A 115,343-nucleotide genomic window follows, 5' to 3' on the forward strand; every position below is an offset into this window, starting at 1 on the left:
CACAATCATTAATATCTAGCTTTTTATAATTTATAAAATAACTCATATATAAACTATTTTTACTAACCACAATATCAGTTCTAAACCCACCAATATTGGCTAATTTAACAACTTTAATATCAAGACTAAAAAAATACCAAATAGAGCAAATTATCCAAATAATTTTTATAATCAAACTAAATCTTTTAAAAAAATATGCAAAAAAACATAAAGTAATAAATATAGCCATCATAACATTTAAACAATGATTTATCGTTGGAAAAGTTACATTTTCGTTTTGATATATTTGAACTAAACTTAAAAATACTAATTCAATTATGATAATTACTATAATTACAAATAATAAAAATACTCTTTCATACAAAAAATTAAGAATTTTAAAGCCAAATTTATTTGACTTTTTTCTTTTACAAGCTAAAAGCACAACAAATTCAATCATAACATAAGGAATAATCCCAATAAAAATAGAATAAACAAAACACACATATCCAAATGTAAGTAATAAATTAAAATCAAATCTAGGCAAATACCCAACTTCAAATAAATAATATTTTGTATAAGCTATTACAGAAACAAAAGTTATTAAAACTAAAGAAAATCTCATAGTTTTTACAAATATATTGGCGAGTTTTAATAATTTAAAATAATTAAAATAAAGCCTTTTAAATTCTATTTTGTAATTTAACATTAATCTTTTAGTATTCCTAGCAAAACAAATTCTAAATTTTTTAAAAAATTTATCAGACATTTTTACTCCTTTTTTTAAATTTAGCAAAAATATCTTTTACTTTTTAAAAAATTCAATAAATTTTTTAATATTTTTATATAATAAAAAAAATTATAAGGACAAAATATGAACTCAAGCTTATTTTTAATGGGAAGAATAAAAGAACTATCAAATGAATTGATTTTAAAAGAACTTAGCAAAAGAGTAGAATTTGATTTATCCTTTTCTCACGCTGATATTTTAAATATATTATTTGATGAAAAAGAATATTGTATGGTTCAAATAGCACAAAAAATACATAGAAGCAAGGCTACAATTAGCTCTTTAATAGACAAATTAGAACAAAATGGATATATCACAAAAAGCCAAAGTAGTAACGATAGTAGAATGTATTTAATAAAAGCAACTCAAAAAACTTTAGATTTAAAACCAATATTTGAAGAAGTATCAAATATAGTTTTTGAAAAATTACTTAAAAACTTTTCAAAAGCAGAAGAGTTATTTTTAGAAGAATTATTAGAAAAAATGCTAAATAACATAAAAAATTAAAATATATTTAACTTTTTATGCAAAAATAGTTCGTTATCAAACTAAAAAGGAGTCAAAATGAGTAATGGATTTAGTGTAAAAAGTCTAGGAGAATTTAAAAATATTCAAAGAATTGATTTAAAAGAAGCTTTAGGATTTACATCTTGTGAAATAAGTATTAACACAATGGAAGCAAATACTAATGTGCCTTTTGTTCATCATCATAAAGAAAACGAAGAAGTTTATATTGTCTTAGATGGTAATGGGGAAATAAAGTTAGATAATGAACTAATTTTAATTAAAACAGGAGATATAATTAGAGTTGCACCTAGTGTAAAAAGACAGATTTTTGCAAAAACTAAACTAAATTATATCTGTATTCAAGCAAAAGAAAATTCTCTAACCCAATACACTTTTAGCGATGGCGTAGTAGAGTAATTTAACTTAGGAGCAATCCTAAGTTAAGCAAATATATTAATCAAATAAGTATTCAAAGGAATAGCCACAATATCTATCAAAACAGAACCACACAAAGGAACTATCAAAAACGCAGGTTTTGAGAATAAAGAATATCTATTGCAAGCAGCATTCATATTTGCAACCGCATTAGGAGTAGCACCCAAGCCATGCCCCATTAATCCAGCACACATAATAGCACTATCATAGTTTTTCCCACACAATCTAAACACAACAAATATTGCAAACAATACTAAAACAACAACTTGAACAAAAAGCGTAATCAATAAAGGCATAGCAACCACGCTTAATTCATTGATTTTTAAACTCATCATAGCCATAGTTAAAAATATTCCTAAGCTAAGCTCACTAATAGTATCTATTGTGTATTGATTTAGTTTAAATATATTAAAGACATCATTTATATTTCTAATTAGCATTGCTATTAACATAGCACCCACATAGCTTGGCAAAGAATAGCCACTAAGTTTTGTAAATAATGAACTTATATAAAATCCAATGCACATAATACAAAGTATTAAAAATAAAGATTTTAAAAATTCTTGATAACTTGCGTGATGAATATTGTGCTTTAGCGGGTCAATATCTTGTATATCTTCGTTTGTTTTTATCTCTAATTTATATTTAAGTATTAAATATCTACATAAAGGCCCACCGAGTAAAGAGCCGCTTATTAAACCAAAAGTAGCCGCTGCAATTGCTACTACTTTAGCATTGCTAAGACCACTTAAATCTTCCACCATACCACCAAAAGCAATAGCATTTCCGTGTCCTCCTTCTAAAGCAACAGCCCCACTTAAAATTCCATATAAACTATTTAGCCCAAAAGCATTCATCATAGTAATTCCAATAGCATTTTGCATAATAGCCATTGCCCAGCAACACGCTAAATATATTAAAAGCAATTTACCACCAACTTTTAATAATCTAGCACTTCCGCTAAGCCCTACAACACTAAAAAATACAACCATAAAAGGAGTTTGCAATGACTTATCAAATTCAATATTAATATCTATAAAGGTTAAAAACCATACTAAAATACTTACCAAAAATCCACCAACAACAGGAGCTGGGATACAAAATTTTTCTAAAAAATTGATTTTAGTTTTTAAAAACATTCCAAACAATAAAACACCAATGCTAATTGCCAATACGCTCAAACTATCAAAACTCATATAACAGCCTTTCTTAATAAAATATAAGCTAAATAAGCGCTTAATTTAGCAGTATGATTATCTATATCATATTTTGGATTAAACTCGCAAATATCAGCTAAAGCAACTTTTTTACTATCTAAAATAATTTTTAGTATCGGTAAAATTTGTTGCAAACTAATACCATAAACAGCAGGAGCACTAACACCTGGTGCATAACTTAAAGAAAACACATCAATATCAATACTAAGATATAAAACATCGCAATCTAATATAAATTCTTTTACAATTTTTGCTGAATTATCAAAGTCTTTATCTAAAACATATTTAGCATTCATATCTTGCATAGTATTAAATAAAGCTTGAGTATTTGATAAAGCATTTGCCCCAATACATAAATATTTATAAAAATAATTATTTGATTTTGCGTATTTATAAGCTTCATAAAACGAATTGCCTGAAGTGTGTTGGGGTTGAATTCTCACATCAAAATGTGCGTCAAAATTAATAACACCTACATTTTGTTTATTATCTAATAAAGCCTTAATTCCAGCCAAAGAAGTTTCGTGACCACCACCTAAAATAACGCAATAATCTTGATTTTTTAATACTAAATTAAGCTTATCGTATAATAAATCATCAGCTTCTTCTAGGCTTTTAAAATTATCAATATTACCTAAATCATCAAAGCTAAAATCATCAAATACAGCAAAATTTGCCATATTTTTTCTAATAATATTCGGTGCTAATTCGCTACCAACTCTTCCGTGATTTCTATCTACACCTAAACTAGAACAAAATCCTATTAATTTATTTGAAGATGAAGTATTTAAACATTTAAAAACTCTGTTATGAATACTTTCTTCGCCATCATTTCTTCCAATCCACATAAAACTCTCCTTAAATATCTTATACTTTAAGTTGTTTTAATTAAATAAACAAGAAATACTTAAAAATTGAGTTTAATATGTGTAATTTGGTAATAAAATTAGGAAATAAATTCCTAATTTTGTAAAGATTTATAAATCACATCTAAAACGCTGCCATCACGATATTCTACAACGCCTACTACCTCATCGCCAAATTTAATACTAGCTGGTTTGCCTGTGATTTTTTCCGCCATTTCTTTTAGTTCTTCAATCGTATATAATTTAATACCTGCTTTTGTGAAATTCTCTATTAAATCAGTTCTTTTAGGATTTACTGCAATTCCGTAATCAGTGCAAACCACATCAACATTTGCTCCTGGGGTGCAAATCGTGCTTACATTATCAACTACAATTGGAATTCTAGCACGAATTAATGGTGCTAAAATCATTGCAATTTTTGCACCTTCAGCAGTATCTTGGTGTCCGCCTATTGCTTGATTAATAACACCTGTTGAAGTAGTAATTACATTTACATTGAAATTCGTATCAATCTCAAGTGCTCCTAACATTACAAAATCTAATTGATTTACCGCTGGAGTAACTAGATTTGGATTTGCATAAAAAGATGCTGATATTTCATAATGTTTTGGATTTTTTGCAAGTGAACTAACAGCATCTAAATCAAAACTTTGAGTATCAAAAAGCGCATCCATTAAACCATTTTCATGCAAATCAACTAAGGCAGCAGTGATACCACCAACACCTAAACTAGCAGTGATATTATGCTTAATCATCTCTTCTTTTAAAAGCTTAGTTACAGCTAAAGAAGCGCCCGCAGCTCCTGTTTGGAAACTAAAGCCATTTTTAAATAAACCTGATGCTAATATACATTTTAAAGCATTTTCAGCTATTAAAATATCTCTTGGATTATCATTAAAACGAATTGCACCTGATACTATACCTTTTGGATCGCCAATACTCTCAATCTCACAAACAAAATCCACCATAGTTTGGTCAATACTAGCAGGAAGATTTATTCCATCTACTAAATTATCAGTAATTGCAATAACTTTATTAGCATACATAGCATCAACCTTAGCATAACCTAAACTACCACACGCAGATTTGCCTGTATAACCATTAAGATTACCAAATTTATCACAACTTGGAGCACCAATAAATGCTACATCAATTTTAAGTGAGCCATCTTCAATAGCTCTAGCACGACCACCATGACTTCTAATAATTACAGGAGTTTTTAATCCGCCATTACTAATAAAAGAACCCAATGGCTCTCTTAGACCACTTGTTTGAAGACTTGTTACAACACCATTTTTAATATGCTCAATTAAAGGTTTATGGCAAGTTGAAAGAGAACTTGCTGCTACGCAAAGATTTTTAATACCTAGCTTGCTTATTTCTTCTAAAACTAGATTTAAAATATAATCTCCACTTCTAAAATGGTGATGAAAACTTATTGTCATACCATCTTTTAAGCCTGATTTTATAATAGCGTCTTTTATACTTGAGACTAATTTATCTTCTTTTTTGCCAACTCTAATAGCTGCACCGATTTTACGCTCTTTTGGTTGTTTTAATTCTCCACTATATACAACTACATCTTTATAATTAGCAATTTTATTAGGTATTTTTCTATTAACTGCATTTACTTTATACATAATCATTCTCCTTTATAAAGACCACTAGCTTTAGCTAATTCAAGCACTCTTAAAGCTCTAATAATAATTGGACCATCTACCATTTTGCCATCAACTGCAATTACACCTATGCTATTTTTTTCAGCTTCTTTAGCTGCATTTACTACTTTTAAAGCATCTATTATTTCTTTTTCTTTTGGAGTATAAATATCATGAACTATTTTGATTTGACTTGGATGAACTACTGATTTGCCATCAAAACCTAAGTCTTTTATAAATTGCACTTCTTCAGCAAATGAAACTTTATCTTTTATATTTGAAAAAACGGTGTCAAAACAATATAAATTATTGCTTCTTGCTGCGTGAATTATCTGCTCTCTTGCATAATAAAGCTCCATTGCGTGTTTGCTTCTAGTTGTTTTTAAATTCGTTACATAATCTTCAGCTCCAAGAGCAATCCCCATTAATCTATCACTTGCCTTTGCAATCTCACAAGCATTAATAACCCCAGTAGCACTCTCAATTGCTGCTAGAATTAAAGTTTTTTTAGGACGATTTAATTTATGCTCAACTTCGCTTATTAATTCATCTACTTCTTTAACTTCGTTTGCATTATCAGTCTTTGGAAGTCTTATAACATCAACTCCAGCACTAACCATAGCTATTACATCATCTCTTCCGTAAGGAGAATTTAAAGCATTTATTCTTACAACAACTTCAGTTGAACCATAATTAATCTTTTTAAGAGTTTCATAAGTTAGCATTCTAGCCGCATCTTTTGCTGAAATACTTACTGCATCTTCTAAGTCAATCATAATAGAATCACTTCCATAAATATGTGCGTCTATTAATTTTGCAGGTGCATTTCCGGGCAAGAACATCATACTTCTTCTAAGTCTATCTTTATTTAGCATAATTCACTCTCCCAATCATAATCTTTTAAACTAGCTCTAAAAATAGCAGTTTTAAGTCTTGCACGAATTACTAAATCAAGCGCTCCTTTATCTTCTATTTTTATTGTTACATTTTTAATATCATATTCATCTAATACTTCATTAACGCTAGCTAATATTTGTTCTCCAAATTGTTTATAAACACTAGAATTTAATTCAATTTTCCTTCCCACATTAGCAGGACTTACACTAATTAAAACATCGCCTGATTCTAATGAACCAGCACTTGCAATAGTTGTAATCATCAAATCTCCTAATTAATTAAATTTTTTAAGTTTTCTTTTATTATTACAAAGATAACTTAATTTTTAGTTATTAAATTGTTTTTTAAATACTCATAAGTTGAATTAGCACAAAGGGATTTTAACTCCTTATTATTTAAATAATCCTTATCATTTAAAATAATTTTTCTAATCCTACTTGCACTTATTACTTTTTTATTCATTCTAGCTCTACTGATTTCATAGAATTTGATTTTAAATTCTTTTAAAATTTCTTTTGCTTTTTGGTTGTAATCTTTTGTTATTTTATCTTTTGGTTCTGTCCCAAAAAATCTCATATTTATCCCTAAAATAGGTGCTATTTTTGTAGCAAATAATGTAATATCAAGCCTTGAATAAATCTCATTAACATTGGCATTATCCTTTAAAAAATATGTAGGAAAAGTAGCTTTTGAAATAATATAATTTTTACTTTCGTGAATTATTATATTTTTATAATCTTTTAATTCATTTCTTACAATCTCAAGCCTTGCTTTTGTATTAAACATACTTAAATCTTCGCTTAAAATAAATATATGCAAGATTTCGCAGTGTTTTAAGGCTTTTTGAATTAAATATAAATGCCCTTTACTCATAGGATTTAAATTCATTACAATTGAGCCAATTTTTTTTGCTTTTTTATAATGTTTAGCTAGTTCAAATTTATAATTTTCATAATTTAATTTTGTGTTTTCAAATAACGCAACATCTTTTGTAAGACATAATAAATAAAGCCCTAAACTCTCAAATACTTTTACATTACAAGGCTTTGTAAATATAAAATATTCATTTATATTTAATTCTCTTAATTTATCTGCAATTTGAGTTAGTAAAGTAGCACTAAAATTATTACCTTGTAAAGATTTATCAATTGCTATACACTTTACAATATTACCGCTTATACAAGCACTTGCTTTAATCTCTTCATTTTCTTCATAAACTAAAGCATATTCTATATCTTCATCGCATTTTAAATCAAATCTTTTTAAAAATAATTCTAATTTTTCTCTTTCATAAGCTAATAATAAATATCTAAACATTAAAACCTAGCTTCGTGTTCTAATTGATTTTTGCAAATATCTTCTATTGAATACTCTAATTCATATTTTAATAAATTACAAGACTTAATTTTATCGCAATGGTCATTTTTTAAAGCTATTGTTATATCTATTTCTTTTTTGCTTAACTTTTCTACTAATTTAATTAGATTTTCTACACTTATACTTTCTTTGCTAGCTATTGTAGTGCATATATTTTCTTTGGTTGTATAAAGCTCGCTAGCTACTTTTAAATTAATATTAACAATATCATCAATATGTGCGAAATGATAATTCTCATCATAGTTAAAATCACGACCTAATTCAGACTTACCGCAAGCAATTCTTGTGATATTTTTAATAATTGAATAATGTTCAAATTCTCCTAAAAATATCTTAGAATAATATCCTGCAATATTGCAATATCTTAAAATTGCATAAGAAAAATCAGGATTGCTTCTAGCATAATCTTGTATCATATTTTCAGCTAAGATTTTTGTCTTAACATAAGCATCACAGGTATTTTCCAATCCTACATTAGCAAATATACTTGATGGATATATTAAAGTCTTAACTTTAAATTTTTTCATAGCTTTTAATAATTTAAAAAGATTTATGATATTGTTTTCATAAAAAGTTAGATTATCTTTTTTACTAAAATTCTCATTGCTAGTTGCTGCAAAATGAAATACCATATCAATTTTAAATCTTGACATTACATCTTCTAAAGCTTCGCTATTTGAAATATCAACTTCATAAAAATCAACTTCATAATATTTTTTTATATTTTTTATAGCTTTTTTATTTTTACCACTTAAATTATCAATTCCAATTACCTTATGCCCAGCTTCTAAAAATCCAGATGCAGTGGCTGAGCCAATATATCCTGCAACACCTGTTATTAAAACTACCACTTTACTTCCTTAACTTAATTTTTGTTTTAAAATCTCATAAGCTTCATTAATCTCATGAAATTTCTCTATCCCTGCTCTTAGCTCGCTTTCGCTAAGATTTTTTGTGTTTAACACATCAGGATGATATTTTTTAGCAAGTCTTCTATATGCTGCTTTTACTTCAACTAAACTAGCATTAGGACTTAATTCTAAAACCTCATAAGGGTCTTTTTTAATTTTATTATTATTTTGTTTGTTATTGTTACCAAAATTTATAAATTGTGCAAATTCTTGTGTAACGCCAAAAATCTCTGCAATTTCTTTTAACGCAAAAATCTTTTTTTCACTAAAGCCATCAATACTCGCACAATAAAGCAAACTTTGCATAATATTAAGCTTTTCATTTTTGCTTAAAATAAAATTATTTTTAAGCTCTTGTGCAACTATTCTATAATTTTCTGGATTTTCTTTAGCTTCTTTAAAAACCTTTTTTAATCTCTCACGCTCAACTAAATTATAAGAATTATTATCTAGTATTAATTTTATAAATTCAGCTTCTTTAGGCGAAATTACTCCATCAAGTTTAGCTATTTTTGCAATAAGTGCGACTAGGTATTCAGCATATCCGCCTTTCATTTTAGTAAATTGATTATTTAAAATATTTCCTTTAAAAAATAAAGGTAATAAAATTGCTCCAATAAGCCCTAAAATCGCCGTTAAAATAGTCCCTAATATTATCGCAAAAAATGATATTATGGTTCTAATAATACCCTTACCTGTAATAAATCCTATAATTGCTAAAATTATTATTAATAATAAAAATATATTCAATTTTCTTCCTTTATAACACTTAAAATCTTTTGAAAATTATCCTTTTTTATCCCACGATAGACTAAAAACCAATCTAATATAACCCAAATAATAAATATAAACCATATTAAAATAAAAGAAAAAGCAACTATATTTAAATATATTTTTGATTGCAAAATAAATGGAGGTGGCGGTGCATCAGGTCCAGAATAAAAAAGCATTGCAAGTGGAATATGTAAAACAAATAATAAACAAAAATGAGAAATAAAAAACAAAATAAACTTAATAAATCCTAAAAATCCATCTCCTTTATAAAATCTATCAGCTCCTAAAATACCAAAAAATATCCCTAATATTAGTCCTATTTTTGGTTCTTTTAGTTTTATTTCACTAAGCTTATTTATATCAATTTGCTTATCTTCTAAGCTAAGCAAATTGATATCTTTAATTTTGTTATTTAAAAATAGTTTTTGGGCTGTATCCACGATAATCCTTTATGTTTATCACAATAATCAATCTTCGCTACTATCCTTTTGAGCAATTAATACACCTTCTATCATTTTTTTAATATCGCCATCAAGTATCGCATCAACTTGGCTAAATGCCTCATTGCTTCTAGCGTCTTTTACTTGCTGATAAGGAGCTAAAACATATGAGCGAATTTGATGCCCGAAACTATTTTCGCCAACTCCTCCCGTATCTTTTCCATCGTTTAATTTCTCCATTTCAAGTTCATATAATCTTGAACGAAGCATTTTATAAGCTGTGGCTTTGTTTTTATGCTGACTTCTATCGTTTTGGCATTGCACTACAATTCCTGTTGGAATATGAGTAATTCTTACCGCACTTTCTGTCTTATTTACATGCTGACCACCTGCACCACTTGCTCTATAATAATCAATTCTTATATCTTTTTCTTCAATTTCAATTTCTATATCATCATCAATTTCAGGTGCAACGATTACGCTACAAAAACTCGTATGGCGTCTTGCATTGCTATCAAATGGGCTAATTCTTACAAGTCTATGAACCCCGTGTTCAGCCTTAAAATACCCATAAGCATTAAGCCCACGAGCAACAAAGCTAACATCTTTTATCCCTGCTTCATCGCCTTCTTGATAATCTAGTGTTTCAACTTTAAAGCCTTCTCTTTCACAAAATCTCAAATACATTCTATAAACAATACTCGCCCAATCATTACTCTCCGTTCCACCTGCTCCTGGGTGAATATTAATAATTGCGTTTTTAGTATCATTTTCCCCACTTAAAAGCATTGATATTTCAAGACTTTTAATAGTTTCTTCTAAATTAGGACTATCTATAAATAAAGCTTCTAAAGTCTCATAATCATTTTCTTTCACCGCAAGTTCAAACAACTCGCTAGTGCCTACTAATTCACTATTTGCAATTTCATATTTTGATACTAATTGATTTAATTTAGTTTTTTCTTTACCAAGCTCGGCTGCTCTTTTTGCATCAGCCCATAATGCTGGGTCTTCTTGCTCTTTTTCTATTTCTTTTATTCTTTCTTTTGCCTCGTTTGGTTTGATTATTTTTTCTATATTGTCAAGTTTTATTTGTAATTCTTTTAATAATTCACTAAATTCATAATTATCCAAATTTTGCTCCGTAGTTGTATTTTAAAGGCAAATCTTAGCTAAAATTTATTAAGATAATAGCTTTTTTAAAAGGAATTTAAATGAAATTATTTTTACAAAGTTTAGGCTGTAATAAAAACTTAGTTGATAGTGAAATTATGCTAGGTCGCTTAAAAGAATATGAAATTACTAATGAAGCAAGTGAAGCTGATGTATTGATAGTAAATACTTGTGGCTTTATAAAAAGTGCAAAAATTGAAAGTATTAATGCTATTTTAGAACTACACGAAATTAGAAAAAAAGGCTCAATTTTAGTAGTAACTGGCTGCTTAATGCAAAGATACAAAGATGAATTGGTTAAAGAATTGCCCGAAGTTGATTTATTTGCAGGAGTTAGCGAGTATGCAAAAATTGATGAATTAATAGCAAGTCGTGAAAGTAGATTTAGAGATTTTGTATATTTACAAGACGCAAATACTCAAAGAGTAATAACAGGCTCAAATACTCACGCTTATATAAAAATCGCTGAAGGTTGCAATCAAACCTGTAGCTTTTGTGCTATTCCTACATTTAAAGGCAAGTTAAAATCTCGCCCAATAGATGATGTAGTAGCTGAAGTTAAAGGCTTAGTTGCTAGGGGATTTTATGATTTTTCATTCATTGCTCAAGATACAAGCTCTTATTTAAAAGACTTAAAAATTAGCGATGGTTTAGAGAATTTAATTTCAGAAATTGAAAAAATTGAAGGCATAAAGGCTGCTAGAATTTTATACCTATATCCAAGCTCAATTAAGCCTAGTTTAATTACTAAAATAATTAATTCAAAAGTATTTGTGAATTATTTTGATATGCCACTTCAACACTCAAGCGATAAATTATTAAAAATTATGAAGCGTGGCTATGATAAGGCTAAGGCTATTAACTTTTTAGAGCAAATGAGAGCAGCTCCTAATAGCTTTTTAAGAACTGGTTTTATCGTAGGACACCCAGGAGAAAGTGAAGAAGATTTTGAAGATTTATGCGAGTTTATTAAAGAATTTGATTTTGATAGAATTAGCGTATTTGCTTATTCAAAAGAAGAAGATACCGCCGCTTACTCAATGCAACAAATCAATGCAAATACTATTAAAAGTAGGCTAAAAAAGATTGAAAAAATCGTAGACGCTAAAATCAATGCAAGTTTTGAAAAAATGCTAAATCAAGAAATAATAGCAAGTTGTTTAGGAGAATCTAGCGAAGGCGAGTTTTTTATAGGTGCTAAGCCGCTTTTATTTGATAGAGATATAGATGGAGAAATCTTAATAAATGAAAGTGAAATAGGAGAGCTAAAAGTGGGTGATTTAATAGTTTGTAAAATCACTCAAGTGCATGAAAAAACACTAATAGCAACTGCAATTAGACGCTATGAGAATTGAATATTTAGAAGAGCTAAAAGGTAAAAAAAACCTTTTAGCATTTTCACACGGGACTGATAGCACGGCACTTTTTTATGCACTTTTAGAACTTTGTGAGTTTGATTTATGCCTTGTGAATTATCAGACTAGAATTAATTCAAATAACGAAGAGCAAAGCGCTATAAAATTAGCAAAAGCTCATAATAAAAAAATCTTTACTAAAAAAGTAAATCTTGATAATAATAATTTTGAAAGCAATGCTAGAAAATATAGATATGACTTTTTTGATGAATTAATGCAAGATTATGATAATTTAATAGTAGCTCATAATTTAAATGATAGGTTTGAGTGGTTTTTAATGCAAATTACAAAAGGTGCGGGATTATGCAATCTATTGGGTTTTAACGGGATTGATACAAGGAAAAATTACAAAATAATTCGCCCATTAATCAATACTAGCAAAGATGAAATTATGCTGTATTTAAATGAGAATAGTTATGAATATTTTCAAGATGAAAGTAATTTTAATACCAAATATAAAAGAAACGAAATTAGATTAAATTATGCAAATGATTTTATAAAACACTACGCAAATGGCATAAGAAATACTTTAAAATATTTAGAATTTGATAAGAGTAAAATATGTAAAGATAGCTTGGTTTATAAAGGAATTTATTTTTGTAAAGATGAAAATTCTTTAGATAAAGCTATTAAAAAACTAGGTTTTGTAAGCTCATCAAAGCAAAAATTAGAGCTAAAAAACCAGCTAAATAAAAACAACGAAGCCGAGCTTTATTTTAGGACTGATTGTGTTTGTGTTTGCTTTTATAAAGGATTTTTTATGGTTTTTTTAAAGGCTATTACAAAGCTTAGTAAAGAGCAAAAAGACGCTTATAGACTAGCAAAAGTGCCAAAAAATCTTAGATTTTTCCTAGCGTTAAATAATATAAAACTAAATGAATTAATAAATCTTACAAAAAACCTAAAATCAACTCATAATAATTATTGATATTTGATTTTAGGAATTTCTTTTTATGTAAAGATTAAATATTTAAAATAATGATTTAATACTTAATTTGCTGATTTTATAGTAATTTTTACTAAAACCAATAACTACAATTTTAATCATTTTTAAAATATAAATAAAAAATATTTAATTTACTTCAAGCAAATTTGTTGTTTTATAGTAACTCTTCTTTATTTTTAAATTATATTTTTTCATAAAATCTTTTTTAATAAATTGAAATTCCTGTTTTAAATTCCCTTAATATTCATCAAAATATATAATATCAGTATCTTCATCGTAGTTTTTATAGTATTCTAAATAAAAATCAGGCAAGGTTTTTAAACTTTCACACCCATCAAACATCTCATACATATTCTCAACACTATTTGTGTATAAATTAATAAATTTATCAAAACTCGTGCAATCTTTAAACATCTCGCTCATATCCACTACATTTTTTGTATCAAAATCTACATATTGATTAAAACTAGAACATTTAGCAAACATCGCATTCATATTTACTACATTTTTTGTGTCAAAATCAAGCTCTTGATTAAATTTAGAACAACCCGCAAACATAGCACTCATATCTTTTACATTGCTTGTATTAAAATCAAGCTTTTGATTAAATTCTTTACAATCATAAAACATACAATTCATATCTTCTACATTTTTGGTATCAAAACTAAGCTTTTCATTAAAACTAGCACAGCCCATAAACATACAGCTCATATCTTTTACCTTACTAGTATTAAAATTTAAAGCTTGATTAAAGCTTTTGCAATTCCAAAACATAGACTCCATATTCATTACACTACTTGTATCAAACTCTAGCAAATGATTAAAATTCTCGTAATTAACAAACATTTGGCTCATTTCTTTTACATTTTTGGTATCAAAACTAAGCTCTTGATTAAATTTCTTACAATAAGAAAACATTTGACTCATATCTATTACATTTTTGGTATCAAAACTAAGCTCTTGATTAAATTTCTTACAATAAGAAAACATTTGACTCATATCTATTACATTTTTGGTGTCAAAATTAAGTTCTTGATTGAAATTCTTACAACCATAAAACATTTTACTCATATTTTCCACATTGCTTGTATTAAAATCAAGCTCTTGATTAAACTCATAACAATTATAAAACATATAATTCATATCTTCTACTTTGCTAGTATTAAAGCGAATCGCTTGATTTAGCTTTTCACATCCATAAAACATTCCCTCCATACTGATTACATTTTTTGTATCAAATTTTAGCTCTTGATTAAAATTACTGCACCGTGCAAACATTGCTGCCATATCTTTTACTTTACTTGTATTAAATTCAAGCTTTTCATTTAGATTAGTGCATCTTAAAAACATTTGTTTCATGCTTACTACATTGCTAGTATCCCACTCGTTTATACCACTAAAATCAGTCCTTTTACTGTCTTCAAAAAGCCTACTCATATCGGTAATTAAACTTGTATCAATATCACCTAGATAAATGCTTTCATCTTTGATTAATTCTTTTAATTCTTCTTTTGTGCTTGGCTTGTATTTTTTCATATTCTTTCTCCTTTAAAATCTAAATAAAACTTAGGCAAAGTTTCTAAACTCTCGCATTCAGCAAACATCGCATTCATATTTACTACATTGCTAGTATTAAAATCTAGCTCTTGGTTAAAATTACTTATAAAAAACATCCCTCTCATATCCCTTACATTGCTAGTATTAAACGAAAGTTTGTTATTAAAATTACAACAAGCAAACATAAAGCTCATATCAACTACACAAGATGTATCAAAACTAAGCTCTTCATTAAAGCCATAACAACGCAAAAACATACAACTCATATTTACTACATTACTAGTATCCCAATCATTTATCCCGCTAAAATCAGTCCTTTTGCTATCATAAAAAAGCCCACTCATATCAGCGATAAGGCTTGTATCAATGTCACCTAGATAAATGCTCTCATCATTTACTAGTTCTTTTAATTCTTCTTTTGTGCTTGGCTTTAGAGTGTTTTTGTTAGAAATTTTACGTTTTACTAAAGGCTCTTTTGGACTTAAAACTAATATTTTAAAATCACTACCCAAGCAAGGATCAAAAAAGCATCTTTCATCATCTTTTAATCTACATTGCAATTCATCCACTGCTTCGACGTATTTAGCAAAACTATAATCCTCTGGAAGTTCTGTGCATATAATGCAAGCATTTTCTAATTTTATTGCGTCGTAATTATCATATATTTTTAATACCCCGCTTTTTATACTCTCAAGCATGTCATCAAAATTATGATAAAAAGTATCTCCTATACCCCAACTTATAAAATCTTTTAACTGAATATTGCAAATAATCTTTAAAACAACGCTTTCTTCTACAAACAAGCCTTCTTTGGTATATGCTTGGTTTAATTTATCTCCATATGTTTCTTTTATGATTTTTAGCATTTTTTCTCCTTTAATTTTATTGTAGTTATACCATAAGCGTATGCTAAAATCTGTCCATATAAAAATATTTTGAAAATATTTGGAATTTAAATTCGGAATTTCATTTTAAATTTAGTCTTGGAATTTTTACTTTCACTCTCGTAAAATCATTTAATTTAGATTAAAATACACGAAATAAATTCATCTCGTGCATTTGAATTTATTTTATGTATTTTAAAAAGATTTTTGTAAGACTTCTAGCATTGCCTTTTGGTGGTCTTCAATTTGTGTTTTCTTCCACTCTTTGTTCTTTTCATATACATCCAATAATTTTAAGCTGATTATTTTTTTATCTTTGTTTTTATAATTGTCAAATATTCTTTTCTTTTCAGTAAATACATTATTGCTAAAAGTTGAGTTTTCACTGTCTGTTATTAGAGCTAGGTTTCCAAAATTATTAAGCACTTTTTTATTTTCTTCATCTTTACTTAAATCTTCTAAATCATTTTGTGCTAAAACATGTTCTACTGAATTAACATATCTAAAACGATAGCTTTCATTATTATTTGAATAATTGCTAATTAACAAATAATACTCCAAACGATAAAACCAATAATGCGGGGTATTTGTGCCTTTATTTAAAAAATCAAAATTTATGTCTTTATTTGTGCATGCTTGATTTATAAAATCATCTAAAGCTTCAATTAAATTTGAAGCACCACCAATCGTTTTGCAAGCCAAGAAATCATCAATGTTTTTTAGATATTTTCTAAGATTATCTGTATTAACACTATCTTTTAAATTATCCAAACATTCTTCTCTAGTTATTTTTTCTTTTTTCACAATTTCGTTTTTACAAAATTCTAAGTAATGCGTTAAAAAATGATGGTAATTGGCATTATCTCCACGCCTTGCTACCCTTAGATAGTTTTGAATGGTTGCCAAATCATAAAGACTTGTTTTATCACTATCTAACTTATCTCCAGAGTGATTATAAAATCCATAATAAGCTTTATCTTCATCTTTTATTAGCTTTTTCTTTATCACAAAGGCATCGAAGATGATTCTGTAATCTTGTAAAGCTTCTATGATTGTTTTTGCTTGCCCTTCATCCAACTTATCATTTAATTTATCCCAAGTGTTTTCAAGGAATTTATCTTTTTTTATTGATATTTGTGTTTCTTCTTTGAAAATTTTTTTATTAGGTTCTTCTTTTAATTCTTGCCTTGATAAAATCTTAAAAACATGTAAAATAAAGGTAGGAAAATCAATTATACTCTCAAACTCGGCTCTATCTTTATCATTGTTTGAATAATTTTGTAAATATTGTTGATTTTTAATTATATTTTCAATAGTTGGCTGATGAGTTGTATTAGGGTCTTTACTATTATTTACAAAACCAAAATCTGAAAAATAATTCATCTGCGAACATTCATCAAATATCCTAGCGTATTCTGTAACTTGGCTTTTATCATTATCGCTTATTAGCTTTAATAATCTTGCCTTTAAAATGTCTGTGCCATCAAGCTGAACGCCTGTATTATTCATCCTTACGAAATATTTATTTAGTTCTACTTGATCGCCTAAAATCACTAGGTTGAACTCAACTTTAGTAAAGATAAAATCACAAAAGCTTTTTAGCTCAGCTTTTTTTAAAGACTCATCAAAACAATTAAAAGCTAATCTAATATTTGCATTTGTTTTATCAAAATCATAATTCCAAATGGCATTTTCATCATCTTCTCTAATAGGCATATGAATTCTGCATTTATGGTTATTAGAGTTATTGTCTTCACTATTTACAAAAGCAAATTTATAAGCTTTTTCAAAATATCCTTCTGCTTTTTGCATTTTGCCATCTTCACGACACATATATACGCATAAGAAAAATATCGTGCTAAGCCTTTGCTGACCATCTACAAGCTCAAAATTATCTTCGTTGTTAGCCACTACAACATTTCCTATAAAATGAGCTTTGTTATTATCATTTATGCAAGTTCTAAAATCATCTAAAAGAGCTTTTATTTGCTCATCTTTCCAAGCATAAAGCCTTTGATAGGGTGGGATTATAAATATTTTATTAAATTTATTGTTTGATAAAATTTTGCCTAAATTACAAATCTGCGAAGTTGTTTTATTTTGCTCCATTTTGTTCTCCTAAAAAATGACCTAAAATTCCATATTTTTTAAATTCTTCATCTAAATAATCTTTACATAGTTCTTTATAGTCTCCACGCTTTCCACCATCGATTGGATTTTCTGCGATCTTTTCTTGCTCATACGCATAACACTCCCTAGCTATCTCATCAAGACCTTCATAAATCTTGCTCTCGTAATTGTTTACAAATATAGCTCTTATGATTTTTTCGCTACTACCCATCGTGCTTTCCCATCGCACACTTTTACCAACAAGTCTATTTGTATAAATAATCCTTGTAGCAAATCTTATCATCTTATCAAAATTACCACTCTTAAACCTATCCATAAACACTACAATACACATACACAATGCGTTTTGTAAATACCCTGTCCCATCTAAATGATTTAGCTTTTGATAAAAATCTGTTTGCCTTATAATTTTCAGTATTTCATAGAATTTTCTAAAATATTCAAAAAACTCAACCCCGTTTGCAAAATCGCTAATAACCCCATAATCGCACGAACTTTGTCCTGATAAATTCTCCTTACAAAACTCATCAAATATCAAATCATCACTCCACCACTTGGTTCTTTCATACTCTTGCTTGATGATTTTTCTAGTAAAATTTAATGTTTGGTTTAAAAAACTATCGATATTGTCTTTATCGGCTTTTATAACACTTTCAAAATATTTGGCATTAGCATTTTGCAAATCCTTATGACGCTCTTGCATGGCTTGTAAATGAAAGGCTTTTATAAGGTCGTAATTTTCTAGCTTTTTTCCTTTTGAGTTGGTATTGTCAAAAAAGATAAAAGCATCATCGGCTTTTGTTGTAGCTACTATTATAAATTGAGTTTTTTCTAGATTTTCTAAAAAATCTTTAGCCTTATCTTCATTACTTAAATAGTTTTTAATATACTCGTAATTAGCCTTGATATTGTCTTGAGAAATTTTATGAAAAAAGCTTACATTACTTAGGTAGTTACTATATCCATTGTGATTTTCCATAACAATTTTATATTCACTTAACACCATCAGAATAAGCTTAATCGTAGTTAGCCTTTGCTGTCCGTCTATCACTTCATAAATTATCTCATCATCTCGTTTAGTTTCATGCAAAATAATAGAGCCTAGCAAGGCTCCATTTTCACTATTTTCAATATCTTTTAAAAGCATTCTTGTTTGCTTTATCTCCCATACATAAGGGCGTTGATAATCAGGTATGCTAAGCTCTAATTCACTTGCCAAAGCACTAAAACTTGCGACATTAGAACCTACTGGATTTTTATCGCTTAGATTAAATTTAATCCCACTTTTAATCTCATTCATATTTACTCCTTGCTAATCGCTATTATCTTTAAATCACTTTTAGGATCATAATGGGTATTGTAATATATTTTATCATCTTGCAACCTTTCTTGGAATTCTAAGAGTTCAAACATTCCTAAATCATCATTGTGTATGATATGTAATATCGTTGGGGTGCTAAAGCCTTGTATCTCATCAAAACTCTTATATATCCTAACTTTGCCACCATCCTTACAAACCTTACAAATCTCATCTAAAAAGCTTATAATTTCGTTTGTTGATTGGCACTCTTCTTTACTAGTCATTTCATCTTTTATGCTTTCTATTAGCCTTCTTGCAGTGTTGTAACCTATGCCTAATTCTCTTTGCACATATGCTATGCTAGGCTTTTGTTTATAAAGTTCTTTTACCTTTTTTAGCATTTCATCTCCTTAAAAACTATCATTTCATCTTTTGCTCTTGAATCTGTATAAATCTCAAAAGTTAATTTTGATGGGATACTACCTCCTCCATAATAGCCCAAAAATTCCCTATATTCATCACCGCTAAAATCCCTGTGAAGCCTTACCGCTACGACATTTTTAGGCTCAAACTTATAAAACTTTTTATACTCACTAATCTTTAAAGTCTTATATTTACAAATTTGCTCATAAAACTCATCGCAATACTCATCATTATAAAAAATCTCTTCAAGCACCCTACTATCACCCTTACAAACAAAATCATATTTATTAGCACTTATGATATGCAAAATCCCATCACCCCTTGGGCTAAGATTTGTTATCTTTTTTAGTATTTTTCTAGCCTTTATATCTAAAAAGTTTTTATACTCTAAATGATGAAGGATGGTATTTGCTCTAGCTATATCAATTTTAAGTTTAAGGCTTAGATACCTTGCGTCTATCAAGCCACCTTTATGTAAAAGCTTCTTTGCATAGTCATAAAGCTCATCTTTAAATAATGTATCCTTACCATATCTTATAAAACTTCTAGCGTTCCGACGATTTACCACCCAAGCTCTATAAATCTTATCATTTGTGTCACATAACTCTTCATAAACATCAAAAATCCCCCTATCATAAACCACATCTATAAACTTATAAGAACTAGTTTTTGCGATCTTGCATTCTGTATTACGTCTAATTAGTGGCTCAGTAAAAACCACGCTTGAGTTTGTATGAATATCTCTTAAAGAATATAAATCGCTAGAAAATATAACTCTAGGATGTTTTAGACTAAGACAACCCATAAACATTTCATCAGCATTCTCAACGCCTTTTAAATCAAGCTTATTTATATACCTTAAATTAGTGCAGTTTTTAAACATTCTTTTAGTGTTTCTTAGATAATTTGAAAAACAATGTGGCTTTTTTGTGATATTCATATCAAGGCTTGCAAGGTTTTTGCACCCGTGAAACATACCTTCAGCACTTTTAAGCTTGCTAAATACTAGCTTAGGAAGGCTTTTTAGATTTATGGCGTTATTAAACATATATGAAGTATCTCTAACTTGTCTTAACTCCCAAGATTTTAAGCCACTAAAATCACTCCTAGTGCTACCATCAAAAACAAAACTCAAATTAATTATCCTAGAAGTATCAATAAGGCTTAAATCATCTATGCAAAACACCAAAAGCTTTAACTCAAATCTGTTTTTAGGCTGATATTTTTCGCCGTTTTTTCTAATGTTTGCGTGGCGAAGTAAAAAATCTTTGTATGATTTATGGCTATGACGATAGATATCAAAAAATGGACTTTCGCTAAGCTTTTTTAGATTTAGGTTTTTAAGCTCTAAATTATCATAATCCATATCCACCCCAACCATAAAAAACCTAAACTCCTCACAACTTTTCATATCAAGGCTGATTTTAGTAGTGATTTTACCCATGCCATCTAAAGCTAGATTTGTTTGATTGAAAATATAAGAAAAATCCTTGCATTTGCTAGTATTTAGACAAATTTCATTTGTCAAGATGGCGTTTTCAAACATAGCTTTAACACTTAAAACATTGCTAAAATCCCAGTGGTTTATATCAGCTAAATCAGCTCTTTTGCTGTCTTTAAAAAGATAGCTCATATCGGTAATCACGCTTGTATCAATTAGCTTTAAATCTATTTTTGGATTTTGAACTAGTCTTGATAATTCAGCTTTGTCCTTAGGAAAATACTTTTTCATGCTAACTCCTTAAATATTTTATGAAGTTATATCATAAAAGTAGTCCTGATTATGTCCATATAGAATTTTTTAAAAAAAATTTTAGGAATTTTAATTTATAAAATTCCTAAATGAAATTATTTTAAATATTTTAAACATACTCCTGAATAAAATGCAGCGGCATTAACTAAAGTATCATCATCATAAATATATCTAGGGTCGTGTAGATAATAATCATTCTTATTTAAAATAAAGGCATAAGCACCTTTGCAATGCTCTAGCATAAAAGAAAAATCTTCGCTACCCATTAATGGCTCGTGAAATTCATCACAATTTTGCTCTCCAAATAATTCACAAGCTACACCAAAAGCTAATTTTTGCGCTTCATCATCATTAATTGTAGCTGCTCCTATTTGAATAAATTCAAGCTCAACTTTTACCTTAAAAAGCAGCTCGCAAGATTTAGCAATATTGTTTAATTGCTCTATTATCGTATTTCTATCATCATTATTAAAGGTTCTAATATTAGCAAGTAATAATGCCTTATCTTGTAAGATATTAAAGCTAGTTTCATTTCCACTTAGAGCTGCTCCAAATGTTATAACAGCTTGATTTTTAGCTGCTATATTTCTAGCAGTTATAAATCCCGCTTGGGTTATAAAATGAGCCATCGCACCCATTATATCACTAGCTTTTTCAGGAGCACTACCATGCCCACCAACTCCACTAATATTTACCCTAAGTGCGTCAGCTCCTGCCATCATAGCCCCGCGCTTAAGACAAAATAATTTATTAGTTTTACTTGGGATATTGTGATAACCAAATATAAAATCACTTTTAAATCTAGTAAATAAATTATCATCAATCATAGCTTTAGCACCGCCTCTACCTTCTTCAGCAGGTTGAAAGACAAAATTAATAGTGCCATCAAATTCACTCTTACTTAAATATTTAGCCGCTAATAATAAACTCGCCGTATGTCCATCATGCCCACAAGCGTGCATTAAACCTTCGTTCTTAGAAGCATAGCTTACTCCACTAGCTTCGTTTATTACAAGTGCATCCATATCAGCTCTTAAAGCTATGCTTTTATTTGAATTACCTTTCTTTAAAACCCCAACAACTCCTGTTACGCCTACATTTTCATAAACTTCTATGCCAAATTCTCTTAATTTGTTCGCAACTAACTTTGCTGTTTTAAATTCTTTTAATCCTAGTTCAGGATTTTCGTGAATACATTTTCTAATCTCTATAAACTCGCTTGAGAGTTTTTTAATCTCTTCTATCATTTTAACTCCTTTTTCATTTCTTTAAATTCTTGTGCTAAAAACTTCGCTGTATAGCTTTTATCAGCATATTTTTTAGCAAGTTCTAATGGATTACCTGTTGCAATTATCTTACCACCCCTAAAACCGCCTTCAGGACCCATATCTATAATATAATCAGCGTTTTTGATTAAATCCAAATTATGCTCAATTACAAAAACACTATTTCCAGCATCTACTAAATGCTGCAATACTTTTACTAATTTTTGTGTATCTGCAAAATGAAGCCCCGTAGTTGGTTCATCAAGTAAATAAAGTGTATTTCCTGTATCACTTCTACTTAATTCTTTAGATATTTTTATCCTTTGAGCTTCCCCACCACTTAAGGTTGTAGCGTTTTGACCTAAGGTTATATAATCAAGCCCTACATCCATTAAGGTCTTTAATTTTTGCTTAATCTTAGGGTGTTTTGCAAAAAACTCATAAGCTTCTGCTACACTCATTTCTAAAACATCAGCTATATTTTTGTCTTTATATTTAATCTCTAGTGTTTGATGATTGTATCTTCTACCCCCACAAGCATCACAGGTAATATTTACATCAGGTAAAAAGTGCATAGAGATTTTAAGCTCACCTTCTCCGCTACATTTTTCACACCTTCCACCTGCAACATTGAAGCTAAAGCGACCAATTTTATATCCTCTAATCTGTGCTTCAGGAACATTAGCAAATAAATTCCTAATCTCATCCATAAGCCCTGTATATGTTGCTGGATTGCTTCTTGGAGTTTTTCCTATTGGACTTTGATCTAGGAAAATTACTTTGTCTAATTTATCAAGACCTTTATATGTAATATCATTAATTACTGCTTTTGCTCTATTTAGATTTGCTCTTGCAATTGGTAAAAGTGAATGCAACATTAATGAGCTTTTACCACTACCGCTTACTCCTGTTACACAAACTAAATTCCTAAGTGGGAATTTCACACTTAAATCCTTTATATTGTTTTGATTAATTCCGCTTAATTCTAAATATTCATCACTCTTTCTAGCCTTATAAAGGTCTATGTCTTTTTTACGATTTATATACAATGCAGTTTCGCATTTGCTTTTAAGCAATTCTTTATAAGTGCCATTAAAGATAATCTCCCCACCGCTAGTTCCAGCCCTAGGTCCAATCTCAACGATTACATCAGCACTCTCAATTGTCTTTCTATCGTGTTCTACTACTATTAGAGTATTTCCTTTAGCCTGCAAGCTTTTTAGGGTATTTATTAGTTTTTGCGTATCTCTTTCATGAAGACCTATGCTAGGCTCATCTAATACATATAAAACTCCGCTTAATCCACTTCCAATTTGAGAAGCAATCCTAATTCTTTGAGCTTCTCCACCACTAATTGTCCTTGCATCTCTACCTAGTGTTAAATACCCCAAGCCAACATCATTTAAGAAAAATAATCTTTCATTAATTTCTTTAATAATAGGATAAGATATTTCATAATCTTGCTTATTTAAATTATTAAAATTCTCTATTTTAAAAAATTCGCAAATCTCTTCAATAGGTATGCTAATAACTTCTGCTATGCTTTTACCATTTACTAACACAGCTAAGCTTTGCTCGTTTAGTCTAAAGCCTTTACAAGATGGGCAGGTTTTTTCTGTTATGTATTCGTTAAAATCTTTATCATCTTTTAAGATTTCATAACTTATCTTAATAGCTCCATCAAAAGTTTTTTTGATATTATGTTTATTCCATAAAAAGCTAAATTCCGTAGCACTTCCGTATAAAATAAGCTTTTTTTGATATTCACTTAATTCTTCATAAGGCTTATTTGTAGGGATTTTTTCTGCTTCACAAAATGCTAAAAGTAACTTTGAATAATAACTTTTATTAAAGCCCATCATAGTGCGAACTGCACCATCTTCTATACTTCTTTCATAATTTATAATTTTTTCTTGGTCAATACTCATTCTAATGCCTAAACCATCACATAAAGAACAAGCTCCTTTAGGGCTATTAAATGAAAAGCTTAAAGGCTCAAGTTTATTAAATGAAATTTTGCATTTAAAACAAGCATTATGAAGCGAATAATGAATATTTTTATTACTTTCTAATAATTCTAACTCACACTCACCATAACTTAAACTTAAAGCTTTTTCAACAGCTTGAGCTAAACGACTTTTATTATCATCACTAATTCTTAGCCTATCAACTACTAATTTAATAGTATGCTTTTTAGTTTTAGCTAATTCTATTGGCTCATCTAGTCGTGTTAGTGTGCCGTTTATTAAAATATTTATAAAACCTTGAGCTTTTAGGCTTTCAAGAAGTGGTGCGAATGTGCCTTTTTTTTCTTTAACTAAAGGAGCTAAAATCATTGCCTTTTCGCTAAATTTTGCCATTTCGTTTATTATATCTTCTGTATCCATTTTATTGATTTTTTCTCCACATTTATGACAATGCTGAACTCCAATTTTTGAATACAAAAGTCTTAAATAATCATATATTTCAGTAATTGTTCCAACGGTTGAGCGTGGGTTTTTGCTAGTTGATTTTTGATCAATTGCAATAGCAGGGGTTAAGCCTTCTATTTTTTCTACATTTGGTTTTCTAAATTTATCTAAAAATTGCCTAGCATAAGCACTAAGACTTTCTATATAACGGCGTTGTCCTTCTGCATAAAGCGTATCAAAAGCTAAAGTAGATTTTCCACTACCACTAAGCCCTGTAAAAACTATTAATTTATTTTTAGGTAGTGTTAGGCTTATATTTTTTAAGTTATTTTCACTTGCGTTTATAACTTGAATTTCATTATTCATTAAATACTCCGTGTTGTTTTAGAACTTCTATTATTGATAAAGTCAATACAAACAATAAAAATCCTATGAAAAGTTTTTTTTGCGTATTATTGCTAATTTTATGAAACAGCCAATTACCAACCCAAACTCCAGGCAAACTTGAAATAGCAATTATTGCACCAGCAGTATAATCAACATGATTTGTAATTGCCATAGAAACAAAAGCAGCACTTCCAGCAAAAGCTACAAAAAGACCACTAAATGAAGCAGCTTTTTTAATATTAAAATTACAAATTGCAACTAAAGCAGGCGTGAGTAATGCTCCACCACCTATCCCACCACTTGTAGCAATTGCACCTATTATTAAACCTACGAAAAATTGTAATAATTTTGAATTCTTTTCAGGCTCAATTGGATTTGCAGGAGTAAAATAAAGTTTAACAATAGCCCAAATAATTAAAAAACAAATAATATAAGCAATCATTAAATTACTTGCAAATTTCATAATAAAACCAACGCTAAAACCACCAACTAAACCACCTAAAGCAGGATATAAAGCATTTTTTACTTGCAATGTGCCTTTTTTATAATTTAAATATGAATTATAAAAAGATGAAAAAACCATTTGCATAACGCTAATTCCAACAGCAATCTTAGGTGAATACCCAACAAAAGTTGTCATAATAGGCACAACAGCAGTCCCACCACCTATTGCAAAAAGCCCTGCAGTAAAACCAACTAAAAGCCCATCTAAAATAAAAATAATATAAGTAAGTAATGTGTATTCTTCTATCATAAAAAACTCCTAAGGCGTAATCTTAATTAACTTAGCTTACACTTTTCTTTCTTATAATAATTAAAACTTATTTAAGGAAAGATTAATGCTTGATACAATTGATTATTCAGTTAAACATTTTTTTAAACATATTTTAAGAAGTAAATTAGAAACCACAAATTCTTTAGATGAAGCTGAATATTATGGTGCTAGTATTTGTTTAGGAGATAATGTAAAAGAATTATTTTGTTATTTAATATTTAAAAAAGAAAGCTTACAAGCTCTTGCTTCAAGATTATTAGGCGATGATGATAAGATGAGTGAAGATGATTATTGTGATTTATGCAAAGAAGTAGCAAATCAAATCATAGGTTATGCAAAAAGATTATTAGCTGATGCTTATGATGATTATTCAATTAGTGTGCCTGAATATTTAGGAAGGGTAAGTGATTTTAAATTAGGCTTTACTCACGAGTTTTTTTATAAACTAGAAAATAATACCTTTTGCGTTGGTATAGTAGAGAAGAAAAAATAATGCAAACACAAGAGCAACCTACTAGAATTCTAAATGCAACTTATGAAGAATTGCTAGATGTTAGCGTAGATTTTATAAGTGAGTTAGGAACTACACAACTTAGCGTTAGAGAATTTTTAGAACTTGGAATTGGCTCTGTTATTGATTTAGAAAAACCAGCAGGTGAGAGTGTAGAACTTTATGTAAATAATAGAATTTTTGGTAAAGGCGAAGTAATGGTTTATGAAAGAAATTTAGCAATTCGTATCAATGAAATACTAAGCTCAAAAACCGTTATTCAATATTTTAAAAAAGAGTTGTGATGAAAAAAATAATCTTACTACTAATTAGTTTAAATCTTTTTGCGAACAATATCATAAATTATAATATTTATAAAAGAGATGATAGGATTGATGTTATGCTAAGCTTTGATTCTCCATATAACGCAAAAGATGGAGATATTAGAATATTAAGTGGAAGCGATTATGTAGGCGTAGTATTAAATAATGTTAAAATTTCTGAAAGAAATTCTCAAATATTAAATATGCCTTACGTAGAACAATTATTAATGTATCCATTAGGCGAAAGCACGGTTTTAGAATTTAAAACAAAAGAAAAAATAAATGTCATTCCTGCACTTACAAAAGATGATGGTTTTGGGCTTAGAATTAGAGTTATGCCAAAAACCACAAACCAAGTGCAAAATAATGAAATAAAATATGCAGAAGATAATAATATAGATAGTAAATTGTATTCAATGATAGGTGTTTTAGCAATATTAGTTTTAGTATTAATATTTGTAAAAAGACAACTTGCAAAAAAAGGAAAAATATCTAATTTAAATTCTAAGCAAAAAGTTGCTAGTTTTTTAAATATTAATGAAAATCAAGCCGTAGTAATTTGCGAAAAACAACTTGATAAAGATAACAAATTCATAGTTATTGATTATGAAAATTCAAGATACAAATTAATAATAGGAAATACAAATATTTGGCTTGATGCACCTAATCAAACTGAAGAGAATTTTGAAAGTTATTTTGAAGAAAACAAACAGAAATTACAAAATATGATAAAGCAAAATGCTCTTAATTCATATAAAGAAAAAATAAGTAAAATATAAGGAGTTAAAATGAGAAATAGAAATAAAAAAACAAAAATAACAATATTTTTTTCAATAATTATAGTTGTTGTATTGGCAAGTTTTATTGCTTTTTCAAATACTTTTGAAAGAATTGCTCCTAATATTTCTTTAGACAACAACCAAGAAGATACAATTTATTGGAATGCTAGAGATAAAATAAATTTAAAAGTTGAAGATAATTTAGGACTAAAAAATTTAAAAGTTGAATTTAGTAAAGATAACGAAGAAACAAAAAATATATTAATAAATAAAACTTTAAATGGTAAAGAATTTAATGTTGAATTAGACCTTCCAAAACCAAAATTTAATGAAAAATTAGATAAATACACAATATATATTAAAGCTAATGATAAAAGTTTGTGGAATTGGTTTGGTGGAAATGTAAGCGAAAAAATAATTAATGTTATAGTAGATAATAAAAAACCTCAAGTAAGCGTAATAGCTAATTCATATAATATAACTCAAGGTGGTGCTGCTAGCGTTGTATTTTACGCACAAGATGATAATCTAACTGATTTATATATAGAAGTTAATAATAGAATTTTCAAAGTTGCTCCTTTTATGAAAGATGATTATTACATAGCTTTAATTGCTTGGGACTTAAGAGATGGAGATGAATTTGAAGCTAGAATTGTTGCAAAAGATAAAGCAAATAATATAATTAAAGAAAGAATTCCATATTATTACTCAAATAAAAAATATAGAGTTTCACATATTGAAGTAGGAGACGCTTTCATTGATGGTAAAATTAGAGATTTGTATGAAGCAAATTCTGATAATTCTTTAAGCGATAGAGCTTTAATATTTGACTTTGTGAATGCGAAATTAAGACAAGAAAATGAAAAATTAATTCATAAAGTTACACAAGTAGTAAGCAATGAATTAGTAACTGATTTTAAGCTAAATGCGTTTTTACCACTAAAAAATGGTATGAAAGTTGCAGATTTTGGTGACCATAGATATTACAAATATAATGGAAATCAAATTAGTGAGAGCTATCATATGGGACTTGATTTAGCAAGTACAAAAATGGCACCTATTGTGTTAGGAAATGATGGTAAAATAGTTTTCGCACAAGATAATGGAATTTATGGATTAAATTTAATAATTGATCATGGTTTAGGTCTTTATACTTTATATGGACACTGCACTAAAAAAAATGTAGAAATTGGCGATATAGTTAATGCTAAAAGCACTATAGCTAATACAGGAACAAGTGGTTTAGCATTAGGGGATCATTTACATTTTGGTGTTTTGGTTCAAGGTGTTGAGGTAAGACCAGAAGAGTGGATGGATACTAAGTGGCTTAATGATAATATATTTGGAATTATCAAAAAAGCAAAAGAAGTTATAAACAAAAAATAAGGGAAAAAAATGTTACAAACTACAATAGCTAAAGAAGTAACAAATGTTGGAATTGGACTACATAAAGGTAGTGCTATTAAGATAAAATTTAGCCCACTAGGTGCTAATAGTGGAGTGGTATTTCATAGAACAGATATTAATAAATTTTACGAAGCAAATTATAAAAGCGTAATCAATACTCAAATGGCTACGGTAATTGGAGATAAAGATGGTTATATATCTACAATTGAGCATTTAATGAGTGCTGTTAGCTCTTATGGAATTGATAATTTATTAATAAGTATTGATGCAAATGAAGCACCTGTTTTAGATGGTTCAGCGGCTGGTTTTTGTGCTATGCTTGATGAAGCAGGTATTAAACAACTTGACGCTAAAAAACAAATATTTGTTGTTAAAAAAGAAATAAAAGTTCAAGAAGGAGATAAATTTGCAAGTCTTAGTCCTACAAATGCTCCTACTTATGATTTTACTATAAACTTTAAGCACCCATCAATTAATACTCAAAACTATATTTACAAGGCTAATAAACAAAATTTCATAAATGAAATTGCAAGTGCTAGGACTTTTGGGTTTTTAAAAGATGTTGAGTATTTAAAATCAAAAGGATTAGCATTAGGTGGTAGTTTAGAAAACGCTGTTGTTTTAGATGATAATGGCATATTAAATCCTGAAGGATTAAGATTTAGCAATGAATTTGTAAGACATAAAATCCTTGATGCGATTGGTGATTTATATATGTTAGGTAAAGCAACTTTTGCTAACTATAAAGCTTACGCAAGTAGCCATGATTTAAATCATAAACTAACTCTTGAATTGCTAAACAATCCAAATTCTTATGAATTAGTAACTCTTAGTGATGATACAAACAAAGATTTATTAAAGGCATTCACATTAAACTTTTAGTAGTGCCTATGGCAAATCTCATTGGAATATATGATGATAATAATTTGTTAAAAGAAGAAATCAAAATCATAAATAAAACCAGTGAAGATTTGCCAAAAATTATGCAAGAGCTATTAAATAAATATAATTTTAGCGAATTAGCCTATGCTAATGGACCAGGCTCATATATGTCTTTAAAAATTGTTTATGTATTTTTAAGCACAATTGCCCTTGTTAAAAACATACCATTAAAAGCAATTAGTGGTTTTACATTTACAAAGAATAACTTAATAAAAGCTAATAACAACTTATATTTTACCCTTGCTGATGATAAAATCAAATTAATTAAAAATGATAATTTTAAAGATGAGTTTTTTATACCAAATGAGTATAATTTCAAATTCTTAGAAAGTAATTTGCCAAATTATTTTTTACCTGCTATTTAGGAATATAAATGAGAAACGAAATATGTTTAAAATCACCCGCTACTAGTGCGAATTTAGGTGCTGGATTTGATTGTCTAGGACTTGCTTTAGACTTTTATAATGAAACAATAATTAAAAGAAATAATTTTTTTAAAATATCTATTAAGGGTGAAGGTGAAGATAATCCTTATCTTAAAAAACATAATTTATTTATTACCATTTTTAATGAAACTTACATAAAGCTAACTGGTAAAAAAGACTTATTTAGCTTTAATTTCATAAATAATATTCCTTTAAGTCGTGGATTGGGTAGTTCTAGCTCTATAATTGTAGGAGCAATTGCTAGTGCTTATTATCTAGCAGGACTTGAAGTTAATAAAAATACTATATTAAACAATGCCTTAATATACGAAAATCATCCTGATAATATTAGCCCTGCAGCACTTGGTGGATTTGTTTGTTCGGTAGTTGATAAAGATAATGTAAAATATATAAAAACTGATATTTCTAGTGATGTTAAAGCAGTAGTTTGTATCCCAAATAAACAAATCTCAACAAATGTTAGTCGTTCGGCTTTACCTAAGCATTTAAGCCTTGCTGATACTAGCTTTAATATAAGCAGAAGCTCACTTACAACTGCAGCTTTTATGAGTAAAAATTATGAAATGTTAAAGATTGCAAGTTTTGACAAGCTTCACGAAAATCGTAGAATGAAAGCTGTTCCTGAATTATTTAAAGTGCGTGAATTAGCTCGTAAAAATGGTGCATTAATGAGTAATTTAAGTGGTTCTGGTTCAACTTTTTTTAATCTATGTTATAAAGATGATGCAAACAAACTAAAAACCATACTAGAAAATAATTTTCCTAATATGAAAGTATTAGAGCTTAATTTCAATAATCAAGGAATAATAATAAGCTAATTTTGCTTATTTAAATATTCCTTAGCTTTATATAAAATATCCTTATCTAAAACCTCATCAAAATACTTAAAGCTAATTCCGTGCTGAACATCTCCATCTATTAAATCCCCGCTTTTTCGGTTTTCTAAGTCAATTTCGGCTATTTTAAATCCATCTAAGGTATTAGCAAATTTAATCAATCTATCACTAAATTCAAACTTGCTAAGCAAATAACAATAGCTCTTAACCCCATTTCTTCCTACTCTTCCACGAAGTTGATGAAGTGTAGATAAGCCGTATCGCTCGGGTGCAACGATTACAATTATACTTAATCTTGGCAGTGAAATTCCAACTTCTACGATAGTAGTGCTTAGTAATACATTTCCATTTTCAGCAAATTGCAATAATATATTATCCTTTTCTTTATCCTTGCCGTGAGTGTAATAAACTTTATCAAAATTCTTCTCATAAAAGCTAATAACACTCTCAAGTGGTTTATAAGATGAGCTTTTACTTTCTTCTATTAAAGGATAGACTATTATTGCTTGATGATTTTGTTTATTTTCACTTTTTATGTGATTAAATAATTCATTGCTATTTGCTATTGTGATTAGTTTTGTTTCTATTTCTTTTTTAAATGGTAGTTCTTTTATGAAAGAATAGCTGTAAATATCACTATGAATTAATGCAGTTGTCCTTGGTATTGGCGTAGCTGAAAACTCTATATAATGCGGATTTTCTTTATCATTTGTAGCTAAATCTTTAAGCTTCATTCTTTGCTTAGCCCCAAATCGTTGTTGCTCATCAACCATAACTAAAGTAGCATCATCTAAACTAGCCCACAAAAGTGCGTGAGTGCCTATTACAAAATTTGCTTCTTTTAATTCATCTTGCATTAATTTAGTCTTGCTAGATACAAAATGCAATATCTTTAAAAACCCTGGCAAAAGTCTTTTAGCTTCATTATAAAGTTGTTGGGCTAAAACGCTTGTTGGTGCCATTAAAACCACTTTTTTAGGATAGCACATAAGCGCTGCTGCAAAAATCACTAAGCTTTTTCCACAACCAACATCTCCCATTACTATTCTAATTTTATGATGAATACTTTCAAGGTCATTTTTAATATCATTTATCGCATTTATCTGGTCGCTTGTCGGCTTAAAAGGTAGAGATTTTAGCCATTTGTTTATATCAAAAGTTTTAATTTTTTTGTATAAAATATCGTTTTTATAAGTTTCGTTAAGTCTTTTTATGTGATGATAAATTTCAACAAATTTTAAGCATTCGTTTAATTCTTTTGAATTAAGCAATTTCATTGCTTCTTGGCTATTTTCTTTCATAATTAATAGCAATTTTATATGCTCATCTAATAAATTAAATTCTTTTAAAGCTTCATAAGTTAAATATTTATTTTTTATCTTACAAATCTCTTTATCACTTACACCTTTTATCAAATAATTAGCAGTGATTTCTCCACTATCTTTAATGATTTTTGGATTAATAAATTGCAAAAGCCCTGCAAAATCGCCTAATTTCCCATAAATAATTAGCTCTTTATTTATAGCAAAAAGTGCATTATGAAAAGGTCTTAGATTAAATATAGTAATAGTGCATTCACACTCCCAATTATATGAATACGCAATTATACTAAGCCTTTTGCCTGGTAGTTGTTTTTTAGATTTTATTATAACTTTTGTGCAATTTAGCTCATTTAATATAGGCTCATTATTTAATCTTAAATCATCAAATTTTTTAGGCATTAAAAGAGCTAATTCAACTATATCTTTACAAGATAATTTTTCTAAATCCTTATTCATTATTACCTATTACATAAAAACTAAGCTCGGTAATACTTTTTTGATTTTTTAAAAAATCATTACAAGTTTTAAGCTCTAAATCTTTAATTATCTTTGTAATTTCTCTTAATTCTCCTTGTTTTAAATCACTAAAACACTCGCTACTTGCAATGCTATGACGATTTTGAGTGGTTGAGTATTTTAAAATCTCACTACCTACTAAAAAATCTTTAGCCTTTTTAAACTCATCTTCGCTTATTCCAAATTCTACTAATTTTTTAAACTCTTCTTGAACTATTTTTATAGCTTCTTTTTTGCTTTCATTTTTTGTTTGCAAATACCCTGAAATAAGATAATTTTTCTTAAACGCTACTAAAAACGCAAAAGCCGAATAAGCTAAGCCCCTTTTTACTCTGATTTCTTCTGTAATTCTTGAGCCAAATCCACCGCCTAAAACATAAATAGCAAGACTTATAATAGCTCTTTCATAAATGCTTTTAATCTCTACACTGCTTATAAACCTAACAAAAGCTTGTGATATTTCTTTGCTTTCTTCTTTATAAAAACTCTCATTTGTTTTTAATTTTTCATAAGAACTTTGCTTATTGTTTAAAAGTTTTTTAACTTTACTAATATCATCTAAATTTGCACTAATTACTATCTTATTTGCTTGATTTTTAAGGTTTAAAATATAGTTTTTAAATTCTTTTTCATCTAAAACTTCAAAATCGCCAAATTTATCATTCTTAAAATCATTTTTAAAATAATTCTCATATAATTTCATCTTTGCTAAATTATCGTAATCTTGAATATGGATTAAAAAATAATTTTTTATTTTGTTTTTGATTAATTCAAAATTAGTAATTTTGGTATTTAAAAGCATATTATTAAAAGCATTTAAGCAATTATCAAGCTCTTTTTTAAGACAAACTATATCAAATGTAAAATCAAAATAATTAGCACTTGCACTAATATTAATTGCACTTTGCTCTAATTTTATATAAAACTCATCATCTAAACTCTCATTGTAAAAAAACTCAGCTGCCATAGCATTAGCATTATAAAAAATCCTTCCATAATTAGGATAGCTAATACTAATATATACTAAATCATCATTAGTTTTTAAATGCACAAAATTATTCATTGTAGTATTCCAAAATATTATATGCTGTATCTCTTTTAGCTGGATTTTCACCTAAATCACGGATTAATTCTATCATTTGCTGTTCATTCATTCTATATTTTGCACCTGCAGCTGCAACAACATTTTCTTCCATCATAGTCGAGCCTAAGTCATTTGCGCCAAATTTTAATGCGAGTTGCCCTACTGCACTTCCTTGAGTAACCCAAGAGCTTTGAATGTTTGCAAAATTATCTAAATATATTCTAGAAATTGCTAATAATCTTAAATATCTATTAGAACTTGCATTCATTAAATGTGGATTTTCAGCCTTTAATCTAGTGTTTTTACCTTGAAAACTCCATAAAATAAATGCTCTAAAGCCACCTGTTATATCTTGAAGATTTCTTAAATAGTCTAAATGCTCAATTATTTCTTCATCGCTTTCAACATGCCCAAACATCATCGTTGCACTACTAAGTAAGCCTAATTCGTGAGCTTCTTTATGAATTCTTAACCAAGTAGCAGTATCGCATTTACTAGGTGCTACCATATCTCTTACTCTATCGCTTAAAATCTCCGCACCTGCTCCAGGGATAGAAAACAACCCACAATCGCTCATTCTTTTTAAGACTTCTTTAGTGCTAATTTTGCTAATTTTTGCAATATATTCAATCTCAACCGCACTAAAGCCGTGAATTGTAATGCTAGGATAATTTGTGCTTATATATCTTAATAAATCTTCATACCAAGTAATATCAAGCTTTGGATGAACCCCGCCTTGAAATAATATTTGAGTGCCACCAATTGCTAATAATTCTTCAATCTTTTGTCCAATTTGTTCGTATGTTAAAATATAACTATCACTATCCTTTGCGTGGCGATAAAAAGCACAGAATTTACAATCAACTAAACAAATATTTGTGTAATTAATATTTCTATCTACTACAAAAGTAGTAAGTTTGCTTGGATGAAGCTTATTTTTTACTGCATAAGCAATCTGACCTAAAGTAGCTAAATCAGAATTTCTTAATAAATTAAGTGCTTGTTCTTTAGTAATTCTTGGGACTATTCCTTTTGGTGCATAAGGATTTTCCCAATCTTTATGGATATTAAATGCTGAAGTTTTATAATTTGTATTTATTTTTTTACTTAATAATGCTGCGTTCATATTGTCCTTACTTTATATAATTTATTAATGAGCCAAGACGCTCTATTCTACATTCAATCTTATCGCCACTTTTTAAAAATTTAGGTGGATTAAAGCCCATTCCAACACCACTTGGAGTGCCTGTGCTAATGATAGTTCCAGCCTTTAAACAGGTGTAATTTGATAATTCTTTTAAGATATAAGGAATATCAAAAATTAATAAATTAGTATTAGAACTTTGTCTTAATTCATCATTTACAAAACATTCTATTTTTAAATTACTTGCTTCTTTTATACTAAGACTTGTATTTATAAAACTACCAAACGGGCAAGAATTAGCTAAACTTTTTCCCATATACCATTGCTTATGTTTGTTTTGAATTGCCCTATCGCTAATATCATTTAAAATGGTATATCCTAAAATATAATCATCAAAATCACTTGTATCATCTAATTTATAAGCGTCTTTTCTAAGTATAAATGCAAGTTCGCATTCATAGTCTAATTTTTCGCCACTAATATCTAAAATATCAAATGGATTAGAAAACTCATTTACTCTTTTTGCAAAATAAACAGCTTCTTCTCTTTTGCCATCAAACTCAATTCCTTTAAATTTATAGCTTTCTTTTGCGTGTTCTAAATAATTTATCCCTAAGCATATAATATCTTGATAAGGAGATTTGATTGGAGATAATAACTTAACTTCGCTAAGCATAAAAGCATCTTCAATCAATTCTAATCTATCAAAATAAGAAGAATAATTTTTAAAATAACCCACCTTATTATTATCGCCTAAATTCCCATGATAAACTACATTATCTTTCATAAATCTAATCAATTTCATACTAACCCCTTTTTACTAGATTTTCTAAAATATATTGCTCTAATTTAGTCTTAGGTATGCTAAGTTCATTTGCTTTATTATAAATTTCAACAACAATTGCGTTGTATTTTTCATATTCAAAATGCGATAAATGTATTTGCCACGCTGCTTTTATTTGTCTAAGACTTGCTATTTTTCTTGTATAAATCTTAAAAATATCAAAACATATAAAAATAGCAGAAGTTACAAATACAGCACTAATTAAACTAAAATGAAAGTCAATTTTTTCAAATAAAAAATGAGTAGCAATAGTTAATGGAGTAAGCACGATTAAACACAATATAAAATATATAAAATAAGTATTAAAATAATTAAACTTAAAATGTAATTTCGCTGGGTCAATTAACATTCCTTCATTATAAAGACTATTTGCTTCTATTAAATCTAAAAATTTTACAGGCTCATTTGAGAATTTAAAAAGCTTATTAATTAGTAATTCTTTCATTTCAATCCTTAAAAATTTCATTATATTTTAACGCTGCTAAATCAAAAAATTCTTTAGCTTTTTCATCTCCTAAAGATTTTTGAACGCACTCTTCAAATTCTGGTAAAAGTTTTAATAATTTATCTTTTAATTCATCGCTAGGTAAAGTCTTTATGGTATTTAAAACAGATACTAAAGCTAAGGCTTTTTCTTTATCATTTTCAGGCATTAAACTTGCGTATTTATTAAATATTTCTTCTAAATTATCGCACAATAATGCACATTTTTCGTTTTCATTATGAATTAGGCTTAAAACTTCTTCTTGAGTAAAATTAGCTGTATTTTTTTCTTCTTTTCTTACAAAATCTCCGTGTTTATCAAGCTCTTTAAAAACCTTTTTTAAAATAGTTACGAAAAACAATACTATAAAAATTATACCTATTACATAAATTCCAACTTCATTCATAGTTTATTTCCTTTTTTAAACACATTATCATAAACACTTAAAGCTACTGCTATAAAAATTATAATAAATGATATTAATTTATGTTGATTTATTGGCTCATTGTATAAAAAAATAGCAACTAAAAAAGAAATTATCGGGCAAATATATTGCATATATGAAAGTAATGTTAAGCTTAATTTTTGTGTAGCATAATTGTATCCTAACATAGGTAGCAAGGTTACAAGCCCACTAAGTGCAAGTAATACTCCTAAATAATCAATATCAAAATGAGCTAAATTCGTTGGGATAGAAAATAAAAATATTAAAGCAAAAGGAGTGATTAATAATGTCTCTAAGAAAAACCCATAAACGCTACTTACATAAACTTTTTTACGAATAATCGTATAAAAATTAACTAAGAGCGCTAAAGTAATTGATAATATAGGTAAAGCTCCTAAAGTAATTACTTCAAATAAACACGCAAAAATCACTAAACTAACACTAATAATTCCTAATTTACTCATATTTTCTTTTAAAAATACTTTTGCAAAAATTATCCCAAATAATGGACTTAAAAAATATCCTAAAGAAGTTTCTAAAATCAAATTCTTTTGAATCATATAAATATAAAGCCCCCAATCTCCACTAATTAAAGCACCACAAATAAAAAGATTAAAAGCCATTTTTAAAGATTTTAATTCTTGTAAAGCTTTTTTAAATTGCCCTATAATTATTAAAAATATTGCTAAAAATATAACCGACCAAACTATCCTATGCGACATTACTACAAAGGCATCTAATGTATCAAGTTGTTTGTAAAAAATAGGCACTAAACCCCAAAATACAAAAACAACAAAAGCTACAAAAAATCCATAATTCATAAAAATTTTTCCTTAAAATGTAAAACTTATCTCATATAATCATAATTTACTAAATTAAAAAAAGGAGAAACGATGAATTGGTCGCTAGATTCATATAAAAATTATAAAGCTCTTCAGCAACCAAACTATGAAAACAAGGAAGAATTAGAAAATGTAGTAAATGAATTAAAATCGTATCCACCTTTAATATTTGCTATGGAAGCAAATGAATTAAAAAACGAATTAGCAGCAGTTTGTAAAGGAGATGCGTTTTTATTACAAGGTGGTGATTGTGCTGAAAGTTTTAATGATTTTAGTGCAAATAATATCCGTGATATGTTTAAATTATTTTTGCAAATGGCATTAGTTTTGCAATTTGGTGGGTCAAAAAAAGTAGTAAAAATTGCTCGTATGGCAGGACAATTTGCAAAGCCTAGAAGCTCTGATTTTGAGAATAAAGATGGTATAAGCTTACCAAGTTATCGTGGAGATATTATAAATGATTGTGAGTTTTGCGAAAGTGCAAGAGTTCCAAAAGCTAAAAAAATGCTAAAAGCTTATATGCAAAGCTCTGCTACGCTTAATTTGCTTCGTGCATTTAGTGTAGGTGGACTTGCTGATTTAGCCCAAGTGCATAAATGGAATTTAGGTTTCGTAAGACGCGCTGATATTGATGATAAATACGCACTTTTAACTCAAAGATTAACAGAAGCACTTGATTTTTTTAAGGCTTGTGGAATAACTAGCTTAAATGATGCTAGATTACACGAAACAAAAATCTACACAAGCCACGAAGCCTTGCTTTTACCTTACGAAGAAGCACTTACTAGAATAGATAGCTTAAGTGGAGCTTATTATGATTGTTCAGCTCATATGCTATGGATTGGCGAGAGAACTCGTGGGCTTGATGATGCTCATGTGCATTTTTTAAGCGGAGTTAAAAATCCAATAGGTGTTAAAATAGGACCTAGTGCTAGTGCTAGTGATATATTAGCCTTAGCTGATAAGCTAAATCCACAAGATGAAGCAGGAAGATTAAATATAATCATTAGAATGGGTGCTAGTAAGATTAAAAATCTTGAAAATATCTTTAAAGAATTAAGCAAAGAACAAAGAAATATAATCTATAGCATAGACCCAATGCACGGCAATACTCAAAGCATAAATGGCTATAAGACTAGAAAATTTGATGATATTTTAGATGAAGTTAAAAATTTCTGGCATATTGCAAGAGCTAATAATATAATTCCTGGTGGGGTTCATTTTGAAATGACAGGACAAAATGTAACCGAATGTTTAGGCGGAAGCGTAGGAGTTAGCGAAAGCGATTTAGCAAGACGCTATGAGACCCAATGCGATCCTAGATTAAATGCAGACCAAGCATTAGAACTTGCATTTTTAATAGCTGAATTAATGAAGCAAAAATGAAAAACATTGTTTTAATCGGTTTTATGGGCTGCGGTAAAAGCACAACTGCAAGAAGGCTTAGTAAGATTATTAAAAAAGAAGTAGTAGATACTGATAGCATAATAAAACAAAGAACTGGGCTTGAGATTAAAGAGATTTTTGAGCGTTATGGAGAAGAATATTTTAGGAATTTAGAAAAAGAATTAAGAGATGAATTAGCCACAAAAAGTGATTTAATCATCTCTTGCGGCGGTGGTTTTGCTAATTTACAAGATTTAAGAAAATTAGGTTTTGTAGTGTTTTTAGACCTTAGTTTTTACAAAATCGCAACAAGGCTTAAAAACGATACTAAACGCCCATTATTTGATGAAAAGGCGAAATTGCTTTATGATAAAAGAATGCCACTTTATAATAACGCTTGTGATATAAAAGTAAATATTTTAAATCTAAAAGCAAGAGAACTTGCTAAGATTTTAGAATTTTTCTTAGGCACTAATATCACAAATGATGTTAGAAAAGCCTTTATAAAACCTAGCCTAAATAGAAAAATAAATCGTAAAATTAAACCTATAAAAACTGATAAGTTTAAATTAAACCCAATAAGAGCTAATTAACTTAGCTCTTATTATTGCTTCCCCATTTACACATCATATTAAGAATTGGTATTAATGATTTTCCTTTATTGCTTAGACTATATTCAACCTTAGGTGGGATTTGCGGATATTCGGTGCGTATTATTAAATCATCTTGCTCTAATTCTTTTAATGCCTTTGTTAAACTCTTAAAAGAAATTCCAATAAGCATTCTTTTAAGCTCATTATATCTTATAATCTCATTGATTGATAAAAGATACAAAATACTCATTTTATATTTTCCTGAAATTAGGTTTAGCGTATAATAAATTCCACATTTATTATAATCATTTTTTCTTTTCATTACTCTCCTTTTGGTTAGTATCTAACAATTTTGTTCGTATTGACTTAAAATAAAGTAAAAATTATAATACAATTTTATTTTTAAACAAGGAGAAATTATGAAAAATGTTTTATTAGTTAATGGTGCTAAGGCTTTTGCTAATGCAGGTGCAAGACTAAATGCAAGTTTGCAACAAGTTGCGTATGATACTTTAGTAGAAAATGGTTTTAATGTAGAACAAACCATAATTGATGATGGATATGATGTATTAGAAGAAGTAGAAAAATATGTAAGAGCTGATATTATAATTTATCAAATTCCAGGATTTTGGATGAATGCACCTTGGATAGTATGGGAATATTTTTCAAAAGTTTTTGGAGCTGCTTTTGGTAAATTATGTGCTAGTGATGGAAGAAGTAGAAGTGATGCTAGTAAAAAATACGGCTCTGGTGGGCTTAGTCAAAATAAAAAATATATGCTATCTTGGACTTGGAATGCACCTGAAGAAGCATTTACTGATAAAGAGCAATTTTTTGGTGGTGTCGGTATTGATGGAGTTAGCTTAAATCTTCATAAAACTCACGAGTTTTTAGGTATGAGTGCACTTAAAACTTTTGCTTGTTATGATGTAGTAAAAGACCCGCAAGCAGAAAAATATTTTAAAGACTATAAAGAACATATCTTAAATGAAATAGTAAAAAAATAATATTTTGGATTTAGGTTTTCTAAATCCAAAATTAAAAAAAATTAAATTTATTTTAAATATTTTTAATAATTTTATAATTTAAATTATAAACAAATAATTTATATATTTTTAAGTTCATATTACCTATAATCAAAATCTTAATCTAAATCAACAAACAAGGAAAAACTATGAAACTATCAACCAAAATTGCATTGTTTTCATTCATTGGAATTTTAATTAATTCTATAGTTTTAGTATCACTTCATAAATACTATGATAACTACTCTGTAAATTACACAAAACATACGGTAGAAGATGAAATCTTAACCGCTAAAAAACAACAGGTTAAAGCCCTAGTAGAAAGCGTTTTAAGGTATTCTGGTGCTATTTATGAAAAGCATAAAAACGATGGCACTTTAAATAATTTTAAGGCTGAATTACAAGAATATTTATCAAAAGTAAGATTTGGTAGAGCAAATAGTTATTACACCGTATTTGATAAAGATGGAAATATATATTACCATCCATCATCATCTTGGATTAATACTAATAAATATAACGAAAACGACGCTAAAGGTATGAAATTCGTCCAAGAAATGATTAAGAGTGCTGATAATAACGATGGTTATGTTAGATATTTTTATGAAGACGCAAATACAAATAAAGTAATGGAAAAATTATCATACACTAGCAAAGATAAAGCAAGCGGTCTTTATTTTATGACTTGGTTATCTTGGGAGACAATTAGCAAAACTTCAATAGAAAAAGTATCAAAAGATACAGAAGAACAAAGCTATAATAATATGATTACTTTTATAATTACTACTGCACTTATAATAATTGCGATTGTAAGCTTATCAATTATCTTCGTAAAATTCCAAATCACTCGCCCACTAAACAATCTAACAGCTAAATCAAACGAACTTAGCAGTGGAGATGGAGATTTAACTAAAAAGCTAGATGATAAAGGTAATGATGAAATAGCTCAAGCTTGTAAAGCTATTAATATATTCTTAGAAAAAGTAAGAATTCTAATAGCACAAGCAAAAGATATCTCAAATGAAAACGCTTCAATAGCAAATGAATTAAGCCACACAAGTCTTCAAACAGGTAAGCGTGCAGAAGAAGGTAGCGTAATAGTTACAGAAGTAGCTAATAAAGGAACTAATACTAAAGCAAACCTTGATAAAGGTGTAATTGGTGCAGCTAAAGGTAAAGATGAATTAAGTAATGCAAGTAAGTTTATAAAATCAGCAAACGATGCTATTAATTCATTAACTAATCAAATAAATCATAGTGCTGATATAGAAAGTGCTTTAGCTAGTAAGATTGAGCAATTAAGCCGTGATGCTGATAATGTTAAATCTATTTTAGAAATAATTAATGATGTAGCAGACCAGACTAACTTACTTGCACTAAATGCTGCAATAGAAGCAGCACGTGCAGGAGAGCATGGTAGAGGATTTGCCGTAGTAGCTGATGAAGTAAGAAGCCTAGCAGAAAGAACTCAAAAAAGCCTTAGTGAAATAAATGCAACAATAAGCGTTATAGTTCAAGGTATTAAAGATGCAAGCGAACAAATGAGCACTAATTCAGCAGAAATTAGTAAATTAACTCAAGTAGCAAGTAATACCCAAGATACAATTAATGAAATGGGTAAAGTAATGAGTGAAGCTGTAAAAATTAGTGAAGCAACTGTAAATGATTATATAAGCACAAGCAAAGATATGAGCGAGATATTAAGTGGAGTAAATAATATGAATACTATCACTAATGAAAACGCAAGAAGCGTAGAAGAAATAGCAGGAGCAGCAAATCATCTAAGTGAGATGACAGAACAACTAAACAAAAAGCTAAATGAATTTAGAACTTGATTTATTAGCTTAAAAATAAACTTATTATTAGGAATTAGTATGCTAGTTCCTAATATGTAATTTATTAAAAAATCTTTTTTAATTCTTCTAAAGCCTTAAATCTGTGGCTAATTTTATTTTTTTCATCTTGACTAAGCTCTGCAAAAGTCTTACTTAATCCTAAAGGAATAAACATACTATCATAGCCAAAACCATTATTACCGCTTTCTATTTTACTAATCGTTCCATCGCAAACGCCTTTTGCAAATTCTATCTTTGAATTAGTAATTAAGCATAAAACGCAAACAAAACTAGCCTTACTAAAATCAACTCCAACTTTTGTTAATTCAAGGCGTAATTTTTCTCTATTTTTAGCATCTTTTTCATCACTAAAATCATTTGCGTATCTAGCAGAAAAAATGCCTGGAGCATTATCTAAAGCCTCAACGCAAAGACCACTATCATCAGCTAATACTGCATAATTTTTCTTATCTTCTTCGCTTAATTTATCCCACAATGCTTTTGCTTTAATTTTTGCATTTTGTTTAAAGCTATTTCCATTTTCAATAGGATTAAAATCACTCACAAAATCACTTGCTAAATAAAGCTCACAATTTGTTAATAATTCTTTAAATTCTTTTAATTTACCACTATTTGAACTCGCAATTATTATTTTCATTATCTATCCTTTATAATTTTTAGTATTATAAGTAATAAAAATACCAAAAGGACAAACCATTAAAGATTTAATAATTATTGGAGCTGGAGCAGCGGGATTATTTTTGGCTGCTAATTTGAAAAAAAATGCTTTAATTTTAGAGCAAAATAACGCCGTTGCTAAAAAACTTTTAATAAGTGGTGGTGGCAAATGTAATGTAACAAATGAAAATATCAATATTAAATCGTATTTATGCGATGATTATGATAAATTAAAGCAAAGTTTAGATGAGTTTAGCTATCAAGATAATCTTAATTTTTTTAAAGGAATTAAGTTTAATAAAATTAGAAATAAGCAGTTTTTTGCTCCTAATTCTTCATTAATCCTTGATAGATTATTAAGTCAAAATAAATCAAAAATTATGCTAAATACTAAAGTTTTAGGCTTAGAAAAGGCAAATAATTCTTATAAAATCATCACAAATAAAGGCGAGTTTTTAGCTAAAAATGTAGTAATTGCTACTGGTGGGATTTCTTTTGCTACTTTAGGAGTAAGCGATATTGCATTAAAAATTGCAAAAGAATTTCAAATAGGATTTAGCGAGTTTTTACCTGCTTTAGTGCCACTTACTTTACAAAAAGATGAGTTTTTTATGAAAAATCTTAGTGGAATTAGCATTGAAGTTTGCATTAATGATATTTTTAAAGGTTCTATGTTATTTACCCATAAAAGTATTAGTGGCCCTGTGGTTTTGAGTGCTTCATTGTTTTGGACTAAAGGCAAAATCAAAATTAATTTTCTAAATGATTTTAAAATAGATTTTAGTAGTTTAAAGCAAGCTAGCACGCATTTATCTTTACCTAAAGCTTTTATTAAAGAATACTTAAATGCAAATAATTTAAGCGATAAAGCAATGAATAAATATAATTTAGAAGAAAAAGAGATTATAAATAAATTATATAATTATGAGTTCGCACCAGCAGGAAATCTAGGCTTTAATAAAGCAGAAGTTTGTAAAGGTGGAGTTAGTCTAAAAAGCCTAAATGAGCATTATGAAAGCTTAGAAAATAAAGGTTTATTTTTCATAGGTGAATGTTTAAATGTAGCAGGGATTTTAGGCGGATTTAATATACATTTTGCATTTGCTAGTGCAAAAAAATTGGCAAATTATTTAAACAAGGAGTTAAAAGATGATTGATTTATCAAATAATGAAAATACCTTAATAAAGCACGATTTTAAAAGCATTATGAATGATTATGATTTAATGTGTAAATACCCTTGCGATAGCGAGTATTTGCTAAAAGAAGAACTAGCCAAAAAGCATAATGTAAAATCAAATAACATAAGCTTAGGTTGTGGCTCAAGCGATATTATTTATAGAACAATTTGTGCTTTAAATGCAAGAGCAAAAAGCGAAAATAAAGAGCTTAATTTAATAGTTCCTATGCCAACATTTGATTTGGTTTTAAGCATTGCAAAAGCTTTAAAAGTAAAAATCACTTATATTTATTTAAAAGATGATTTTATCCTAAATGTAAATGATATAAAGCCATTAAAAAACTCATATAATTTAATTTACATTACCAATCCAAACAACCCAAGTGCAAAAGAGCTTAGCCAAAATGATTTAGAGTATTTATGCTCAATTTGTAAGGATAATACTTATATGATTTTAGATGAAGCTTATGCTGAATACAATGCTAATTTTATAAGTATTAAAAAATGTCAAAAAAATATAATAATTACTAGAACCTTTTCTAAAATCTATGCTCTAGCAGGACTTAGAATAGGATATGCTATTGCTGAAAATGAATTGCTTTCTTTTATTGATGAGTTTATTTTAATAGACAATATCAATGCTTATGCTTTATTTTGTGCTATAAATGCTTTAAAAGATGAAGAATTTGTAAATAAAGCAAGAGCTATGACCTTAGAAAATAAGGCTAAATTAGAGCAAGTTTTAAATGAGTTGGATATTTTTTATTTTAAATCTAATGCTAATTTTATTTTACATAAAATAAAAAGTGAAAATTATCATAATTTTATGCTAGAAAACGGCGTTAAAGTAGGTAGAAAAATACATAATTACCCTTTATTTAACAGAATTAGCGTAGGAAATATTGAAGAATTAAATGTATTTTTTAAAGCCTTAAAATTAGCAAAAGAAAAAGATTTAGTGTAAAAATAAATTAAGAATTTAATTCTTAATTTATATCAAATAAAGAAGGTGTATAACCACTTAATTTTAAAAGCGAATAAGCTTTAGTGGTTGCTACTCTTCCTTTTGCACTTTTTTCTATGTAATTATTTGCTATCAAATAAGGCTCGATTACATCTTCAATAGTTCTTTCATCTTCACTTAAAGCTGCTGCAATAGTATTTAAGCCCACTGCTTTTTTAGCCTTGCATAAAAACTCAAGATAATTTAAATCACACTCATCAAGACCTAATTCATTTACACCTAAACTCTCAAGCGCTAATTTAGCTCTTTTTAAAGTGATTTTTGTTTCATTATTTACTATGGCAAAATCCCTAACTCTTTTAAGAAGTCTAAGGGCAATTCTTGGTGTGCTTCTGCATCTTTTAGCTATTTCTTTACTAGCGTCGTTATCACAGGTAATATCAAGCTTTAAAGCAGCTTTGCTAATAATTAAGGCAAGTTCATCAGGGGTATAAAACTCTAGCCTACAATTAATCCCAAATCTATCCCTAAGCGGAGTTGAAATTCCACCGCTTTTAGTAGTAGCAGCAATTAAGCAAAACTTAGCTAAATCAATTTTAACGGTTTGAGCTGCAGGACCACTTCCTATTATAATATCAAGACGAAAGTCCTCCATCGCTGGATATAAAACTTCTTCAATAGCAGGGCTTAAGCGATGAATTTCATCAATAAATAATATATCTCCATCTTCAAGATTTGTAAGAATTGCAGCTAAATCTCCGCTTTTTTCTATCATAGGGGCTGCTGTGGTTTTGATATTTACTCCCATTTCATTTGCAATTATATTTGCTAAAGTAGTTTTTCCAAGACCTGCAGGGCCAAAAAATAAAGTATGATCAAGCGGAGCATTTCTTAACTTTGCTGATTTTATAAATACTTTTAAATTCTCTTTAGTTTTGTTTTGACCTACATATTCATCAAAAGTGCTTGGTCTTAAGCTAATTTCATATTTGCTATCATCTTTAAATTGTTCAATTTCAACTATTCTTTCCATTTTTTACCTTAAATAATGTTTGTAAATAATTTGTATAATCTTAGCAAAATATAAAAACGAGTGATTACATGAATAAAAATTTAGGACTTTTAGGGCAATTAGAATTAGAATTTGATTTTGATATCGTTGATGATTTTATGACCCATTTTAATATTTTTTGCGATTCTTTAGAGCCTGTTATTATCGCACTTGAAGATGAAGATAAATATAAAAATAAAGTAAATGAGCTTTTTAGAATGTTTCATAATATGAAAAGCGCTAGTGGTTTTTTAAAAATTAATCAATTCGTAAATATTTGTAAAATTGTTGAAGATGTCTTAGATGAAGCTAGAGATATGAGAGGTCCTGCTAGCGATGAATTAGTAGATTGGCTACTTTTTGTAACTGACCAATTTATGATATACAAAAGAGATTTTAACGATAATAATCCTTATCTATCGGCGTTAAATCCAAAAATTATTCACCTACCACAAAGGCTAAATAAATGAATGCTAAATATTTTATAACAGCTATTGTTTTATTGGTTTTATGTTGTTTGCTTTATTTATTTAAACCTTTTTTATTAACTATTGCAATTGCTGTTTTAATGGCAGTTGCTACTGCAAATCTTCATCATAAAATATTCGTAAAAACAAAAAGAAAATATGTAGCTCCAATAGTTTTAACAACTATGATGTCTTTATTGTTTTTTGCTCCACTTGCATACACTAGCTTTTCTTTAGCAAGTTCAATTAAAGACTTAGATATAGCTCAAATTCAAACAACAATTACAAAATTAAAATCAGCAGAATTTAATTTACCAAGCAATTTAGACTACATAGAGCCAAAAGTAAAAGAAGCTTTAAATGAAATAGATTTAAATAATGTAGGTAAAAATATATTAAATTATGCTTCAAATTTTACAAAATCAGGTGTTAAATTCTTTACTGAACTTATATTAATAATAATATTTTATTTCTTCGCAAATTATTATGGAGTAGAACTTGTAGGATTTTTTAGAAAACTTATGCCGCTTAAAAAAAGTGAATTTGAAAATGTATTAGGCGAAGTATCTAATGTAATGAGCGTTGTGTTTTACTCTGTAATTATTACTGCTGTTTTTGAAGGTTTATTATTTGCAGTATTTTTAATGTATTTTGGATATAACGGACTTTTAATGGGTATTTTATATGCAATATCTTCGCTAATTCCATTAATAGGCGGTGCTTTACTTTGGGTTCCTGTTAGTTTGTATGAATACTCTCACGGCAATACAGCAAATGCTATAATAATTGCACTTTATTCAATTATTATGATTTCTATTATTGCAGATACTTTTGTAAAACCATTAATAATTAGATGGATTAATGAAAAATTGTTAAAAACACCAGCAAATGTAAATGAGCTTTTGATATTTTTTGCAATGATTGCTGGTATTTCTACATTTGGCTTTTGGGGAGTTATATTAGGGCCTGCTATTTTGGCTTTATTTTTATCAGTTGTAAAACTTTATGTATTAATTATAGAAAAGCATTAAATTATTATTTTTTTAATACTTGGATTTAATCTAACTAAAGCTTCATAAACATTAGTATTAAAATAATTTGCGTATTTTAAAGCATCGTTAAATACGCAGATATTTTCTTTATTAGTATCTTCAATACTAAAGCTATCCATTGAGATTTTGCCTAAAACTTGTTCGTTATTTGCTAATTTAAATTCTTTTAAACCTTTATAATATAAAAGCCCATCTCCATATCCTAAATCATAATTAGCAACTTTTAAATCCTTATTAGATACAAAAATCTCATCATATCCAATACTATCTCCAGCACTAATAATTCTTGAGCTAATTTTTTCAGCCCAAAGACTTAAAACCGGCTTTAAATTAGCCTTTACATCGCAATATCCAAATTGTGCTAAACCTACTCTAGCAGCCTTATCGTATTCATTTTCATCTAAAAATAAAGTGCTAGAATTTGAAGAGTGAAAAAACACTTCATCAGAATAATTATTCTTTATAAACTCACACATTTTTATATAAAGTGGTTTTTGATTTTTAATATTATTGGGACTTGAATAATGAGTGAAAGCTGATACTAATTTCAGCTTTTTTTCTTTAATAATTTTTAGAGCTAATTCTAAATTGTTTTCACATATTCCACTTCTATGCATATTAGTATCAAGTTTTAAAGCGACTTTATCTTCATTATTTAAATAATCAAAATAACTCAAATCATTAATCGCTAAAATATAATTATCGCAAGCTTTATAATGCTTTGGAATTTGAGATAGTATTAATATATTTTTAAATTTATTTTGAATAATACTAGCTTCATTTATGTTTTTTACTGCGACATTTTTAATACCAAATTCTAAAGCCAAATCACTAATTATATTAATATCGTGCCCGTAAGCATTGTCCTTTAAAATAATGATTAATTTATCAATGCTACTAACTTTTTTTAAGCACTCATTTAAATTATAAAAATAATTTGCTTTATTAATTGTGATAAATGCCATTATTGCTCCGTTAAGATTGACATTTTTCCATTTACTAATTCAATATATAAAACTTTTTCGCCATTAAAAGTATAACTTGAAGTAGCATAATTTTCATAAAAAGTAATCTTAAATATTTTTCTTTGCTCTAAATTAGGATAAGGAATTATATTTATATCTTTAAATTGTATTGTTTTATCCTGCTTTCTACTAAAAATTGCCTTTTTTTGCTCCTTAAAAGCAGATATTTTCGTGCCATCATATTTAATAAACTCATCACTATAATAACTAAGATATGTTTTATAATCATTATTAGTCCAAGCATTTTTCCAGTCAAATAAATTAGCCAATATTAAAGCAATTTCATCAGCATTTGTGCTAACAACGCCTTTTTCATTAATTAATACATATATTTTTTTATTATTTACAATGCCATTAAAATCTAGCAAAACATCATTAGTCATTACAACACAACCCTTAGTCTTATAAGCATCATATCTTACATCGCCTTCAAGTGGAAAACCATGAATCCAAATTCCAGAGCCTGTTTTTTTACGAACTTTATCATATAAATTAGGATAGTTTAAAACAAAAGCATAAGGTCCATAATAATTATCAGGTGGAACCATTTTGTTTAAAACTTGATAAGCTCCAATAGGGGTTTTTAAGTCCCCTTCTCTTTCTTTATTACCCATAAGACCTGTTATTACGCTTTGCTCGAATTTAGGTGTTAATTTGTTGTTTTTTTCTTCAAATAAAACTAATTTTTGTTTATCTTTATCAACTACTACCACCATAGCATCATCGCTATAGTATCCATATTTTAAATCAAGTCCTTGCAATTGAGTTTGCCAAAACTTAACATCACTAAGTCCAGCTTCAAGCTTATTTTCAACTGCACCTATGCCATCTTTTAAATAAATTTGTAATAAATTGTCTGAATATAAATAAATTGATAATAATAAAATTATGATTTTTTTCACTATTAGCTCCTATAAAAGTTAAGGACTAATTATAAAAAGTAATTTTAAAGCTAAGTTAATACCAAAAATGTTTTTTTGATTATTGCTTTCATTAAGAAAAATTTATTTATAATCCTTATCGTTTTTATTAAAAAGGAGAATTCAATGAAAAAGATATTATTAGCGTTAAGTTTATGTGCAAGTTTATTTGCAAACAACATAGAAATAAGTGAGCCTTATGTTAAAATTACCCCACCAAATGCAAAAAATTCAGCTATTTTTATGAGTATTAAAAACAACTCAAATGAAGATATAAAATTAGTTGATGCTAAATGTGATTTTGCAAAAAATACAGAAATCCACACTCATATTCACGAAGATGGTATGATGAAAATGATTAGAATACAAGACGCAACAATCAAGGCAAATGATACTTTAGAACTAAAACCAAAAAGCTATCATATTATGCTAATGGATATTAAAGATAGCATTAAAGAAGATACTAAACTTAATTTAGAACTAAGCTTTAGTAATGGCGAAAAAGTTGAATTAAAAGACATTCCAGCAAAATCAATAATTCACGCTCATTAATGAAAAAATTAATATTTTTATTAGTAATAATTGCTATTTTTGCAAGTTTGTTTTATTTTTATCCAAATTCTAAAAAAAGGGAGTTAATCACTACATTAACTCCACTTAGTTGCGATTTAAATGTAAGTGAGTGTGAAGTAGATTATAATGGTAAAAAAATCATATTTGATTTAAGTCCAAAACCGCTAAAAACCTTAGAAGAAACAAAAGTAATTATTAAAAATTTAGAAGATTTTCCCAAATTAAATGCAAGACTTTATGGGCTTAATATGTATATGGGAGATATTGTAGGAGAATTTGAAAAGATTGATAATGCTTATATTGCAGATATTGTTTTTAGTGCTTGTACTGAAAATACTATGAGATATAGATTAGAATTATTTAATGATAATAAAAGCCTTGATTTATCTATAGATTTTGATGTTAGGAGATAGTATGAAAAAGCTAATTATTTTTATTTTTTTAGGATTAATCTTAACTGCTTGTTTTAATAATAAATATGATTTTAATTTAAAAGGAGCAGGTGATAAAACTTATACCCTTAAAGATTTTAAAGGAGATAATTTATTAATTTACTTTGGCTACACATTGTGTGCTGATATATGCCCTACTTCTTTAGCTATTGCCACTAAAGCTTTAAATGAATTAAATAGAAATGATATAAAAATATTATTTATTAGTCTTGACCCTAAAAGAGATACGGCAAATGATATAAATGAATATGTGCAATATTTTTATAAAAACTCACTAGGACTTGTGCCTAGCGAAGATGAGCTTAAAAGAATTTCAAAAAACTATGGGGTAAAATATGAGTATATTTATCAAGATAGTGCTGCTGAATACACCGTAGCCCATAGCTCAAGTTTTTATATAATTGATAAAGATGGTAATTTCAAAGGAGAAATAAGCAATTTAACAAATGCGAATGTTAAGAAAAAAATTAGCGAATTTTTAGGTAATAATTAACTATTTACTTTTACAATTCGGTTTTTAAATATATAAAGGAGAAATAATGGCTACTAAAAAAACTAGCGAAAAAGAAACAAAGCAAACAGCTAAAAAAACTACTGCTAAAAAAGAAACGGCTAAAAAAGAAGTAAGTAAAAAAGAAACTTCTAAAGAAGTAGCAAAAAAACCAACTGCAACAAAAGCTGAAAAAGTAGAAAAAGAAGTAGTTGAAGATAAAGCTGTTAAATCTAAATCAAAGGAAACTACATTGTCTAACGAAGTAAGTAAAGTTGAAGAATTACAAAATGAAATTGAAAAATTAAAAGCTGAACTTGGTATTATGAAACAATTCAACAATAATCGTGATAAAAACTCAAGCGATAAAATCTTTATGGAACTTGAAAAATTAAAAGAGATTATTTATGGTTTAGAAGATAGAATTGAAGAGCTTGAATATCAAGTAAGCGAAAAAGACGATTATTAATATTCATTCCGTTTTTCGGAATGAATTAAACTTATGCTATTTACATTTATTCTTTCATTAATTAGTTTTGTTGTTTTAATTATTTTTAAAGGTATTGATTTTACTTATTTAAATTCTTTATATGATTTTATAAGTTTTAAGACACTTGCCCTACTTTCTATGTTTATAGCTGTTAATAAATCCTTAGAATTAATAGGAGCATTTAAGCTACTTGCCTTTTATGTATTAAACAAAATTACCAAATTAAAAACCATAGCAATTTTACTAATACTAATATGTTTTTTTAGCTCTATGTTGGTTACTAATGATGTAGCGTTGCTTTGTTTTGTGCCTTTTAGTATTTATTTATTAAAAGAATTAAAAGCGAAAAAATTTACTATGCAAATCATAATATTACAAACAATAGCAGCAAATCTTGGCTCAATGCTAACCCCATTTGGAAATCCACAAAATTTATTTATATTCACATATTTTCATTTAGATTTTTTAAGCTTTTTTAAAAGCACTTATATTTACTGCTTTATATCTTTAATATTATTATTTATTTTTACCATAAATATTAAAAACAAAAACATAAAACTAAAAAATCTTATAAAAACTCAAATAAATCAAAAATTATTTATCCAAAACCTAGCATTATTTTTCATATCAATTTTATGTGTTAGTGAAATTTTAAATATATTTTTAGGCTTTTTTATAGTTTTTATAAGCTTATTTATTGGCAATAAAAACGCAATTTTTAAAGCTGATTTTTCTCTTATTATAATTTTTATAAATCTTTTTATATTTGTAAAAAATATAAGTTATTTTATAAGTATTAAAGAATTTGATATTTTTTATCTAAGTATATTTTTATCTTGGATTATTAGTAATGTTCCTGCTTGTGTGTTTTTAGCTAGTTTTACAAATGATTATAAAGAATTATTATTAGGGGTAAATATTGGCTCATTAGGGACTTTAATAGCTTCTATGGCGAGTTTAATTTCTTATAAATACTATATTAATTCTTATAAAAATAAAGCTTTTAAATACATAATCAATTTTACTTGGATAAATATTGTATTTTTAATAATTTTAGTAGTTTTTAAAGAATTATCCCGAATTTAATCGGGATAAAATTATTTCGTATTAAATATAAATTCCTTATCAAAATCAACTTCTACAAAAGATTTCAAATTCCCTTGTAAAATAAGCTCACTAAGTCTTGAATCAATTTCTTGATATATAGTTCTTTTTAAGGCTCTAGCACCATATTCATCACTATATCCTAGATTTAAAATTTCTAATCTTGCATTCTCACTAATACTAAAGCCAATTCCAAGTTCAGCTAATTTATTGCTAGTATTTTTAAGTAAAATATCAACAATTTGTAAGCATAAATCTTTATTTAAAGCATTAAATCCTACTATTTCATCAAGCCTATTTACAAATTCAGGTTTAAAGTATTTTAATAATTCTTTATTTATTAATTCATTTCTTTCTTTTTCATTTTTAATATCTACAAACTTAGCTGCTCCAATATTACTTGTAAATATTATTAAAGTGTTTTTAAAATCAACCCTAAAGCCTTTGTTATCACTCAAAGCTCCTTCATCTAACATATTTAAAAATATATTAAATATCTCAGGATGAGCTTTTTCTATCTCATCAAAAAGTAGCACCGAATAAGGTCTATTTTTAACAGCTTCTGTTAATTGTCCGCCTTCATCACTTCCTACATAACCAACCGCAGAACCTATTAAATTGCTTACTCTATAACTTTCAGCATATTCATTCATATCAAAACGAATTAAAGCCTTTTCATCATCAAAAAGCTCTTTTGCAATTGCTTTTGCTAATTCAGTTTTACCAACTCCTGTAGGCCCTAAGAATAAAAAGCTTCCTATAGGACGATTGCTATCACTAAGCCCTGCTTTATTTGCCCTTACTGCACGAGCTAGAGCTTTTATAGCTTTATCTTGTCCTACCACACGAGTTTGTAAATTATTTTCAAGATTTAAGTATTTTTCACTCTCATTGCTTAGTAATTTACTAACCTTTATTCCTGTCATTTTTGCTAAAATTAATGCGACTTGTTCATCATCAACTTCGTTTTTAAGTAAAGTTCCGCTTTGTTTTAACTCTTGCCAATTTGCCTTAGCATTCTCAAGCTCATTTTTAACTTGTGGGATTTTTCCGTATTCAATCTCTCCTGCTTTTTGATAATCTCCTTTATTTTTTGCAATATTTGCTTCATTTTGCAAATTATTAATCTCGTTCATTTTCTTTGAAATTTCAGCAAATACTCTTTGCTCGTTTTCAAATTTCATTCTTAATTTTCTTTCTTCTTCGCTAAATTCACTTAATTCATTTTCAATTTCTTTTAATCTTTCTTTATTTTTTTCTTCGCCTTCCATTAATAAAGCTTCTTTTTCAACTCTTAATCTAACGATATTATTTTTTACATTTCTTAAAGCACTTGGCTCACTTTCAATTTGCATTTTAAGTTCAGCCGCAGCTTCATCTATTAAATCTATTGCTTTATCAGGCAAAAATCTTCCTTGAATATAACGATTACTAAGCTTAACAGCAGCTACTAAAGCTTTATCATTAATACTTACATTATGATGAGCGCTTAATCTTTCTTTAAGACCCCTAAGCATTGCTATTGCATCATTTACGCTTGGTTCATTCACAATTATGCTTTGAAATCTTCTTTGCATTGCAGCATCTTTTTCAAAATATTTTTTATATTCTTTTAAAGTGGTTGCACCAATGGTTTTAAACTCGCCCCTACTTAAAGCAGGTTTAAGTATATTAGCAGCATCCATACTTCCTTCACTTGCACCTGCACCTAATATTGTATGAATTTCATCAATAAAAATTATGATATTAGGATTTGCTTTTACACTTTCAATTATATTTTTAAGTCTTTCTTCAAATTCCCCGCGGTATTTTGCTCCTGCAACAAGTGCTGCTAAATCAAGACTTAATATTTGTTTATTAGCTAAAGAGCTTGGCACTTGTTTATTAGCAATTGCTTGAGCTAGAGCTTCTACTATAGCTGTTTTACCAACTCCTGGCTCACCTAATAAAATAGGATTATTTTTGCTTTTTCTAATTAAGATTTGCATAAGCCTTTCTAATTCATTATCTCTTCCTGTAATTGGGTCAAGTTTGCCTGATTTTGCTAATTCAACTAGATTTGTGGTGTATTTTTCTAATTCTTTATTACTTATGTCATCTTGCTCTTTGTCACTAATTTTTCTATCACCTCTTAAAGCATTTAATTCGCTTTTTAATACAAGTAAATCTAAATAATCTTTTAATAACTCACAAATTCCACCCTTATCACACTCACTAATTATCCACATATCAGTGCTTAAGTAGCTATCACCTTTACTTAAAGCAAATCCAATAGCCTTTTCAAGTGAAGTTAAAAGCGCATTGCTAGGTTTTACATTATTAGCATTTACTCCATCGCTTTTTACTAAATTATCAGCCTTGCTTTTTAGCATTAGTGAAATTGCAGTTTTATCTATTGATAATTTATTAAATACTTGATTAAGAATAGAGCTTGAATCATTAGCAATAGCCCATAAAATATGAAATGGTTCTATATTTGGATTTTTATTAAATACACATAAGCTTACTGCTTGACTTAAAGTTTCATTAAATTGATTTGTTAATTTATCTTGAATATTCATATTATCTCCTTTAATTGATATGGTTCGCATTATATTACTTTAGTCTATTATTGTCAAGTATAAAATTAAATTTATCACTTAAATATATTAAGTGCTAAGTTTTTTATTTAAAAATACACATAATTGCTTACTTGTATTTAAAAAATTGCGTTAAAATCACAGCTTTAATCTTAAATCTTATTGGAGCTATCGTGAATTTTAATAAAAAGATATTTTTGTGTGTTGCACTTGGAATTTCGTTGTTTGCAAAAACTGATGAAGAAGCTGAAAGACAAGCATTTTCAAAGCTTATTAAAACTTTTAGAATGATTGAAGCAAATTATGTTGATGAAATCAGTATAGAGCAACTTGTGGATAAATCTTTAGAAGGATTATTGAGTAATCTTGACGCACATTCAGCATTTTTAAATGAAAAGAATTTCAAATCTTTACAAGAAAGCACAAACGGAGAATTTGGCGGTCTTGGAATGACTTTATCAATTAAAGATAATGCAATAACCGTTATTGCACCAATTGAAGGAACACCTGCTGATAAAATTGGTATAAAATCAGGCGATGTTATTTTAAAAATTGAAAATGAAAGCACGATAGGAATGAATCTTGATGACGCAGTTTCTAAAATGCGTGGCAAACCAAATACTAAGATTAATATTACAATATATAGAAAAGGCGAGAAAAAGCCACTAGATTTTACGATAACAAGAGATATTATAAAAGTTGAAAGCGTTTATACTAAAAAAATAGAAAATACAGACTTTTTATACATTAGAATTACAAGTTTTGATAGAAATGTTGTAAGTAAAGTAAAAGACGCATTAGCTATTAATAAGGATATTAAAGGGATAGTAATTGATTTAAGAAACAATCCAGGTGGTTTATTAAATCAAGCTACAGATTTATTGAATTTATTTATTGATAAAGGTATTTTAGTATCTCAAAAAGGAAGAGATGAAAGTGCTAAAATAGATACTTTAGCAATTAAAGGTGCTGCAATAAATACAAAAATACCTATTAGTATAATTGTAAATGGTGGAAGTGCAAGTGCAAGCGAAATCGTAAGTGGAGCTATGCAAGATAGAAAAAGAGCGATTATTGTTGGTGAGAAGACTTTTGGCAAAGGAAGTGTTCAAATGATTAGAGAAATCAATGATAAAGAAGGTATAAAACTAACAATTGCAAAATACTATCTACCAAGTGGAAGAACAATTCAAGCAGTAGGAGTTACTCCTGATATTATTGCGTATCCTGGTAAGGTAAATACTGAAGATAGTGGCTTTAGTATAAAAGAAAGCGAACTTAAAAAGCACCTAGAAAATGAATTAGAAAAAATTGATGGTAAAAAAGAAAACAAAACCGATAAAAATACACTAACTCAAGAGCAAATCAATGAAGATTCTCAATTAAAATCAGCAATTGATGCTTTAAAAATCTTAGTAATTAAAGGAAATTAATGAAGAAAATAATCTTTTTGATATTTGCTAGTATTTTATTTGCAGCTCCATCAAAAGAATTAAGTGTAATGGACGCTCAAGTTTATACAAACCTTAATCAAAATAATGAAGATGCAAATAGTTTTACTAGCGATATTAAAGAAGAATTTAATGATAAAGTAGAACTTGCTATTAATGCTAATTTTTCAAAAAATTCTGTAAAAACTAAAGAAGTTTTTTATATAGATATAACAATTAATTCTAATTACAAAACAAATTTTACTCCGCAAATTAATTTTGAAAAAAGCATTGATATGCAACAATTAAATAAAGATATTAAATTTAATAGCGAAAATGGAATTTATACTACTCGTGTTTATTTTCAAGCAAATACAGCAAATGCTAAACTAAACTCAATTGATGCTAAGTTATTTAGAAATACTCAAGAAGTAGGAAATGCTAAAATCAGCCTAGATAATTTAAAAATTGAAGAATTAAAATTTAATAAAGATTATGTAGAGTTAGTTGCAAGTGATTTAAAAATTACGAATTTAAAATGCACTGAATATGATGAAACTAGCGTTATATGTGGAATGGACGCAAAAGCAAATAACACTAATTTTAATAATTTTTCTTTAAAAACTGCAAAATCGCAAAGCATTACAAATGTCGGAAAAGACTATGAAAATGCAAAATGCTCAATTGCTTTAATTTTTCCTAATAATATGAAAAATTTCTCTTTTTCATATTATGACCCATTAGAAAATAAATTCATAGAATATTCTAATAAAATCATAGTAGAATCTGAAGAAATAAGCACTCAAACAGACTTAAATCCAATAACAAAAGAAATTAATTTTTATTTACAAATTGGAAGCTTAATCTTAGCTGTAATTTGTCTCATAATTGTAGTAATTTTTAAAAGGTTTTTTTCTTTAATAGCACTTGCTATAGTTTTTGTGGCTTTTAGCTTTATTGATGGTGGGAATTTTAGTAGTGCTAAATTAAAATCAGGTGCAAGTGTTAGAATTTTACCAACTAATAATTCAACTATTTTTTATAAAAATACTGACATAAAAGAAGTAAAAATCATAACCAAAAAAGACAATTTTGTGAAAATAGCACTTGATGAAAATACAAGTGGTTGGGTAAAAAATGAAGATATTGAATAAAATCTTAAGTATTTTTCTAGCAATAATTATAGCAATCAGCATTGCTTTCGTAATTGTTTTAATGTTTATTTTCCCTAAAAAAAATTGGGTTATTAGAAAAACTTGGGCAAAATTTATCCGTAAATTATGCTGTTATAAAATAGAAATAAAAGGCGATTTTAATCCTAATGCAAGAATGATTATCCTAAATCATCGCTCAATGCTAGATATTATCGCACTTGAAGATGTATATCCATACGATTTAGCTTGGATTGCAAAAAAACAGATTGAAGAATTATTTTTCTTTGGAAATATCATAAAACTACCTAAAATGATTTCAATAGATAGAGAAAACGCAAGAGATTTCGTAAGAGTTATAAATGAAGCAAACGATAGATTAAATAATAATAGAAACATATCTATGTTTCCTGAAGGAACTAGAAGTGATGGCTATGAATTATTAAGATTTAAAAAAGGCGCTTCAATGCTAGCTACTAAGTTAGATGTTTTAGTTCAACCTGTTGTAATTATTGGTTCAAAAGAGATTTTAGATAGTAAAAGAATAACAATTCACTTAGGTAAAAAACTTACAATAATACCTTTACAACCACTAAAAGCTAATGAATTAGACAATGCAAAAGACTTAATGCAAGAAGCAATTAATGAATATTTCAAGGCTAATGAGTGAATATTTTTATGGTTGCTTTAGGTGGAGCCATTGGTGCTGTTTTAAGATATATTTTAAGCACTTTTATAAATCGTAATTTTGATTTTAAATTCTTTATAGCTGGGACATTAATCGTTAATTTAATAGGCTGTTTTTTGATAGGATTATTTTATGCACTAGCTAAAAATTACGAGAGTTTAAACGAGATAAGATTATTAATAGTAGTAGGATTTTTAGGTGCTTTTACTACTTTTTCATCAATTACTTATGAGAGCATAACATTATTAAAATCATTAGGCTTCGTTGCCTTTAGTGCAAATATTATTTTAAATGTAGTATTTGGACTAATAGCAACTTATATTGCTTTAAATTTTTTTAAATAGGAGAAAATATGGAATTTAAAACCGAAGTAAATCAATTACTTAATTTAATGATTCATTCACTTTACTCAAATAAAGAAATATTTTTAAGAGAGCTTATATCAAACTCAAGCGACGCTATAGATAAGCTAAATTTCTTAAACCTTAGCGATGAAGCTTATAAAGGAATTAGCTTTAATCCTAGTATTAAAATTAGTATTAATAAAGACGCTAAATTATTAATCATAGAAGATAACGGCATAGGTATGGACGAAGCTGATTTAAATAATAATTTAGGCACAATTGCTTCAAGTGGAACTAAGAAATTCTTAGAAAATTTAAGCGAAGATGCTAAGAAAAATAGCGATTTGATAGGTCAATTTGGTGTTGGATTTTATTCAGCATTTATGGTTGCAAATAAAATTGAAGTTTATACTAAAAAAGCCTTAAGCAATGATTCGTTTTTATGGAGTTCTGATACAAATGGTTATGAAATCACTAAAACAAATAAAGATAGTTTTGGCACAAAAATAGTTCTACATTTAAAAGATGATGAGTTTTTAAACACTCACACTATTGAAAACCTAGTTAGCAAGTATTCAAATCATATTTCTTATCCGATTTTCTTAGAAAAAGAGATAAGTGTTGGCGAAGGAGAAAACGCTAAAACTGAATTAAAATTCGAGCAAATCAATAAAGCAAAAGCTTTATGGAGAGAAAACAAAGCAAGCCTTAAAAAAGAAGATTATTTAAAATTCTATGAAGGCATAAGTTATGATAGTAAAGAGCCGATTTTATATGTTCATACTAAAAGCGAGGGCGGTTCTTTAGAATATTCAAGCTTATTTTTTATCCCTGCAAATGCTCCACACGATTTATATAGAGTAGATTATGAAAAAGGTATAAAACTTTATGTAAAAAGAGTATTAATTAGCGAAAAAGAAGAGATTTTACCAAGTTACTTAAGATTTATTAAAGGTGTGCTTGATGTTGAGGATTTACCTTTAAATGTAAGTCGTGAGATACTACAAGAAAATGTAATTTTAAGAAAAATCAAAGAAATCAGCACTAAAAAGATTTTAGGCGAATTAGAAAAATTACAAAAAAATGACGCTAATAAATATGATGAGTTTTATAAATTATTTGGTGCTGTATTAAAAGAAGCATTGTTTGACCCAAGTGCAAACAAAGATGAAATTTTAGCATTATGCAAATTTGATAATAGTCAAAACGATACTCAAATCACACTTGATGAATATTGTGCTAATTTAGGCGAAAACAAAACTATTTATTATCTAATCGGTGAAAACAAAGAATTATTAAAACACTCACCTTTACTTGAAAGCTACAAAAAAAATGGCATAAATGTATTGCTTTTAAGCGACAAGATTGACCCAATCGTAATTCCTATGGTTCATAAATATAAAGATTTTGATTTAAAAGCTATAAACGAAGTTGATGAAATCAAAAAAGATGAATTAAACGAAGAGCAAAAAGGCTTTTGTGAAAAATTAAGCAAAATATTAGAAAATGATGTAAAAGAAGTAGTTTTATCTAATTCTTTAGAAAGCTCATTATCAAGCTTAGTTTATGATACTAAAGACCAAGAATATATGATGGCTAAAATGATGGCTCAATTTAGCGGAGAAAAAATGAATGCTAAAGGCGTTTTACAACTAAATGCAAAACACGAATTAGTAGCAAAACTAATAAACGAAAATAACGAAGATAGCCTTAAAAATCTAGCATTTATAGCTTATGGCACCGCAGCACTTGCTCAAGGCTTAGAATTTGCTAAGGTTAGTGAGTTTAACGAAGCTGTTATAAATCTAGCTAAAAAAGCGTTTTAATGCAAGAAAACAAAGCCTATTTAAGCGAACAAATAATTACTTATTTAGGCAATAAACGCTCATTATTAGGCTTTATTGAAAAAGGCGTAAAATATGCAAAAACCGAGCTTAAAAAAGATAAATTAAGCTCGGTTGATTTGTTTAGTGGCAGTGGCATTGTCGCAAGATTTTTAAAACAACACTCAAGCTATTTAATAGCAAATGATTTAGAAAGTTATAGTAAAGCAATCAATGAATGCTATTTATCAAATATTGATAATAATTTTTATAAAGAGCTTGAAATAGAGCATAAAAAACTAAAAGAACAAATCATTAATAATTTTAATGAAAACGGCTTTATAAGAGAGCTTTACTCTCCTAAAGATGAGCTAAATATCACTCAAAATGATAGAGCTTTTTATACAAATTATAATGCTAGTTATATTGATACAGCAAGATTATTGCTAGAAAATCACAAATATAAAAAATACTTTTTAGCACCACTTTTATATGAAGCTAGTGTAAAAGTAAATACAAGTGGTGTTTTTAAAGGCTTTTACAAGAATAAAAACGGCATAGGAGAATGGGGCGGAAGTGGCAAAAATGCTCTTAGTAGAATCATTGCTAATATTGAATTAGCAATGCCTATTTTTTCAAACCATAATGTGCCTTTTAATGTGTTTTGGCAAGACGCAAATGTTTTAGCAAATGAGCTTGATTGTGATTTATGCTATATTGACCCACCTTACAATCAACACCCTTATGGCTCAAATTATTTTATGCTAAATCTAATTACAAATTATATTAAACCACAAGATATTTCTAAGGTTTCAGGTATTACAAAGGATTGGAATAAAAGCGTTTATAATTCTAAAAAAACAGCTAGCGAAAGCTTTTTTGAGCTAATAAACAATCTAAAAGCAAAAATAATTTTAATCTCATATAACAACGAAGGCATAATAAGTGAAGATGAATTTAAAAATACTCTTTTAAAATTTGGTAGCTTAAATATATTAGAGCAAAAATATAATACCTTTAGAGCAAGTAGAAATCTAAACAATCGTAAAATCCATGTAAAAGAGATTTTATATATCCTTAAAAAAATATAAAAATAATATATGATTTAATATGCTTAATCACAAAAATTACCTAAAGCCTTGTTTTTATCTACAAAATATACTACTTATAATAAAGACTTAAAATTATCATAAATATTTATATTTTTATTAAAAGAATTTAAAATTGTATCTTATAAATCAAAAAAGCTTTATTATTTAATAAAAATACTAATTAATAAAAATTATTATTTATATTATCCATAGATATAATATTTAAAATATAATTACCTATGCAAATATTATTTGTATAAATTATTTAAGGAGTTTTTATGAAAAAAATCATTTTTTCTTTACTTTGTTGTAGCAATTTATTAATATCTCAAACTTTTATAGAATTTAACACTCTAGGTGCAAGTATTAAAGACAAAAATAATATTTTTGATAATGATTTATCTAGCACCTTAAACGCAAGTGTATATTTATACAAAATGGATAATTATGACAATGATTTTGTAGGTGGGATAGATTTTAGCCATTTTAATATATATTCAAGATTTTTTATAGGCAATCAAGGAAGCAAAACTGATATTGATTTATATAATTTCACAGCTTTAGGTGGATATGGATTTTATAATGATATTTACAATATATCGCTTTCTTTATTAGGCGGTGTAGGATATGAAAAGGCTAAATATAATTTAAGTAGTGATATTATAAAAAACGCTAATTTTAATAAGAATTTAAAATCAAATCTATTAACGCTAGGAATTGCTGCTAAATCGTATTTGGACAGCAATTTAATACTTGGAATGAGATTATTTGCTAAGCACTACACAAACAATAATATAAAAGAAAAATCAGTCCTATCAGGAGATATATCATTAGGTTATAGTATTTCAAGACAACTTAATGGGTTTTATACTCAAGTAAAAGTAGGCTATGATAATAATTTAGTAGGTAAAGGCGTTAATTTTGGAATAGGATTAGGCTATTCATTTTAAAACTTAGGTTTTTTATCCAAAAGATAAAAAACCTTAAATTAAATCTCTTTTATAAATTCTTTTTAACTTTCTATCTAATTTATAGCATACTTCATAAATTGCAGGAATAGCAAAAAGTGTTAATATGGTTGAACTAATAAGACCACTAATTACTGCAACTGCCATAGGAGAATTGCTCTCATAACCAGCTCCGTGTGAAATAGCTAAAGGTAGCATTGCAAAAATCATAGCAATCGTAGTCATTAATATCGCTCTAATTCTACTTTTGCCCGCTATTTTAAGAGCTTCTTTAACCCCTACTCCGCTATCACATAATTTATTTGCAACATCAATTAATAAAATTGCATTTTTGCCAACCATTCCAAATAACAAAATAAGAGCAACCAAAACAAATAAAGAAAATGTATTGCCTGTCAAATAAAGACCAATACAAGCTCCTGCAAACGCAAGTGGCATTGTAATCATTATTACAAATGGAACAATAAAGCTTTCGTAAAGAGCTGCTAATACTAAATAAATTAATAAAAACGACAAAATCATAACCATAATAAAACCAATAATCGTTTCTTCTAAAAGGTCAATAAAACCAGTAAATGTATATCTTAATCCAGTATTTTGCATAATCTTACTCATATTAGTTTCTAGTTTTGCCTTAACCTCGTCTAAAGAAACTCTATCAACCCCTGCAGTAATTTTTACTGAACGAGTTTTGTTAAGTCTATTAATACTACTACTATCCTTAATTAGCCTAATATTTACTACATTTAATAGGCTAATTAAATTATTATCCATAGTTCTTATTTGTATTTTCTCAAGCGATTTCATATCTTCTTTAGATACTTTTTCAAGTTGAATAAATATATCTTTGCTATCTTTTAAACCATCCAATACCCCGACATTAGCGTGTGCAAAAGAAGTTTGAATTATCCCTGCTAATTCTTGGGTATTTACATTTAATTTTCTTGCTTTTTCTTTATCTATATAAATAGCTAAAACATCTGCATAAGCATCAATATCATCACTAATATCAACAACACCTTTTAATTCACTTAAAATATTTTTCGCTCTTCTACTAGCACTTACTAAAGAAGAAAAATCATCACCCAATAATACAAATTGAACTGGCTCATCAATACCTGCACCTTCAAATTTAGGTATTTCTAAAACTTTGATTTTAAATTCTTTTAAACTCAAACTATCTCTTAGATTAGATACTACTTCTTTTTGTCTTTCGGTTCTTTCATTTAAAGGTTTTAGCTTAACATATATTTTAGATTTTTTTCTATCTTTTGCATCATCGTAGCCTACTAATAAATAAGCATAATCTACATTTTTATTTTCTTTAATTTGCTTTAAGACTTCTAAAGATTTAGCTTCCATAACTTCTATTGATAAATCTTTTTTAGATTCTATTTGAACTTGTAGTTCGCTATCATCTTCCATAGGTAAGAAATCAAGTCCTATTTTAGGTGCTAAAGAAAAAGATAAAGCACATAAAATTAAAATAATACCTATAAAAATCTTTTTATATTCTAATATAGTATCAAGTGTATTTTCATACCAACTTTCTAATTTAATAAAATATTTTTCTGTTCTATCGTGAAATTTACTCTCGTTGGTATTTAAAAACCTAGCACTAATGGTTGGGACTAAAAATACACAAACTAAAAACGATATAATTACTCCAAAGGCAACACTCATTCCTAATGTATTAAAAAACAAACCAGAAATACTATTCATAAACGAAATCGGAATAAACACGCATAATAAAACTATACTGATACTAAATACAGAAAAAGCAATATCCTTAATACCTTCATAGCTTGCATATAAAGCATTTTTCTCTGCCTTAATTTTTTTACTAATATTTTCAATTACAACTATTGCATCATCTACGAATATACCAATAGATAAAGTAAGTGCTATTAATGTCAAACGATTTAAATCGTATCCAAATAAATCTATTAGAAAAAAACTTGAAATAATTGAAGTAGGAATTGCAATGCTAGCAATAATAGTAGCACTAATATTTCTTAAAAATAAAAATACTATTAAAATTGTTAAAATCACCCCTAAACACATATCAAATACAACTTGATTTATATGCTTTGTAATATTTTCTGATTTATCATAAACAACTTCAAATTCTATATTTTTATGATAATCTTGAATACCTATTAAGGCTTGTTTAATATTTTTAGCAACTTCTAAGCTATTTTGACCTGTGATTTTTTTAAGCTCTACTAAAACCCCATTATCTCCATTAAAATGAGCATAACTATCTTTTAAAGTATATCCTATACTAATATCTGCTACATCTTTTAAAAATACTCCTGGAGCTATTCTTAATTGCTCTAATTCTTCTATACTATTTGAGTCGAAATAACCTTTAATAGTTATATTTTTAGCTTCATTTTCAATACTTCCTAAAAAAGTTTTAAAATTCTGCATTTTTATTAGTTTTGCTACATCTAAAGAATTAATATGGTATTTATTTAATTCATCTAAATTTAAATCTATTTTTATGTTATTTTTTAAATAACCTACCATTTTAACTTCTCCAACGCCCTTTATACGCTGGAAATCACCTTCTATATCATCTTCAATAATTTGCATCAAAGCCTTATCATCTAATTGCTTAGATGAAATAAAAATACTCATAACCGCACCTGCATCAGATGAGACTTTTTCAACGCTAGGTGGATATTCTAATTTTATTTTTGATATTTTTTCACGAATATCATTTACTGCTATTTCTAAATCTCTTCCTAATTCAAATTCCACAGCAATTACACTTAAATTATTAAAACTTTTTGAAGTAATTCTTTTGATTTGACTTACACCAGATATTTGATTTTCTAATTTTTTAGTAATTTGAGATTCTACATAGCTTAAATCAGCATTTGCAAATGTTGTAATTTTTACAAGTGGAATATCAACATTAGGATATAAATTAATAGGCATTGTAAAAATTGATATAACACCAAAAAACAATAACCCTAAAAAGGTCATTAAAATAGTAACAGGTCTATTAATTGCAATTTTTAACATTTATTTATCCGTAATAATATAACCATCTCCAAATGAACCAATTTGTATGTCACTTGCTAAGACTTCTGCATAAATTTTTCTAGTTTTTATATCAATATTTGGATATATTTTACTAATTACACCTTTCATATTTAAGCCATTTATACTATATTCATAAGTATTACCTACTTTAACTTTATCAGAGTATTTTTCATCAAAACTTAAAAGTAATTTAACTTCAGGGTAACTATCCAAAATAAATAATGGCTGATTAGGGCTTGCTACGCCTTCTCCAACTTCAATATATTTTGCCGTAATTATTCCATCAAAAGGGGCTTTTAATTTTTTTTGATTTATTAATGTTTCATATTTTTTACTAGACATTTTTGCTGATTTTAATTTTTGTTCTGCTTCACTTTTTTTAAAGTTAATTTCATCTAAAATTTGTTCGTTTAATACTGATTTTACTTGTTCATATCTTTTAAGAGTGCTTGTAGCTAAAACTAAAGCTTCATTTGCTAATTTTTGTTGAACATTTGATTCTTCTAATCCAACTTGCTCAATTGAGCTATCAAGTTCTAATAAAACATCGCCTTTTTTTACACTACTACCAACATCTACATTTATTTTATTTACAATACCAAAAGATTGCAATGATAATTTAGCACTTTTTTGAGCAACCACATCAAAACTCGCATAAATAGAATCAGCAAATAAATTAATACTAATCAATAAAATTACTAATTTTTTCAATATTTCTCCTATAAATCAATTACAAAATCTTTAATAATGATACCTTTAGCAAGTAATAATTCTGCCTTAGATATTTCAAATTTAGCTTTACTTAAGCTAAGCTTCGCCAAAGCTCCTTGCATAGTTTCTAAAGAATTTAAATATTCAACATATCCAACAAGTCCAGCTTCATATTTTTTAGCAATACTCTCATAAGCAATTTTGCTAGCATTTAAAAGCTTTTCATTAGCATTGATTTCTTCTTGTATAGATGCAATTTTTTGAATTAATAGTTTTTCCTTTTCACTAACTGATTTTTTACTATATATATTCATTTCTTTAGCGGCTAAATTACTAAGTTTTGCACTCTCATATGCCTTTTTGTCAGCTCCAAAAGAAAAAACATTCCAAGATAAACCTAGCATAAATATATTTGAAAACATTTTTTCTTTTACTCTTTCTTTTACTATCATATCAAACGGAGCATATAAAGAATAATTGAAATTATTTTTTGAAAATCCCACAATATTTTTTACAAAAATAGTAGGTTTAAATGGTGCTAATGATAAATCCTTATTAAGCTCACTCATCTCTTCTTTTAAAGAATTTATTTTAATATCATAAGATTTATTAGAACTATCTTCATAAATAATAGCACTGCCTTTTGTAGGAATAAAATTATTATTAGTTATTAAATAAATATTACTTAATATCTCATCTTTTTGATAATTTAAATTATTTAATTCACTTTTATTTAATTCTACTTTTGCTCTAAATATTTCTAGCTCATCATTAGGTCTTAAGCCTACTTTGTTTAAATTTTCTAATCTACTTAAACTCGCATTTAAATATTTTAAATTCTGCTCTTTATATTCAATATTTTCCATTAAAGCTAAATAAGAATAATATAAACTTGCTAAATTAAATTCCAATTCATTTTTAGCCTTTTCTAATTCAATTTGACTTAATTCGTGATTTTTTTTCGCAAGATTTATATTAGAATTTCTTTTACCATCATAAATTAAAGCATCTATTGCTACACTTACATTTGTTAAATTATTTGGATTTATTATATATCTATCATAATCAAAACTAACAAATCCAACTTGTAAAGTAGCACTAGGATAGTATTTGTATTTTACGCTTTTTGCACTTTCTTCTTTGCTTAAAGTTTCATAATTTTTAGCTTTTAATTGCTCATTATTCTCAATACTTTCTAGCATAGTTTTTAAGCTAGTTGCATTCAGCAAACTAAGACTTAATAAAATTAAAGATAATTTTTTCATATTTTTTCCTATGTAAAACTTTTAACCAAATTACCAATTAATAAATTCCAACCATCGACTAAGACAAAAATTAGAATTTTAAATGGTAAAGATATCATAACCGGCGGCAACATCATCATACCCATAGCCATTAATACTGATGATACAACCATATCAATTACTAAAAAAGGTAAGTATAGCAAAAATCCTATCTCAAATGCAGTTTTTAATTCACTAATCATAAAAGCAGGAACTAAAGTTACTAAATCCACATCATCAATACTCTTAGGATTATCAATATTTCTTAAGCGATAAAATAGTGCTAAATCCTTTTCTCTAGTATTTTTAAGCATAAATTCTTTAAACGGCTTAACACTTAATGCAAATGCTTCTTCATAGCCTATTTTTTCTTCCAAATAAGGCTTAATGCCTGTTTCATAAGATTTATTAGCAGCTGGTTGCATTATAAAAAAAGTTATCACAAGTGCTAAAGATATTAAAATTGTATTAGGCGGCATTGCTTGTGTTCCCATAGCTTGTCTCATAAACGAAAACACTATAACTAATCTTAAAAACGAAGTGCATACAAATATAATACTAGGAGCTAGAGCCAATATAGTTAAAACTATGACTACATTTAAAGTAGTTACTAATTGGCTAGGCGTTTCTGGTGCGCTTAGATTTAGATTTAATGTAGGAACGCTAAGTGGAGTATCAGCATAAATAAACACTGAAAACAATAATAAAAGCAATAGTTTTTTCACTAATTTCCTTAAATAGTTTTTAAAAATGTTATCCAAAACTTGCTAACATTTTCTTAAAATCTAAAGGAAAAATATGAAATTAAGCATAGTAATACTAGCAGCTGGTTTTGGCACTAGAATGAATAGTAATTTAGCAAAACCTTTGCATACAATTTGTGGGAAATCTTTAATTAAAATTATTATTGAAAATGCTTTGCAACTTAGTGATGATATAACTTTGATTTTACATCATCAAGCAGACGCTATAAAAGAGCATTTAAAAGATTATTCTAATTTAAAATATATATATCAAGATATGCAAAATCATAAAGGCACAGGCGGGGCTTTAATAAATTATGAGCCAAAATACGAAGAAGCGTTGATTTTAAATGCTGATATGCCTTTAATCACACAAAATAGTCTAAAAATTATAGCTAATACAAATTCTAAAATAGTTTTAAGCACTTTTAATAAATATAGTGCTAATTCTTACGGAAGAGTGATTAAAGAAAACGATAAAATAAGTAAAATTGTAGAAACAAAAGATGCAAACAATGAAGAATTAAAATGCACTTTATGTAATGCAGGAATTTATAAAATAAGTAAAGATATATTAAAAACTTACATTCCTAAGCTAAATAACAACAACGCTCAAAAAGAATATTATCTAACTGATATTATCAAAATGGCTATAGATGATAAAATAAGCGTTAGCGAATGCACCTTTGATGAGATTGAGTTTTTAGGCATTAATAATAAATTAGATTTAGAACAAGCCGAGCAAATTATGCAAAAAAGAATAAAAGATGAATTGCTTATAAATGGCGTTGTTATGCATAATAAAGATAGTATTTTCATAGAGCTTGATACACAAATTAGTAATGATTGTGAGATTGAAAGTGGAGTTGTGATTAAGGCAAATTCTATTATAAAAAGCTCAAAAATCTTAGCAAATAGCGTTATAGAAAATAGTGAGATAATTAATTCAAGCATAGGGCCAATGGCTAGAATTCGTCCAAAATGCGTTATTAAAGATAGTAAAATCGGTAATTTCGTAGAATGCAAAAATGCAAAATTAGAAAATGTAAAAGCTGGGCATTTAGCTTATTTAGGAGATTGTGAGATTAGTAGTGGTGTAAATATTGGCTGTGGTGTGATAATTTGTAATTACGATGGCAAAAACAAGCACCTAAGCAAAATCGGTAAAAATGTCTTCATAGGCTCAAACTCAAACCTAATAGCACCAATTAACATACCTAGCGATACTTTAATTGCAGCAGGTAGCACGATTAGCAATAAAGACGCTGCTAAATTAAAAGCAAAAGATTTATTTATAGAGCGTAATAAAGGCGTGATTTTTAATAATTTTAAGGATTTTTAATGAAAGTATTATTATGTGTTAGTGGAAGTATTAGCTTTTATAAAAGCTTTGAATTAATTTCTATGTTTAAAGAAGAAGGAATTAAAGTAAAAGCTTTATTAAGTGATGGGGCTTTGAAATTCGTAAATAAATTAGCTTATGAAGCATTATGCGAGAGCGTTTTAACAAGTGAGAATGAAAGCTGGGAAAATGATAAAAATCACATAATGTTTTCAAAAGATTGTGATGCTGTTGTATTTGCTCCTGCTAGTGTTAATTCAATAAATAAACTAGCTAATGGAGTTTGTGATAATGTATTTTTAAGCACCTTAATTGCTTCAAACAAACCACTAATAATAGCACCTGCAGCAAATACTAATATGTATTTAGCAAGTCAAACACAAAAAAGCTTAGAATATTTAAAGAGTTTAGGTATAAAAATAGTAAAGCCAATTAGCAAAACCTTAGCTTGTAAAGAATTTGGCATAGGAGCTTTAGCTAATACAAAAGATATTTTTCTAGCAACTTTAAGAGAAATTTATAAAGATAAATTCTATATGGGAAAAAATATTTTAATAACAGGTGGCGGCACTCGTGAGAGCATTGATTTAGTAAGAAATATAGGAAATTATTCAAGTGGAACTATGTCAGATGCACTAGCTAAACAAGCTTATTTAAGGGGTGCAAATGTGGTGTATTTAAAGGCTAGATGTGATGAGATTAAAAATGAAAATTTCACACAATTAAGCTACGATACAAGTGCTGAATTAAAAGCCTTAATGCAAGATTATAAAGAATTTGATTATTTATTTATGTGTGCTGCAGTTAGTGATTTTATCCCTATCAAACAAGAAAGAAAAATAAAAAGAGATGAATTTGATGAAGAATTTAATATCAAAATAAGACCTAATGATGATTTATTAGCTACTTTTAATTTTTCGGGTAAAAAAATCGGCTTTAAACTAGAGTGTGATGAAAAAACTGCCTATGATAATGCAAAAAAAGCTTTAGTAAATAAAGGTTTAAGCTTATTATGTCTTAATATTTTAGGAGAACATACTCAATTTGGCTCAAGTAAAAACGAAATATTTTTCTGTGATTATTCAGGCATTAGCGAAGGGTATTTTGATACTAAAGAAAACTTAGCAAAAATTATTTTTGATAGAGTAAAAGCTGATGTTTAATGATGTTTTGCCAATTAAATTTAAAGTAATTGATAAATTAATGTTTAATCGCTACAAATTATTAATTGGTAAAAAAGAATTAACCACAAAATCAAACATTAATTTAGAGCCAAACACTTATTATTTAGCTGAAATTTATGATAGTTTAGTCTTTAAAAATCTTCAAGCTGATAAGGTTTTTGCCTATATTGATTATGATTGTTTTGAGTTATTAAAAATCGCTTTTAGAGATGATTTTAAATACACGCTAATTAATTCATTAATCCAAACAAATCAAAAATCAGATTATGAATGCTATAAAACAATGCTTTTTGCTTTGAATGAAGATATTTTATATTTACCTTGTTTGCTTGAAGGAAAACCTATATTAATTGAATATAGAAAGAAAAAAAATGAATTAGCAATTTATTATGATGTTTTTGCTAAATTAAGCCTTTTTTTAAATGATAATAAAATATTAACTAGCTTTTCTAAGGTTCAAAAAATCTGCTTTGAATATTCGCAAAATGTAGAATTGACTACTTATAAAGATGATTTTTTTAGCCTTAGTTATAAAGGAAATTTATGAACGAGTTAAATCATTTAGCAATCATTATGGATGGTAATGGTAGATGGGCTAAAAATCAAGGTTTATTAAGAAGTTTCGGGCATAAAGCAGGTGCAAAAACTATTGAAAGATTGGTAAAAGCTTGTATTGAAGAAGGCGTTTTAGAGCTTAGTTTATTTGCATTTTCTACCGAAAATTGGAAAAGACCTAAAGAAGAAATTGAGTTTATTTTCAAATTACTTAAAGAATACTTATCTAGTGAATTAAACAATTTTATAAAAAATGAAATTAGATTTAAAAGCTTTGGAGATATTAGTGTTCTTGATTTGGATACTAAGAATTTAATTAATGAGTTTGAAGAAAAAACTAAAAATTACTCAAGAATTATTTTTAATCTAGGCATAAATTACGGCGGAAAAGATGAGATTTTAAGAGCTTTTAAAAAATTAAAAGCAAGTGATGAAGAAATAGATGAAAATAATTTTAATAAATATTTAGATATTAAAAACAATGTTGATTTATTGATTAGAACGGGCGGACATTTTAGGATTTCAAATTTCTTACTTTGGCAATGTGCTTATGCAGAGTTTGTTTTTACCCCTACTTTATTTCCTGATTTTAAAGAAGATGAATTAAAAGAAATTATTAAAAATTATAGAATTTGTAAAAGGAATTTCGGTGGAGTTTAGTATTTTGGTTTTTATATTTGGGCTTGTTTTTGGCTCGTTTTTAAATGTATTGATTTTAAGACTACCTGAGAGAAAAAGTGTTTTTTATCCGCCAAGTTCTTGTGGAAGCTGTAATAACAAATTGAAATTCTATCACAATATCCCTATTATTTCTTGGCTAGTTTTAGGTGGTAAATGTGGGTTTTGTAAAAGCAAAATAAGCATTCAGTATCCATTAATTGAGCTAATTGTTGGCTTTATATTTTTATATTGCATAGATATTAATAGTTTAGAAAATCTTGCTTATTCTATTTGCTTAGCATTATCATTTAGCTTATTATTTGCACTTTGCATTATTGATGTTCGCTACCTTGCTGTGCCTAGCTTTACTTTAATGCTAACTTTGATTTTTGCTCTAATTTATACTCATTCAATAAGTAGTTTTAAAGATGCTTTAATCTTTGCAGGTGGTGCGTATTTGCTAAAATCTTTAATAGAGAGCATAATGAATGCAAAGGCAAAAAGCGATGATGAATGTATTCAAGTAATGGGCGAAGCTGATATTGAAATAATGGCATTAATTGGAGCCTTATTAGGAATTAAACTTGGTTTTGTGGCTATATTTTTAGGAGCTGTTGTGAGTTTGCCTGTTTTTATGTATCTAAGAATAAAAGGCAAGGAAAACATACAAGTTCCTTTCATACCATTTTTAAGCATAGGACTTGCTTTAGTATGGTTTTTCCCTAGCGTTGGGCAATTTTGTTTAGATTATGTGCAATGATTAAAAAATATTTATTTAGACAATTCATAGGCTCTTTTTTATCAATATTTTTAACGCTATTTTTAGTAAGCTCTATCATTGTCTTATTTCAAATAGCAAAAATTACTTCTTATATAGAATTAAGCTTATATGAATTATTTAAATTATATTCTCTTATGAGTGTAAAACTCATCATTTTTACTACTCCTATTAGCTTTTTTATTACCTGTTTTATGTGTATTCTAAGATTATCTAAAGAAAACGAAATAATTATGCTTTTTTCTCTAGGATTAAACCCTAGAAAAATAGCTAATTTTATTAGCTTTTTAGCCTTTATAGTAAGTTTGGTTTTATTAGTAATTAGCATAGTTTTAATGCCGCTTAGTTTTTCTTTATATGATAATTTTATTGATTATAAAAAAGCCTTTTCTAAAATTAATCTTAAAAATGCTAATTTTGGTCAAAAATTAGGAGATTATATATATTTTGCAGATGAATTAGAGAATGGAATTTATAAAAATATTGTTTTGTATTTGCCAAAAACAAATTCTAAAAACGAACAAATATTATTAGCTAATCAAGGAACAATCCTAAACGAAGATAATAAAATCACATTTAATTTAGACAATGTAATGTTGTATAATTTCAAGCAAAATACAGAAATTGCAAAGATTAAAAACCTTAGCTTTAGCACCTTAATTAATTCAAAAATTACTAATATTCAATCATTTAAAGACTATTGGAAAGATTATAAAACCCCTTCAAAATCAAAAGAATTAGTAATCTATATCCTACTTAGCCTACTTCCTATTGCAAGTGTTCATTACGCACTAGCATTTAGCATTATTAGCTCAAGGTATGAAAAAAGCCACGAGTATTTAGCTATGCTTGTGTTTTTGATAATTTATCTAGTTCCTATGATGATGTTTTTAAATTATCATTTTTATACTATTACTTTTGTATTTTTCACTTCGCTAATAATTTCTAAGATTTGCTTTAGGAAAAAGATTTTATCAAGGTATTAAATGTTTTCAACTCTTAAGATTTTTAATAAAAATATGATTATTTTAAGAGATGATTTATTAGGCGAAATTAATGGCAATAAAGCAAGAAAATTAGATATATTTAAAGACTTAAAACTCCCTTATAAACACATAATCTGCTATGGCTCAAGTCAATCAAATGCTATGCAAGCACTAGCACTCTGGACTAAAAATAATAATTATAATTTTTCTTTTGTATGTGCTAGAAGATGCGAAATTAGTGGGAATTTAAAAAGTGCATTAGAAAATAACGCTGTGATTTATTATGCGAATAATCCTAAAAAATTTGCAAAAACTTTGCATAAAAATGATAATAATAGCTTTTTAATTAGCGAAGGTGTTTGTGAAGATTATGCTAGATTTGGCTTTTATAAAATGGCAAAAGAAATAGCAAAAATTGTAAATGAATTAGATTGTGATGTAGTATTAGCAAGTGGGACTTATACAAGTGCGATTTATCTTGAAAAATATCTAAGCACACTCTCAAATGCTAGAGTTTTTACAGCATCTTGCGTAAATGCTAATGAATATTTTGTAAAACAAATAAACAAACTTAATCCAAATTCCAAGCTAAAATTATTAAAAACTGCTAGAAAATATCATTTTGCAAATCTTTATGAAGAGCTATTTATATTAACAAAAAATATTAGTGATATTGAGTTTGATTTGCTTTATGATAGCGTTTGCTTAAAGGCAATTTATGAAAACCTTGATGAACTAAAAGAAAATATCTTATACATTCATCAAGGCGGATTAATTGGTTCTAAGAATTTAGAACTTCGTTATAATAAAAAATATAATCTCATAAATTAAAATTTCTTATTCTTAGCACCAAAGTGGCAAAGTAAAGAAAACACAATACACATAATACAAGCAAATAAAAGCATATATAAACCTGCATTCCAACCAAAAGCATCAACCATAGCACCTAAAAGCATAGTTCCTAAAGAAGCTCCTACGACATAGCTCATAAACCCACGAAGACCAACGCAAGAACCTACAGCAAAAGCAGGAACAACTTCCATAGTTTGAACACTTGCTAAAAATTGTGGCACATATACTAAACACCCAGCTGCTGCTGCAAAAAATATAGTGTAGTAAATATTATCGCTCGTAAAATATCCAATAATCATAAAAAATATTATACAAACAGCAAGAATTGCAGGTGGCATTCTATATCCTTTAAATAATCTATCAGATATAATTCCTGCTAACATTGTTGATGGAATTGCAGCCCATTCAAAGAATAAAAACGCTGTATGCATTTGCTCTTTACTAAAGCCTTTTACAGATAAAAGATAAATAGGAAGCCAATTTATCAACCCAAATCTAATCATATAAACAAAAGTATCCATCCAAGCAACATACCAAGCATTAGGGTTTTTTAGAACATATTTAACAAATATTTCTTTACTACTTAAATCAGTAGTTGAAGCTGAGTTTTTAATATCTTCTTCATAACCTCTTAATTTATTAATCTCGTTTAATTCTTTTAACCCTTCATTTTTAGGATTACCCTTAACAGCGTATAAAACATAAACACTAATTAACAAGGCTAAAATTGCTGGGACATAAAAGTGATTTACTTTCCAATAAGTAGCATTAAAATCAGCCGCAGCAATCCCTAATACAGGAGATAATATTAAAACAGATTTAGAAATAATTGGAGCTACCAAACCCCCTCCAATATTATGGCTTATATTCCAAATAGCAGTATAAATTCCTCTTTCTTTTTTAGGATACCAATTAGCAAGAGTAATAAAACTAGGTCCAACGCCCATTCCTTGAAAAACTCCAAGTGCAATAACAGCACCTACATAAGCATATAAAGCATTGCAAAAGCCTAATAATACATTAATTAACGCACATAAAATAAGACCTAAAGCCATATATCTTTTTGGGTCAGCCTTATCACTTAAAGCACTCATAACGCCTTTACTAATACCATAAGCAATTAACATAGAACCAGTAATTAAACCTATATCAGAATTATTTACTGCTAAATCAGTCTTAATTAATGGAGTAGATAGGGTAATATTGTTTCTTACTAAATAATATCCCATATAACCAACAAACACACCACTTAACGAAAGTTTTCTATACTTATAATAAGTGCTTAGCAACTCATCATCTTTAACCACCCTATCCTTTTTGACAGGTCTTAAAAAAGAAATCATCTTTAATCCTTTAAATAAAATAATAGTAATTTTATTTAAAGTTGTTTTAAAATAGTATTAATTATTGAGCTATATAAAGAATAATTTTTATTTTTACAATATTAATGAATATATAGCGATAAACCTGAAAGCATAGCTATAGTTTTTAACACAATAATACTTTTATAATATGCAAGTATTGATAACATAAAAATATGTAATAGAGTAGAACATTTGTTATTTTTTATGTAATAGAGTAGAACATTTTTTTATCTACTATATTACATATTATTGTTGGATACAAAGAGCTTTATGTAATAGAGTAGAACATTTTTTTATCTACTATATTACATATTATTGTTGGATACAAAGAGCTTTATGTAATAGAGTAGAACATTTTTTTATCTACTATATTACATACTATTGTTGGATACAAAGAGCTTTATGTAATAGAGTAGAACATTTTTTATTTTTTATGTAATAGAGTAGAACATTTTTTTATCTACTATATTACATACTATTGTTGGATACAAAGAGCTTTATGTAATAGAGTAGAACATTTTTTATCTACTATATTACATACTATTGTTGGATACAAATAGCTTTATGTAATAGAGTAGAACATTTTTTATTTTTTATGTAATAGAGTAGAACATTTTTTATCTACTATATTACATACTATTGTTGGATACAAAGAGCTTTATGTAATAGAGTAGAACATTTTTTATTTTTTATGTAATAGAGTAGAACATTTTTTATCTACTATATTACATACTATTGTTGGATACAAAGAGCTTTATGTAATAGAGTAGAACATTTTTTATTTTTTATGTAATAGAGTAGAACATTTTTTATTTTTTATGTAATAGAGTAGAACATTTTTTATCTACTATATTACATATTATTGTTGGATACAAAGAGTTTTATGTAATACATTGGTGGTTTAAAGAAAAGTTTATTATATATTATTAATAACCAAAATTTTAAAGATTATAGAATTTATTTATAAAAATTATATCAATGAATTTAATAGCATAAAGCCTAGTATTAAAGAATTACTCAAGAGAGAAAAATTATAAAATGTTTAATCAATACATAGCAAAATCTTATAAAAATAAATTATTTTCATAATATATATTTTAATTGTTTTACTTTGTAATTAATGTTTTATGATGTATAAATTATAAGTGCAAAATATAATGATTTTACTTTATTATGAAAGCTAAAATTAATTGATTAAATTATCTAATTAGTATGAAAATTTTATTTTAAATTGTTTTAATATAAGAACATTTGTTTTTAAGATTTTAAAATTAATTATATTTATAAGTATTAAATGCCTAAAAATAGGCATTTAATTAAGCTTTTATATCTACTACATTGCCGCCTAATTCAGCTATTTTATCATCTATAGCTTTTACAGCGCGTTCAATTGTAGCATTTGCAATATCAGCATATCCTTTGCTAAAACCACCTAAAGTCTTATCAGCGTCTTTAAAACCACGCATAATTCCTTCACGACCTGCTTTTAGCTTTTCAATATCATCTCCAGCACCAGCTAGAACAAAACCAGCTATTCTATCGCCAGTTTGCTTACTACCCCAATAGCCATCTTCGCTAATTAATTCTTTAGCTTTTGCAGGAGTTAAGTTTTGTAAATTCTCAAAACCATCACCTAATTTACCTAAAGTTCCAAGAAAAGTATTAAGTTGCATTTCATTTTTTGAAAAACTAAATATGCTTCCTTGAGTATTAAATTGAGAAAAGCTAATTTGCATACTTTGTGCTATATAAGCATTTGTAATATCCTTACCACTAATACTGCTTAAATCCCTATCTCCTAAGTCAATGCCTATATTTTTTAAATTATCTTTTATAGCATTTCTTGCATCATCTTGAGTTTTTACACTTTTTGGTAAGCCACTCGTAAAACCTGAATTACTAACAGAACCTACATTCATAATCTTCTCCTTTTAAATATAGTCTTTTTTATATCGGCTAAATAATAAATTTATTTAATTTTTTAATAAAAATAAATTTATTTTAAATAATTTAATACTAAATTTGCAAAATACTTACTAGCTAGTAGCAATACTTCATCGTTGAAATTATATTCTGGATGATGAAGATTTGCACTATCTCCATTATTTATAAAAGCATATGTTCCTTTAACCTCATCTAAAAATGCAGAAAAGTCTTCGCTACCCATTAAATGCGGGTGTTCAAACTCGCATTCATCTTCACCAAAACTCTCAATCGCAGCAAGTCTTGCTAACTCATGTGCTTCATCATTATTGATAGTAGCTTTTATATTTTCAGCTCTTTTTACTATAGCTTTTATATTAAAAGCATTTGCTAAGTTTGTTGCTAATTCTTTAATTCTTGTATCAATAAATTCAAGCTCTTGATTGCTAAGACCTCTTACATTTATCATAACACTAGCTTCATTTGGGATTATATTAAATGCTTTTGTAGTTCCTGCTAGAAAGCCTGTAACATTTACAACGCTATCTTTTAATTCTAAAGATTTAAAAGCATATAAAGCATTTACAAAATTATTTGCAACGCTTATTGGGTCTTTGCATAAATGTGGAGCCGATGCGTGTCCGCCTAAGCCTATAAAATCTACTTTATAAGCACTTACACCTGCCATCATTACGCCTTTTTTCATAAAGAATTTCTTATTTTCATAGCCTTTCATCTGTGAAATTGGCATATTATGAATTCCATAAATATAATCAACCTTAAAGCGTTCTAAAACTCCATCTTTTATCATTCTCATAGCACCGCTTAACATTTCATTATCACAACATTCTTCAGCAGGTTGAAAAAATAAATTAAGAGTTCCATTAAAATTAGCACTTGCTAAATACTTAGCAGCCATTAATAATCCTGCCGTATGCCCATCATGTCCGCAAGCGTGCATACAGCCATTCTTACTAGCATAATCAAGTCCTGTGCATTCTTCTATACTAAGTGCATCCATATCAGCTCTAAGACCTATGCTTTTAGTAGAATTTCCTTTCTTTAATACTCCTACAACACCCGTTTTTCCTATGCCTTCATAAACTTCATAACCAAATTCTTTTAGTTTATTTGCAACTAATTTTGCGGTATTAAACTCATTAAATCCTAGCTCTGGATTTGCGTGTATGTTATGTCTTAACTCTATAAATTCTTTATGTAAATTATTTAATTCTTTCATTAGTAATACACCTTATTTTCTTTTAAAAAGCTTCTTAAATCTTCGTATTCGCTATTGGTTAAAAATCTATATTTTTTAGGCTTTAACACACCCAAATCAACCCTACCAAAAGCAACCCTTTTAAGCTCCACTACTTCTAAATCAAATTCAGCAAAAAAGCGTCTTAATTCTCTATTTTTACCTTCATCAATAATCACTCTTAGTTTTGTATATCCGCCACTACTTCCAAAAATCTCATATTCTAAAAAAGGCTTTAGACTAAGATTGGTAATTTTGCTTTTTGGGTGTGCTCCTTTTAAGCTATTTACAATCTCAAGTCCATTTTCCATAGCATTGATTACATCTTTACTTATAGTTCCTTTAATTTTTAAGTAATATTCACGCTCTAAGTTACTTTGCATTAAAAAATCAGCTATTACAGGACTATCTACTAATAAAAGTATGCCCGTTGATGAAAAATCAAGCCTTCCAACAGGATTAAAATGTCTAAAATCTCTTGGCAAATTATCATATATCAAGGCTCTTCCACGCTCATCTTTATGGCTTACTAATTCGCCTTTATCTTTATGATATACGATGACGCTAAATTCACTTTTTTTATAAATTCTTTTACCTTTTACAAAAACTTTATCATCAATTCCAACTTCACTCCAGTCTTCTAAGCAAACTTTGTTATTAATCTTTACTAAGCCTTCTTTTATTAATTTGTCAGCTTCTTTTCTTGAATACTTGCTATTGTGTGCTATAAATTTATTAAGTCTCATCACTCATCCAATAATTGTAATAATCCTATTATTTTTTCATTCTCAAGAACTACTAAAATTGATATTTTGTTTTCTTTCATATAAGAAAACGCCTTATGTGCTAAAACTGATTTTTCTATGGTTTTAGGATTTTTACTAGCATATTCTAAGGCTAATTGCTCTAAAGAAAAATCATCCTTAGCCATAGCTCTTCTTAAATCCCCATCACTTAAAAATCCAACTAATTTTTCATTATCAACTAATAAAGCACAACCAAAACTTGCCTTGCTCATACAAATAATAGCGTCTTTCAAACTAGCATTTTTGCTTATTATCGGTAGATTGTTTTTATGCATTAAATCACTAACTTTTACATAATACTTTTTACCTAATGCTCCACCTGGATGATTTATACCAAAATCACTAACACTAAAATCTTTTAAATTAATAACACAAGCTAAAAGCGCATCAGCTAAAGCTAGAGTTAGAGTAGTTGAGCTAGTAGGTGCTGGTAGATTTGTGATTGCTTCATTGCAATTTGTAGCAATATTGAAACTACAAGCATTTGCTAATGGAGAATTGCTTTGAGAAATGCTAATTAAAGTAGCGTTTCTATCATTTAAAAATGGTAATATTTTTAACACTTCTTCGCTTTTACCACTAAAAGAAATTAAAATTACCACATCATCTTTACAAATATTTCCTAAATCTCCGTGCATTAACTCACTAGCATGAATAAAAAATGACCTTACCCCACAACTAGCAAACGAAGCTGCAATTTTGCGTCCAACGATACCACTTTTACCAACTCCAACAATGATTAAATTCCCTTTGCATTCGCTAATTATCTTAGCAACTTCACAAAAACTCTCATCTAAAGAATTTGACGCTTCTTCTAAAGCGAAGGCTTCTCGCTTTAGAATGTTTTTTGCAATTTCTAGCATATTTTATCCTTAATGAATATTTAATAATAAATACGGATATTTTTTATATTTTTTGAAAAAATACTTCTTAAGTGCATTTCTTAGTGCTGGTTCAAATGCCTTTTTATCCTTTAATAAAGTATCTTTTGCATCAGCTATAAATAATTTAATATAATTGCTAACATCAGTTGCAAAATCTTGAGCTAGTTTATTTGATACTAAACCAAAATTGATTATATGTGCGTGATTTAGTGTCCTTGCACCCATATTAATATGAAGATTAAGCTGCACTATTCCATGCTCTGCAAGATTTTTTCTAGTATTTAATAAATCATCATGCACTTCTCTATCTACTTGATTATCTATATAAGTTTTACCTGTTTTAACGGTTTTTAATCTTCTTAATTTATTCCAGCTAATCTCCATTTGATCGCCGTTATTTAATAAATATATATTTTTTTCATTCACACCACAAGCAATTGCACTAGCTTTGTGCTTACTAATATGAGAATACTCTCCATGCACAGGCAAGAAATATTTAGGTTTTACAAGTCTTAAGATTAGCTTTTGTTCTTCACTTGCTGCATGACCGCTTACATGAATTTCGCTAAATTCTTGATAAGCAACACTTGCTCCATGACGCATTAATAAATCAATTACACCTGATACACTTGCTTCATTACCAGGAATTGCTTTAGCACTTATAATTACTTGATCATTAGGCTTAATTTTTACATGTTTGTGTTCGCTTGTAGCCATTCTATATAATGCACTCATACTCTCACCTTGTGAGCCTGTAGTTACTATTAATATCTCTTCATCAGGATATTTATCAAGCTCATCAGCACTTATAAAAATCTTTTTATCAAATTTTAAATATCCAAGCTCAATTGCTGTAAATAGATTTCTTTCCATAGAACGACCTATAATACAAACTTTTCTATTATATACAAGTGCGTGTGTGATTGCTTGATGGATTCTGTGAATGTTTGAGCTAAATGTGCTCATAATCACACGACCTTTGCATCTTGAATAAATCAAATCAAAAGTCCCACCAACGGTGCTTTCACTCTTAGTTACACCTTCGCGGTAACTATTAGTACTATCGCTAAATAAACATAAAACACCTTTTTCGCCATAATAAGCTAAACGATGTAAATCACTAGCATAACCATCTATTGGAGTATGGTCAATCTTAAAATCTCCCGTATGAATAATAGTTCCAGCAGGAGTATTTATAGCTAATGCACAGCTATCTATAATACTATGAGTTATATGCATAAACTCAACTTTAAAAGAGCCAATTTCATAAATTTGTCTTTTTGTAATTGGTCTAAATAATTTGCATTTATCTTTAAGCCCGTGTTCGCTAAATTTATTTGAAATCATTCCAAGTGGAAGCGGCGTAGCATAAATCGGAAAATCAAATTCTTTATAAAAATAAGGCATTGCTCCAATATGATCTTCGTGAGCGTGAGTGATAAGAACAGCTTTTACTTTATCTTTTATCTTTCTAATATAAGAAAAATCAGGAACTACAATATCAACACCTAAGGTATCAGCATCAGGAAAGCTCATTCCAACATCAATAATAATAGCTTCATCTTCATACTCAATTACGCTCATATTTCCACCAATAGCACCAAGTCCGCCTAATGGAGTAAATTTAACACTTGCATTACCTTTGTAATTTATCCAAGGATATAGCCTTTTTTCTTGAGCTTTTTCGTTTTCTTTCATTGATTCAGCTAAGGCTTTTTGCCAATCTAAATCACCTTTTAAAGAAGCTGGTAAGATTTTTTTCTTACGCTTTTTTTTCTTTTTAGCTTTTTTATCGTCAATTTCTTCTTCTAATTCTTCTAAAAGTTCATCTTCGTTTTCAGCGTTTTCATAACTTCTTGCTACTTTTGTTTTTTCTAAATCTTCAATATTCATTTTCATCCTTTAGTAATTTAAAAAGTTCTAAGAATGATTTAACAGATATTTCATGAGCTCTTTTGTTTTCATCAATTTCTAGCTTATCTAATGCTTGTTTTACCTTTGTTTTATTTGAAAATGAACTAAGCATTTTTTTTCTTGGTTGATTAAAGGCTATCTTGATAAAAGAATTAAAAGCTTTTAAATCTTTTTTATCCAACAAACTAGGCTTTTTAATAAGCTTAATTACACTAGAATTTACTTTTGGCATAGGAGTGAATGCACTAGGTGGCACTTCACAAACATTAACTTTATCACAAAGTAAATCCGTAATAACACTTAAAGCACAATAATCAATACCAAAAAATCTATCTGCTAATTCTTTTTGAATCATCACAAGCATACCTATGCAGTTATCATCAAATAAAGCATTTATAATAATTTGCGAACTAATATAATACGGCAAATTAGCACATATAAAATAAGGCTCATCGCTAATTTTTACATTCATAACATCAGCATTTATTAGCGTAAAATCTCCACTTAAAATCTCTTTATTAAAACGCTCGTTTAAAATAGGAATTAAACTATCATCTATTTCAAAACTTGTTAATTTAAAACCGCTTTTAAGTATTGGAGCAGTTAAATCACCTAAGCCAGGCCCAATTTCAATTAATTTTGCTTTTAAATCTTTGGGTATCGCTTGGATGATCTGCTGTTTTACTAACTCATCTTTTAAAAAATTTTGTCCGAATTTCTTTTTTGCCTTAATCATTTGGGGAGTATATGAAAAAATATTTAATGTATAGAAAAATTATTTTGAAATTCCTATTTCAAATTCTCAAACAAAAAAATAATAAAAAGTGGGAAATTTAAAATGGTGGTTAGAGGCAGAATCGAACTGCCGACACGCAGATTTTCAGTCTGCTGCTCTACCGACTGAGCTATCCAACCACCGAAGTAAAAGCCGTTATTATATATGATAATTCTTAAATTATGCTTAAATTTTTTCTAATGCGAAAATTTGTTGTTTTAAAAACGAATAATTAAGTATTGAAAGTATAAAAACTACAATACTAGCAATACTTAAAAATGAAATACCTATTTCAAATTCTTGAAAAAATAAAATTATTAAACATAAAATCATTACTAAACAACTAAGACTTATCGCTTTTATTTGTCTTTTTTTAGCCTTATCAAAATTATTTTCATTTTGATTTTTAAATAAAATCACTCTATCAATAGCAACTACAAAATAAGTATTTTCGTAACTTTTTAATTCATCTTGGATTATAAATTCTTTATTTTTATAAAGTAATTTATTATTTTTCACACTATACTCACTTGTAATTAAAGCACTTTTTGCAAGTCTTAAAAAGCTAAACATCTAAATCTTTCATATATTTTATAAACAAATCCCCACGCTCAGCATAAGAACTAAATTCATCTAAACTAGCACACGCAGGACTTAATAATGCTATTTCTTTAGTTGTTAAATCTTTATAAATCATACTTACAGCTTCTTTTAGATTGGTTCTAATTGGGTTTAATCCGTGCTTTTTAGCAATATCGCTAAAATCGCTCTTGCCTATTAAATAAAGCTTTATATTTTTATCTAATTTTGAGAAAAACTCATTTAAATCTTGACCTTTAGCATCTCCACCAGCAATTAAATGTAAAGGCTCTTTAAAACTATTAATAGCAGCAAGTGCAGCTGAAATATTAGTAGCCTTGCTATCATCAATCCAAATTCTATCTTTGCTATCTTTAAAAATCTCAACTCTATGACGACCAATTTTAAACTTAGATATTTTTTCATATTCAATTTTGCCACTAATAATCTTACAAGCAGCCAACGCTAAACACGCATCTAATAAAAACGGCTCATTGTAATTTAATCTAGCTAAATCAATATCAAAAAGTTTAGCTAAATCACTAGAATTCTCATAAAAATATTTAATACAATTTGCACTCTTTAAATACTCTTCATATTTTTTAGGCACAATAATACTTGCTGTTTTATTCATTCTAAAAATTAAATCAAGTTTTGCTTTTTCATAATTATTAAAGCTTCCATGCCAAGAAATATGATCATCACAAATAGGTAATAATACATAAAGCTCAGGTCTTGCAACCTTAGTATAATGAAGGGCAAAAGAGCTCATCTCAAGGACAACTAAAGGTGCTTTAAGATTCATTAATGCAATTGGTTTTCCTATATTTGCTCCTGCTTCAATATTAAGCAAATAAGAAATCATTTCCGTTGTAGTAGTCTTACCATTAGTCCCACTAACCCAAATACTAAGCCCTAAAGCTTCGTTATAAAAATCAATCTCACTTGTTAAATTCTTAGCACTTTTACATAAAATATGATTAGGTGCAATTCCAGGACTAACTACTTCTATGCTACTTTTATCAGGATTAAAATAGCTTGTAGGTAAAAGCTTATTACCAAATTCATCTTCACTACAAACGCTAAATTTATCATCATATATATACCATTCACCCTTTTTATAAGTGCTTGTAATTGCCTTAGCAACATTTCCATATCCAAACATTGATAACATAAAACTCACCTTAATTTAATAGTAATTAACGCTAAAACATTGCAAATAAATGCAATTAGCCAAAATCTAACTATGATTTTATTTTCACTCCAACCAATTTGCTCAAAATGATGATGAATTGGAGCCATTTTGAAAATCCTTTTATGAAATATTTTAAAACTTCCAACTTGTAAAATAACGCTAATAGTCTCAAGAACAAAAACAAAACCTATTAAAATTAATAAAATCTCATTTTTTGAAATTATCGCTAAATATCCAACAATAGCTCCTAATGTAAGTGAACCGCTATCTCCCATAAATACTTGTGCTGGATGACAGTTATACCATAAAAATCCTAGTAAAGCACCAATTAATGCAAGTGCAATTACAACGCATTCTTCACTCCCGCTTACTCTAGGTAACAATAAATAATTAGCATAAACAGCATTTGAGCTAAGATATAAAAACACTGATAATGTAAATAATGAAAACACACTAGGCACACAAGCAAGCCCATCAAGCCCATCAGTTAGATTAATAGCATTTGAGCTAGAAATTAACACCAATACCCAAAATAATAAAGCAAAATACTTCATATCAATTATAGGATATTTATAAAATGGGACAAAAAGTTCTGTGCTAAAATTCCCATATATCATAATAGGTAATATTGTTATTAAAGACGCAATTAACATTAAAATCATTTTAGAGCGTGGTTTTAACCCAGCCTTATTTGCCTTTTTTAATACCTTGCCTAAATCATCAATTATTCCAATAGCACCAAAACAAACAATACACAAAATCGCACTAAAACTATAAACATTAAATGTAGTAAAAACAAGACTAGATAATAAAGCAGCACAAATAAAAACAACCCCACCCATTGTAGGAGTATTAGATTTTTTTTGATGATTTAGTGGTGCATCACTTAAAATTGGCTGATTTGCCCCTACACTCTTTGCCCAAGAAATAAAAAGTGGCATAATAATTAATGTAATAATAAACGATAATAAAAACGCTAAAAAAGCCCTAACGCTAATGTAAGAAAATAAGTTTATATCAAGGTTAAACATTTTTGTTCCTAATAAATTTATAAAAAAGGCAAATATTATAATAAAATTATAAATTTTTAGAGTATTATTTCTCTTTTAACCAATATAAGGAGTTTATATGTTAAATCCAGTTCTAACAATTGCAGGAAGTGATTGCAGTGGTGGTAGCGGACTTGAAGCTGATTTAAAAACCTTTACTATGCATAAAACTTTTGGAATGGCAGTAGTTTTAGGAGTATATGCTGTAAATACTCAAGGAGTTTATGGTGCTTGTGTTATGAATGAAGATATTGTATCGGCTCAATTTGATGCAGTATTTAAAGATATTCCACCAAAAGCACTAAAAACAGGATTAATGGGGGATGCTAATTTAATAAGATTAACTATTGAAAAATTTAAAGAATATAAACCTAAAAATATAGTAATTGACCCTGTTATGTTTGCTAAAAGTGGTTTTAGATTAATAGGAGATGAAGATTTTAAGCTTTATGTAAATGAGTTTATCAAATTCGCTGATATTTTAACGCCTAACAAATTAGAAGCCGAACTTTTATGTGGATTTGAGATTAATTCTAAAGAAAAACTAAAAGATGCTGCTAAAAAATTAATAGACTTAGGTGCTAAAAGCGTGATTGCTAAAGGTGGAAAATATTTTGATTTAGCGATAGATTATTTTTATGATGGAAAAGACTTTTACGAGCTTTACGGCAAACCTTTAAATACCACAAACGATCACGGAGCAGGATGCACTTTAAGTGCTTCTATAGCTGCTAATTTAGCTAATGGACTTTCTAAACTACAAGCTGTAAAAGATGCTAAATTATATACACAAAATGCAATGGAATTTGCTCCAAACTTAGGAAGTGGCAGAGGCCCATTAAATCATATGTTTAATTTATAAAAAGGCAAAATATATAATTTTGCCTAAAACTTATATCCAAAACCCATTCTAAAAAAATAAGAATTAAATTCTTTAAAAAACTGCTTACTTAAATCAATATCCAAACTTAAACTATCATTTAATAAATACTTAGTTTGTATTCCAAGCTCAAAACTATTAAGATTTTTAAAATATAGATTTTCTTTAGAATATCCATCACTTATAATAAGCAATTTATCCTTGCTTAAGCTTTTAAAATAATTACTATTTAGAGAAAATGCAAAATCATTGTTAAGATATTCTAAAGCAAAACCTAATTTTAAAAAGCAATTATTTTGCCTTTTAAATAAAGCTTTTATATATTCATTTTTATATTTTGTCTTTGGTAAGTATTCAAAAACAAAAGCAATATTTGGCTTATATACAAAATAATTTTCATAACTTAATCCAAATTCTACTTTTGAATTAACGCTAAAATAATCTTTATTTATAATCCCTAAATCATCAAGATTTATCGCAACTTCGTGCTCATTGTATTTAAAATCAGTATTTATATAAAAATTATCAAAATTAAAATTAGCATAAAATCCGCCGCCATAGATTTTATGATTTTTGCTTTCATTATTTAAGCTATATAAAAATAATCCTAAATTATTATAAAAATAATTATATTCATTAGATTTATTTATTTTTATTAGATTTAGCCAATAATTTATATCATTTATATCCCCACTTAAATACTCATAATCTAAATAATCAAACCTTTTGCTATCAAAATTTAATCTTGAAATAGAATAATTTAATAAATCTTCTTTATAGAATTTATTTTTTATATTATTAATTAGCTTTTTATCCACACCAATTTTTGCAATATCGGGATTTTTTGCTGTAATTTTATTTATTGCATTATTTTCTAAATTCTTTTTATATTTATCATCAAATAATTCATTAATATCGCTAATATTTAAAGAGTTAAAATCCCCTATCCCAAGCAAAAAAGCTCCATTTTGCTCTTTTTTTACTATTACTTCTTTATCAAAACCAAAAACACTAAAGCCTTTTATAGTATATACAGCAAAATCTTTACTTAAATCCTTACTACTCCTTGCTAAAAGTAAAGGGAAAAATCCTAAATTATTTTGATAATTTACAATTTTTATATCATTATTTACGCCTTTTATCTCTTCATCAACGACAATAGCCCCACTAAAACCATCATTAAAATAAAGAACAAAATTATTATTATTAGCTTCTAGTGTTTTAGCTCTAAAACCACCATAAATTGATGAAGAATTTAAAATCAAATTATCAAAAATCATATTTTTTGAATTAATTGTAGAATTATTGATTTTCGCATTTTTTACTTTTAATTCTTCATTAGCTAAATTACTATAAGCAATCTCAATATCCCCACCTAAAATATCAGCATTAATAGCAGATGCGTTAGCATAAAAATACGCATTATCGCTTTGAGTAATGGTATTATTAAAAGTAGATTTATAACTTGTAAAAAATCCACTATTATTTATCTTTTCAAAACTAGAATAAATACTATCTACATTTAAAGTATTTTCTAATTGATTTTTAAACTTAAAATTGCTTCCTACTAAATCGCCATTATTAATAACCCTATCATTAAAGGTAATATCATTTCCTATAACCCAGCCATTAATATCATTATCTAATTCTTTATTAAAAGTAGTAATATCACCTAAAATCATACCATCATTATAAGTATTTGCAAAAGTTAAATTCTCTCCAGAAATAGTGCTATTTTGATTATTTTTTAGATTATTTTTAAATTCTAAAAAATCCCCATTGATAGTATCATTATTGATTACTTCGCCAATAAATTCTGCATTATTTACATCCATAACAGCATTATTAATCACTTCATTAAAACTAGCTTTATTATCTATAAAAATATATGAATTATTTTCTAAAGTTGATTTAAATGATAAATTATTTCCAGATATAAGCCCATCAGTATCATTTAAAACATCTCCATTAAAAGTATTGTTATCTCCAAAAATCCAGCCTTCTTGAAAGTTAATAAAATCATAAAAAATATTATCATCTCCATAAATTAAGCCATAATTTTGCATATTAAAAAAATTATTATGATTAGCTTCTATCATTCCATCATATAGATTAAAAAACTCTTGATTTGTAGTAGTATTGGTGCTTAAGAAATATCCATTATTAACAAACATTTGAATATTATGAAATGAGCCTTCAAAAAATCCACCATTATACACCTCATTAAAAGTAGAAAAATTACCACTTAAAGTAGCACCAAAATTATTATTAAAAACACCAGAAAATTGATTTTTATCACTATTTATGACGCCTTCATTATCTATATCTTCATTTGTAATTATCTGATTTGAAATCACTTCATTTTCATTGATAATTAAAGCATTTAAAAAAGTTAAACTAAATAAAAATAACAAATATTTTTTAAACAATATAAACCTTTATATAAAAATAATTTTTAATTATATTTAAAAATTAGCTAATATTAAAATATCAAAATAATATTTTAAATTCTAATTTAATTGTTTATATAATATTTATAATTATTTTCAATTATTCTTAAGAAATGATTTTTATAATTAATATTTTTTAAGGAGAATGTATGAAAAAATTATTATTTGTGTCAATTTTATCAAGTTTAGCTTTTGCTGATGTAAGTTATTTATTAAATGTAAAAAATATGGGTTGCAATGGTTGTGCTAAAAAAATAATAGAAGCGTCTAAAAGTATTGCTGAAGTTAAAGATTATAAGGCTGATTTTAATTCTAAAGATTTAGTTATTACTTTTGCTAAAGATGTAGATATTAAAGCAATAGTAGAAAAAATCAACGAAATCGGCTATAAAGCAGTGCAACAATGAAAGCATTTTTTATAATGCTTTTAGCACTTAATCTTAATGCAAATGTTTATTTTATAAAAGATATGGCTTGTGAAGTTTGTGTTGATTTTATTAGTTTTTGTGCTAGTAAAGTTAGCAAAAATTATAAAGTAGATTTAAATTCTAAAACTCTAAAAATAAGTGATAAAACTTATGATGAAAAATCACTTTTAAAATGTTTAGCAAAAGATGGCTATGAAGCAATTTTGCAAAAATAAAATTAGGCTAAGCATATTTTTAGCTACATATATTTATGCAAATACCTTAGATGAAATCAATATTAATGCAGTGCAAAATATTGATTATTTAGAATTTTCTAACACTATTTACAATAAAGCCTATCTTAATACTCAAATAAAACAAAATCACACTTTAGATGAACTTATCAAAAATCATACAAATATAAGAATTACTACTAAAGATAGCGATAATTCAAATTCTTTAAAGCCAGATGATTTTTCAATCAATGGTGCTAAAACCTATCAAAATCAAATGTTTATAGATGGAATAAACATAACAAGCACCATTCAACCAGCTATGTCAAAAACGCTATATAAAAATGTCTGGTATAACCCATCTCTTGGTTCATATTCGCTTAATATAGATAGCGAAATTATAGATAATTTAAGCATTTATGATAGTTTTGTAAGTGCTAGTTATGGTGGATTTTTAGGTGGAGTAATTGATGCAAAAATCAAAAGCCCATCAAAAAATCCAAGTGGTGGATTTAGTCTTGGATATAGCTTTCAAGATAATATTTTTATAGATGATAAAATAAGGCAAAAATATTCTAGTGGATATGGTTATCAAGATTTTAGTAATTATTATAAAAGATATTTCAGTGCTAATTTTAGCTCATATTTAAATGATACTTTTGGAATTTTATTTTTTATAAGTAGTAATTATTCAAATACAAAAATAAAACAAAAAGATATATACACAATAAATAAAATCAGCGATACAAATAACTTAATTTTGCTAAAAACTCAAAAAGATTATGATAACCATATTCTTAGCTCAACTTTTATTTATAATCCTTATTTAATAAATCAATTTCAAGAAGGCGTAATTGATTCTAATATGAAAGTAAATTATGGTGGATTTAGCCTAGCTTTTAATCTTGAAAGTGAATTAAAAAATATAAATCTTAATCAGCATTTATCATTTTTAAAATCAAATTCTTCAAGAATTTATGATAAAAAAGTTCAGTATCAATTCATCTTACCTTCAGGTATAAAGCAAAGTTATGGTGGGCTAGGAGATACCTTACAAACTGAAAAATCATATCAATATAAATTAGACGCTAAAACTAATGAATTTAAAAATAATGATTTAGAATATAGCTTTAATTTTGGTTTTGAACTTAGTAAAAATCAAGGCAAAATAAATAGAATTAATCCTTATACAAGATATGAAAAACCAATTGATATTCTAGCTTGTAAAGAAAATGATATTAGTTGCATAAATAATCAATATTTTTCATATTATGAAACACATTTTGCAAAAGCTAAAAAATCAATAAATAACTACGCTCAATTTATACAAAGCGATATTAAATATCATAATTTTAGATTTAGATTAGGTCTTAGAAATGATTATGATAGCCTTAGCAAAAGATTTAATATAGCCCCTAGAACAGGACTTGAGTATTATTTAAATGATAATCAATTTTTAGGATTTGGATTTAATAAATATTATGATAAAGGGCTTTTAGCTTATATTTTATATGATGATTATTTTAGTGGATATGAAGAGTATTCAAGAATTGATTATAATAGCCCTTGGATACAAGATACAAAATGGCAAAAAGATAGAGTTTTTATGGGATTAAAAAGCCCTTATGCTAATGAGTTTAGCCTATATTACAACGCAGAATTTAAATATTTTAAAATGCTATTAAAATACATTAAACGCAAAACTTATAATGAAATTTATTCAGCAAATCAAGAAGAATTAGGCTTAGAAAGTATAAAAGATACTGATAATAATTATAAAGTTTATTATAATGGCAAAAAAACAGCTAATGATATTGTAAGTCTTAATTTATCTAGCAATGAAATTAGTATATTTAATACTAAAAATTATTTTGATTTAAATCTTAGCTATCTACATAAAAAAGGTAGTGCGACTAATTATTTAAGCACAACTGGTAAAAACATAATCTATAATGGTAAAACTATAAAATCAAGCGAATTGCCATTTGTTTATGAGCCTTTTATAGCTAATTTTACTCATAATTTATTTTATGATAATTTTAACTTGATTAATGAAATCACTTATCATTCAGCGAAAAATGATTTATATTCACAATACGATAAGAATTTAAATATGCAAATATTTAGCGATACTAAACTTAAGTCATATTTGAATTGGAATTTAGGATTTGGTTATACTAAAAATATTAAAAATACTAAATTAAAAATAAGTTTTAATATCTTAAATATTTTAAATAGCAAAAATAAAATCAGCGTATTTAATTGCAATAACGAATTATGTTATAAATACGCTAATTCAAGGCTATATACTTTTAATCTAAATTATAATTTTTAAATTAGTGCAATTAAGCACTAATTTTTAATGTAAGCTAAACTTAAGCGGCACACTAATATCTAAAACTCTTTCATAACGCTTAAATTTCGCTATCTCAACGCTTTTAATCCCTGCTTTATTTAGATTTTCATATTTTGATGGCTTAAGTATTTTTATATTTTTTGCCTTACCATAATCATAGGTAAATCCTACAACCACTACTCCTTGCTCACGCCTTTTTCTTGAACTCATAGGATAATTGCTCTTAGCAGTTTTATTTAAAACTGATTGAATATGAGAGATTAATTCATCTTGATTATTCCCACCTGCAGGAGTATTATTACTAATTGTAGTAGTTGGTTTAGCTTCATTTATCTTGCTTGCTAAAGGTTCGTTTTGAGATGTGATTGGCTCATCTTGAGTTTTTTTAATTTCTTTTACTTCTTGCTTTGGTTTTGGTTTTTTATGGTGCTTTTTTTTAGGTTTTAAAGCAAATTTTTCTTCTTTTATCTCTTCTTTGATTATTTCTTCTTTTATTTCTTTTACTTCTTCAATTATTTCTTCTTTAACAGCATTTTGGGGTATGCTAGGAGCATAAAAAAGCACCGCTAAAGCTTTATCATTTTTAATCTCACTTGTCTTTACATCAATTCTAAAAAAACACGCCAACAAAACCGCATGAACTAAAAAGGAGATGAAAAATGCGATTTTATTTTTCTGTTGCAATAGCAAAATTTTCATGCTTTAACTCTTTTAAAATATCCACTATTTTTACAAAATGTTTATAACTAGCGTTCTCATCAGAGCGTAAAATTACAATTTCATCTTTACTAATGCTTGATAATTTTGTCTTTAATTCATCTACGCTAAGCAAACTTTCATTATAAAATATCTCGCCAGTTTCATTAATACTTATAAATACTTTTTGCTTATCATCAATGCTTACGCTATTTTCTGATTTTGGTAAGTTTATAGCGATTTTTTCTTCTGCTATAAAGGTGCTAACACTTAAAACAATGCAAAGTAAAACTAGCATAATATCAATAAATGGAACTAGATTTAAGCCTTCTTTATTTACTCTCATTATTTTCCTTAAATCTTGATAATACAACATCAACTTTTCTAATAAATGCGTTATATATCATAAGAGTTGGGATTGCCACAACAAGTCCAAGTGCTGTTGCTTTTAGTGCTAGCGAAAGCCCTAGCATAATACTTTTTGCGTCCATAGTAGCCGCATTTGCCATATCATAAAATGTAATCATTATGCCTATTACCGTGCCAAGCAAACCTATATAAGGAGCGTTTTGATAAACGATGTAAAGACAGGTGAGATTTTTACTAAGTGCTATTTCTAATTCATCTTTACATTTATAATTTTTAATATCAATATTTTTAAAAAATATTAGCCTTTCAATACTAAATGCCAAAACTAAAAAGCTCATAAAAAATAATATCGCAAACACAAAATAATCTAAATATTCTTTTAAAAATTCCACATTTTCTCCTAATAATTGATATTCTAAAAAAGGCTAAAAAGCCTTTTTTAGTTTAGAATTTGTAACTAAAGCCTAGTTTTATATTTCTTCCTGCTTCATAGTCATTTGCAGTCTCAACCCCAAATCTTCTTTGAGAATGTGAAACATAAGTTTTATCAAATAGATTGCCAACGCTTAAGTTTATTTCAAGATTTTGAGTAGGCATATAACTTGCATATATTTCGCTTACTCCATAACCTGCTTTTTTAGTTCCATCTTCTAAAGTCTTACCAGCAAAAGCTATTAGGTTATAACCAAATAATGTATCAATTGGACTAGCAAAATATTCAGCATTAAATGTATATTTATCCCCACTATCACTATATGCCATTACGCCACCAACTTTACTTTTATCTTTATGTTTTGTTGTTTGATGAGTATAACTTGCACTAAATTTTAAATTCTCATAAGCATAAGAAGCATATAATTCAACCCCACGAACATTAGATTTACCCATATTCATACGATTATAATTATTTGTAACATTTTGTCCGTTTTGAGTAGTTGTTACGCTTACATTTTCTTTAATTAAATTCTTATAATCAGTATAAAAATACTTAGCTACAAAATTAACATTATGTTCATTAAAGTTATTTTTATACCCAAATCCAGCTTCATAAGCATCACCTGTTTCAGGCTCTAAATTCTCATCAATATAATTTGTATTAAATGTATTTTCACTAAGTCTTAAAGCTTCAATCGGATCAGGCCCTCTAAATACTTTTGAATACCCAGCAAATAAATTAATGCCGTTTTCTGCCTTATAATCAAGTGCTAACGCAGGGCTAAAATTATTAAATCCTTGAGTTTTCTTACCAAAATTATCTATAGTAAATCTATCAAATCTAACTCCAGGAATTATGCTAAATCCACCAATTTGAATAGTATCTTGTAAAAATACTGATAGGTTGTTTGCTACTTCTTTAGGATGATTGTTTGTAGGAGTTACAGAAATTGCTCCATTTGTTGCATCTTTTAAACTTGAATGATTTTTTCTAAAGCTTGTAGTTTGATACCACTCAAGTCCATAAAATACTTCTTGATTAAAGCTATTATTTTCAAATCTTGATTTATTGTTTAAATAAGCACCTGTGGTTTTTACCCCATCATTTGATAAAAATGCTTTACCACCTGATTTTTTAAACTCTGCATAATTTGGAACTTCATCTTTTATAAGCCTATGCTCTGTATGATAAACTCTAAATTCGCTATCAATTAATTCATTTGGATTGTAATTGTAATTAAATGTATAGGTATCTCTTTGCATAATTTGAGGCAAAATAGGTTGAGCTCTTTCTCCTGCTTTTAGTGTGCCTGTATCAAATGCCACCGAGCCACCAAACTCACCCCTAAATGGAAAATCACCATCATATTCAGTATGCTCATAGCTAAGACCTGCTTTATGCTCATCTTTTTCATAATTTACTTTAAATAAATAGCTTAAATCATGACCCTTACCACCAATATCATTGCCATTTCCATCTTTTCCGAAGCCATAATTTTTATGATTAATATATGCTAAAAGACCAAAATTATTATCAGTTTTACCATAAGCCATTATGCTTTTTTGCCATTCTTTATTATTAGTTGAATAGCCTGTCTTAAACTTACCACCAAAACTCTCATCACCTTCTAATAAATCAAATGCACTTGCAGTCTTAAACGCAACCGAACCACCTAAAGCACCTGAGTTATTAGCAACACTTAAAACACCCACGCCAACATCAATAGCTTTTAATAAATCAACATCTAAAACTAAATCAGCCGAGTGATGAAAAATATTTCCACGTTGTCTTGCACCATCAATAGTAATATTAATACCCCTATCATTTACACCACGCATATAAAGTTTTTGATTAAACTGATTTGTCCCTGCTACATAAACACCTGGAATATCACGCATAACATCTCTTATTGCACCTGCGTTTTTGTTTGAAATTTTTAGCGAATCAACATTAGAATATCCAATTGAACTAGCATTTACTTCAATAGTATCAAGATTAGCATTCTCATTAGCCAATAAGCCAACACCACCAAATAAGCATAAAGCCAAAGAAAGTTTTAAAGATTTTCTCAAAATATCTCCTTAATTGATAATAAAAATGATATTCTATAATATTTTTAGTTAATAACAAAAATAATTATCATAATATTTATAAGTTTTAAATAAATGATAGTTATATTGATAATAAATTTTATTTAAAATTCAAATTCATTGTAATATTGTTTAAGATTTTTAAAATAAAGAATTTAATTTAGCTTTTGTAGTTTTATAATTTTTTAGAAAATACTTCGTATAATAAATCTATTTCGCTATCTTCAAATATAGCTGAATTTTTATTTTTTAGATAATCTTTCATCTTAATTTTATTGATACTTACACTCACTTTACAACCCCTACAATACATTAAAAATCCTTCTCCTAAAGAAAAAAAATCATTTAATTCTTTATTGCATTCCGTGCAAGTTTCACTAAAATAAAGCCTACCTTCATACTCAATCATCAAAGCATAAGCATCTAAAAACACCCTTTTATAATGCTGAGTTTTTAATCTATTGATTATTCTTAAACTTAAATCATAATAAAAACTTCCGCACTCTTGATTATCTTTTAAATGCTCATATAAAAGCACACAAAAACTCTGCCAAGCCTTAATAATCTCATAATCATTCCAAGGTAAGGCTAATTGCATTGTTGAATGTAATTTTGGCAAAAATAAAGGCTGAATACTTAGCTCATAATCAATAATATTTCCGACTATTAAATGTGAGTGTCTAACTCCGTAAAATCTATAGCATTTTACTAATTCTTCGCTACTTAGGATAAAGACTATTAAATCTTTATCCCTAACGCTAAAGGTATTTAAAATTATTCCTTGCAATAATTAGCACCTTCGTTTGCAAAAAAAGTATCGTAATGAATGTTAAAAAAGGCATTTTCAAGACTTTTAAATAATTTTGGGTTTTGTGCTTCAAGACTTGCTAAAAGCTCTTTTGTTTCTGCTCTTGCGTGTGGCATTTTCACATCAAATCTCATAGCAGGGCAAGCTTCATCGCCTATTGTTTTAAGACCATTTTTAATAGCATTTTCTCTTAGCATTCTTTCACGAACAAATATCAAAGGGCGAATTACGGTAATTCCTTGTGCTGAAGTGAATTTCGCAGCAAGTGTTCTTAAAGCTCCATTATAAGTAAAGTTCATAAAAAAGCTCTCAATAGCATCATCTAAATGATGACCTAACGCTAATTTATTAAAGCCATTTTCCTTAGCATAAGTATATAAATATCCCCTTCTCATACGAGAGAAAAACGAGCAAAAGCTTGAATTTTGACGGATTTTTTCACTAGAAATCTCATAAATATTACTTTCAATTATTGTATGTTTTATACCTAAAATCTTGCAATAATTGCTTAAATATTTATAATCTTCACCCATTCCATAACTAAGCGTTACTGCTTCAAATTCAAACTTAAACGGGACTGCTCTTTGCATATGTTTAAGTAGCATTAGTAAGCTTAAGCTATCTTTTCCACCGCTAAGTCCTACTAAAACCTTATCGCCTTCTTCAATTAAATTAAATTTATCACAAGCTCTTGCCACTTCTTTAATAAGTCTTTTACTAAGCTCATTTTTAAACAAATGTTCGCACATTTTTAAGACAAATCTAGCACTATTTTTAGCAGCTAGTTCTAAAAACTCATCAAAACTAACATCAGCATTTCCACCTGCATCATCGCTAATTGCTCTTAGTATAAAACAAGGCACATTAAGACTTTCGCAAACTAAAGCAACGCTTGCTCCTTCCATCTCAACCGCATCAGCATTAAAAGTATCTTTAATCCAATTTTTCTTAGTTTCATCGCAAATAAATTGGTCTGATGTCGCAATAATGCCGCTAACTACATTTAAATCAAGCTCTTTTGCTACTTTTTTAGCAATATTATTTAATTTTTCACTTGTTTTTATAAAAACGCTAGTTTCAGGAACATAGCCAGGTTTGTGTCCAAATGCTGTTATATCTATATCGTGCTGCACTAATTCTTCTGCAATTAATAAATCCCCTATTTTTAAATTAGGATTAAGCGACCCTGCAACGCCTGTAAAAAGCAAACAATCAGCCTTGTATTTTTCTATCATTACACTAGCACTTAGAGCTGAATTTACTTTGCCTATTTTTGAATAAGCAATAATTAGTTCATGACCTGCGTAATCAATGAAATAATAAGTATTATTTGCATATTTACTCTCTTTATAAGAATACTCATTTAAAATTGGCTCAATTTCTTCACGCATAGCACCTAAAATTGCTATTTTCATTGGTTTTCCTTAAATGTTTTTATAAAGTTTTCAATATCTTCTAGGCTTTTTATACTAATACTTGGTTTGTTTGTTATTTTTTTATTAAGTCCGCATAAAACACTGCTTCCAAATTCTATAAAACCATCAACGCTATTTTCTATACTTTTTATGCTTTGTTTATATAAAACAGGCTTAATAAGTTGCTCTTTTATAGCTAAAATAGCTTCATTTTTAGTGCTATAAGGCTTTATAAAAGCATTTGAGATTACTGGTATGAAATCATCATTAAATAACAATTCTTTTTCTAATTTATTAGCTGCACTTTGCATTAAAGGGCAATGACTTGCTACGCTCATATTAAGTAGCATTGCTCTTTTTGCTCCAGCATTTTTAAAATCATCTATGCTATTTTCTAAATCTTTTTTAAGCCCAGCTACGACTATTTGACCATCGCAATTGTAATTTGCAGCATAGATTTGCTTATTTTCCTTATTTGCTTTAGCACAAATTTCTTCTACTAAATTATCATCTAAACCTAAAATAACCATCATAGAAGCAGGATTTTCACTACTTGCACATTCTTGCATATATCTTCCACGCATATTTACTAGCTTTAAAGCATTTTTTAATTCAAGTGCATTATTTGCACATAAAGCCGAAAATTCTCCTAAAGAATGCCCTAAAGATGGAGTGTTTTCATAACTAATAAAAGGCTTTATATCATCTTTTTTTCTTAAAGAAATTCCATTTTCTTCTAGTAATTTTTCAAATACTTTATAATACATAATGCTATTTAGTAATATTGCAGGTTGGGTAAATTCACTTATATCTAATCTATCATTTTTACTAAAAATTAATTCTTGAAAATCAATACCACAAAAACTACTAACTTCATCATAAGTTTTTCTTACAAACTCAAAATTATCAAATAATTCTTGACCCATAAAAGCACTTTGAGAACCTTGACCTGGGTATAAAAATGCGTAATTCATATTTTTCCTTTTTAATTTATTTTATTATCAAATCTTATAATACAAGTATTAAAATCTTTTAATTACAGCTATTATAAATCTTTTTTACATTTTATATAATATTATAAAAATATAAATTCCATTATTAAAATAATAAACGAAGTTTAACTTGTAATACTAATACAATCTATATTTTTAATATCATAATTTTAGCACTTTTTTATGATTGAATTAAAAATCAAGTTAAAAATAATAAGTTTTGTATATTTATAACTTACGATTATATATTAAAGATTACTTGTAATTTATGAATTTGATAGCAATAAATGTATTTTAAAGATTTGACATAAAAAATAAAATTATAAAAATGATTAATTTTAAAAAACTGAATACTTTGAGTATATAATAAATATTAGTATAAGGCGAAATAAATCGCCTTACATTTTAGCTAAACCTTAGCTCTTAACCTCTGCAACAACCGCCGCCGTGGTGATGATGGTGATGATCATCTTCATCATCATGATGATGACCGCAACTTCCATCGCCTTTGCAACCACTATGTCCGTGATTTCCACATCCACATCCACCAGCTTGTGCTACTGCACCACTTTCTAATTCTTCAGGAGTAGCATCTCTTACTTCTTTAATATTTACGGTAAATAATAAATCTCTTCCTGCATAAGGATGATTATAATCAATTACTACGCTACTATCTTTGATTTCTTTAACAACAACTCTAACTGTTGAGCCATCTTCGTTTTCTCCGAATAATTCTAAGCCAACATTTAAATCAATGCCTGCGAATTGTTCTTTTGGTAATTCTTGAACCAAATTCTCATCATATTCTTGCCAAGCTTTATCTTTAGTGATTAAAATATCACTTTCATCACCCTCATTTAGTTTAGCAATTTCATCTTCTAAAGCCTCTAATACTTGATTTCTACCTAATAAAAATGAAATAGGATGAAAATCAGTATTATTTTCTAATACTTCATTAGTTTTTGCATCACGCAATATAAAATTAAGTGATACTACGCTGTCTTTTTTTATAGCCATTTTTAATCCTTTCTATTAATTTATACTTTTAGCTTCACTTGAATCTGGAAATTGTTTTTTAAGTGCTGCATAAAAATTATTTGCTTTTTCTGTTTCATTAATTGCCTTCAACGAATTTGCGGTATTTAATAAAATTAAAGGCATATTAGGAGCTTTTACCCCTTGATTATTATATAAATCTGAACTTGTTTTGTAATAATATATAGCATTTTTATAGTCTTTTTGTGCGTATGCAATTTGTCCTAAATAAAAATTACATTGTGCAGGTTTATGTTTTGCATTTGCTAATTCTTCAAAAATTTTTGCGGAATTTTCATAATCTTTACTATTATATAAACTTATAGCATTTGCCATTTTTTGAGCTGGAGTTTCATTTTTAGCTGCAACCTCATTTGCTACTACTTGCTGAGTTGTAGATTTTACAGCTTTATTCTCGCCCAAGCTACTAACTAAATTTGTTAATTCACTTAAAGCCTTTTTTAACTGATTAATGCTGTTTTTTTGATTTTTTAATTCTTGTTTTATTTCAGAAATATCTTTATCATAAATATCAAGTTTTTCTTTTGAAAACTTTTCTACTTCTAATAATTTACCTTCAAAATTATAAGTTTTGTTATTCAAATCATCAACTACACTTTGAATACCTTCAATTCTTTCTAAAGCCTTATTTGTTTTAAAATCAACACCAGTATAATCTTTACTAAGAGTTTCAACCTTTTTTTTGTTCTCTAATAAAACTTTTTCATTTTCTGTTAGCCCATAAGGCTCTTTAATATTTATATTACCTGCATTAAAGGCTGAAGTTTCTGCGTAAATAATAGGGGCTAAAGCCCCTATAAAAAGTATTTGTTTTAGCATAAATTAAAACTGAACTTTTGTTTCTGCTCTACGATTTTGAGCATCGCATTCTTTTGTTTTATCATTACATACTGGGTTGTTTTCGCCATAGCTTTTAATTGTAATTCTTGAGCTGCTAACTCCTTGAGATTCTAAACCATCTTTAACAGCTTTAGCTCTTTTTAAACCTAAAGCTTGGTTATATTCTTCACTACCCCACTCGTCGCAGTTACCTTCAACAACAATATTTAAATCTTTACCATCTTGATTTAATAAACTTGCGTTATTTGATACTACGCCATACATATCTGAACGAATATCGTATTTATCAAAGTCAAAATATACTTTACCTAAAGAATTATTAATTCTTTCTAGTTTAGTATTAATATCTTCCTTAACATCTACATTCATATCTGGAGCAACCTCCACTTTTTTTGGAGCCTCAACTGTAGCCTTTTGACTACAACCAACAACTAAAGCTGCTAAAGCAACTGCATAAGCTAATTTTTTCATTTTTTTCCTTTCATAAAAAGTAATTGAAATTATAATTTCCAAAACTAAAAATTTATTTAATTACCAATCCAAAGTTGAAATTTTACCAACTTTTAGTGGGAAATGATACACTTTATTCTCATCAAGTCTTAAAATTCCTAAAGAACTTTGCATTCCTAATAATTTTATAAACATAATTGTCTTACCATCGCTACTAAAATTAGGGAAAATATTTCTACCATTTAATGTCAATTGTCTTACATATTGCGAATCAGTTGCCATAACATATAAGTTAAAATCTCCTGATTTTTCACGACTTGAATAAACTATATAATTATTATAAACACTAAAGGCAGAATTGTTTTTACCATGATAAACTAATTGAGTTGCGTTAGTTTTATCAAGACCTTGTAAATATAAATTAGGATAAGAACTTCTATCGCTAACAAAAGCAAAACTATCACTACCTACAAATCTTGCACTAACATCTATTCCTTTATACATAGTAAGTCTTTTTGTATTTTTAGTATTTAAATCTAATAAAAATATTTCTGGTTGATCTTCTGTTGTTTTAGTAATTAATGCTTTAGTTCCATCTTTGCTAATATCACTAAGTGCTAACATACCAGAACCTTGAGTAATTAAAGTTTTTTGATTATTCAATAAATTATATTTATATATACTCAAAATATCTTTATTATAATCTGTATAATAAAATTCATTTTGATTGCTATTTGCCCATTTTGCAAATAAATTTAATCCACCTTGCATAATAATTTTTTGATAATTTAAAGTGTAATCTGCAATAAGAATTTGACTTTGCTTAGCAGCTATTTTTCTAGTAATTAAAATCTTTTTATTCATCCAGTCTAAATCTGCTAATTTTAAGTCCTTAAACATTTGTGAAATTGCTTTGTGAGATAAAAACACATAAGCACTTTTTGGATAAGTAAAAGTATTATTATACTTAATTTCATTATTCATACCCTTAAGAGTTATGCTTAACTCATAATTATTTCCTACAGGATTTAAATTATAATTTAATTCATAATTTGCATTATTTTCATTAGTAATTTCAAATTTAGAACTTACTAAAACATCATTTTTAATTACCTTATCAAAATCAAAATTAACCAAACTACTTGTAGTTATTCTAATCTTAGGCAACACCTCTTGCTCGCTAACCACATCCATAATAATATCAGCAGTTAAGCATACTAAACTAAAACATAATAAAAATATCTTTTTCATTTTATCTCCTTGATACTTAATATAACCGAAAGCCTTAAACTACCACTATAATCTTGTTGATTTGGTGGAATTCCTAAATTTTTGTTTTGTTGATTAATAGTTTGTATAAAAATTCTTGCCTTTTGTCTTAAAGCAGAGCTTTCATTAAAACCATTATCTTTGATTTTTATTATACCATTTTTTGATATTGTAAAAGCTACTTCAAAAATTTCCTTATCATTAATATCTGAACTATTAGCAGTTACTAAACTCCAAACATTTTTCAAATACGCATTCACTCTACCAAAATATTCATCATAAATTCCAGAAACCTTAGCAGATGTTTGTGTAGTCTCTGAATTATTATTTGACTTAATTGTTGTATTAGCTAATTGTGATTGTATTTTTTTTAAAGCATCTAATTGTGATTGATTTAATTTATTTTCTTCTTGCTTAGTTTCCTTTTTTGGATTTTTTCTTTCACTTTTGCTAACTTTTAAATCCCCAAACAAACTACTTAAATCACTATCACTATCTTTACTATCAGTTTGTTGTTCTACTTTTTCATTTTGTTCAATTACTTTATTTTGATTATCTTTTGTAGCATTATCATTGCTTGTATTTTCTGGACTTTTATTTATTTTTTTTGCTACTTCTTTAGTATAGTCTTGTTTAACCTCGGCTGGAGTTTCAACATTATCTTCTACAAACAATATATCCACTTCACTATTACCATATTTAATAACTTCTTCATTTTTAGCAAAAATATTTATTAGCAAAATAAATATTAATATAGTAAGCACATATATTAAACAAGATAATAAAAAAGCTTTTGATTTACTCATTTTGTTTGAAGTGAAATTTTTACAAATCCTGCTTTTGAAAAAGTTGATAATACTTGCATTAGCTTATCGTAACTTATATCTTTATCTCCAGATATATAAACTATTTTATCTTTATCAAATTGATTTTTAATTAAACTAAAATTATCAAAAAAAGCAATATAAGGATATTTTTTCTTATTTAAAACTACTTCATCTTTTGTAATACTTACGAAAATATCATCTTTTTTTGCTTTGCTAACACTTGATTTTGAGCCATTTGGTAAATTAATATTTTCATCATATTTTAAATTAGGAATTACTAGCATTAAAATTACCAATAATACTAACATAACATCAACTAAAGGAGTTATGTTTAACTCTGGGTCTTCGTGTAAAAAATCATTTTTCATCGCTAATAATCTTTATTTGACTCTCTAAAATATTTAAACATTCAAATACTTTTCGTTTCACAATTAAATGAAATGTATAAGCTAAAATAGCAGAAATAATCCCACTAGCAGTAGCTATTAAAGCATGACCAATTGGAGAAGCGATTTGAGTAATATCACCATTTCCATTTAAAGATATTAAAGTAAAGTATATTGAAACAACGGTTCCAAACAATCCTATAAAAGGCGAAGTAGTAGCAATAATACTAAGCCAAGTAAGACCTTCGCTAAGATTTTTAGAAGCCTCATTATAATAAATCTCTAATTTTTTCATAGAACCTTCACAAGGTTTAAAATAAGCCTCAAAAGACAAATCTTGATTTTTTAATAACCTATCTAAAGTTCTTAATTCTTCTTGATAAAATTTAGAAATATTGCTTAAGCGATATAAAAAAATCGCTAAAGCAATAATAGAATAAAAACCTAAAATCCCAACTGCTAATAAAGTAGCTAAGTCAAAATCCGAAATCAAATTCATTTAGAATCCAGTCTTCCTAAAGTTGCGGCAAGGGTTGCTGAATTTGCACCTGCTGATTTTAATAATTCTTTAGCTTCTTCTAACTTTTTTTTGCTTATTGAATTATCATTACCACCTAGATAAACAGCACCTTGAGCTAAAATAACAACACTATTTTCATCAACTTTTACATGGCCTGAATCAATAGCTATAAGCTCCTTTGAACCATCATAATTTTCCACACTAATTACACCAGCTTGAAGCAAAGAAATTACAGAAGCGTGGTTTGGCAAAACACCAAACTCACCTTCACTTCCTGGCACCAACACTGATTTAACTTCTGAATTAAAGATTTCTCCGTGTGGAGTAACTATTTCTAAAGTTAATTTATCCATATTAAGCCTTTAATTTTTCTGCTTTCTTAATAGCCTCTTCAATATTTCCTACCATATAAAATGCGTTTTCAGGTAAGTCATCATATTTACCTTCTAATATACCTTTAAATCCAGCTATAGTTTCTTCAAGGCTTATATATTTTCCAGGACTACCTGTGAAAACTTCAGCTACGAAGAATGGTTGTGATAGGAATTTCTCAATTTTTCTAGCTCTTTCAACAACTAATTTATCTTCTTCGCTAAGTTCATCCATACCTAAAATAGCTATGATATCTTGTAAATCTTTATATTTTTGAAGCACACTTTGAACTCCACGAGCTACCTTATAATGCTCTTCACCAATAATTTGTGGGTCAAGCATTCTTGAAGTTGAATCAAGTGGATCAACCGCAGGATAAATTCCTTTTTCAGCAATACTTCTATTTAAAACCGTTGTAGCATCTAGGTGAGCAAAAACAGTTGCAGGCGCTGGGTCTGTTAAGTCATCAGCAGGAACATAAACAGCTTGAACTGAAGTAATTGAACCTTTTTTAGTTGATGTAATTCTTTCTTGGAATTTACCCATTTCACTTGCTAAAGTTGGCTGATAACCAACAGCTGAAGGAATACGACCAAGTAAAGCCGACATTTCTGAACCTGATTGAGAAAATCTAAAGATATTATCAATAAACATTAAAACATCAAGTCCCATTTCATCTCTAAAATATTCAGCCATTGTAAGACCTGTTAAAGCAATACGATTTCTTGCCCCTGGTGGTTCATTCATTTGACCATAGCATAAAGCAACTTTATCTAAAACATTACTTTCTTTCATTTCATTATAAAGGTCATTTCCTTCACGAGTTCTCTCACCAACACCAGCAAATACTGAATAACCACTATGTTTAAATGCAACATTGTGAATTAATTCCATAATAATAACTGTTTTACCAACACCAGCACCACCAAATAATCCTACTTTACCACCTTTTGCATAAGGAGCAAGTAAATCAACTACTTTAATACCAGTTTCAAATATTTCACTTTTTGTGCTTTGGTCTTCAAATTTAGGTGGTTCTCTATGAATAGCCCATTTTGTTTCATAATTTTCTGGAGCACCTTCATCAATTAAATCTCCAACCACATTGAAAATTCTTCCTAAAACTTTTTCCCCAACAGGAACACTAATTGGAGCACCTAAGCTAACAGCTTTAGTTCCTCTTACTAAACCATCAGTCATATCCATAGCAATAGTTCTTACACGGCCATCACCTAAATGTGCTGCTACTTCTAATATTAAACGAATTTGCTTACCTTCAACCTCATAATTTACTTCAATAGCTTCATTGATTTGTGGTAAATAATCGCTAAATTCAACATCTACAACAGGTCCTAATACCTGAGATATAAATCCTTGCATATATTCTCCTATTCTTTCATTGATTCAACACCACTGATAATTTCAATTAATTCAGTAGTTATGCTTTCTTGTCTTGCTTTATTATAAGCTAAATTAAGTTCTTTAACCCTTGCTTTAGCATTATTAGTTGCGTTATCCATTGCTTGCATTCTAGCACTATGTTCAGCTGCTAAACTATCTATCAATGAATAAAACATACTATATTCTATATATCTTTTTAATAATTCTTCTAAAACTTCCTTTTCTTCAGGTTCAATTTCTAATAAAGAATTTGAATTAGTAATTTCAGAATTACTTGAATCTACAGGTAATAAATTACACACTGATAATTCTTGAGAAATCATATTTTTATAGCCATTATGAACTAATATTATCTTATCAGTTAATGCTTTTTCATAATCACTAATAGCTAAATTAATAATTTCTCTAGCTTTTTCATAATCAGGTGAAGAACTAACGCCTGTATATTTATCTAGTATTTCAATTTTTTGAAAATTAAAAAACTCAATACCAACTTTTCCTATAGCTCTTAATCTAGTTTTAATACCTTTTTCTTTATTTTCTTTAATAATTTTACTAACTTCTTTTAAAGTTTTGATATTAAAACCACCGCACAAACCTTTGTCCGAAGTAATAAATACAACATCCACAATCTTAATCTCATGCTTACCAAAAAATCTACTATCTTTAGCCATATCAAATTGATTTAACTTAAATGAAATTTCTTGCATAACCTCTTGCAATTTACTTGCATATACTTTAGACTTCTTAGCAAGCTCTTCTGCTTTTTTTAATTTAGCAGTAGAAACTAATTTCATAGCATTAGTAGTCTTTTGAGTATTATGAACGCTCTTTATTTTTCTTTTTATCTCTTTTAAATTCGCCATTACAAAACCTACGCTTGTGTTGCTTTAAACTCATTTAATAAATTTTTAATTTTATCTTCTAAATCACTATCTAAAGCTTTTTTAACTCTAATTTGCTCAAAAATCTCAGGAGACTTTGTTTCAATATAAGCATATAAATCATTTTCAAATTTAGTAATCTTATCTACAGCAATATCATCTAAAAATCCTCTAGTACCTGCATAAATTAGAACTATTTGCTTTTCAATAGCTAATGGGCTATATGGAGGTTGTTTTAATACTTCAACCATTCTTTGACCACGCTCTAATTGTTTTCTTGAACTCTCATCTAAATCACTTGCAAATTGTGCAAATGCTTGTAATTCACGATATTGCGCAAGGTCTAATCTTAATGTTCCTGATACTTGTTTTGTAGCTTTAATTTGAGCAGAACCACCTACCCTAGATACTGATAAACCTACGTTAATAGCAGGACGAATACCTGAGTTAAATAAATCTGTTTCTAAGAATATTTGTCCATCTGTAATTGAAATAACATTAGTTGGAATATATGCTGAAACATCTCCTGCTTGAGTTTCAATAATAGGTAAAGCTGTTAACGAACCTGCACCTAAAGCATCACTTAATTTTGAAGCTCTTTCTAATAATCTTGAATGTAGATAGAATACATCGCCTGGATAAGCTTCACGACCTGGAGGACGGCGTAAAATCAAGCTCATTTCACGATAAGCTACTGCGTGCTTACTTAAATCATCATATACTATTAAAGCATGTTTGCTATTGTCTCTAAAATACTCACCCATTGTAACGCCTGTATAAGGAGCAAGGTATTGAAGAGCCGCTGAATCACTCGCAGTTGCACTTACTACTATTGTATAATCCATAGCCCCATGTTCTTCAAGTTTTTTAACAACTTGCGCAACAGTGCTTTGTTTTTGTCCAATAGCTACATAAATACATACAACATTTTGACCTTTTTGATTAATTATAGTATCTACTGCTACGGTTGTTTTACCTGTTTGTCTATCTCCAATAATCAACTCTCTTTGACCGCGACCAATTGGAACAAGGGCATCAATTGCTTTAATACCTGTTTGTAATGGTTCATGAACGCTTTTTCTAGCCATAATACCTTTAGCTTTTTCTTCAACAAATGCAGTTTTTGTAGTATTTATAACACCTTTTGCGTCGATTGGCTCTCCTAAAGCATTAACAACACGACCAATTAATTCTTCACCAACTGGAACTTTTAATAATTGTTTTAATCTTTTAACAGAGCTACCTTCTTTAATATTTGAAAAACTTCCTAAAACTACAACACCAACACTATTTTCTTCAAGGTTTAATGCCATACCTTTTTCGCCATTTTCAAATTCAACCATTTCTCCTGCCATAACATTTTTTAATCCAAAAACATTAGCAACACCATCAGCTATTGAAATAACTTTACCAGTTTCTTCAATTTCTAAATTTAAATTAAAATTCTCAATTCTTTCTTTAATAATTGAGCTAATTTCATTTGCGTTAAAACTCACTGTTACTCCTCTTAAATTGCTTTCATTATATGCTGTTTGATTTTATCTTTTAATGAAGTTTCTGATACTATTATTTCATATCCTAAGTCTTCAATATAAATCTTTATTTCATTTTTATCATGAATTATATTTTTTAGTTTTATTTCTTTTTTAAAATAATTTGATAATTCTTTTTCGTGCTTTAATATATCATTATCACTAATTTTTTCTTTAGAATAAATATCAGCATAATAAATATTATTTTCTAAAGCTAATTTTTTAACTAATCCATCATAAACAACTGGAACTTTATCAAGTTTATTATTTACTCCTAATACCTTTAAAAAATTAATAATTTCTTTTTTGTTTGTATTAGATAAACTCACTAAAAACTCTATCTTTTTATCTAAGCTAATGCCAACTGCATTTATTATCACTAATGTTTTTTTATCTTTAAAGGCTTCTTTTAAAATCTCAAAACAAGATATAAATTCTTCCCTATCTTTTCTTTGCATTATTATATTTACATACTTTTCCATTAGCTAACTTTCCTTGAAACAATATCTAACAAATCAGATTGTTTTAAATTAACATTAGTATTTAAAAGCTCTTCTATAAGTTCATTGACAACTTCTTCTTTAGCCTTTTTCTCTTCAAATATTTTTTGCTCTTCATAAGATTTTTTCATATTTTCTATCTCATTATTAGCATCTTTTAAAATATTTTCATTTAATTTTATAGCTTGTTCTTTAGCTAATTCTATTAGCTTATCAGCCTCGTTATTAGCTATCTCTATTTTTTTAATTGCTTCTTCTTTATTTTTTTTAGCCTCATCTAAGCTTTTTTCTATTGATACTAATCTATTTTTAATATTATCAATTCTATCACAATATATCTTTTTAATTGTTTTAGCAAGTAATAAATACATCATAACAGCAAAAATTACAAAATTTATAGTTCTATAGAAAATATCTGTATCACTAGCTAACAAATAAGTAGGTAATAAAATCCATATTAATCTGTTCATAAAGCAACCTTAAATTTTTTCTATACTTGCTCTTAAAGCATTTTCACACTGAAACAAATCAGCTTTCAACTCATTTTTAAACTGAATTTTTTTTGCTTCAAGTTCAGTTAAAAATTTCTGATAGTCTAAATCAAGACTAGCCTTTTTTTCTGCTATAGCTTTGCTTGCTTGCTCTTTTGCTACGGCAACTTGCTCGCTTTTGATGGCTTGAGCTTTAGCTCTTGCATCAGCATAAATCTTAGCAATTAATGTTTCATTATTACTAGCGTCTGTGTTATTTTGCTGAATTCTAGCTTCATCTTCTTTTATACCATCATCTCTATTTTTCATAAAGGTTAGCAATGGTTTGTATAAGATGTAATCTAAAATCCAAAGCAATATTAAAAACAACATAGCTGTTAATAACATCATTTTAAGATCTAAGTCATCAAACATACATTCTCCTTATTTTGATAAAACTTTATATTAACATAAAAAAATCAAATAATATTTAAATTATAAGTTTTTTATAGCATTTTCAACAAAATTTTTAGTATTTTCTTGATTTAAATTAAATATAAGTTTGCCATTTTGTATTTTAAAATCTATTTTAAATTCTTTTAATTTTTTTAACAAACTATCATCAATTATGTTATTTGTATTTTTACCCTTGAGTTTATTTGCTAGTTTTTCACAATCTCTAACATTTAATTTTTGACCAATAATTGTATTTACTAAAATCTTTTCATCTTCTTTTTGACCTGCTATTACTTTAGCATGACCTGCACTTAATTTGCCATCAATAATTAATTTTTGAGTATCTTCACTAAGAGTAAGTAATCTTAAAGTATTTGCTATATTTGCTCTACTTTTTTGAATACTATGCGCTAATTCTTCTTGAGTAATTTTTCTAACTCTCATTAACTCTTTATAAGCTAAAGCAAGTTCAATAGGATTTAAATCTTCTCTTTGAATATTTTCAAGTAAAGCTAATTCTCTTGTTTTACTTGAATCTATATTTGCAATAATTGCTTTAATTTTTGTTTCACCTAAAGCTTTAATAGCCCTTAATCTTCTCTCGCCAGCAATTAAAAAATATTTAGTTACTTTTTCTAAATTTTCTCCATTTTCCATTGCCTTTTCACAAAGCTCATCAGCATCTATTACAACAATTGGTTGTAATAATCCGTGATTTTTAATGGAATTAGCAAGTTCATTTATACTATCTTCATTAAAACTTTTTCTTGGCTGATATGGATTTGGAGTTATATCATCTATACTAATATCTCTTATAGTATCTAAATCACTTCTAAAAACTCCACTTAACTCATCATCATAAGCTAAAGATATATCATCTAAAATACTACTAAAATCTGAACCTAAAGATTTTTTTGCCATTTTCTATCCTATTAAAGAATGTGCTAAGCTTTGATAAGCAACACAACCTGGAGATTTTATATCATACAATATTATAGGTTTTCCAAAACTTGGACTTTCTGCTAGTTTTACATTTCTTGGAATTATTACTATCTCTCCATCTTTTCTAAATAACTTGCCACTTAAATGCTTTTTAAGTTCGGCAACCGTATCCTTTGAAAGATTATTCTGTGGGCTATACATAGTAGGTAAAATTCCCCTTATTCTTAATTTAGGATTTATTGCTTCTCTTATATTATGAATTGTCCTTAAAATATGTGCCAAACCTTCTAATGCTAAATATTCACATTGAATCGGGATTATTACATCAGTGCTTGCTGCAAGTGCATTAATTGTGATATTTCCTAATGCAGGTGGCGAATCTATTATTATATAATCATATCTATTTACAACATCTTTTAAAGCTTTTCTTAAAATTTGTTTATTATTTACACCTGTTCCTAATTCTTGCTCAAAATTAGTAAGAACAATATTTGATGGAGCAAGGTCTAGTTTATTCAAACTTGTCTTTAAAATAATCTCATCTAATGTTTTTTTACCACTTAATACATGATATATATTAAATTCAAAATCACTTCTTTTAAATCCGTAGCCTGTGGTAGCATTACCTTGTGGATCCATATCTATTAGTAAAACACTTTTTTCAGCTACCGCAAGAGAAGCTGCTAAATTCACTGCCGTTGTTGTTTTACCTACCCCACCTTTTTGATTAGCTATTGTTATAATTTCACTCATCTTAAACTATATATCCTTTTGTTATCTACTAAAATAGAACCATCTTCATATAATTTTACATCATTTAATGAATAAGTATTATCATCATTTTTAAAATAAAACGATCTACTTAATTCAAAATCACTCTTATAATAATCAAAAATTTCTTTCCAAGAAATATTAAGATTTATTCTATCAAAAAAAGTTTTAAGTAATGTTGAATATGAAATATCTATATCTAAAATATTAGCATCTACTGGTGCTGTAGTTATGTTTATACCAATACCACAAACTAATTTATCTTTTATTTTTGCAGTGATTAGTCCTCCAATTTTTTTATTATCTAAATAAAAATCATTAGGCCATTTGATAAAAACTTTTGAACCAAATTCTTTTAAGACTATTTTCATTATCATAGAATAATATATACTAGCTGATTGAATAGGTAAATCATCTGGTAAATTATCATTAAAAAAAGATAAATATAAATTATTTTTTATATCTAAATTAAATTTATTATATTCATCAAAAAATATAAAATCTATATCTTTAAAATACTGATTATGAATCTTAGAATTTATATTGCCAAATGAATCGGTATTATCGCTAACCCAATTTCTATTACAAGAGCCAATTCCGTTAGTTTGTTTAAGCGTAGCCAATGCAAATGCGTGTTCTTTAAAACCATTTCTAATAGCATTTATAAGCTCAACTTGAGTTGAACTTATACAATTACAAAAAGCTAGATTATACAATGCTATCTCCTTGTTTTAACCTTTTACCATTTACATATACATTAGCATCTAAAGACTTTTTACCTGCATCTTGCAATTTATAAACTTTTAAGCTGCCTTTTTTACAAGTTAAAATTAAATAATTTTTACCTATTTCTTTTATAAGCCCTTCTTTATTATCACTTTCACATTCATTCAATTCAAGTTCATTTAGCTTTAAACCATTTTCTAAAAATATATTAGGCCAATCATAAAATGCTAAATATTTTTGGTATATTTCTTTAGCATTATTTAGCTCAATTAAACCATCTTGTTTTTTAATAATTTTTGTATGAGTTGCCTTTGAATCATCTTGTTTAATAGGTTGAAAATAATTTGGATTTTCTAAAAATTCCAAAAGCATTTTTGTTGATAATTTAGACATTTTGTCAAATACTTGTGGAGAATTTAAATCCTTAATATTTAATTCTTGTTGATATAAAATATCTCCAGTATCAAGACCTATATCCATATTCATAAGTGTAACTCCACTTACAATATCACCATTTAAAATAGCACTTTGTATAGGTGAAGCTCCTCTATAATAAGGAAGTAAACTAGCGTGAGTATTAATACAAGTTGCTATGTCTAAAATCTCTTTTGGCAGTATTTTTCCATAAGCTGCAACTATTATAAAATCTGGTTTTTTATTGCTAATTAAATTTCTAATCTCTTCATTATTTCTTAAGCTTTTTGGTTGTGCTAATTCTAAGTTTAGTTTTAACGCAATCTCTTTTACCGGACTTGGAGTTAATATTTTTTTTCTTCCAACTTCTTTATCTGTTTGGGTTAAAACTAGACTTACATTATGAAATTTACTAAGCTCTTCTAAAATAAATGCCGAAAATTCGGGCGTGCCCATAAATACTATATTTTTTTTCATGATATACCTAAAAATTAAGATATGTTATTCAAATAACATTTTTGATAAAGATAATTTTAACTCTTTAATACCATCATTAGTAACTGAAGATATTTTTGTAACAAAAACTAAATTATCATATCTTTTTAAATACTCATTTAAAAGTTCTAATTCTTGAATTAAATTCTCTTTAGCCACATCACATCTTGTGATTGCAACTGCAAATTTAAAATCATTCAAGCCATAAGCTTCAAGTTCTTTATATAAGTTGATAAATTGTTCTTTAACGCTCATTTCTTTAAAACTATCTAGCATAAATAATAAGCATTTTGACCTTGATATGTGTTTTAAGAACTCATATCCTAAACCTTTTCCTTCGCTAGCACCTTCTATAATTCCTGGTATATCAGCCATTACAAACGAGTAATCATTAATATCTACAACACCTAATTTTGGAGTAAGAGTTGTAAATTCATAATCAGCAATTTCTGGCTTAGCATTACTTACTATACT

General features: G+C 27.6%; 116 protein-coding genes, 1 tRNA gene and 1 pseudogene (2 of these 118 only partly in view). 42 read left to right on the plus strand and 76 right to left on the minus strand.

Annotation, left to right across the window (positions count from 1 at the left end; all coding sequences use genetic code 11):
• Positions 1-748, minus strand: the 5' portion of a protein-coding gene (locus tag AVBRAN_RS07395; RefSeq protein WP_239802942.1) for a hypothetical protein. Its footprint begins 176 nt before the window's first position; the window shows 748 of its 924 coding nt (coding positions 1-748); its start codon is at positions 746-748; its stop codon lies beyond the left edge, outside the window.
• Between the two features lie 105 nt (positions 749-853).
• On the opposite strand from AVBRAN_RS07395, the gene AVBRAN_RS07400 reads away from it, so the two are divergent.
• The gene (locus tag AVBRAN_RS07400) at positions 854-1,276 is read left to right on the plus strand and encodes a MarR family transcriptional regulator (RefSeq protein WP_214118064.1); all 423 of its coding nucleotides are present in this window, start codon (positions 854-856) and stop codon (positions 1,274-1,276) included.
• Between the two features lie 57 nt (positions 1,277-1,333).
• Positions 1,334-1,693, plus strand: a complete 360-nt coding sequence (locus AVBRAN_RS07405) for a cupin domain-containing protein (protein ID WP_239802943.1) — start codon at positions 1,334-1,336, stop codon at positions 1,691-1,693.
• Between the two features lie 23 nt (positions 1,694-1,716).
• Here AVBRAN_RS07405 and gltS read toward each other — a convergent pair whose 3' ends face one another.
• The 10 genes from gltS to prfB form a co-directional block, all read right to left on the minus strand.
• Positions 1,717-2,907 (minus strand): sodium/glutamate symporter, encoded by a 1,191-nt coding sequence (gene gltS, locus AVBRAN_RS07410; RefSeq protein WP_239802944.1) that lies wholly within the window; start codon positions 2,905-2,907, stop codon positions 1,717-1,719.
• Positions 2,904-3,776: a formimidoylglutamase gene (locus AVBRAN_RS07415; RefSeq protein WP_239802945.1), complete on the minus strand. Its 873-nt coding sequence runs from the start codon at positions 3,774-3,776 to the stop codon at positions 2,904-2,906. The genes gltS and AVBRAN_RS07415 overlap by 4 nt, the downstream gene beginning before the upstream one ends.
• A 113-nt stretch (positions 3,777-3,889) precedes the next feature.
• Complete coding sequence (citF, locus tag AVBRAN_RS07420; protein WP_214118076.1) at positions 3,890-5,434, minus strand: citrate lyase subunit alpha; 1,545 nt, start codon at positions 5,432-5,434, stop codon at positions 3,890-3,892.
• A gap of 2 nt (positions 5,435-5,436) precedes the next feature.
• Complete coding sequence (locus AVBRAN_RS07425) at positions 5,437-6,327, minus strand: aldolase/citrate lyase family protein (RefSeq protein ID WP_239802946.1); 891 nt, start codon at positions 6,325-6,327, stop codon at positions 5,437-5,439.
• Complete coding sequence (gene citD / locus AVBRAN_RS07430) at positions 6,321-6,611, minus strand: citrate lyase acyl carrier protein (protein WP_239802947.1); 291 nt, start codon at positions 6,609-6,611, stop codon at positions 6,321-6,323. Before citD ends, AVBRAN_RS07425 begins: the two co-directional genes overlap by 7 nt.
• 56 nt (positions 6,612-6,667) lie before the next feature.
• Positions 6,668-7,666, minus strand: a complete 999-nt coding sequence (citC, locus tag AVBRAN_RS07435; RefSeq protein ID WP_239802948.1) for a [citrate (pro-3S)-lyase] ligase — start codon at positions 7,664-7,666, stop codon at positions 6,668-6,670.
• Positions 7,666-8,577 (minus strand): SDR family NAD(P)-dependent oxidoreductase, encoded by a 912-nt coding sequence (locus AVBRAN_RS07440; protein ID WP_214119891.1) that lies wholly within the window; start codon positions 8,575-8,577, stop codon positions 7,666-7,668. Before AVBRAN_RS07440 ends, citC begins: the two co-directional genes overlap by 1 nt.
• Before the next feature lie 9 nt (positions 8,578-8,586).
• The gene (locus AVBRAN_RS11065) at positions 8,587-9,387 is read right to left on the minus strand and encodes a DnaJ domain-containing protein (RefSeq protein WP_275591982.1); all 801 of its coding nucleotides are present in this window, start codon (positions 9,385-9,387) and stop codon (positions 8,587-8,589) included.
• On the minus strand, positions 9,384-9,851 hold the full coding sequence (locus AVBRAN_RS07455) for a TM2 domain-containing protein (protein WP_239802949.1): 468 nt from the start codon (positions 9,849-9,851) through the stop codon (positions 9,384-9,386). Before AVBRAN_RS07455 ends, AVBRAN_RS11065 begins: the two co-directional genes overlap by 4 nt.
• Before the next feature lie 27 nt (positions 9,852-9,878).
• Positions 9,879-10,985, minus strand: a complete 1,107-nt coding sequence (gene prfB / locus AVBRAN_RS07460) for a peptide chain release factor 2 (protein ID WP_239802950.1) — start codon at positions 10,983-10,985, stop codon at positions 9,879-9,881.
• Positions 10,986-11,065: 80 nt separating this feature from the next.
• Here prfB and rimO point away from each other — a divergent pair, with 80 nt between their 5' ends.
• Positions 11,066-12,379 carry a 30S ribosomal protein S12 methylthiotransferase RimO gene (gene rimO, locus AVBRAN_RS07465; RefSeq protein WP_239802951.1) on the plus strand — a complete coding sequence of 438 codons (1,314 nt, stop codon included), beginning with the start codon at positions 11,066-11,068 and terminating at the stop codon, positions 12,377-12,379.
• On the plus strand, positions 12,369-13,367 hold the full coding sequence (gene tilS, locus AVBRAN_RS07470) for a tRNA lysidine(34) synthetase TilS (RefSeq protein WP_239802952.1): 999 nt from the start codon (positions 12,369-12,371) through the stop codon (positions 13,365-13,367). Before rimO ends, tilS begins: the two co-directional genes overlap by 11 nt.
• Before the next feature lie 255 nt (positions 13,368-13,622).
• On the opposite strand, the gene AVBRAN_RS07475 is transcribed toward tilS, so the two are convergent.
• The 9 genes from AVBRAN_RS07475 to AVBRAN_RS07515 all read right to left on the minus strand — a co-directional run bounded on the left by AVBRAN_RS07475 (position 13,623) and on the right by AVBRAN_RS07515 (position 26,249).
• Positions 13,623-14,921: a DUF285 domain-containing protein gene (locus tag AVBRAN_RS07475; RefSeq protein ID WP_239802953.1), complete on the minus strand. Its 1,299-nt coding sequence runs from the start codon at positions 14,919-14,921 to the stop codon at positions 13,623-13,625.
• Positions 14,918-15,808 carry a DUF285 domain-containing protein gene (locus AVBRAN_RS07480; RefSeq protein WP_239802954.1) on the minus strand — a complete coding sequence of 297 codons (891 nt, stop codon included), beginning with the start codon at positions 15,806-15,808 and terminating at the stop codon, positions 14,918-14,920. The genes AVBRAN_RS07475 and AVBRAN_RS07480 overlap by 4 nt, the downstream gene beginning before the upstream one ends.
• A 213-nt stretch (positions 15,809-16,021) precedes the next feature.
• Complete coding sequence (locus tag AVBRAN_RS07485; RefSeq protein WP_239802955.1) at positions 16,022-17,935, minus strand: DUF262 domain-containing protein; 1,914 nt, start codon at positions 17,933-17,935, stop codon at positions 16,022-16,024.
• The gene (locus AVBRAN_RS07490; RefSeq protein ID WP_239802956.1) at positions 17,922-19,256 is read right to left on the minus strand and encodes a DUF262 domain-containing protein; all 1,335 of its coding nucleotides are present in this window, start codon (positions 19,254-19,256) and stop codon (positions 17,922-17,924) included. Before AVBRAN_RS07490 ends, AVBRAN_RS07485 begins: the two co-directional genes overlap by 14 nt.
• Before the next feature lie 2 nt (positions 19,257-19,258).
• On the minus strand, positions 19,259-19,657 hold the full coding sequence (locus AVBRAN_RS07495; RefSeq protein ID WP_239802957.1) for a DNA translocase FtsK: 399 nt from the start codon (positions 19,655-19,657) through the stop codon (positions 19,259-19,261).
• Entirely contained in the window at positions 19,651-21,411 is a 1,761-nt protein-coding gene (locus tag AVBRAN_RS07500) for a DUF285 domain-containing protein (protein ID WP_239802958.1), read from the minus strand. Before AVBRAN_RS07500 ends, AVBRAN_RS07495 begins: the two co-directional genes overlap by 7 nt.
• A 116-nt stretch (positions 21,412-21,527) precedes the next feature.
• Positions 21,528-22,679: an amidohydrolase gene (locus AVBRAN_RS07505; RefSeq protein ID WP_239802959.1), complete on the minus strand. Its 1,152-nt coding sequence runs from the start codon at positions 22,677-22,679 to the stop codon at positions 21,528-21,530.
• Complete coding sequence (uvrA, locus tag AVBRAN_RS07510; RefSeq protein WP_239802960.1) at positions 22,676-25,474, minus strand: excinuclease ABC subunit UvrA; 2,799 nt, start codon at positions 25,472-25,474, stop codon at positions 22,676-22,678. The genes AVBRAN_RS07505 and uvrA overlap by 4 nt, the downstream gene beginning before the upstream one ends.
• Complete coding sequence (locus AVBRAN_RS07515) at positions 25,467-26,249, minus strand: sulfite exporter TauE/SafE family protein (RefSeq protein ID WP_214118121.1); 783 nt, start codon at positions 26,247-26,249, stop codon at positions 25,467-25,469. Before AVBRAN_RS07515 ends, uvrA begins: the two co-directional genes overlap by 8 nt.
• 85 nt (positions 26,250-26,334) lie before the next feature.
• Here AVBRAN_RS07515 and AVBRAN_RS07520 point away from each other — a divergent pair, with 85 nt between their 5' ends.
• The 7 genes from AVBRAN_RS07520 to thrB are packed head-to-tail and all read left to right on the plus strand — an operon-like array spanning position 26,335 to position 31,475.
• Positions 26,335-26,763 (plus strand): chemotaxis protein CheX, encoded by a 429-nt coding sequence (locus tag AVBRAN_RS07520; RefSeq protein WP_214118123.1) that lies wholly within the window; start codon positions 26,335-26,337, stop codon positions 26,761-26,763.
• Positions 26,763-27,065 carry a flagellar motor switch protein FliN gene (gene fliN / locus AVBRAN_RS07525; protein WP_214118125.1) on the plus strand — a complete coding sequence of 101 codons (303 nt, stop codon included), beginning with the start codon at positions 26,763-26,765 and terminating at the stop codon, positions 27,063-27,065. Before AVBRAN_RS07520 ends, fliN begins: the two co-directional genes overlap by 1 nt.
• Entirely contained in the window at positions 27,065-27,862 is a 798-nt protein-coding gene (locus AVBRAN_RS07530) for a hypothetical protein (RefSeq protein WP_239802961.1), read from the plus strand. Before fliN ends, AVBRAN_RS07530 begins: the two co-directional genes overlap by 1 nt.
• 9 nt (positions 27,863-27,871) lie before the next feature.
• Entirely contained in the window at positions 27,872-29,248 is a 1,377-nt protein-coding gene (locus tag AVBRAN_RS07535; RefSeq protein WP_214118130.1) for a M23 family metallopeptidase, read from the plus strand.
• 9 nt (positions 29,249-29,257) lie between these two features.
• Complete coding sequence (gene lpxC / locus AVBRAN_RS07540) at positions 29,258-30,151, plus strand: UDP-3-O-acyl-N-acetylglucosamine deacetylase (RefSeq protein ID WP_214119904.1); 894 nt, start codon at positions 29,258-29,260, stop codon at positions 30,149-30,151.
• An 8-nt stretch (positions 30,152-30,159) separates the two neighbouring features.
• On the plus strand, positions 30,160-30,576 hold the full coding sequence (locus AVBRAN_RS07545; protein ID WP_214119905.1) for a tRNA threonylcarbamoyladenosine biosynthesis protein TsaB: 417 nt from the start codon (positions 30,160-30,162) through the stop codon (positions 30,574-30,576).
• A gap of 20 nt (positions 30,577-30,596) precedes the next feature.
• Positions 30,597-31,475 (plus strand): homoserine kinase, encoded by an 879-nt coding sequence (gene thrB / locus AVBRAN_RS07550; protein WP_239803730.1) that lies wholly within the window; start codon positions 30,597-30,599, stop codon positions 31,473-31,475.
• Here thrB and recG read toward each other — a convergent pair.
• From recG to rarD, 7 genes are read right to left on the minus strand one after another with little or no spacing between them, the layout of a single operon-like run.
• Positions 31,472-33,271 (minus strand): ATP-dependent DNA helicase RecG, encoded by a 1,800-nt coding sequence (gene recG, locus AVBRAN_RS07555; protein WP_239802962.1) that lies wholly within the window; start codon positions 33,269-33,271, stop codon positions 31,472-31,474. The genes thrB and recG overlap by 4 nt on opposite strands.
• The gene (locus AVBRAN_RS07560) at positions 33,264-34,394 is read right to left on the minus strand and encodes an insulinase family protein (protein ID WP_239802963.1); all 1,131 of its coding nucleotides are present in this window, start codon (positions 34,392-34,394) and stop codon (positions 33,264-33,266) included. Before AVBRAN_RS07560 ends, recG begins: the two co-directional genes overlap by 8 nt.
• Complete coding sequence (locus tag AVBRAN_RS07565) at positions 34,387-35,541, minus strand: dehypoxanthine futalosine cyclase (protein WP_214118140.1); 1,155 nt, start codon at positions 35,539-35,541, stop codon at positions 34,387-34,389. Before AVBRAN_RS07565 ends, AVBRAN_RS07560 begins: the two co-directional genes overlap by 8 nt.
• A gap of 7 nt (positions 35,542-35,548) precedes the next feature.
• A complete protein-coding gene (locus tag AVBRAN_RS07570) occupies positions 35,549-36,364 on the minus strand; it encodes a fumarylacetoacetate hydrolase family protein (protein WP_214118142.1) in 816 nt (271 codons plus the stop codon).
• A gap of 1 nt (position 36,365) precedes the next feature.
• Positions 36,366-36,848 carry a hypothetical protein gene (locus tag AVBRAN_RS07575; protein ID WP_214118144.1) on the minus strand — a complete coding sequence of 161 codons (483 nt, stop codon included), beginning with the start codon at positions 36,846-36,848 and terminating at the stop codon, positions 36,366-36,368.
• A 1-nt stretch (position 36,849) separates the two neighbouring features.
• The gene (locus AVBRAN_RS07580) at positions 36,850-37,293 is read right to left on the minus strand and encodes a hypothetical protein (protein WP_214118147.1); all 444 of its coding nucleotides are present in this window, start codon (positions 37,291-37,293) and stop codon (positions 36,850-36,852) included.
• Positions 37,290-38,153, minus strand: a complete 864-nt coding sequence (gene rarD, locus AVBRAN_RS07585) for an EamA family transporter RarD (protein ID WP_239802964.1) — start codon at positions 38,151-38,153, stop codon at positions 37,290-37,292. The genes AVBRAN_RS07580 and rarD overlap by 4 nt, the downstream gene beginning before the upstream one ends.
• Positions 38,154-38,225: 72 nt before the next feature.
• Between rarD and AVBRAN_RS07590 the strand changes: the two genes are divergently transcribed.
• Together AVBRAN_RS07590 and AVBRAN_RS07595 are read left to right on the plus strand one after the other, a co-directional pair.
• Positions 38,226-39,560, plus strand: coding sequence for a 3-deoxy-7-phosphoheptulonate synthase class II (locus AVBRAN_RS07590; RefSeq protein ID WP_214118150.1), 1,335 nt, complete (start codon positions 38,226-38,228; stop codon positions 39,558-39,560).
• Entirely contained in the window at positions 39,557-40,153 is a 597-nt protein-coding gene (locus tag AVBRAN_RS07595; RefSeq protein ID WP_214118152.1) for a shikimate kinase, read from the plus strand. Before AVBRAN_RS07590 ends, AVBRAN_RS07595 begins: the two co-directional genes overlap by 4 nt.
• Before the next feature lies 1 nt (position 40,154).
• Here AVBRAN_RS07595 and AVBRAN_RS07600 read toward each other — a convergent pair whose 3' ends face one another.
• Positions 40,155-40,475: a helix-turn-helix domain-containing protein gene (locus AVBRAN_RS07600; protein WP_239802965.1), complete on the minus strand. Its 321-nt coding sequence runs from the start codon at positions 40,473-40,475 to the stop codon at positions 40,155-40,157.
• A gap of 97 nt (positions 40,476-40,572) precedes the next feature.
• Here AVBRAN_RS07600 and AVBRAN_RS07605 point away from each other — a divergent pair, with 97 nt between their 5' ends.
• The gene (locus AVBRAN_RS07605) at positions 40,573-41,160 is read left to right on the plus strand and encodes an NAD(P)H-dependent oxidoreductase (protein WP_214118156.1); all 588 of its coding nucleotides are present in this window, start codon (positions 40,573-40,575) and stop codon (positions 41,158-41,160) included.
• 167 nt (positions 41,161-41,327) lie between these two features.
• Entirely contained in the window at positions 41,328-43,013 is a 1,686-nt protein-coding gene (locus tag AVBRAN_RS07610) for a methyl-accepting chemotaxis protein (RefSeq protein ID WP_239802966.1), read from the plus strand.
• A 64-nt stretch (positions 43,014-43,077) separates the two neighbouring features.
• Here the strand turns inward: AVBRAN_RS07610 and rdgB are convergent, their stop codons facing one another.
• Positions 43,078-43,671, minus strand: a complete 594-nt coding sequence (gene rdgB / locus AVBRAN_RS07615) for an RdgB/HAM1 family non-canonical purine NTP pyrophosphatase (protein WP_214117295.1) — start codon at positions 43,669-43,671, stop codon at positions 43,078-43,080.
• 76 nt (positions 43,672-43,747) lie between these two features.
• On the opposite strand from rdgB, the gene AVBRAN_RS07620 reads away from it, so the two are divergent.
• Both AVBRAN_RS07620 and AVBRAN_RS07625 read left to right on the plus strand, forming a co-directional pair.
• Positions 43,748-44,848 carry an aminoacetone oxidase family FAD-binding enzyme gene (locus tag AVBRAN_RS07620; protein ID WP_275592002.1) on the plus strand — a complete coding sequence of 367 codons (1,101 nt, stop codon included), beginning with the start codon at positions 43,748-43,750 and terminating at the stop codon, positions 44,846-44,848.
• On the plus strand, positions 44,841-45,833 hold the full coding sequence (locus AVBRAN_RS07625; RefSeq protein ID WP_239802968.1) for a histidinol-phosphate transaminase: 993 nt from the start codon (positions 44,841-44,843) through the stop codon (positions 45,831-45,833). The genes AVBRAN_RS07620 and AVBRAN_RS07625 overlap by 8 nt, the downstream gene beginning before the upstream one ends.
• 22 nt (positions 45,834-45,855) lie before the next feature.
• On the opposite strand, the gene ruvB is transcribed toward AVBRAN_RS07625, so the two are convergent.
• Positions 45,856-46,866: a Holliday junction branch migration DNA helicase RuvB gene (gene ruvB / locus AVBRAN_RS07630; RefSeq protein ID WP_214117299.1), complete on the minus strand. Its 1,011-nt coding sequence runs from the start codon at positions 46,864-46,866 to the stop codon at positions 45,856-45,858.
• 68 nt (positions 46,867-46,934) lie between these two features.
• On the opposite strand from ruvB, the gene AVBRAN_RS07635 reads away from it, so the two are divergent.
• Together AVBRAN_RS07635 and AVBRAN_RS07640 are read left to right on the plus strand one after the other, a co-directional pair.
• On the plus strand, positions 46,935-47,354 hold the full coding sequence (locus tag AVBRAN_RS07635; protein ID WP_214117301.1) for an Hpt domain-containing protein: 420 nt from the start codon (positions 46,935-46,937) through the stop codon (positions 47,352-47,354).
• Entirely contained in the window at positions 47,351-48,382 is a 1,032-nt protein-coding gene (locus AVBRAN_RS07640) for an AI-2E family transporter (RefSeq protein ID WP_214149804.1), read from the plus strand. The genes AVBRAN_RS07635 and AVBRAN_RS07640 overlap by 4 nt, the downstream gene beginning before the upstream one ends.
• On the opposite strand, the gene AVBRAN_RS07645 is transcribed toward AVBRAN_RS07640, so the two are convergent.
• Together AVBRAN_RS07645 and AVBRAN_RS07650 are read right to left on the minus strand one after the other, a co-directional pair.
• Positions 48,379-49,368 (minus strand): alanine racemase, encoded by a 990-nt coding sequence (locus tag AVBRAN_RS07645; RefSeq protein WP_239802969.1) that lies wholly within the window; start codon positions 49,366-49,368, stop codon positions 48,379-48,381. The two genes, AVBRAN_RS07640 and AVBRAN_RS07645, sit on opposite strands and share 4 nt — an antisense overlap.
• On the minus strand, positions 49,368-50,330 hold the full coding sequence (locus AVBRAN_RS07650) for a L,D-transpeptidase family protein (RefSeq protein WP_214117312.1): 963 nt from the start codon (positions 50,328-50,330) through the stop codon (positions 49,368-49,370). The genes AVBRAN_RS07645 and AVBRAN_RS07650 overlap by 1 nt, the downstream gene beginning before the upstream one ends.
• Positions 50,331-50,474: 144 nt before the next feature.
• Here AVBRAN_RS07650 and AVBRAN_RS07655 point away from each other — a divergent pair, with 144 nt between their 5' ends.
• From AVBRAN_RS07655 to AVBRAN_RS07675, 5 genes are read left to right on the plus strand one after another with little or no spacing between them, the layout of a single operon-like run.
• Positions 50,475-50,900, plus strand: a complete 426-nt coding sequence (locus tag AVBRAN_RS07655; protein ID WP_239802970.1) for a copper chaperone PCu(A)C — start codon at positions 50,475-50,477, stop codon at positions 50,898-50,900.
• Positions 50,900-51,334 (plus strand): hypothetical protein, encoded by a 435-nt coding sequence (locus tag AVBRAN_RS07660; protein ID WP_214117315.1) that lies wholly within the window; start codon positions 50,900-50,902, stop codon positions 51,332-51,334. The genes AVBRAN_RS07655 and AVBRAN_RS07660 overlap by 1 nt, the downstream gene beginning before the upstream one ends.
• Before the next feature lies 1 nt (position 51,335).
• On the plus strand, positions 51,336-51,866 hold the full coding sequence (locus tag AVBRAN_RS07665; protein WP_214117317.1) for an SCO family protein: 531 nt from the start codon (positions 51,336-51,338) through the stop codon (positions 51,864-51,866).
• 46 nt (positions 51,867-51,912) lie between these two features.
• Complete coding sequence (locus tag AVBRAN_RS07670; RefSeq protein ID WP_214117318.1) at positions 51,913-52,332, plus strand: hypothetical protein; 420 nt, start codon at positions 51,913-51,915, stop codon at positions 52,330-52,332.
• Positions 52,333-52,365: 33 nt separating this feature from the next.
• Positions 52,366-53,439 (plus strand): SLC13 family permease, encoded by a 1,074-nt coding sequence (locus AVBRAN_RS07675; protein ID WP_239802971.1) that lies wholly within the window; start codon positions 52,366-52,368, stop codon positions 53,437-53,439.
• Between the two features lie 11 nt (positions 53,440-53,450).
• Here AVBRAN_RS07675 and AVBRAN_RS07680 read toward each other — a convergent pair whose 3' ends face one another.
• A complete protein-coding gene (locus tag AVBRAN_RS07680; protein WP_239802972.1) occupies positions 53,451-56,018 on the minus strand; it encodes an ATP-dependent Clp protease ATP-binding subunit in 2,568 nt (855 codons plus the stop codon).
• A gap of 191 nt (positions 56,019-56,209) precedes the next feature.
• Between AVBRAN_RS07680 and AVBRAN_RS07685 the strand changes: the two genes are divergently transcribed.
• The 7 genes from AVBRAN_RS07685 to AVBRAN_RS07715 all read left to right on the plus strand — a co-directional run bounded on the left by AVBRAN_RS07685 (position 56,210) and on the right by AVBRAN_RS07715 (position 63,513).
• Positions 56,210-57,469 (plus strand): S41 family peptidase, encoded by a 1,260-nt coding sequence (locus AVBRAN_RS07685; protein ID WP_239802973.1) that lies wholly within the window; start codon positions 56,210-56,212, stop codon positions 57,467-57,469.
• Positions 57,469-58,620: a hypothetical protein gene (locus AVBRAN_RS07690; RefSeq protein ID WP_214117324.1), complete on the plus strand. Its 1,152-nt coding sequence runs from the start codon at positions 57,469-57,471 to the stop codon at positions 58,618-58,620. Before AVBRAN_RS07685 ends, AVBRAN_RS07690 begins: the two co-directional genes overlap by 1 nt.
• Positions 58,604-59,287, plus strand: coding sequence for a lysophospholipid acyltransferase family protein (locus AVBRAN_RS07695; RefSeq protein ID WP_239802974.1), 684 nt, complete (start codon positions 58,604-58,606; stop codon positions 59,285-59,287). Before AVBRAN_RS07690 ends, AVBRAN_RS07695 begins: the two co-directional genes overlap by 17 nt.
• The gene (gene crcB / locus AVBRAN_RS07700; protein WP_214117327.1) at positions 59,284-59,649 is read left to right on the plus strand and encodes a fluoride efflux transporter CrcB; all 366 of its coding nucleotides are present in this window, start codon (positions 59,284-59,286) and stop codon (positions 59,647-59,649) included. The genes AVBRAN_RS07695 and crcB overlap by 4 nt, the downstream gene beginning before the upstream one ends.
• An 8-nt stretch (positions 59,650-59,657) precedes the next feature.
• Positions 59,658-61,475, plus strand: coding sequence for a molecular chaperone HtpG (gene htpG, locus AVBRAN_RS07705; protein ID WP_239802975.1), 1,818 nt, complete (start codon positions 59,658-59,660; stop codon positions 61,473-61,475).
• Entirely contained in the window at positions 61,475-62,563 is a 1,089-nt protein-coding gene (locus tag AVBRAN_RS07710) for a DNA adenine methylase (RefSeq protein ID WP_239802976.1), read from the plus strand. Before htpG ends, AVBRAN_RS07710 begins: the two co-directional genes overlap by 1 nt.
• A gap of 278 nt (positions 62,564-62,841) precedes the next feature.
• The gene (locus tag AVBRAN_RS07715; RefSeq protein WP_239802977.1) at positions 62,842-63,513 is read left to right on the plus strand and encodes a hypothetical protein; all 672 of its coding nucleotides are present in this window, start codon (positions 62,842-62,844) and stop codon (positions 63,511-63,513) included.
• 33 nt (positions 63,514-63,546) lie between these two features.
• On the opposite strand, the gene AVBRAN_RS07720 is transcribed toward AVBRAN_RS07715, so the two are convergent.
• Genes AVBRAN_RS07720 through fliP form a run of 4 tightly spaced genes read right to left on the minus strand, consistent with a single transcriptional unit; the run spans position 63,547 to position 69,304 of the window.
• Complete coding sequence (locus tag AVBRAN_RS07720) at positions 63,547-66,564, minus strand: efflux RND transporter permease subunit (RefSeq protein ID WP_239802978.1); 3,018 nt, start codon at positions 66,562-66,564, stop codon at positions 63,547-63,549.
• A complete protein-coding gene (locus AVBRAN_RS07725) occupies positions 66,565-67,296 on the minus strand; it encodes an efflux RND transporter periplasmic adaptor subunit (RefSeq protein WP_239802979.1) in 732 nt (243 codons plus the stop codon). It lies immediately after the preceding gene.
• Positions 67,297-67,304: 8 nt separating this feature from the next.
• Positions 67,305-68,561, minus strand: a complete 1,257-nt coding sequence (locus AVBRAN_RS07730) for a TolC family protein (protein WP_239802980.1) — start codon at positions 68,559-68,561, stop codon at positions 67,305-67,307.
• Between the two features lie 8 nt (positions 68,562-68,569).
• A complete protein-coding gene (fliP, locus tag AVBRAN_RS07735; protein WP_214117334.1) occupies positions 68,570-69,304 on the minus strand; it encodes a flagellar type III secretion system pore protein FliP in 735 nt (244 codons plus the stop codon).
• A 73-nt stretch (positions 69,305-69,377) separates the two neighbouring features.
• On the opposite strand from fliP, the gene glmU reads away from it, so the two are divergent.
• Genes glmU through AVBRAN_RS07770 form a run of 7 tightly spaced genes read left to right on the plus strand, consistent with a single transcriptional unit; the run spans position 69,378 to position 75,658 of the window.
• Positions 69,378-70,664: a bifunctional UDP-N-acetylglucosamine diphosphorylase/glucosamine-1-phosphate N-acetyltransferase GlmU gene (gene glmU, locus AVBRAN_RS07740; RefSeq protein WP_239802981.1), complete on the plus strand. Its 1,287-nt coding sequence runs from the start codon at positions 69,378-69,380 to the stop codon at positions 70,662-70,664.
• Positions 70,664-71,827 (plus strand): bifunctional phosphopantothenoylcysteine decarboxylase/phosphopantothenate--cysteine ligase CoaBC, encoded by a 1,164-nt coding sequence (gene coaBC / locus AVBRAN_RS07745; RefSeq protein ID WP_239802982.1) that lies wholly within the window; start codon positions 70,664-70,666, stop codon positions 71,825-71,827. Before glmU ends, coaBC begins: the two co-directional genes overlap by 1 nt.
• Positions 71,820-72,395, plus strand: a complete 576-nt coding sequence (locus AVBRAN_RS07750) for a hypothetical protein (RefSeq protein WP_214117337.1) — start codon at positions 71,820-71,822, stop codon at positions 72,393-72,395. Before coaBC ends, AVBRAN_RS07750 begins: the two co-directional genes overlap by 8 nt.
• Complete coding sequence (gene uppS, locus AVBRAN_RS07755; protein WP_239802983.1) at positions 72,392-73,063, plus strand: polyprenyl diphosphate synthase; 672 nt, start codon at positions 72,392-72,394, stop codon at positions 73,061-73,063. The genes AVBRAN_RS07750 and uppS overlap by 4 nt, the downstream gene beginning before the upstream one ends.
• Complete coding sequence (locus AVBRAN_RS07760) at positions 73,053-73,823, plus strand: A24 family peptidase (RefSeq protein WP_239802984.1); 771 nt, start codon at positions 73,053-73,055, stop codon at positions 73,821-73,823. Before uppS ends, AVBRAN_RS07760 begins: the two co-directional genes overlap by 11 nt.
• On the plus strand, positions 73,802-74,827 hold the full coding sequence (locus tag AVBRAN_RS07765; RefSeq protein ID WP_239802985.1) for an LptF/LptG family permease: 1,026 nt from the start codon (positions 73,802-73,804) through the stop codon (positions 74,825-74,827). The genes AVBRAN_RS07760 and AVBRAN_RS07765 overlap by 22 nt, the downstream gene beginning before the upstream one ends.
• The gene (locus AVBRAN_RS07770; RefSeq protein WP_239802986.1) at positions 74,828-75,658 is read left to right on the plus strand and encodes a 1-aminocyclopropane-1-carboxylate deaminase; all 831 of its coding nucleotides are present in this window, start codon (positions 74,828-74,830) and stop codon (positions 75,656-75,658) included.
• Here AVBRAN_RS07770 and AVBRAN_RS07775 read toward each other — a convergent pair.
• The 11 genes from AVBRAN_RS07775 to mraY form a co-directional block, all read right to left on the minus strand.
• On the minus strand, positions 75,655-77,022 hold the full coding sequence (locus AVBRAN_RS07775) for an MFS transporter (RefSeq protein WP_214149819.1): 1,368 nt from the start codon (positions 77,020-77,022) through the stop codon (positions 75,655-75,657). The two genes, AVBRAN_RS07770 and AVBRAN_RS07775, sit on opposite strands and share 4 nt — an antisense overlap.
• A 1,337-nt stretch (positions 77,023-78,359) precedes the next feature.
• On the minus strand, positions 78,360-78,962 hold the full coding sequence (locus tag AVBRAN_RS07780; protein WP_214117343.1) for a hydrogenase-4 component G: 603 nt from the start codon (positions 78,960-78,962) through the stop codon (positions 78,360-78,362).
• Positions 78,963-79,039: 77 nt separating this feature from the next.
• Positions 79,040-80,206 (minus strand): amidohydrolase, encoded by a 1,167-nt coding sequence (locus AVBRAN_RS07785; RefSeq protein WP_239802987.1) that lies wholly within the window; start codon positions 80,204-80,206, stop codon positions 79,040-79,042.
• The gene (locus tag AVBRAN_RS07790; protein ID WP_214120204.1) at positions 80,206-80,970 is read right to left on the minus strand and encodes a pseudouridine synthase; all 765 of its coding nucleotides are present in this window, start codon (positions 80,968-80,970) and stop codon (positions 80,206-80,208) included. Before AVBRAN_RS07790 ends, AVBRAN_RS07785 begins: the two co-directional genes overlap by 1 nt.
• The gene (locus AVBRAN_RS07795; RefSeq protein WP_214117346.1) at positions 80,970-81,893 is read right to left on the minus strand and encodes a KpsF/GutQ family sugar-phosphate isomerase; all 924 of its coding nucleotides are present in this window, start codon (positions 81,891-81,893) and stop codon (positions 80,970-80,972) included. The genes AVBRAN_RS07790 and AVBRAN_RS07795 overlap by 1 nt, the downstream gene beginning before the upstream one ends.
• A 9-nt stretch (positions 81,894-81,902) precedes the next feature.
• On the minus strand, positions 81,903-83,807 hold the full coding sequence (locus AVBRAN_RS07800) for a ribonuclease J (RefSeq protein ID WP_239802988.1): 1,905 nt from the start codon (positions 83,805-83,807) through the stop codon (positions 81,903-81,905).
• Positions 83,797-84,564: a 16S rRNA (adenine(1518)-N(6)/adenine(1519)-N(6))-dimethyltransferase RsmA gene (gene rsmA / locus AVBRAN_RS07805; RefSeq protein ID WP_214117348.1), complete on the minus strand. Its 768-nt coding sequence runs from the start codon at positions 84,562-84,564 to the stop codon at positions 83,797-83,799. The genes AVBRAN_RS07800 and rsmA overlap by 11 nt, the downstream gene beginning before the upstream one ends.
• Before the next feature lie 103 nt (positions 84,565-84,667).
• Positions 84,668-84,743, minus strand: a tRNA-Phe gene (locus AVBRAN_RS07810).
• A 46-nt stretch (positions 84,744-84,789) separates the two neighbouring features.
• Positions 84,790-85,176, minus strand: coding sequence for a hypothetical protein (locus tag AVBRAN_RS07815; RefSeq protein WP_239802989.1), 387 nt, complete (start codon positions 85,174-85,176; stop codon positions 84,790-84,792).
• Positions 85,169-86,356 carry a UDP-N-acetylmuramoyl-L-alanine--D-glutamate ligase gene (murD, locus tag AVBRAN_RS07820; protein ID WP_239802990.1) on the minus strand — a complete coding sequence of 396 codons (1,188 nt, stop codon included), beginning with the start codon at positions 86,354-86,356 and terminating at the stop codon, positions 85,169-85,171. The genes AVBRAN_RS07815 and murD overlap by 8 nt, the downstream gene beginning before the upstream one ends.
• Positions 86,357-86,361: 5 nt before the next feature.
• Positions 86,362-87,408 carry a phospho-N-acetylmuramoyl-pentapeptide-transferase gene (gene mraY, locus AVBRAN_RS07825; RefSeq protein WP_214117351.1) on the minus strand — a complete coding sequence of 349 codons (1,047 nt, stop codon included), beginning with the start codon at positions 87,406-87,408 and terminating at the stop codon, positions 86,362-86,364.
• 97 nt (positions 87,409-87,505) lie between these two features.
• Between mraY and thiD the strand changes: the two genes are divergently transcribed.
• Positions 87,506-88,288, plus strand: a complete 783-nt coding sequence (gene thiD / locus AVBRAN_RS07830) for a bifunctional hydroxymethylpyrimidine kinase/phosphomethylpyrimidine kinase (protein WP_214117352.1) — start codon at positions 87,506-87,508, stop codon at positions 88,286-88,288.
• A gap of 23 nt (positions 88,289-88,311) precedes the next feature.
• Here thiD and AVBRAN_RS07835 read toward each other — a convergent pair whose 3' ends face one another.
• On the minus strand, positions 88,312-90,735 hold the full coding sequence (locus AVBRAN_RS07835) for a hypothetical protein (protein WP_239802991.1): 2,424 nt from the start codon (positions 90,733-90,735) through the stop codon (positions 88,312-88,314).
• Between the two features lie 170 nt (positions 90,736-90,905).
• On the opposite strand from AVBRAN_RS07835, the gene AVBRAN_RS07840 reads away from it, so the two are divergent.
• The 3 genes from AVBRAN_RS07840 to AVBRAN_RS07850 are packed head-to-tail and all read left to right on the plus strand — an operon-like array spanning position 90,906 to position 93,731.
• On the plus strand, positions 90,906-91,163 hold the full coding sequence (locus AVBRAN_RS07840) for a heavy-metal-associated domain-containing protein (RefSeq protein ID WP_214117354.1): 258 nt from the start codon (positions 90,906-90,908) through the stop codon (positions 91,161-91,163).
• Entirely contained in the window at positions 91,160-91,399 is a 240-nt protein-coding gene (locus AVBRAN_RS07845; protein ID WP_214117355.1) for a hypothetical protein, read from the plus strand. The genes AVBRAN_RS07840 and AVBRAN_RS07845 overlap by 4 nt, the downstream gene beginning before the upstream one ends.
• Complete coding sequence (locus AVBRAN_RS07850; RefSeq protein ID WP_239802992.1) at positions 91,377-93,731, plus strand: TonB-dependent receptor plug domain-containing protein; 2,355 nt, start codon at positions 91,377-91,379, stop codon at positions 93,729-93,731. Before AVBRAN_RS07845 ends, AVBRAN_RS07850 begins: the two co-directional genes overlap by 23 nt.
• Before the next feature lie 24 nt (positions 93,732-93,755).
• Here the strand turns inward: AVBRAN_RS07850 and AVBRAN_RS07855 are convergent, their stop codons facing one another.
• From AVBRAN_RS07855 to obgE, 27 genes and pseudogenes are all read right to left on the minus strand, one after another.
• A complete protein-coding gene (locus AVBRAN_RS07855) occupies positions 93,756-94,451 on the minus strand; it encodes a TonB family protein (RefSeq protein ID WP_239802993.1) in 696 nt (231 codons plus the stop codon).
• Entirely contained in the window at positions 94,420-94,797 is a 378-nt protein-coding gene (gene exbD, locus AVBRAN_RS07860; protein ID WP_239803731.1) for a TonB system transport protein ExbD, read from the minus strand. The genes AVBRAN_RS07855 and exbD overlap by 32 nt, the downstream gene beginning before the upstream one ends.
• Positions 94,781-95,209, minus strand: a complete 429-nt coding sequence (gene exbB / locus AVBRAN_RS07865; RefSeq protein ID WP_239802994.1) for a TonB-system energizer ExbB — start codon at positions 95,207-95,209, stop codon at positions 94,781-94,783. Before exbB ends, exbD begins: the two co-directional genes overlap by 17 nt.
• Before the next feature lie 52 nt (positions 95,210-95,261).
• Complete coding sequence (locus AVBRAN_RS07870; RefSeq protein WP_239802995.1) at positions 95,262-97,325, minus strand: TonB-dependent receptor; 2,064 nt, start codon at positions 97,323-97,325, stop codon at positions 95,262-95,264.
• A gap of 193 nt (positions 97,326-97,518) precedes the next feature.
• A complete protein-coding gene (recO, locus tag AVBRAN_RS07875) occupies positions 97,519-98,130 on the minus strand; it encodes a recombination protein RecO (RefSeq protein ID WP_214117361.1) in 612 nt (203 codons plus the stop codon).
• On the minus strand, positions 98,118-98,900 hold the full coding sequence (locus AVBRAN_RS07880) for an ATP-binding protein (protein WP_214117410.1): 783 nt from the start codon (positions 98,898-98,900) through the stop codon (positions 98,118-98,120). The genes recO and AVBRAN_RS07880 overlap by 13 nt, the downstream gene beginning before the upstream one ends.
• Positions 98,886-99,566: pseudogene (locus AVBRAN_RS07885) on the minus strand (5'-methylthioadenosine/adenosylhomocysteine nucleosidase); the annotation flags it as partial. The gene AVBRAN_RS07880 and the pseudogene AVBRAN_RS07885, both read right to left, overlap by 15 nt.
• Positions 99,563-100,540: an ACP S-malonyltransferase gene (locus AVBRAN_RS07890; RefSeq protein WP_239802996.1), complete on the minus strand. Its 978-nt coding sequence runs from the start codon at positions 100,538-100,540 to the stop codon at positions 99,563-99,565. The gene AVBRAN_RS07890 and the pseudogene AVBRAN_RS07885, both read right to left, overlap by 4 nt.
• Positions 100,541-100,981: 441 nt before the next feature.
• The gene (locus AVBRAN_RS07895) at positions 100,982-101,575 is read right to left on the minus strand and encodes a peptidylprolyl isomerase (protein ID WP_214117363.1); all 594 of its coding nucleotides are present in this window, start codon (positions 101,573-101,575) and stop codon (positions 100,982-100,984) included.
• 15 nt (positions 101,576-101,590) lie between these two features.
• Complete coding sequence (locus AVBRAN_RS07900; protein WP_214117364.1) at positions 101,591-102,433, minus strand: tetratricopeptide repeat protein; 843 nt, start codon at positions 102,431-102,433, stop codon at positions 101,591-101,593.
• 3 nt (positions 102,434-102,436) lie between these two features.
• Positions 102,437-102,925, minus strand: a complete 489-nt coding sequence (locus tag AVBRAN_RS07905; protein WP_214117365.1) for an OmpA family protein — start codon at positions 102,923-102,925, stop codon at positions 102,437-102,439.
• A gap of 60 nt (positions 102,926-102,985) precedes the next feature.
• The gene (locus AVBRAN_RS07910) at positions 102,986-104,155 is read right to left on the minus strand and encodes a PD40 domain-containing protein (protein ID WP_214117366.1); all 1,170 of its coding nucleotides are present in this window, start codon (positions 104,153-104,155) and stop codon (positions 102,986-102,988) included.
• Positions 104,152-104,979: a hypothetical protein gene (locus AVBRAN_RS07915; RefSeq protein ID WP_214117367.1), complete on the minus strand. Its 828-nt coding sequence runs from the start codon at positions 104,977-104,979 to the stop codon at positions 104,152-104,154. Before AVBRAN_RS07915 ends, AVBRAN_RS07910 begins: the two co-directional genes overlap by 4 nt.
• Positions 104,976-105,368 carry a biopolymer transporter ExbD gene (locus AVBRAN_RS07920; protein ID WP_214117368.1) on the minus strand — a complete coding sequence of 131 codons (393 nt, stop codon included), beginning with the start codon at positions 105,366-105,368 and terminating at the stop codon, positions 104,976-104,978. Before AVBRAN_RS07920 ends, AVBRAN_RS07915 begins: the two co-directional genes overlap by 4 nt.
• Complete coding sequence (locus AVBRAN_RS07925) at positions 105,358-105,885, minus strand: MotA/TolQ/ExbB proton channel family protein (protein ID WP_214117369.1); 528 nt, start codon at positions 105,883-105,885, stop codon at positions 105,358-105,360. The genes AVBRAN_RS07920 and AVBRAN_RS07925 overlap by 11 nt, the downstream gene beginning before the upstream one ends.
• On the minus strand, positions 105,882-106,259 hold the full coding sequence (atpC, locus tag AVBRAN_RS07930) for an ATP synthase F1 subunit epsilon (protein ID WP_214117370.1): 378 nt from the start codon (positions 106,257-106,259) through the stop codon (positions 105,882-105,884). Before atpC ends, AVBRAN_RS07925 begins: the two co-directional genes overlap by 4 nt.
• Position 106,260: 1 nt before the next feature.
• A complete protein-coding gene (gene atpD / locus AVBRAN_RS07935) occupies positions 106,261-107,658 on the minus strand; it encodes a F0F1 ATP synthase subunit beta (RefSeq protein WP_214117371.1) in 1,398 nt (465 codons plus the stop codon).
• An 8-nt stretch (positions 107,659-107,666) separates the two neighbouring features.
• Positions 107,667-108,545: an ATP synthase F1 subunit gamma gene (gene atpG, locus AVBRAN_RS07940; protein WP_214117372.1), complete on the minus strand. Its 879-nt coding sequence runs from the start codon at positions 108,543-108,545 to the stop codon at positions 107,667-107,669.
• Between the two features lie 8 nt (positions 108,546-108,553).
• Positions 108,554-110,059: a F0F1 ATP synthase subunit alpha gene (atpA, locus tag AVBRAN_RS07945; RefSeq protein WP_214117373.1), complete on the minus strand. Its 1,506-nt coding sequence runs from the start codon at positions 110,057-110,059 to the stop codon at positions 108,554-108,556.
• Positions 110,060-110,070: 11 nt separating this feature from the next.
• Positions 110,071-110,577 carry a F0F1 ATP synthase subunit delta gene (locus AVBRAN_RS07950; RefSeq protein ID WP_214117374.1) on the minus strand — a complete coding sequence of 169 codons (507 nt, stop codon included), beginning with the start codon at positions 110,575-110,577 and terminating at the stop codon, positions 110,071-110,073.
• Complete coding sequence (locus AVBRAN_RS07955) at positions 110,577-111,065, minus strand: hypothetical protein (RefSeq protein ID WP_214117375.1); 489 nt, start codon at positions 111,063-111,065, stop codon at positions 110,577-110,579. The genes AVBRAN_RS07950 and AVBRAN_RS07955 overlap by 1 nt, the downstream gene beginning before the upstream one ends.
• A gap of 9 nt (positions 111,066-111,074) precedes the next feature.
• The gene (locus tag AVBRAN_RS07960) at positions 111,075-111,500 is read right to left on the minus strand and encodes a F0F1 ATP synthase subunit B' (RefSeq protein ID WP_214117376.1); all 426 of its coding nucleotides are present in this window, start codon (positions 111,498-111,500) and stop codon (positions 111,075-111,077) included.
• A 60-nt stretch (positions 111,501-111,560) separates the two neighbouring features.
• Entirely contained in the window at positions 111,561-112,442 is an 882-nt protein-coding gene (locus AVBRAN_RS07965) for a ParB/RepB/Spo0J family partition protein (RefSeq protein ID WP_214117377.1), read from the minus strand.
• Between the two features lie 3 nt (positions 112,443-112,445).
• Positions 112,446-113,216: a ParA family protein gene (locus AVBRAN_RS07970; protein WP_214117378.1), complete on the minus strand. Its 771-nt coding sequence runs from the start codon at positions 113,214-113,216 to the stop codon at positions 112,446-112,448.
• A complete protein-coding gene (locus AVBRAN_RS07975; RefSeq protein ID WP_239802997.1) occupies positions 113,213-113,950 on the minus strand; it encodes a biotin--[acetyl-CoA-carboxylase] ligase in 738 nt (245 codons plus the stop codon). Before AVBRAN_RS07975 ends, AVBRAN_RS07970 begins: the two co-directional genes overlap by 4 nt.
• Positions 113,943-114,851 (minus strand): methionyl-tRNA formyltransferase, encoded by a 909-nt coding sequence (fmt, locus tag AVBRAN_RS07980; RefSeq protein WP_239802998.1) that lies wholly within the window; start codon positions 114,849-114,851, stop codon positions 113,943-113,945. Before fmt ends, AVBRAN_RS07975 begins: the two co-directional genes overlap by 8 nt.
• Positions 114,852-114,875: 24 nt before the next feature.
• Positions 114,876-115,343: the 3' end of a GTPase ObgE gene (obgE, locus tag AVBRAN_RS07985; RefSeq protein WP_239802999.1), read on the minus strand. It continues 525 nt past the right edge of the window; 468 of the gene's 993 nt are visible here — the last part of the coding sequence; the start codon falls outside the window, past its right edge — the gene reads right to left on this strand; its stop codon occupies positions 114,876-114,878.

It is taken from the genome of Campylobacter sp. RM12651 (genome assembly GCF_022369475.1).
Lineage (GTDB): Bacteria > Campylobacterota > Campylobacteria > Campylobacterales > Campylobacteraceae > Campylobacter_E.

Bases quoted from the DNA above. Each gene is read 5' to 3' on its own strand.
- AVBRAN_RS07400 (WP_214118064.1), top strand. From the start codon at position 854: ATGAACTCAAGCTTATTTTTAATGGGAAGAATAAAAGAACTATCAAAT.
- AVBRAN_RS07405 (WP_239802943.1), top strand. From the start codon at position 1,334: ATGAGTAATGGATTTAGTGTAAAAAGTCTAGGAGAATTTAAAAATATT.
- gltS (WP_239802944.1), bottom strand. From the start codon at position 2,907: ATGAGTTTTGATAGTTTGAGCGTATTGGCAATTAGCATTGGTGTTTTA.
- AVBRAN_RS07415 (WP_239802945.1), bottom strand. From the start codon at position 3,776: ATGTGGATTGGAAGAAATGATGGCGAAGAAAGTATTCATAACAGAGTT.
- citF (WP_214118076.1), bottom strand. From the start codon at position 5,434: ATGTATAAAGTAAATGCAGTTAATAGAAAAATACCTAATAAAATTGCT.
- AVBRAN_RS07425 (WP_239802946.1), bottom strand. From the start codon at position 6,327: ATGCTAAATAAAGATAGACTTAGAAGAAGTATGATGTTCTTGCCCGGA.
- citD (WP_239802947.1), bottom strand. From the start codon at position 6,611: ATGATTACAACTATTGCAAGTGCTGGTTCATTAGAATCAGGCGATGTT.
- citC (WP_239802948.1), bottom strand. From the start codon at position 7,666: ATGTTTAGATATTTATTATTAGCTTATGAAAGAGAAAAATTAGAATTA.
- rimO (WP_239802951.1), top strand. From the start codon at position 11,066: ATGAAATTATTTTTACAAAGTTTAGGCTGTAATAAAAACTTAGTTGAT.
- tilS (WP_239802952.1), top strand. From the start codon at position 12,369: ATGAGAATTGAATATTTAGAAGAGCTAAAAGGTAAAAAAAACCTTTTA.
- AVBRAN_RS07475 (WP_239802953.1), bottom strand. From the start codon at position 14,921: ATGAAAAAATACAAGCCAAGCACAAAAGAAGAATTAAAAGAATTAATC.
- AVBRAN_RS07480 (WP_239802954.1), bottom strand. From the start codon at position 15,808: ATGCTAAAAATCATAAAAGAAACATATGGAGATAAATTAAACCAAGCA.
- AVBRAN_RS07485 (WP_239802955.1), bottom strand. From the start codon at position 17,935: ATGGAGCAAAATAAAACAACTTCGCAGATTTGTAATTTAGGCAAAATT.
- AVBRAN_RS07490 (WP_239802956.1), bottom strand. From the start codon at position 19,256: ATGAATGAGATTAAAAGTGGGATTAAATTTAATCTAAGCGATAAAAAT.
- AVBRAN_RS07495 (WP_239802957.1), bottom strand. From the start codon at position 19,657: ATGCTAAAAAAGGTAAAAGAACTTTATAAACAAAAGCCTAGCATAGCA.
- AVBRAN_RS07500 (WP_239802958.1), bottom strand. From the start codon at position 21,411: ATGAAAAAGTATTTTCCTAAGGACAAAGCTGAATTATCAAGACTAGTT.
- AVBRAN_RS07505 (WP_239802959.1), bottom strand. From the start codon at position 22,679: ATGATAGAAGAGATTAAAAAACTCTCAAGCGAGTTTATAGAGATTAGA.
- uvrA (WP_239802960.1), bottom strand. From the start codon at position 25,474: ATGAATAATGAAATTCAAGTTATAAACGCAAGTGAAAATAACTTAAAA.
- AVBRAN_RS07515 (WP_214118121.1), bottom strand. From the start codon at position 26,249: ATGATAGAAGAATACACATTACTTACTTATATTATTTTTATTTTAGAT.
- AVBRAN_RS07520 (WP_214118123.1), top strand. From the start codon at position 26,335: ATGCTTGATACAATTGATTATTCAGTTAAACATTTTTTTAAACATATT.
- fliN (WP_214118125.1), top strand. From the start codon at position 26,763: ATGCAAACACAAGAGCAACCTACTAGAATTCTAAATGCAACTTATGAA.
- AVBRAN_RS07530 (WP_239802961.1), top strand. From the start codon at position 27,065: ATGAAAAAAATAATCTTACTACTAATTAGTTTAAATCTTTTTGCGAAC.
- AVBRAN_RS07535 (WP_214118130.1), top strand. From the start codon at position 27,872: ATGAGAAATAGAAATAAAAAAACAAAAATAACAATATTTTTTTCAATA.
- lpxC (WP_214119904.1), top strand. From the start codon at position 29,258: ATGTTACAAACTACAATAGCTAAAGAAGTAACAAATGTTGGAATTGGA.
- AVBRAN_RS07545 (WP_214119905.1), top strand. From the start codon at position 30,160: ATGGCAAATCTCATTGGAATATATGATGATAATAATTTGTTAAAAGAA.
- recG (WP_239802962.1), bottom strand. From the start codon at position 33,271: ATGAATAAGGATTTAGAAAAATTATCTTGTAAAGATATAGTTGAATTA.
- AVBRAN_RS07560 (WP_239802963.1), bottom strand. From the start codon at position 34,394: ATGAATAATTTTGTGCATTTAAAAACTAATGATGATTTAGTATATATT.
- AVBRAN_RS07565 (WP_214118140.1), bottom strand. From the start codon at position 35,541: ATGAACGCAGCATTATTAAGTAAAAAAATAAATACAAATTATAAAACT.
- AVBRAN_RS07570 (WP_214118142.1), bottom strand. From the start codon at position 36,364: ATGAAATTGATTAGATTTATGAAAGATAATGTAGTTTATCATGGGAAT.
- AVBRAN_RS07575 (WP_214118144.1), bottom strand. From the start codon at position 36,848: ATGAAAGAATTACTAATTAATAAGCTTTTTAAATTCTCAAATGAGCCT.
- AVBRAN_RS07580 (WP_214118147.1), bottom strand. From the start codon at position 37,293: ATGAATGAAGTTGGAATTTATGTAATAGGTATAATTTTTATAGTATTG.
- rarD (WP_239802964.1), bottom strand. From the start codon at position 38,153: ATGAATTATGGATTTTTTGTAGCTTTTGTTGTTTTTGTATTTTGGGGT.
- AVBRAN_RS07590 (WP_214118150.1), top strand. From the start codon at position 38,226: ATGAATTGGTCGCTAGATTCATATAAAAATTATAAAGCTCTTCAGCAA.
- AVBRAN_RS07595 (WP_214118152.1), top strand. From the start codon at position 39,557: ATGAAAAACATTGTTTTAATCGGTTTTATGGGCTGCGGTAAAAGCACA.
- AVBRAN_RS07600 (WP_239802965.1), bottom strand. From the start codon at position 40,475: ATGAAAAGAAAAAATGATTATAATAAATGTGGAATTTATTATACGCTA.
- AVBRAN_RS07605 (WP_214118156.1), top strand. From the start codon at position 40,573: ATGAAAAATGTTTTATTAGTTAATGGTGCTAAGGCTTTTGCTAATGCA.
- AVBRAN_RS07610 (WP_239802966.1), top strand. From the start codon at position 41,328: ATGAAACTATCAACCAAAATTGCATTGTTTTCATTCATTGGAATTTTA.
- rdgB (WP_214117295.1), bottom strand. From the start codon at position 43,671: ATGAAAATAATAATTGCGAGTTCAAATAGTGGTAAATTAAAAGAATTT.
- AVBRAN_RS07625 (WP_239802968.1), top strand. From the start codon at position 44,841: ATGATTGATTTATCAAATAATGAAAATACCTTAATAAAGCACGATTTT.
- ruvB (WP_214117299.1), bottom strand. From the start codon at position 46,866: ATGGAAAGAATAGTTGAAATTGAACAATTTAAAGATGATAGCAAATAT.
- AVBRAN_RS07635 (WP_214117301.1), top strand. From the start codon at position 46,935: ATGAATAAAAATTTAGGACTTTTAGGGCAATTAGAATTAGAATTTGAT.
- AVBRAN_RS07640 (WP_214149804.1), top strand. From the start codon at position 47,351: ATGAATGCTAAATATTTTATAACAGCTATTGTTTTATTGGTTTTATGT.
- AVBRAN_RS07645 (WP_239802969.1), bottom strand. From the start codon at position 49,368: ATGGCATTTATCACAATTAATAAAGCAAATTATTTTTATAATTTAAAT.
- AVBRAN_RS07655 (WP_239802970.1), top strand. From the start codon at position 50,475: ATGAAAAAGATATTATTAGCGTTAAGTTTATGTGCAAGTTTATTTGCA.
- AVBRAN_RS07660 (WP_214117315.1), top strand. From the start codon at position 50,900: ATGAAAAAATTAATATTTTTATTAGTAATAATTGCTATTTTTGCAAGT.
- AVBRAN_RS07665 (WP_214117317.1), top strand. From the start codon at position 51,336: ATGAAAAAGCTAATTATTTTTATTTTTTTAGGATTAATCTTAACTGCT.
- AVBRAN_RS07670 (WP_214117318.1), top strand. From the start codon at position 51,913: ATGGCTACTAAAAAAACTAGCGAAAAAGAAACAAAGCAAACAGCTAAA.
- AVBRAN_RS07675 (WP_239802971.1), top strand. From the start codon at position 52,366: ATGCTATTTACATTTATTCTTTCATTAATTAGTTTTGTTGTTTTAATT.
- AVBRAN_RS07680 (WP_239802972.1), bottom strand. From the start codon at position 56,018: ATGAATATTCAAGATAAATTAACAAATCAATTTAATGAAACTTTAAGT.
- AVBRAN_RS07690 (WP_214117324.1), top strand. From the start codon at position 57,469: ATGAAGAAAATAATCTTTTTGATATTTGCTAGTATTTTATTTGCAGCT.
- AVBRAN_RS07695 (WP_239802974.1), top strand. From the start codon at position 58,604: ATGAAGATATTGAATAAAATCTTAAGTATTTTTCTAGCAATAATTATA.
- htpG (WP_239802975.1), top strand. From the start codon at position 59,658: ATGGAATTTAAAACCGAAGTAAATCAATTACTTAATTTAATGATTCAT.
- AVBRAN_RS07710 (WP_239802976.1), top strand. From the start codon at position 61,475: ATGCAAGAAAACAAAGCCTATTTAAGCGAACAAATAATTACTTATTTA.
- AVBRAN_RS07715 (WP_239802977.1), top strand. From the start codon at position 62,842: ATGAAAAAAATCATTTTTTCTTTACTTTGTTGTAGCAATTTATTAATA.
- AVBRAN_RS07720 (WP_239802978.1), bottom strand. From the start codon at position 66,564: ATGTTAAAAATTGCAATTAATAGACCTGTTACTATTTTAATGACCTTT.
- AVBRAN_RS07730 (WP_239802980.1), bottom strand. From the start codon at position 68,561: ATGAAAAAATTATCTTTAATTTTATTAAGTCTTAGTTTGCTGAATGCA.
- glmU (WP_239802981.1), top strand. From the start codon at position 69,378: ATGAAATTAAGCATAGTAATACTAGCAGCTGGTTTTGGCACTAGAATG.
- coaBC (WP_239802982.1), top strand. From the start codon at position 70,664: ATGAAAGTATTATTATGTGTTAGTGGAAGTATTAGCTTTTATAAAAGC.
- AVBRAN_RS07750 (WP_214117337.1), top strand. From the start codon at position 71,820: ATGTTTAATGATGTTTTGCCAATTAAATTTAAAGTAATTGATAAATTA.
- uppS (WP_239802983.1), top strand. From the start codon at position 72,392: ATGAACGAGTTAAATCATTTAGCAATCATTATGGATGGTAATGGTAGA.
- AVBRAN_RS07770 (WP_239802986.1), top strand. From the start codon at position 74,828: ATGTTTTCAACTCTTAAGATTTTTAATAAAAATATGATTATTTTAAGA.
- AVBRAN_RS07775 (WP_214149819.1), bottom strand. From the start codon at position 77,022: ATGATTTCTTTTTTAAGACCTGTCAAAAAGGATAGGGTGGTTAAAGAT.
- AVBRAN_RS07780 (WP_214117343.1), bottom strand. From the start codon at position 78,962: ATGAATGTAGGTTCTGTTAGTAATTCAGGTTTTACGAGTGGCTTACCA.
- AVBRAN_RS07785 (WP_239802987.1), bottom strand. From the start codon at position 80,206: ATGAAAGAATTAAATAATTTACATAAAGAATTTATAGAGTTAAGACAT.
- AVBRAN_RS07790 (WP_214120204.1), bottom strand. From the start codon at position 80,970: ATGAGACTTAATAAATTTATAGCACACAATAGCAAGTATTCAAGAAAA.
- AVBRAN_RS07795 (WP_214117346.1), bottom strand. From the start codon at position 81,893: ATGCTAGAAATTGCAAAAAACATTCTAAAGCGAGAAGCCTTCGCTTTA.
- AVBRAN_RS07800 (WP_239802988.1), bottom strand. From the start codon at position 83,807: ATGAATATTGAAGATTTAGAAAAAACAAAAGTAGCAAGAAGTTATGAA.
- rsmA (WP_214117348.1), bottom strand. From the start codon at position 84,564: ATGATTAAGGCAAAAAAGAAATTCGGACAAAATTTTTTAAAAGATGAG.
- AVBRAN_RS07815 (WP_239802989.1), bottom strand. From the start codon at position 85,176: ATGTTTAGCTTTTTAAGACTTGCAAAAAGTGCTTTAATTACAAGTGAG.
- murD (WP_239802990.1), bottom strand. From the start codon at position 86,356: ATGTTATCAATGTTTGGATATGGAAATGTTGCTAAGGCAATTACAAGC.
- mraY (WP_214117351.1), bottom strand. From the start codon at position 87,408: ATGTTTAACCTTGATATAAACTTATTTTCTTACATTAGCGTTAGGGCT.
- thiD (WP_214117352.1), top strand. From the start codon at position 87,506: ATGTTAAATCCAGTTCTAACAATTGCAGGAAGTGATTGCAGTGGTGGT.
- AVBRAN_RS07840 (WP_214117354.1), top strand. From the start codon at position 90,906: ATGAAAAAATTATTATTTGTGTCAATTTTATCAAGTTTAGCTTTTGCT.
- AVBRAN_RS07845 (WP_214117355.1), top strand. From the start codon at position 91,160: ATGAAAGCATTTTTTATAATGCTTTTAGCACTTAATCTTAATGCAAAT.
- AVBRAN_RS07850 (WP_239802992.1), top strand. From the start codon at position 91,377: ATGAAGCAATTTTGCAAAAATAAAATTAGGCTAAGCATATTTTTAGCT.
- AVBRAN_RS07855 (WP_239802993.1), bottom strand. From the start codon at position 94,451: ATGAAAATTTTGCTATTGCAACAGAAAAATAAAATCGCATTTTTCATC.
- AVBRAN_RS07880 (WP_214117410.1), bottom strand. From the start codon at position 98,900: ATGTGCGAACATTTGTTTAAAAATGAGCTTAGTAAAAGACTTATTAAA.
- AVBRAN_RS07890 (WP_239802996.1), bottom strand. From the start codon at position 100,540: ATGAATTACGCATTTTTATACCCAGGTCAAGGTTCTCAAAGTGCTTTT.
- AVBRAN_RS07895 (WP_214117363.1), bottom strand. From the start codon at position 101,575: ATGGCTATAAAAAAAGACAGCGTAGTATCACTTAATTTTATATTGCGT.
- AVBRAN_RS07900 (WP_214117364.1), bottom strand. From the start codon at position 102,433: ATGCTAAAACAAATACTTTTTATAGGGGCTTTAGCCCCTATTATTTAC.
- AVBRAN_RS07905 (WP_214117365.1), bottom strand. From the start codon at position 102,925: ATGAAAAAATTAGCTTATGCAGTTGCTTTAGCAGCTTTAGTTGTTGGT.
- AVBRAN_RS07910 (WP_214117366.1), bottom strand. From the start codon at position 104,155: ATGAAAAAGATATTTTTATTATGTTTTAGTTTAGTATGCTTAACTGCT.
- AVBRAN_RS07915 (WP_214117367.1), bottom strand. From the start codon at position 104,979: ATGAGTAAATCAAAAGCTTTTTTATTATCTTGTTTAATATATGTGCTT.
- AVBRAN_RS07920 (WP_214117368.1), bottom strand. From the start codon at position 105,368: ATGAAAAATGATTTTTTACACGAAGACCCAGAGTTAAACATAACTCCT.
- AVBRAN_RS07925 (WP_214117369.1), bottom strand. From the start codon at position 105,885: ATGAATTTGATTTCGGATTTTGACTTAGCTACTTTATTAGCAGTTGGG.
- atpC (WP_214117370.1), bottom strand. From the start codon at position 106,259: ATGGATAAATTAACTTTAGAAATAGTTACTCCACACGGAGAAATCTTT.
- atpD (WP_214117371.1), bottom strand. From the start codon at position 107,658: ATGCAAGGATTTATATCTCAGGTATTAGGACCTGTTGTAGATGTTGAA.
- atpG (WP_214117372.1), bottom strand. From the start codon at position 108,545: ATGGCGAATTTAAAAGAGATAAAAAGAAAAATAAAGAGCGTTCATAAT.
- AVBRAN_RS07950 (WP_214117374.1), bottom strand. From the start codon at position 110,577: ATGGAAAAGTATGTAAATATAATAATGCAAAGAAAAGATAGGGAAGAA.
- AVBRAN_RS07955 (WP_214117375.1), bottom strand. From the start codon at position 111,065: ATGAACAGATTAATATGGATTTTATTACCTACTTATTTGTTAGCTAGT.
- AVBRAN_RS07960 (WP_214117376.1), bottom strand. From the start codon at position 111,500: ATGTTTGATGACTTAGATCTTAAAATGATGTTATTAACAGCTATGTTG.
- AVBRAN_RS07965 (WP_214117377.1), bottom strand. From the start codon at position 112,442: ATGGCAAAAAAATCTTTAGGTTCAGATTTTAGTAGTATTTTAGATGAT.
- AVBRAN_RS07970 (WP_214117378.1), bottom strand. From the start codon at position 113,216: ATGAGTGAAATTATAACAATAGCTAATCAAAAAGGTGGGGTAGGTAAA.
- fmt (WP_239802998.1), bottom strand. From the start codon at position 114,851: ATGAAAAAAAATATAGTATTTATGGGCACGCCCGAATTTTCGGCATTT.